This window comes from Chelativorans sp. YIM 93263, from assembly GCF_028767125.1.
Taxonomy (GTDB): Bacteria; Pseudomonadota; Alphaproteobacteria; order Rhizobiales; family Rhizobiaceae; genus Chelativorans.
Genome location: NZ_JAKCWP010000007.1, coordinates 1 through 115,033 on the forward strand (window position 1 = coordinate 1; position 115,033 = coordinate 115,033).

Below are 115,033 nucleotides of genomic sequence, written 5' to 3' on the forward strand. Positions count from 1 at the left end.
GCCGTCTTGGCCGAGGCATGGATTTCGCCCGAGAGTTGGTCAAAGGAGTCGCGGATCACAGCGTCGGTATCCGGAAGCGCGGCAATGGCGTTGTAGACTTCATTGCCCGGGTCCAGGCTTTCCGCGCCTTCCGCTGTCGCTCTCTGGTTGCGGGTTCTCGCCTTGTCGACAAAGTCTATGTCATTGCGTGTCAGAATGAGATCGACGGTGTTGGCGCCATAGGAAAGCTCCGACGTCAGGAACGCATAGACGGAAGTAACGTCGCCGAACGTGCCGTCGATGCCGCCATCGGCGGTCAGGATAGTATAGCTCGAGAACGGATCATAGCTGCCATCGAGGCCAACATGCACCACACTGGCGTCGTTCAGATGTGCCATGCCCGTGGCGTGAATGCTGTCGCTGTCGGCGCCCGCCGGGTCGACCTCGACTTCATCGGTGGAACCGGAACTAAAGGTAATGTCACCGGCGACATTGAGCGTGCCGATCGAGTTGCCGGGAGCGACGGTGGCGCCGGAAGCAAGCGTCACAGCACCGATCGTGCCGGAGCCGCCCACTGTGCCGCCGTTTTCCACGGTGACCGTCCCGCCGAGGGTGCCACTGCCCGAGGTGTCTCCGACCAGCAATGTGCCGCCCGAGACGGTCGTCGCCCCTGTAAAGCCGGAATTGTCGCCGATCAGTGAGAGAGTTCCGGGGCCGATCTTGTTGATGCTGGATGTTCCGGAGAATGTCGTGTCGGCGCCGATGGAGATGTCGAAACTGTTGGTGTCGAACCAGAGGCCCCCAGTGCCAAGGGTGATATCGCCGAAGTTCTGAAGATAACTGGCCTGGTTTTCCGTGGCACGCAGGATACCGCCGTCGAAGTTGAGGGCGACGGTTCCGTCGCCACTGTTGGCCACGTAGGCGGTTTCGAGAACGCCGCGCCCGCTCCCGGTACTGCCGTTGAGATTGACTGTGCCTGAACCAGAGTTAAGACCGAGGACGACGTGGTCAGCACTCACCTTACCGCCATCATCGATCGTGAGCGTCCCGGTGCCATAATTGCCGATAGTTAGATTGCCGGAGTTCGTCCAGGTCGATCCGTCGCCCGAGACGGTTGCGGTGCTGGTGTGGCCGGCACCTGTGCCGATAGAACCGTCGAGGTTGGAGACTTTACCGCCATCCTTGATGATCAGTGTGCCGTCGCCGGCACTACCGACACGGAGCTTGCCGGAATTTGTCCAGGTCGATCCCGAACCGGTGACGGTCACGGTACCGCCGCTACCGACAGCATAGGCGATATAGCCGTCGACATTTGAGACCTTGCCGCCATCCTCGATGGAAAGTTCGCCGACAGTATAGAGACCGACAAAGAGATCCTTGTCGTTCAGGTCCCAGGTGGCCAGCGGGGGCGTCGGCATGCCTGGAACTACATGACCGCTGCCGCTAACCGACTGCGCCCGAGCCAGCTGGAAATCCGCTGTCACACAGGTCAGAACGGCAAGCGCCGTCGACATAGACAATGCATTCCGCAAAGCTTTCGACCCGCTTTGCTCCGATCCTGCGGCTTCTCCATTGCGTGCAAAAATCCCAGCCAATCGTCGCCCCTTATATCTATATATCTATGCGTCCAAGCAGATCCTGCCCCGCTCCGCTTTCCACCATCCACGCAGACGAACGGGACGGTGCGCACGCCTAGCACCGCAGATGCAGGAAACCCCCGTTTGTTTGGACAGGGCGGGCGAATAAATCGGCAGCGTTATATCGATTCTGTGGTGTGTTTTCCGTCGGGCGGGTGATTTGAATCGTCTGCCTGGTGCCCTTGTTAGCTCTAACTCCCGGTCCCCTGGCAGGATGAGCGGCCACTACACCCGAGCGCATCTGCATCTTATTCACACTGCCGCCGCGGGCCGCCGCCATATGGCTGGTAGGTGTTGTCCTCCGGTCGATATGAGCGGTATCTCTCAAGGCAAGATTGCACGTGCTCCGAATCCATAAGCGCGCTCGACGTAGATGCAGAAGAGCCTTGAGACGCGCTTATGGCGCTTGTCAGTTGCTCACGGGGCTCCGAATTTTCGTTGGCTTCGGAGTAAGGTGAAACGCACTCGCGTCGCGCTCCGCTATAGGCGTTGTATCTATTGTCCTCCGGGTTATAGGAGCGATACCGCTTCGAGCACCATGCAACGTGGGCCGCGCTTCGCTCTGAGGCTTCATCGGCGGTTGGCTCCGGAGACATAGCGGCGGTCGTTATCGGATCGATTGTTTGCTCAACGCCATTGCGCGCAGCATCAGCAGGATGCTGTTCTTGCGCTGCCGGTTTCGATGCCATTTGGTCGGTCTGCGTGCGGCCGCGCGGGGAGTGTTGGTTGGGGACCACCACCCTTACAGGCCCCTCGGTCAACGGTTCCGACGCGGTTGTTCCCAATGGGCGAACGGGTTCCGGCTCAGCCTTTAAGTAAAAAATCGCAGCACCTACACCACTGACGAAAGCGATGAGGGTAACGAAGAAGCCGCTTAGAAGGGCGATAAGGTACTTCATGTTGCGCGTTCCCATTTCTTTCCTCAAGAGCAGAATGAAACGCGTGGCGCGTAGTTCCCGATAGACCGAACTAGCGATGGCGAATGTTAAGGCGGCGCTCGGCCATCGGCCCTTTCTGTTTGCGGCCATTAACCATTCGTTGGCGGGCTGTCCTCCAGGCTGGCGCCGATTCTAAAACTTGGGAGAGCTGGTTTGAACGTAGTAGCGTTTCCGCTGTATCGTCGCCGGGACTGGGTGCAGGAACTCGCCCGCGGCCTGTCAGTGCGCGGCCACGAAGAGGCGAACCTCTTCTGGCGCGCTTTTGCAAAGCAGATGCTCGAACAACTCACTGCATGCGGAGTTCCCATGGAGGAAGCAAGAGAGGAGGTTCGAAATTTCTTCTACGTAGCGCTGGATGAAATGCAGAGCGCAATTGCTGAACGGTGTTAGTGAGACCTACTCTGTTGAGAACTACGCAGGGGAGTGCGACGAGAACGCCGGATCCAGATCATCTTCAGAAAAAATGTGCCCGTGCTAGCCGGGCGTGCGCATAATACGTGACGTAAGTTGTTGAAAAATAAAGCAGGGCAAACGCGTGCTCGCAGCGTGCTAGTCCTTTGCGAACTTTGGACAGCTCAATGAAACGCCAGTATTTCAGGGAGGTAGTGGTGCTGCTGGCGAGGATCGAACTCGCGGCCTCTCCCTTACCAAGGGAGTGCTCTACCACTCGTCGCCTGCGGCTCCGACGGAAAGACTGAACAAGTTCAGCTGCTTAACAGCAGTCTATGATCTTTCCTTGAGCTACACAAGTGAACTCTGGGACAGATTTCAAAGAAGTTCTGTGACGGTAGGGTGACAGTAGCCCCACCTTGATCCGCAAGGTCCACCTCTCTACGGTAGAACTTCCCGAGTCTAGAGCGCAATTTGTCATGACGCAGATATCTGTTTTCATTTCGTATAGCCATGCTGACGAGTGGCTAAAAGACGAATTAGTTTCCCACTTGGCTGCCCTGCGAAGGAAGGGCGATATTGATGTGTGGCATGATCGGCTTATTCCGCCAGGTGGGATGCTCGACACCCACATCGATGAAAAAGTTCGGTCTGCACAGATATTCCTCTTTCTCATCAGCCCAAAATTCATTCAGTCAGATTACTGCATGCATCGGGAATATGAGATAGCCCGGCAGCGACACGAAAAGGGCGAGGCCGAGATCGTCCCAGTCCTTATCCGAGCTTGCGATTGGGACGTAGCAGGACTCAAAAATTTCAACGCGCTTCCACCCGATGCAATCCCTGTCACCAACGGAGCCACACGCAAAGACGAAGATTCACAGCGTGATGCGGCATGGGTCCAAGTCATCGATGGCCTAAAGACTGTAATCGCCAACCTAAAAAAAAGTTTAACTCCACCGTCTTTAAGTGAGTCTTATCTTTCTTCTCTGTTTTGTATTGACTTTATTCGTCATCCAAACGCCCAACTCTTCGACGAGCGTGATATTTTTGTCGATCCTGAGATATATCACGAAAATGAGAAGGAGCAGATTGGCGAGTTTGCAACATTTGTATCTTCAATAGAGGAACAGCGCGCTGTAATCATTACTGGCGGAGATCGGTCGGGCAAAAGTCTTTTTGCGAAGAAGCTGCAAGCATTTCTTGATAGCAAGAAGCGACCTACTGTTTTAATTAGCGGAAAGGAACTGAAAAACGCCCACATTGAACGGTATATTAGCCGCGCAATTGAGGAACAGTATGGACTTAGTGGCTTCCTTCGCACAGGATTCGCAGTCATTCTTGATGATTTTGATGAGTGCCGCCTCCCAGACAGAATAAAGGAGAAAATAGTCAAGTGCCTTAGTGAAAAATATAAAAGTGTCATCATATTTTCATTTTCTAATGCACCGTCAGTTCTGTTTACTCCCGACGATCTACCTGATCCGCAGGTATATAGTATACTCCCTTTTGGAGACGAGAAATTATTCTCTCTTGTAAAAAAATGGAAGTGCATAGGACTGGAAACGGACGTTCTTGCAGACGACAGGGATATACTTGTCACCCATGAGAAACTTCAGCTGATTTTTGAACATTCCGAAATAGAAAAATCACCATATTCAGCTGTGACATTCTTAGAGCTCATAGAGTCGATTTCTGGTGGCGACCTCACAGTGTCATCGTTTGCTTCTTGCTACGACACGCTCATAACAAACAGACTAAAAAATAAGGGAACTGATTGGCGCTCATTCGATGAGGCAAAGAATTTTCTATCGTTGCTAGCCTACAGGGCATTTCGAGATAATGGGACAGGAACTCTGAGCCGTGAAGCTTTTCGCGAGAGCCTAGAAACATTTTCGCAACAATTTCTGTCTGATGTGGATGCACTAAAGGAAGCTGCCACTCCCGTTTTTATTGATGACAATAATGGTGATTTCTCTTTTAGAGAGGAGTATCTTTGGTACTTCCTTTGCGCTAGATATGTTGCTAAAGTATTGCTAAAAAACGATCGCGAAAAGTACACAGATTTTATTGACACTTGTACCGATAATATTTTTCAAAAAAAATATGCAAATGTAATTATTTTTATCGCTTACTTTTCTGATGATAACTACGTTATTAGTTCACTTACGCGCACTCTAGACAGTCTCTTTTCTAAAGCAGATGACTGGATTCTATCCGATAGATCTCGGGAGTTGATGCTAGGCATTCCGACGCAGGAACAGCTAGCGATCGAGTCCCGCGCGGACATCGTTGATAACAGAGTTGCCGTCATCCGAGAAAAGATTACAGATATCATCCGTGGTGCGGAAGATGTAGTGGCTAAGTACACTTTACCATTTCTCGTCTCTAGCATCGACGACTCGGAGCTCGTCGAGGAGATTGATCAAAAAGACTTGGATGCAGATTCCTACATGCGTAGCGTCAATGCCCTTTTGCGCATTCATTCTGTGTTGGGGCAAATATTAACTACAAGGTCAGGAACATATAATGCGGATCTGGTGCTCGCTTGTATTAGCAAGATGGTGCAGGCCAGCGGTAGGTATGCTTATCTGAATCACGCGATCGCAACGGTTCTGATCTATGATGCCGATGGCCACGCGGCAGAGGTAGATAGGGCAATAGATAGCGATATTCCCCTAGAGGAGAAATTTGAGAAGGTCCAAAGGATTTTCGGTTTTTGGTCGGTATATCTATCCCAGGCAGGATTAGCTCGATATCTCGCACAAGATCACTCGATCAGGGCGCTGGAACGCCTCGCGGCAAATTTTGAGGGGGAGGCAAGCGATGACCATTACCTTCCATTTAATTTTACATCGGTACTTATCATAGCCAGATTTTACCACCAAGGACGCGTAAACCGAAGAGACATAGAGTCATGCATCAAGAATTATGGAAGCGACAGCGCGATCATGCAGCTTTTGAGAGTAGCTTTCCATATATATTCATACTACATGCCGCTTGCTATTGAGGATAAGCAGTGGATTTCCACAAAATTGAACATGCCTTTAAAGCAAATTGAAGCGCAACGTTATAGGTCATCTACGCTTGGTCGTGAAATTCTAAAACACGCCAAAGGAAGTCGAAAATGACTATCTTCTTCAACAATGAAAAGTTAACACCGAGCATCGACGAAATGGTTCTCTCTTCCTCGATTTTTCAAACTCGTGAATTTTAAGACTTCAGCTTATCTGTTAGAGCCTGACGTAACGCTCTTTTTCATAGAACCCCACGGGTACCGGGGCGAGTGGACAGGGGGGGTATCCCCTTCTGTGTTCAGAACTTACCCCGGAAAAATAGTCGATAACTTGTTAACTTAAGATAAATAAAGTTCATCTTGGATTTTACGATTTTGCCACACCCAATAAAAGGCTGTACAATGACGTTCGTTATCCGGCAGGAGAATTTTGTACCAGAGATATCATCATGGCTCTCAGTAGCCTTATATGGCCGTTTTAGAGGTATTTAAAAGCTATCTAAGGCCCCTGTAGCGGTACCCCCAATTCTCACCTTTAATATTCAAAAAATCTAACCGTCTTTGTCGATAATAGGTGTATTCGGGACGCATCTCTACCTCTAGAACATGTTCCTCATAATCGAGCAGCCCTTCATTAGCTGCGGCATCAGCGTATTCTTGGAAGTTTTGGAAACCTAATCTCCTGACCAGTTCAGCGTCGTGGGGAAGCTCCGGAAACAATCTTTCGTCCTCGTCAATCGCTATTTCCCTACCGAGCTCTTCTCGAAACGCCCGCAACATTGCCTCTCGGAGTCTAGGCTGATGTCCGTCTCTTACGATGAAGCTGTCATGCACAGGAAGCGCTAATACATTCTGTTCCATTAACTGGTGCATCACACGTTCTGCGATGTCGGCGTCCCGCCGCTGAAGGCGTATACCGATACCCGTCCGGAAATGATGGCGAATGGCTTGGTGGCGCTCCTCAAGGGCCTCTCGAATTTGCCTCCAATCCCAACCTGGCGGAAGCTGGTCCCGGCGAGGCGCACGGATCTGCCCTCTGGCATTGATAATTTTGAAGACGGCTCTCTTTAACAGTCCTCGATAGATGGCCGGGACGCCTTCTAGAGCGTATGCGTCGCCTTCTAATTGTCGGCCTTCCATTGCGTAGAGCATCGCAATCTGCATGTTGGAAAAATCAAGCTCAGCCGTGGTAAGCCCATTGATCGTAAGAAAGCGCCTGTAGCGACTTTGGATTCCCTGCCACCAACCGCCGTAAAAGCGCCCTCCGTGCTCGAAGGTGCCATCGTTGAACACGCGGTAGAGCTTTCTCCGGAAAAGAAGGTCTATGTCACGACGGTTTGCCCTTCTGTCCCCGAACTCGTCCAGCTCTTCGTCGGGAGAGGTTGAGAGGCGACGGAACTCGTCATCCGGAATAAGCAAGTCTATCCAATGGTCATCCAAAAAGTCATTGAAGCGATTTAGCCGATCCTCCATGGCCCTGGTCTCACGGGTAGCCGGGAAGTCGGTAAAGCGTCCCGATCCTTCTTCTCCGTCTCGTTCAGCCCTCAAGCGAATAAGGGGAATTTCATGCTCCTGAAAGAGTAACGATATGAGGGGAGATTGGGGGTTATTATCTAAAGTGTTGTAAGGCGTGGTTGTTCATTCTCAAGGGGAACTTCAGGATCGACTTGCGGCAGTACTTCCTCCAGCTCCCTAATAAGTCTCTCTCTGGGCCTTACTCTTGTAGGATAACCAATATTCCTTTCATGATCATAATTACCACCGACTAATTCTATATAGGATGGGACTTGATGATGGAGAAAGTTTAAAACGCTATTAACATTTCTTCCACTTAAATTTCCAGGATTAAAATAATTGCTCCGATAAGACCTATTATTTCGAGGGATTATAACATACCGATTGTTATCCCTAAGATGTCAATGAAATAAATTTCCAAGTATTATTCCCAAGGTGATCTTTATGTTTCTGATGCTGTCTCGTCGAGGCCTTCTCCCCTCAGCATCCAGGATAGCTCTTGTTGTTGCTTCTAGATATGCATCAAACTGCTCCCCAAGCCGAAAATTCGGCCGGAGCCAACTGGCGTAATTGAATACGTGACGGTTTGGTGCGCGATAAGGCAATTTCACTTAGCCACTATTAAGCGGGTTGTAATTAAAACTTATTCCGCGTTGCGTGTTTCGACGGTGTATCCCTCACCTTGAAGAGGCCCCTTACAAACGTGCCAAATACCGTTTGCCAAGCCAGCGAACTCTAAGTCAATATAATCCGCCAACTCACCGACATCGCTAGCCGGATAATTGTAAAATCCGAAGAAACGACGCATGATATCTGATTGCCCACCATTTATGATATCATCTCTCGTTAATCGAATTATTTGAAATATTTCTTTACAGAAGTCTAATGGACTCCAATACGGAGATTGTAGGTCTATTGCACTGATAACTATTAATAGTCTATTTGTTCTTTTGACATGATAAATATCGGTATCAAACTTAACATCTTTGTCTTCATTACCGTTTCTCCTGTACATCCACTCAGCGCTTTTATTTATCTCCTTCGCTATCTCGTGCTTTGCAAAATCAAGTACCGTAACTGGTGTCGAATTCAGTACATCTACTGGGTTCCGGCTTTCTGCCGAAGAATAACTCACGCTAAGGAGCGTGCATAACATTATTATTGAAGATTTCACCACACCCTCCCTAGAATCACTCTAAACACCAACTATATCAGAATAAGCCAATTTAGCCCTGATCAGCTGATGGAGTGGCTGCAACGAAGAAGGCTACGCACCTGCGCGTGTAGATAAAAAATCCACGCCCCACACCCATTATTCGCCATCAATGTGTGGTCCATATTACAGCGAATAGGCTTTAGAAACCGATTCGACACGCATATGGTTCTAGTTATAAGCTTATTGTTTCTCACCTTGGGACGCGCAGCGCTTGCCGTCATATTGTCGCGACTCTAGTGCGAGCATAGTTTTCCTAAAACCCTTTGCCGATCTGCATGAGCATACCGCAAGAGCATCCTTGGGTCACGATGCCCACTTATGGAAGCCACTTCCGGAACTGTTAACCCCATTTCGAAAAACCGGCTGATTGCCTCGTGCCTAAGGTCGTGAAAGTGAAGATTTCCAATCCCGGCCCTTCTGACCAGCTTCTCCCATCCCAAGCGTATAGCATTCCCAGTTGTTGGAAACACTCTGCTGCAGTGTCGCGGCTGGTTAGCAAGAATTTCTAGCGCCTTGGCCGTAAGTGGAATTGTGCGCGAGTAGCCGTTCTTCGCCTCGCGGATCTTCAGCAAACTTCGTTCGAACTCGATATCCGTCCAACCCAAGTTCAATATTTCGCCTCTCCGCATGGCGGTTTCCACGAACAGCACTACTGGAAGCAGATTAGGGTTTCGGGACTTTCTTGCGCAATCTTGGAGTTTTTGAAATTCATCGTTCCGCAAGCGCCGATCCCTCCGGATTTCAGCCACGTTAAATCGCACCTGCGTAACCGGATTTTGGGTAAGAGGAATGGCCCAATCGCGAGTTGCCACGGTGAAAATGTGCTTTAAGACGGTGAACTCTCTCTTCAAACCGGATGGGCTGATCGATTGCAGCCTCTCGTCGCGGTATTCGGCAAAATGCGCTGAGGAAAGTTCACGGAGAGCTAACTTGCAGATGCGGTGTTGCCGAAACACCATTAGGACGTAGGATTCGGCAATCGCCGAGCGCTTTAAAGGCGTGACTTCATCGATGTACCGGTCTACCAGCTGGCCTAGAGTGGTTTTGCGCAGTAATGTTCCGTCGATAGTCAAAGCCCCTCGATCTGCCTGGACCTCTTGCTCTCTGGCCCACTGTAGAGCATCAGATTTATGCTGGAAGGTTTTGCTGATTGGGCGTTGGCCGGTTCTCCGCACCTGAACCTGCCATCTTCCGTTTCGTTTGCGAATGCTTGCCATCGTGTACCCGCTGTGACCATTTCGTGACAGCAGCGGAAGCTGAACAGTCCAATGTCGGAACTGAGAGCCAAACTAGAGCGAAATCAATTAGTTGAGTGGTGCTGCTGGCGAGGATCGAACTCGCGGCCTCTCCCTTACCAAGGGAGTGCTCTACCACTGAGCTACAGCAGCCGGCTGGATTCGAGCGGCCTTCTGCCATATCGGCGGGATGAGCGCAAGCGCTACCTCCATGATATAGGAGACAAGATAGCATTTCGCAGGGGTGTCAAAGAGCGAATCGGCCGACAAAGCCATTTCCAATGTTCAAAGGAGAGCGAGAAATGGGATCGAAGAAAGAAACCAGTGACAACAAGGACGAGAGGCAGAAACGTCTTTCCGCCGAGCTTCGCGCAAATCTGGCCAAACGCAAGGCACAGGCGCGCTCACGCCGCGCCGGCGCGGCCGATAACCGAACGGAAGGAATTCCTTCGCTAAAAAGAGAGAATCAGGATTGACTTGTTCCAGTCGGAACAGCGCCGCAAGAAAGGCACTTTCTTGAATAGAACATTACCATGCTCTACTGACCCAGACACAAAGTGAAAGGCGGGGCGAGCGCCCCGGGAAAGGAACCGATGGACCGCATACGGATTCGCGGAGGCAGCGCGCTCAATGGGACAATCCCGGTTTCGGGAGCCAAGAATGCGGCGTTGCCGCTCATGATCGCTTCACTCCTTACCGACGACACACTGACACTGGAGAATGTGCCTCATCTGGCGGATGTGGAGCAATTGATCCGGATTCTCGGCAATCATGGCGTTGACTATTCCGTGAACGGCCGGCGCGAGAACCAGGGCAAGAGCTATGCACGCACGATCCATTTCAATGCACGCAGCATTGTGGATACCACCGCGCCTTATGAACTGGTCTCGAAAATGCGCGCTAGTTTCTGGGTCATTGGCCCGCTTCTGGCGCGCATGGGCGAGGCGCGGGTCTCTCTCCCCGGCGGCTGCGCCATCGGCACACGGCCGGTGGATCTCTTCATCGAGGGCCTGAGAGCGCTCGGCACCGAGATCGATATCGAAGGCGGTTATGTGGTAGCCCGAGCCAAGAAAGGCTTGAAAGGCGCGCACTATAAATTCCCGAAAACCTCCGTGGGGGCCACCCATGTTCTGATGATGGCGGCTTCTCTCGCCGATGGCGAGACGGTGCTTAAAAACGCCGCGCGCGAGCCGGAAGTCGTCAATCTCGCGGAGTGTCTGAACGCCATGGGCGCCAAGATTTCCGGCGCGGGGAGCCCAACCATTGTCATCGAAGGCGTGCCGACGCTCTCCGGTGCACGGCATCGCGTTATCCCCGATCGGATCGAGACGGGCACCTATGCGCTGGCTGTCGCCATGGCCGGCGGCGACGTGCTTCTGGAGGGTGCGCGCACAGATCTCCTGGAGTCCGCGCTCGCATCGCTGGGCCGGACGGGAGCCGAGGTCACGCAGACCAATGCCGGCATCAGGGTCAGACGCAATGGCAGCGGCATTGCCCCGGTGGATGTCACCACCGAACCCTTTCCGGGGTTTCCGACCGATTTGCAGGCCCAATTCATGGCCTTGATGACCCGGGCGAAGGGCCAGTCGCGTATCACCGAGACCATTTTCGAGAATCGCTTCATGCACGTGCAGGAGTTGGCGCGTCTGGGTGCGCGCATCTCGCTGGATGGCCAGACCGCCGTTGTCGAGGGTGTTGATTCGCTGAAGGGTGCTCCCGTCATGGCCACGGATCTGCGGGCCTCGGTGTCGCTGGTGATCGCCGGCCTCGCGGCCGAAGGCGAGACGCTCATCAACCGCGTTTATCATCTCGATCGCGGGTTCGAGCGCCTGGAAGAGAAACTTTCGGCCTGCGGCGCAGAGATTGAACGCATTTCCGCCTGAGCCGAGGGCGGAACGTGAATCGCGGGAGCGTGTTGGGCGATGCAGAGGGACAAAGCGTTGAAACGCCCGTGGGAGAGCGCAAGCGGAATGGATGTACTGAAGCTGATCGCGTTGGATGAGGACGATCTCAGCATCATCTCCGCGCATGTGCAGGACGCGGTGATGAAAACAGGCGAGCTCAGTTTCGAAAAGCGCCAAAACCGCTTTATCGTCTCAATGAAGCGCTTCGCGTGGGAGAAGGAGAAAAAGGGCTTCTTCCGGCGCATGCCCCCTGAGCGACGCCTGAGCGTGCTGCATTTCGACCGGGTGCAGGCGGTCAAATCCGCTGGCATCGACATGCTGAAATCGGATGATGTGCTTTCCTTGCTTGCGGTGCGCTTTCTCCCCGGTGACGCGCCGTCTGGAACCGTGGAACTCGTCTTCTCCGGCGAGGCGACAATTCACCTCGAGGTCGAGTGCATCGAGGCCAGGCTGAGCGACCTCGGCGCAGCCTGGCAGGCATCCGCCAGCCCGCGACACAAGGTGTAATCAATGGCGGTGCGGCTTTCCACGCACGAAGAGTCTTTCGAGGCACGTTTCTCCGCGCTGTTGGCAGCCAAACGCGAAACCTCACGGGAAGTCGACAATACCGTCAGTGAGATCATTGCCCGCGTACGCGATGAGGGTGATGCGGCGCTGGTCGACTATACGCGAAAGCTCGATCGTTTCGACATCTCGAAAGCCGGGATGCGCGTCACGCACACGGAGATCGAGGCCGCCCGGAAGGCGGTGGATAGCGACACAATGGATGCCCTGCACCAAGCAAAGCAGCGCGTCGAGAAGCATCACGCCCGGCAAATGCCGCAAGATTCGCGCTACACGGACACCTTGGGCGTGGAGTTGGGCTGGCGGTGGACGCCCATTTGCACGGTTGGTCTTTATGTGCCGGGCGGGATGGCGAGCTATCCAAGTTCCGTGCTTATGAACGCGGTGCCCGCCCGCGTTGCAGGCGTCGAACGTATCGTGATGACGGTCCCCGCCCCCGAGGGACGGCTCAACCCGCTGGTTCTGGCGGCCGCGCATGTGGCCGGGGTGGACGAGATTTACCGCATTGGCGGGGCGCAGGCTGTTGCCGCGCTGGCTTTCGGCACGGAAACCGTGCCTGCCGTCGACAAAGTCGTCGGGCCGGGAAACGCCTATGTCGCCGCGGCCAAGCGGCAGGTCTTTGGCCATGTCGGCATCGACATGATCGCCGGCCCATCGGAAGTGCTGGTGGTGGCGGACAGCCGGAACAATCCCGACTGGATTGCCGCCGATCTGCTCGCCCAGGCCGAGCACGACACGGTCGCGCAATCGATTCTGATCACCAACGATCCAGAATTCGCCGATTCGGTGGAAATCGCGGTCGAACGCCAATTGAAAGAGCTCTCGCGCAGAGAGATCGCCGGTGAGAGCTGGAACAGTTTCGGCGCGGTCATCCTGGTCCATGATCTCAGCGAAGTCCCCGCGCTCGTCGATCGTATCTCCCCGGAGCACCTCGAGCTTGCGACCGATGCGGCTGAGGAGCTTCTTGCCAAGATTCGCAATGCAGGCGCTGTCTTCATGGGCCGCCATACGCCGGAAGTGATCGGCGATTATGTCGGCGGTTCAAATCACGTGCTGCCCACGGCCCGTTCGGCGCGATTCTCCTCGGGCCTTTCCGTGCTTGATTTCGTCAAGCGCATGTCAATCCTGAGATTGGGCAGCGAGCAGCTTCAGGCGCTTGCTCCGGCAGCCATTGCCCTGGCCAAGGCAGAAGGACTCGAGGCACACGGCCGCTCTGTCTCGATTAGGCTCAATGTGCAAGGCTGACACAGGCAAGGCGCGGCTGATAGATGTCGAGCTGGACGAGACCATAGGACGCGCCACGCCCGATATCGAGCACGAACGGGCGGTCGCCGTATTCGACCTCGTCGAGGAGAACAGTTTTCAGCCCGTGGGCGACAAAACCGGCGGGCCGTACAAGCTGAAGATTTCACTGGCCGATGCGCGGCTCGTCTTCAATGTTCTACGCGAAAATGACGAGGTGGTCGTCGCGCATGTCCTCTCGCTGACACCCTTCAAACGCATCGTAAAGGACTACTTCCTCGTCTGCGACAGCTACTATGAGGCAATCCGAACGGCCACGCCGAGTCAGATCGAAGCGATCGATATGGGCCGGCGTGGTCTTCACAATGAAGGGTCACAGACGCTGATGGAACGCCTCGAAGGCAAGATAGAGGTGGATTTCGACACCGCGCGACGTCTGTTTACGCTTGTTTGTGTCCTGCACTGGCGGACATGAGATGGTGCCTTTGTCGCCCCACAGCATAAAGGGCCGTGTGAGCAGAATAAAGCGGCCGAAACATGCCAAAAGGGGCAGACCGGATTCCGTTTTGTTCCTGTGCGGGCGCAACGAAATTCGCTCCCCCATAGCCGAAATGCTTGCCCGACGCTTTCTACCACAATCGGTTTTCGTGACATCGGCGGGTGTCCGCGAAGGTTCGCGCAATGGGTTCGTCGACAGTGTTCTTGCGGAACTGGATCTCTCCCTCGGCGATCGGGAGCCTCGGACGCTCTCCGAAGTGGAAGACACCTATTTCGATCTTATCGTCACGCTTTCCCCGGAAGCGCACCACTGCGCATTGGAACTCACACGGCATATGGCGGTTGAAGTCGAATACTGGCCGACGCTCGACCCGTCCGTCGTTGAAGGCTCGCGCGATCAGGTGCTGGAAGCCTACCGACGCGTGCGCGACGGTCTTGCAGAACAGATCATCGAACGTTTCGGCGAAGGTGTGCGGCAGGTCTAGAGCCTGTTATGAATTTGGGCTAAAGTTGCGTTGGCCCAAATCCACAACAACATCTAAAACAAGATTGTTCACAAACGCCGGCGAATGGGCTAGGTTCCGCGCGATTTCGGCCAGGCTGGATCATTCTCCCGTGTTCGGAGGAAATCCGGGGCGCGGCCCAACAGGTTTGTCAAAGAAGGTATCGGATGCCGAAGGAAGAAGTTCTCGAATTTCCAGGTGTTGTAACGGAGCTACTCCCCAACGCCATGTTTCGCGTTAAGCTGGAAAACGAACACGAGATCATCGCGCACACTGCCGGACGAATGCGCAAGAATCGCATTCGCGTGCTGACCGGCGATAAAGTGCTCGTGGAGATGACGCCCTACGACCTGACCAAAGGGCGCATCACCTATCGTTTTAAGTAGATCATTCCGCGGGCGACCTGGGGGTTCCATGGATGCGGCCAGCAAACTCGTTCTTGCCTCCTCCTCGCCGCGCCGCCTGGAGCTGCTGCAACAGGCGGGCATCGAACCGGATCGCCTGATTCCCGCCGATATCGACGAGACGCCGCAGAGAGCGGAGCATCCGCGCTCCCTTGCCAAACGTCTGGCACGCATGAAAGCGGAGAAGGCGCTGGAGCGGCTGAGGAAAAACGGAGAAGCCGAACAAAGCTTCCTCCTTGCCGCCGATACAGTGGTGGCGGTGGGGCGACGCATTCTGCCTAAGACTGAACTTTTCGATGAAGCCTCGGATTGCCTCCGGCTACTGTCGGGCCGCGCCCATCGTGTCTATACGGGAGTGTGCCTGTTTACGCCGGCCGGCAAGCTGCGCCATCGGCTGGTGGAAAGCCGGGTCCGCTTTAAAAGACTTTCGTCCGAGGAATTGGAGAGCTATCTCGCCTCCGGTGAATGGCGTGGCAAGGCAGGTGGCTACGCGATCCAGGGTCTGGCGGGCAGTTTTGTCGTGAAGCTCGTCGGGTCGTACACGAACGTCGTGGGCCTGCCGCTCTACGAGACGGTTAATCTTCTGGCGGCCGACGGCTACAAGGTTCACGCGAATTGGCTAACGGGAAAGAACGTCTGAGTGGCCAGAACAGCAGAAGAAAGAGTAACGCCCTTGAGGGCAAGCCGTCCCTGCCCGGAATGCGGAAAGCCGTCGTTGCGGGTGTACTATCCGTTCTGCTCCAAGCGCTGCAAAGATGTTGACCTTAACCGTTGGCTTTCGGGAAACTACGTCATTCCCAGTCGAGACAACGAAGACGAGGAAAACAATTGATTTGTTTAATCTTGTTCTCTTAGTCGTATCTATTTTTCACACTTGATAAATCCTCGGCTTACCTTCTTGGGCGAAATAATTTGATCTTCTGGTTCTCGCTCTGCTAACGGGTGGCGGGATACTTGGACAGGAGTTTATTACTATGCGGTCAATTTTGATTACCTCGGCATCCGCTCTGGCCCTGCTCACGCTTGCTGCTTGCAGTGGCGAACAAGACCAGGCCAGCGAGACTACAAATACCGATGACACCACCCAGGATCAGGCGGACACGGCACCACAGGCCGCTGACGATGGTGCAACTGCCAGCATGGACGACACGGGCGGCGCCTCCACCGGTGATTCCATGAATGCAACGATCGACTCGGCGAGCGAGCAGGCGAAGCAGGGCGTCGACAATATCAAGCAGTCCATCGATGATGCCACCAACGGGGCGCTGAATTCCTCCGATGATGGCCAAACCGGTGCACTGGATGCCGCGGCGGATTCCGCAAAGGCCCAGATTGACGACGCGCTCAATAGCCTCAAGTCAGGCGATCAATCGGCCAGCACGCCTCCCGAAAATTCCGGTCAGGTTGACGGCACCGCGGACGGTGGTGACGTTTCAGAATCAGACGACGTCACCAACGCCAGCACGAACTGAACGGTCTTCGCGGCCTTCAGATTACGACGAGGCCGGCTGTGGTGCAGCCGGCCTTTTTTAAAAAAAGCCCGGTTCACGGGGAACCGGGCAAGGTGCAGGCGCGGCCGGGGGGAAGCCGGCATACTGGGAGTGATCGCCTGCACGGGAGATTCAGCTTCTTCGCTGCGGCCTAATGCGGCCGCGTGTGCGGGCACGCGCCAGCCCCTGAAGAGGCTCCGTCGGATCAGCGAAGAGCGGAACAGAATAAACGCGATGAAGATCCTCGCGGGTCAGCCCGATATCATGCAGCTCATGGTCGGAAAGCTCGGTCAGATGGAGCATGGCACGGCGGCCGGTCCAGATTTTCCGAATACGGTCCAACGCGCGCACGCAGCGTACCGCGAGGGTCTCCAACTGAATGGAAAGCGGCAGGACGGCTTTATCTGCTTTCATGGCGGTTGCCCTTTTCGATCGTCTCGACCTCAACCGTCGGATGCGGTCACTTCCGGTAAGGCTTCTTTTCTCATCGGAGGATTGATTAGTCGAACGAATGTTTTTAATGATTGTCATGAACAATACTGATGGATTTAATTATGTCCGCTCCGCTCGATCTGGATCAGCTCACGACCTTCGTGGCTATTGCCGATACAGGAAGCTTCACCCGTGCGGCCGAGGAGGTGCACCGCACACAATCAGCCGTTTCCATGCAGATGCGCCGACTTGAGGAGCGCATTGGCAAGCCGATCTTCGAAAAGGATGGCCGCCTGAACAGGCTGACAGAAGAAGGTGAGCAGCTTTTGGTTTATGCGCGGCAATTGCTGCGGCTCAACCGTGAAACGCTTGCAGCTTTCGATGAAGCCAGTCTCGAAGGACATGTTCGCATCGGAATGCCGGATGACTACGCCGAACGCTTCCTGCCGGAAATCGTAGCGCGGTTTTCCCGGTCCAACCCGCGCGTGGAACTCTCCGTTCTATGCGAGCCAACGCCAAACCTCGTCCAACATGTGCGCCAGGGTAGCCTCGATCTCGCTTTGCTGACTGACATAGACCAGGTGGAGATGGTGCGGAACGAGCCACTTCTATGGGTCGGGTCTGCGAACCATTCCATGCATGAACGCGAAATCCTTCCGATGGCATTCGGGCGCCCCACCTGCTCCTGGCGCGTTGCAGCCTGCAAAGCGCTGGAGGATACCGGGCGTGCGTACCGTATCCTTTTCACCAGTTTTTCAGCGACGGCCATATCGGCCGCGGTGCTTTCCGGTGCTGCGGTATCGGTTTTGCCCGAATGCGCCTTACGGCCAGGCATGAAGATTCTTGGCGAGCGTGAGGGATTTCCCGCACTGCCGGACTGCCGTATCGGCCTGATGCGCGGGCGCACCAGTCAGACCGAGGTCGTTGAAGCGCTGGCCCGCCACATAGGCGAAAGTCTGGACAATATTTCCGTGCCGCTCCCGGTGGACGGCACCAACGGTTTCGATTTCAGAGCCTACACGCCACATCGCCTGCAGCACCGCAAACGGCACAGGCCGAGCCACATTCTACCGGGATGGTGATGACGGGTAGTGTTAATAGCCTCTGGGGAACCGGAATGGTGCCGATTCCCCGAAGTCGTTATTGAACGACCGAGTCCTGATCATCCGGCTCTTCGGCGGTTACCGCAACGGCATCAGGCAACGTATCGGGATCGAGATCCGCGATTTGCTGCGCGCAGAGGCTTGCGGTCTGCCGATCGACAGGCTCGCCGTTGGGCAGCTTCGCCCATTCTGCCTCTTCCACAAACTGCCGTCTCCGGAAGCTGCTGAGATCAGTAATCTCCTGATACTGTGCCCGCGCGGTATCAAAGGTTCGGAAATTTTCCACGCAGATGCTCGAGGCAAGTTCCGTCGTGGCCGTTTCTGCCGCAGCATCCGCCCTTTCCTGAGCCGTGCCGCCCGTCACCCAGCCACCCCAGGTGAAACCGACTATCATGGTGAGTACGCTTGCCCCCACCGCCGTCCAGGCCAATACACCCTTGGACGGCTGGTATTCGTTCCAGCCTTGCATAATACTCATGTCGCATCTCCCGATTTATTTCATATTGTAAAAACAGCGTGAGCCCTGGCAGGTGGAAAGTCAACTTCTTTGCGCGATGTGGGACATCATCGTCGCTATTCGGCCGCCAAGGGGCCTGTCGGGCAGACATAAAGGCGACCAGGGTTGACCCCGCCCGGGACGAAAGGCTCTATCGTGGTATGAACGAAAAGAACGATTCTTTGAGCAATGTCGCCGAGTTTTCGGTTAGCGAGATATCGCTGGCCGTAAAACGTACGGTCGAGGACGCCTTCGGCCGGGTGCGGATACGCGGGGAGGTCTCAGGTTATCGTGGGCCGCATGCCTCCGGCCACTGTTATTTCGCACTGAAGGACGAACGCGCCCGCATCGAAGCCGTCATATGGCGTGGCACTTACTCCAAGCTCAAATTTCCACCGCAGGAGGGTTTGGAAATCATCGCCACCGGGCGGGTGACCACCTATCCGGGTTCGTCCAAATACCAGCTCGTCATCGACACCATCGAGCCGGCCGGCGCTGGCGCGCTGATGGCCCTGTTGGAGGAGCGCAAGCGAAAGCTGGCGGCAGAAGGGCTTTTTGCGGATGAGCGGAAAAAGCCGCTGCCGTTCATGCCGCGTGTCATCGGCGTGGTGACCTCGCCCACCGGCGCGGTGATCCGCGACATCATTCACCGCATCACCGACCGCTTTCCCGTTCATGTCGTCGTCTGGCCAGTGCGGGTGCAGGGCGAGACAACAGGTGAGGAGGTTGCGGCCGCCGTCTCCGGCTTCAACGCCTTGCCGGAGGGCATTGCCCGGCCGGATGTTCTCGTGGTCGCCCGCGGCGGCGGCAGCCTGGAGGATCTTTGGGGGTTCAACGACGAGGTCGTCGTGCGGGCAGTTGCCGATTCGCGAATACCCGTTATTTCCGCCGTCGGGCACGAGACTGACTGGACACTGATCGATTTGGCCGCGGACCGGCGCGCGCCTACGCCGACCGGTGCCGCAGAGATGGCCGTCCCAGTGAAGGCGGAACTCGAGGCCAACCTCGCCCGGCTTTCGGCGCGACTGAAGGCGGCGGTCTCGCGCGATCTGGATCGTCGGCGCCAGGGCATTCGGGCTACGGCGCGCGCGCTGCCCTCTCCCGATCAGATATTCGCTCTTCCACGCCGCCGCTTCGACGAGGCGGCAGGCCGCCTGGCGCGCGGGCTGCACACGGCCACGCAGCGAAAGCGCCTGCGCTACGACGGCGCGCGCCTGTCTATCGCCATGCTGGACCGGCGCATGGCGGAGGCGCGCCGGCAGATCGGGCAATGTGGCGACCGTCTGCCGATTGTCTATCAAGGTCTGATCCGCAATCACCGAGCGCGGTTCGAACGGGACGCGGGACGCGTCACGCCGCGCACCACGCTCAAGCGCATCGATTTATCCAGCGAGCGGCTGAACGCTACGGTCGCCCGGAAAGATCGGGCAGCGCTGTCACGGCTCGAACGCGCCAAGGCGGCCCTCAGCCACGCATCCCGGCTGGCGGAGACACTTTCCTATAAAAGCGTCCTGCAGCGCGGTTTTGCATTGGTGCGCGATGCCGACGATAACCCGCTCAAGCGCGCGCAAGACATACAGCCTGGACAGGCGCTGCGTCTGCAGTTTTCCGACGATAGCATCGGCGCCATCGCCGCCTCAAAGCCTGAGGGGAGCGCGAAGCGTCAGCCGAAACGCGCCAGCAAGACGCCCGACGACCAGGGCTCGCTCTTTTAGGAGATATCTTTTACGATCTCTCTTTTCTAGAGAATAAAAGAGCAGGCCTGCCCGTGAATCCGTTTTAAATGGCGGCGCTTGATTGGCTTTGATTCAAATCGGCGTGAAGTTGCTCGTTTGCGAGGCCAAACCGCGCAAGAAAGCGTTCATCGATCGGCTTTCCTACACGATTGACCGCCTCGTTGAACAGCCTGCGCCACTCCGCATACGGGCCGTGCACCTCCGAATGGCTGTCCGACGTATTGACCAGATAGCAGCCGGAAACCGGCAGCCGCGCGACCTTCAATCCCGCTTCGTCAGCGATTTCGAGAACACGATAGTGCTCGTGCAGGATTTGATAAGGATCGCGGCGAAGCGGGTCCGGGTGATCCGGCTGCACGCTCAGCAGCACGCTGGAGCCGCAGACGCGATGAAACTCTCCGTCGAAAACCTCTGTATGGGGAAGAGGTGCGGCGCGTAAATTCTGGTAATCGACCGCATATCCCTTGTCGATCACACCAGCGGAATGCTCCGGCCCAAGCGTGGAACGGGCGACTTCCACCAGCCGGGCATCCACCCAGTCGTCGGCGTCGAGAAACATGAGCAAGCCCCCTCCCCGCTCCAGAACATGAGCGTTGATGGCATAAGCTTTGCGTCCACGGTCGAGATTGTCTGGACGAACAGGCTCAGCCGGCCAGTCTGCCTGCAGGAAGATTACACGTGGGTCGTCCGGCAGGTTCGAGGGACGGTCATGCCCCGCAATGACCACGTGGAAATCCTGATCAGACTGCGCAAATACCGACGAGAGTGTCAGGCCGAGCAGGCGCTCTACCGACGTCCAGTTGCGTGCATAGGCCCGGGGCAGAAGCGCGATTGCAAAAGTGAAAGGCAGCGTCATGCCAGTCTAACGCCGTCCAGCTCTGCTGCGTTCCGTATTCCGCTTCCGGGCCCTCTCAACCCTCGGCGAAAGTAAGCTGGACCTTCACGGCCCGGGTGCGGTCGCCGGCGTGGGCGAAGGCGGCTTCCGCCTCCTCCAGCGGATAGGAACTGGAGATGATCGGGCGCACGTCGATGGCGCGACGGTCGACGAGGCGCACGGCCTCGGCGAATTCCGCGTCGAAACGATGCGAGCCGATCAGGTTGATCTCCTTGCCGACCAGGAGATTTGCCGGGATCGGGAGCTCGCCCGTCACGCCGAGCTGCACGATTGTGCCTTGCGGGCGCACGGTCTGGATGGCGCTGGCAAGCGCCGGGCCGGCGGCGGAGCATTCGAAGGCAAGATCGAAAACGCCCTTGGCGGCGCCGTAGGGGTCAAGCGCTTCTGCCTCGCGCACTACGTTGACCGTTTTGGTAGCCCCCATGGCACGTGCGACCTCCAGCACGGCGTCCTGCAAATCCGTCACGACGATCTCGCTGGCCCCGGCCAGGGTACACGCGGCCGCTGTCAAGACGCCGATCGGGCCTGCGCCGGTAATCAGCACGCGCTTGCCCTTCACCGCACCCGCGCGCGCAAGCGCATGCAGGCATACGGCAAGCGGCTCCGCAACGGCGGCCTCGGCGAGGCTCGTCTCAGCGCCGATCTTCTCACACTGAAATGATTCAGCCACGACCAGATCGCGGAAGCCGCCTTGCTCGTGGGGAAAGCGGAGCGCGGAACCGTAGAAGCGCATATTCAGGCAGTGCTGGCGCAGCCCCTGCCGGCAATATACGCACTCGTTGCAGGGCCGGCTTGGGTTGAGCGCAACGCGGTCGCCCGGCGCCAGGTTCTTGACCGCATCGCCCACAGCGTCGATCGTGCCCGCCACTTCGTGGCCGAGGATGATCGGCTCGCGCACGCGGATCGGGCCGAAGCCGCCATCGTGGTAGTAGTGCAGGTCCGAACCGCAGATGCCGCCGGCGCCGATGCGCACGAGTACCTCGCCCGCCCGCAGCTCCTCCACCGGCTGGCGCTCGATGCGGATGTCATGCGGAGCGTAGAGTCTGCAGACACGTGTTTCCATCATCTTTGCCTCAATCGAACAGGAGGGAGGGAAGCCAGGTCGAAAAGACCGGGAAATAGGAGACCAGAAGCAGCACGATGATATTTGTCAGAAGGAAGGGCGCGATAGCGCGTACGACCTTCATCAACGGCAGCCGCGCGATGCCTGCGCAGACGAACAGGCAGACGCCTACCGGCGGTGTCGTGAGGCCGATCATCAGGTTCAATACCGCGAACGTAGCAAAGTGCAGTGGGTCGACCCCGACGCTTTGCGCCAGCGCCAGTAACGGCACGAAAAGCACGATCAGCGCCGCGATGGTTTCCATGAACATGCCGATGAACAGCAGGAAAATGTTGATGAGCAGGATCACCAGGAAGCGGTTGTCGGTAATCGAGAGGACCGCCTTCGCCACCATCTGCGGGATGCGTTCGGAGACGAGGATCCAGCCGAAAACATTGGCAAATCCCACCAGCGCAAGGATCGCGGCGGAAGAGACGGCACTGTCGATCACCACCTTTGGCACCTGCCTCAGCGGCAGTTCGCGATAGATGAAGACACCGACGATAAAGGCGTAGACACTCGCCACGACAGCCGTCTCGGTCGGCGTCATCATGCCGCTCAGAAGGCCGCCGACAATCAGCGCCGTCATGGCAAGCGCCCAGATAGCGCTCATGAAGGAGCGGCCGAGTTCGACAAAACCCTGCCAGGGCTGGTGCGGAAAGCCGCGCCGCACGGCGATGATATAGACGGTCACCATCATCGCCAGCCCCAGCAGGATGCCGGGGATCGCGCCCGCCATGAACATGCGCCCGACGGAAATGCCCGACAGCGAGCCGACAATGATCATCGGCACGCTGGGCGGGATCATCGGCCCCACGGTGGAGGAGGCGGCCGTGACCGCGGCGGAGAAGTCGCCCGGATAGCCCACCTTCTTCATGCCGGGGATCATCACGCCGCCGATAGAGGCCGCATCGGCGACCGCCGTGCCGGAGACGCCGCCGAAGAGCATGGAGCCGGCGACGTTGGAAAGGCCGAGGCCGCCGCGCATCCAGCCGACTAGCGCATTGGCAAGCCGAATGATGCGCTCGGTGATGCCGCCGTGGTTCATCAGGTTGCCGGCGAGAATGAAACCGGGAATCGACAGAAGCACGAAGACGTCGATGCCCGCATACATCTTCTGCGGCATGACGACCAGCGGAAGACCGGCCGACAGAATATAGCCCATCGACGCAAGCCCGAGCGTCACCGCCACGGGAATCCCGGCGAGCAGGCCGCCGACAAAAATGCCGATCAGAATGGCGAGACTCATTGCGGCGTATCCGGATTTTGAACGGGGCGCCCGTCGCTTCTGCCTGTCAACATCGCGATCCCTCGCAGAACGGCAAAGAGGAGGAGACAGGCGATGAGGACGAACATGGCGCCATGAATGTAGCTCATTTGCCAGCCCAGCGCCGGGGAGGTCTGCAGATTACCAATCATGGCAAAATGCCAGGCAGGCAAAATGAGCGCGGCGCACAGAACTGCCGTTGCGACGGCGGAGACGAAGCGCAGAACGACCGGCAGCCGACCCGGCAGCGCCTCGCAGACGATATCGACGTTGACGAGATCCCCGGTACGGTAGGAAAGCCCGACGCCGAACGCCGTGAGGTACAGCAGCGCGAAGCGCGTTAGCTCTTCCGTCCAGACGGGGGAGCGGTGGAATACCGAACGGCCCAGGACCTGAACCAGAACCGAAAAGATCAGCACCGCGAAGGCGAGCCCCACCGCAAAGCGGAACAGCCTGACAAGCGCGGCATTGCTTGCTTTCCACATGATTTTTACCGGTCCTTGGGCGTTAGTGACGGGTGGCGGCAGGCAACCCGCCGCCACTTCGTACCTTACTCGTTGAACAGTTCTTCGACGATCGGCCGGATTTCCTCGTTCACGTTATCGAGAACAGCGCTTTGGCCTTTCTCAGCGAAGGCTTCCTGGTCGACCTCGACAAACTCCATGCCGGCTTCCTGAAGCGTGTTGGCAAGGCGCTCCTCGTCCTCGAGGAACAGCTCGCGCTCATAGTCCTGCGCGCGCCGGGCGGCTTCCATCACCGCTTCCTTGTCCTCATCGGAAAGCTCGTTCCAGGTCATTTCGGAGATGGTGAGATAGATCCAGGAGCGAACGTGTTCCGTCAGGTTCACGTGGCTCTGAACCTCGTTGAAGTTCGCCGAATGGATGAGGGCCAGAGGGTTTTCCTGGCCATCGATGGTGCCGTTCTGGAGCGAGGTGAAGACCTCGGAGAAGGCCATCGGCGTCGGGCTTGCACCAAGGGTACCCCAGAAATCGACGAAGAGCGGCACGTTGGGAACGCGCAACTTCATGTCGTTAAGCTCGTCCGGCGAGGTGATGGGGCGGTTGGAAGTCAGATTGCGTGGACCGCGCGCGAAATAGGCGATGGGCCGGATCTGCGCCCGCTCGATAATCTGCGCCTCGATCTGATCACCGATCTCGCCGCTCGCCACCTCGTCCATGTGCTCGAGGCTCTTATAGGCATAAGGCACGGCCAGAAGTGCGGCCATCGGCGCCCAGTTCTGCAGGCTTTCACCAGTGATCGTCATGTCGGCGGTGCCGAGCTGCATCCCGTTGATCAGGTCCATTTCCTTGCCGAGCGACTCGTTGGGATAGACCTCGACGGTAATGCGCCCGTCCGTCAGGCTTTCCAACTCCTCGCCAAACTTGACGGACGCCTTGTGCCAGCTGTTCTCCTCATTTGCCAGGTGGCCAAGTTGCAGGGTCATCTCCTGCGCCATGGCGGATCCGGCGAGCAGTGCACCGGCCAGTCCTGCAAGGATCGGTTTCATAATCGGTTTCATTGCGTTTCCTCCGTTTGGGGCTTCGTTTTCCAGTTATGCCCTTCCAGCCGTCTCGAAGAAGTCCGGGCGGGTCTCCGCGATGGTCGGCAGGTCAGTCAGGATCTTGCGCAAATGCATGCGCATGGCCCGGGCCGCCGCATCCGCATCGCGGCGGATGATGGCGTTGGCAATTTCGGTGTGCTGGAGCACCAGTTCGCGCTTGGGAAAGTGGAGCGCGCTCAGATAGCGCACGCGATCCATCTGCGATTTCACTTCCTCGATCACCTTCCAGGCGTAGGATTTGCCGGCTGCTTCAGCGAGCGTGCGGTGAAAGCGTTCGTCCAGCGCCAGGAAACGGTCGGCGTCGTTGTCGGGTAACTCGCGTTGACGGGCGATTTGGCTCTGCAATTCCCGGATCAGTTCTTCGTTCACGTTTTCGGCAACGAGCTTGACGATGTCGGCCTCTATAGCCTCGCGCACGAAGCGAGCGTCCATCACCGCTTCGGCGGAAATCTTGCGCACCAGCGTGCCGCGCTGCGGACGGATCTCCACCAGCCTATCCTCGGCAAGCTTGATGAAGGCCTCGCGTACGGGCTGCCGGCTCAGAGAGTAATTCCTGGCAACTTCCGACTCGGAGATGCGGCTGCCCGGCGGAAGATCCGCGCTGATGATCCGCTCACGCAGGATGCGGTAAAGCTGCGGACCGATCGGCGCCCCTTGCTCCAGCGTCCATTCCGTGCGCGGTTCGATGTTCATGGGTGCTGTCCTCCACGGCCTTTCTCTAATGCCATACTTCCATACTAGTCAACAGATGGATTTCTTGCTACCAGCCCCAGGTATCGATTGATGCGCGCTTGCCCTAAGATCGTCGCCGGCGTGGCGCCTGGGCGGGCGTGTTCTTGATTGGGGTCAAAGCAGAAGGACGAAGCATGAGGCAGACGTGGCGCTGGTTCGGGCCGAAGGATCTCGTTTCCGTGGACGACATGCGGCAAGCGGGGGTCGAAGGCGTGGTATCTGCCCTCCACCATGTGCCGAGCGGCGCCGTCTGGGAACCCGAAGAGATCGCCCGCCGCCAGCGCGAGATCGGCGTCATGAGTGACGAACGGCCTTCTGGCCTCGCTTGGGAGGTGGTGGAAAGCCTGCCCGTTTCCGAGGACATCAAGAAGCAGAAGGGCGCGTGGCGTGAGCATATCGCCAACTATAAAACCAGCCTGAGAAACCTCGCTGCCGCAGGCATCGAGACCGCCTGCTACAATTTCATGCCGGTGCTCGACTGGACGCGCACCAATCTTGCCTGGCGCCTGCCCCATGGCGGCACCTGCATGCGCTTCGACTATGCCGATTTCGCCGCCTTCGACATCCATATTCTCAGGCGCTCCGGGGCAAACATGGACTTCCCGGAGCCGGTGGTCGCGGAGGCTGCGCGCCGCTTTGCCGAGATGGACGAGAGCCGGAAGGAGGCGCTCGCCCGCAACGTCGCTTTTGGGCTTCCCGGCGCGGCGGAGCACCTGACGATCGAGGGGTTGAAGGCGCATCTCGACGAGTACGGCGCCATTTCCCCCGAGCAACTCCGCCGCCATTTCATCGCCTTCCTTGAGGAAGTGGCGCCGGTGGCGGAAGAAGCTGGCATTCGCCTGTGCTGTCATCCCGACGACCCGCCCTTCCCGCTTCTGGGCCTGCCGCGCATCATGTCGACCGAGGCCGATTACGCGGCCATCATGGAAGCCGTCGATTCCCCGGCCAACGGGATTACGCTCTGCTCCGGCTCGCTCGGCGCCCGGCCCGACAACGACTTGCCGGGCATGATGCGGCGGTTGGGCGCGCGTGTGCATTTTCTCCATTTGCGCAACGTCAGCCGCGACACGGAGGCACCTGTCGGCTCCTTCTATGAGGCCGGCCATCTCGAAGGCGGCACGGACATGGTGGCTCTCATCGCCGAGGTGCTGAAGGAGGAAGCCCGGCGCAAGGCCGCGGGGCGCGCCGACCATTCCATTCCCATGCGCCCGGATCACGGGCAGGACATTCTAGACGATCTCAAACGGCAAGCTCAGCCGGGGTATCCCGCGATCGGTCGCCTTAAGGGACTTGCCGAACTGCGCGGCATCTTAACGGCGCTTTCGCATCCGCAATACGGGCTTGCATGATGACGATCCGCTTGGGTGCCAAAACCCTGGCCAGCCTGCCAGCGTCCGTCGTCAGGCCCGCTTACGATCCAGCCGCCCGCGGCGTCGGCATCGTTCATGTCGGTGTCGGCGCGTTCCACCGCGCCCATCAGGCGGTTTACACCGATGCCGCGCTCGGTGAATCCGGCGGCGACTGGCGCATCGACGGCATCAGCTTGCGCAGCACGGCGATCGCTGACGCACTTAACCCGCAGGATGGCCTTTTCACTCTGTTGGAGCGCGGCGAGGACGGCGTGTCGGCGCGGGTGGTGGGCAGCATCCGCCGGATGATCGCCGCCGCGCGCGACACCGAGGCGCCGCTCGCCGCGTTGACGGCGCCGGAGACGCGTATCGTCAGCCTTACAGTTACGGAAAAGGCCTACGGCATCGACCGGGAGCGCGGGGCGATCGATGAAAAGCATCCCGCCATCGCGGCCGATCTCGCCGCTCCGCGCGCTCCACGCGGTGCACTCGGCCTGCTGGTGGAGGCCCTGCGCCTGCGGCGGGAGAAGGATCTCGCCCCCTTCACTGTCCTGTGCTGTGACAACCTGCCGGACAATGGCGGGCTCGTGCGCGCCGGTCTCGTCGATTTCGCCGCGCGGCTCGACCCGGCCTTTGCCGACTGGATCCGTGCGCATGTCGCCTTCCCCTCCACCATGGTCGACCGCATCACGCCCGCCCCCACCGACACAACGCATGCCGAGGTGGAACAGCTTCTGGGCGTCAGCGATATGGCTGCGGTCGAGGCCGAGTCCTTCGCGCAATGGGTGATCGAGGATCATTTCCCCGCCGGGCGGCCCGAGTGGGAGAAGGGCGGCGCGATCTTCGTCGCCGACGTTGCGCCATACGAGGCGATGAAGCTCAGAATGCTCAATGGCAGCCATTCCATGATGGCTTATGCCGGCTTTCTTTCAGGCCGCAAATATGTGCGCGACGTGATGGCCGACGAGACGCTGGCGCAGCTCGTGCGCTGCCATCTCGCCGCCGCTGCGGCCACGCTGGCGCCGCTGGAAGGCATCGACACGGACGACTATGCGCAAGCTTTGATGCGGCGCTTCGCCAACCCGGCGATCGCCCACAAGACGTATCAGATCGCCATGGACGGCACGGAAAAGCTGCCGCAGCGCATCCTGGCGCCGGCACTGCACGCGTTGCACAACGACGGCGATCTGCGCCCCTTCGCCTTCGCGGTGGCTGCCTGGATGCGCTACTGCACCGGGCGGCTGGACACCGGCGAGCCCTATCGCCTACGTGATCCGCGCGAAGAGGAGATCGCCTCCACCCTGGCGCGCGCCGGCGGCGATGCGAGAGCCATCGCCGATGCACTGACGGCGCTTTCGGGGCTGTTCCCCGCCGAGCTGGCCGCCAACGAACGCTGGAACGGCCTCGTAACAGACATCCTGGCCAGTATGCTGCAAAACGGCATGGCGCAAGCGCTGGAGGGGGAAGCGCGCCCGTCTGCCTGATCGGGAGGCTAGAGCGATCAAGCCTGGTTGACGACGGGCGTTGTGCTGATCCGAAGTAAACTCATCTCGCTGAAGATACGCTGTCTGGAAGCGGATATCAGCAAGTCGAAGCTGCCGTTGCGAGCGCCCATTGCTTTTGCCTTCTCGCCTTCGCTGATAGGATCATGCCGAATGGCAGACATGTTGAGCGAGAGAATTCTATGCTGACGGCCCGTGAGCCCAGGAATATGGCAACAAGGCTCGTTGTAGACCAGCTGCGTTTCGGACCCAACGGCGGATGGATACGAGACGCTTTTGCCTTCGGGGCGAGCGCAGATCATTTTCAGTCTGTCAGGACATCCGCTTCGCGAGCATGACCCCGACGATGATGACCGGCATCGGGGATCAGGCGCGCTGCATGTGTTTCAAGGCCCTTCGACCTTGCCTCGCCGTATTTCGCGCAAGCCCCAGATTTCGGCATGCGGGGCCAGTTTCCAGCCCGGCGGAGCCGGCACGGTCTTCGGGCCAATCCACACCACCACCGACCACGTGGTCGATCTTACGCAGTTTTGGGGCGGTGATGCCGCTCGTCTCGGAGACCGGCTCCGAAACATCGAGACTCATCATACCAGGCTCGATCTGCTCGAAGACGAAATCGAAAGGCGAATTGGCGATACCTCGGCAATGGTGGCGCTCAATCGAGGGATTGAGCGCCTGAGAACCGGGATGGCGATAAAGGACGTTTGCGAAGAGCTGGGGCTTTCGCCCTATGTCTTCAGAAAACTGTTCCTCAGAAATGTCGGCCTCACACCCAAGCGCTATTTGCGGATCGAGAGGTTCCGGACGACGATCAACCGACTGACGCCGGCTGCGTCTCTGTCGGATTTGGCGTTCGACGCGCTATTCTCGGACCAGTCGCACATGCGAGGTCGAACATTTTTCATCGATGACGCCTGGCCGCCTGCGTGCGAGCATTCGACCCTATGTGGGGCACGTGTTGGATCCGGTTCCTTAGTTTTTGTTCAAGACGTGCTCCGGTCCGCGCAGCTATCTTTTGTCATCCGATGACGCGGAAGGAGATCGTCATGTCAACAGCCCATGTCTCAAGAGGAGCCATTCCACCAGCGATCGTCCGAGGTGTCAGCGAAGGTCATATTCGCGGCCCGTTCGGACATCTCTGGGCGCTGAGCCAGGAGGTGGCAGGATGACCGTTCGGCGCATCGTCGCGAATATCGCTACAGACAGCGTTTCGGATGTTCGGAAGTTCTATTCCGACTTGTTCGGGCTCGATGTCGTCATGGATCTCGAATGGATCGTCACGCTGGCGTCACGCGAAACGACAATCCCCCAGATCAGCATCCTTAGTGAAGGCGGTTCGGGCGCACCTGTACCCGACCTGTCGATTGAGGTTGACAATGTGGAGGAGGTGTATCGTTGTGCGAAAGAGATGGGCTGCAAGATCGTCCACGATCTGACCGACGAACCGTGGGATGTTCGACGTTTCTTCATCGCTGATCCGACCGGAAAGCTGCTCAACGTGCTTTCACATGCTCGCTAGCATTAGTCTGCAATGCGAGACGCTGACCACCATAGAGTGCCTTCCGCTGCACCTGAGCAAATGAAGTCTCGCCTACAAAGTACGTTTCTGCACCAATGACAATATAATGACCGAAAAGCAACTAACGTATCACTTTGCAATCATATCCACGCTCTATCAGTACACTTCGGCCGAAAGCTAAAGAAGATCCTTGCTAGGCGGCCTGCAGCTTTATCCCTACACCTGAATACCTTCGTCTACGACAGCGGAACTTCTGCTGGTGAGCTGACAGACCTCGACGGTAACAACAATCTCACTTTGCCGGAGAACGAGACAGGAACGCTCGCAGGCGATGTTTCTTTCGGGGTCGGCATCGACACAATCGAGATGCGTTCCTGTACGACCGACGTCAACCAAGGCGGCGGTGACCACGCGTTCGCGATTTCGGCGGCACGGTCACAGGCAACCGTCGTAGGGCGGCGGCGCAGACATTTTCGAGATGACCGGCGGCCGCATCCGCCGTATTAACATGAAGCGCGACGACAGCACCTGCGACATCTCGGCGGCATGATCGGCGGCAATATTATGGCGTCCTACGAAGAAATGGGGGTGGGGGATTATGCTGTCACAAGCCAAAAGCAACCCGTTGAAGGATTTCGTTACGGCTCTAGGGGCCGTACTTACCGCTCTTACGGTGGCACTCGCCTTTCCGCAGGAAGCAATGACGCAGTCTGCTGCCCCGACGATCAGCGGAATCTCCCCGGCCAACGGCACGACGGAGGGGGGCACCTCCGTCACGATCACCGGCACCAACCTGACGGGCGCCAGTGCCCCAACCTTCGGCGGCGCGAAGGCAACGAGCTACACGGTCGACAGCGACACGCAGATCACGGCGGTGACGCCGGCCCATGTGTCGGGTGCTGTCGATGTGGCGGTGATCACGTCCAGCGGCAGCGAGACACTATCGGGCGGCTTCACCTATGTGGCGCCGGTGACGCTGTCGATTGCCGACGTCACCGTATCCGAGGGCGATGACTTCACCGGTGCCACCTTCACGGTGTCGCTCAGCCAGGCTGCCGGTGCCGGAGGGGTGACCTTCGACATCGCGACCGCGGACGGCACCGCCAGCGATGGCAGCAATTACTCGGCCAGCAGCTTGACCGGCCTGTCCATTCCTGCGGGCAGCAGCCTCTACAGCTTCACCGTCCAGGTAATCGGCGACACGATCAGTGAAGCGGATGAGACGTTCTTCGCCAACGTCACCAATGTCTCCGGTGCAACGGTGAGTGACGGCCAAGGGGCGGCAACCATCCGCGATGACGATCCGCTCCCACAGCTTTTTATCACCAGAACGGGGGGCATCGAGGGCAACACCGGCACCAGCAGCCGCGTGTTTGAAGTAACCCTTACCCCGGCAAGCGGTCAGCCGGTGAGTGCGTCGTTCGCAACCGTGGACGGCACCGCATCTGCAGGGAGCGACTACGTTGCCAACAGCGGCACCATCAATTTTGCGCCGGGCTCGACCTCTGCCGAGATCACGGTAACGATCAACGGCGATCTCACGATCGAACCCGATGAGAACTTCACCGTCGAGCTGAGCGATGCGGTCGGCGCGACGCTCACCATGGACGGAGTTGGCACCATCCTCAATGATGACTTTCCGGCCCCGATGATCACCGATATCGCGCCGGCGACAGGCACGACGGCTGGCGGCACCACGGTGACCATTACCGGCACCGAACTGACTGGTGCAACGGCCGTGACTTTCGGCGGCACGGCGGCGAACAGCTTCACAGTGGATAGCGCCACCCAGATCACGGCGACGACGCCGGCTCGTGCGGCGGGTGCGGCCGACGTAGTGGTTACGACCCCCGGCGGCAGCGCCACGGCGACCGGCGGCTTCACCTATGAGGTACCGGCCCCGACGCTCAGCAGTATCAATCCAAACGCCGGTCCGGGGGCGGGCGGCACGACGGTCACTATTGCCGGCACCGGCCTGACAGGCGCGACTGCGATAAGCTTCGGGGGTACACCCGCAACGAGCTTCACAGTAGACAGTGCCACCCAGATCACGGCGACGACGCCAGCCCATGCAACCGGAACGGTTGATGTGACGGTGACCACACCGGGTGGCAGCGACACGCTGACTGACGCTTTCGCCTTCGTGGCGCCTCCGACGATCACTGGCATCGCGCCGACGGCCGGCTCGTCGGTTGGCCGCACCCACGTCATTATCACCGGCGCTGATCTGGCCGGAGCGACGGTCGTCACCTTCGGCAGCACTGCGGCACGCTTCATACAGGAAGGTCCCGCTCAAATAAGCGCCACCGCAGACCCCCATCCGGCCGGAGCGGTCGATGTGACGGTAACCACTCCGGGCGGCAGCGACACGTTGACGGGCGGCTTCACCTATGTCGAGCCCTCTTCGGCACCAATCGTTTCGAACGTAAGCGGGCCGGCGGATGGCACCTACAAAGCCGGTGATATACTGACCTTCACCGTCACCTATGATCAGAATGTCGGGGTGAGGGGGAGCCCCAGTCTTTCCCTTGAGCTCCGCGGCGCTGCGCGGTCTGCTTCCTATGCAGCGGGAGATGCCTCGAACAAGCTTACATTTTCCTACGTTGTTCAATCCGGCGATCTGGCCCCAAGCGGAATCGGTCTGGGGCCTTCAATTTCCCTGAACGGCGGCTCGATCTACAACGGCGCCCGAACCGATGCCAATCTCACTCTTAACGGGGTGCCTGACCTGAGCTCTGTATTGATCGATGCGGTAGCGCCAACGGTAGTCTCGACGGCTTTCAGCGGCAGTCCGGCACCAGATGCAACCGCGGTTGATTTCGTGGTGACGTTCTCGGAGCCAGTCACTGGTGTCGATTCATCGGATTTCACACTGGCCACAACAGGGTCCGCCACTGGGTCGATCTCGGCTACCTCCACCTCTGATAATGTGACCTACAACGTCTCCGTAAACGCGATCTCCGGCATCGGCACGCTGCGCCTTGATGTCCTTGCCGACTCAATCGTCGATGCCATCGGCAATCCGCTGGCTGCTGACTTCTCTTCTGGAACCCCATGGACCCGCGGCAGTTCGACCAACGCGTAACTTGTGGCTCTCGTGCCAAGCGCTGGTACTCTCGATCCAGCCTTTGCCGCTGGCACTCTCGGTTACACCATTGCGGTTGCCAACAGCATCGACACCATCACGCTGACGCCCGCGGCCGACGACGCCAATGCGACGATCACCGTGGATGGACGACTCGTGATTTCCGGCAGCGAAAGCCAGGCGATTTCGCTTTCGATGGGATCGACGGCAATACCGGTCACTGTCACTGCCCAGGACGGCGTCACCACCCAAACCTATACGGTAATAGTCACCCGCGCCGAACCTGACGAGATCGTGGCCCGCGATTTCACGGTCGAAGTGCCTTATGGAGCCTCCCTGGTGAGCGTTAGTTTCGCCGATCATGTCGATGGCTCCAATCAGGGATTTGGCGTCGAGTTTAGTGACATATCGGCGATGCAGAATTTTGAGGGCGGCATTCGAGAAAGTCCGAACCCCAATTTCCGTTGGACTTTTAGGGGTGAAGGCTTTGTTCAGGGTGGAACGGTCCGGTACTTCACTTGCGCAGAATATAGCACGTGGTGTGCACGAAGAGGTCCGGGAGCCGTAATGACCCTGGTCGTGACAGGTGCCCCCGCAGCGCCTATCGTTTCCTCCGTCACCGGACCTGCCAAAGGCACCTACAAGGCTGGCGACGATCTAACTTTCACCGTCGTTTTCGACCAGCCTGTGACGGTGACGGGAACACCGGGCCTGTCGCTGGATATCGGTGGCGCGGCGCAAACCGCTGCCCTGGTCGCCGGCAGCGGCACAGATACCCTCAGCTTCCGTTACACCGTCCAATCTGGCGATTTCGCTCCGAGCGGAATTGACCTTGGACCTGCAATCTCGCTGAATGGCGGCACAATCGAGAGTTCTGGCGGAACCGCTGCCAATCTGACGCTCAACAACGTTCCGGATCTAAGTGGGATGCACGTGGATGCCGTGGCGCCGATGGTGCTTTCGAGCACGGTGGGCGGCACTCCGGCACCTAATGCAACTACGGTTTATTTCGTAGTCACGTTTTCCGAGCCGGTCACAGGTGACGATGGCGCGGATTTTGAGCTCACCACAACGGGGTCCGCCACAGGGAGCATTAGTGACATCTCCACGGCGGATAACATCACCTACGATGTCACAATCAATGGAGTATCCGGTGTCGGCACGTTGCGCGTTGACGTGCTGAATAATGGATCGATTGCCGACGCGGTCAGCAATCCGCCGGCTGTTGGCTTTACATCTGGAGCGCTCTGGACACGCGGCGGTTCGGCCGATGCCGACCTGTCGAGCCTCGTCCCAAGCGCCGGTACACTTGATCCCGCCTTCGATTCGGACACCTCCAGCTATTCGATCGCTGTTGACAACGAGGTTGAAACGATCAGCTTCACGCCGGCAGCGTCTGATCCGAACGCCACAATCATCGTCAACGGGCAGACCGTCAACTCCGGCAGCGCCAGCCCCGCGATCCCGCTCGCGATCGGAGCCAACACAATCACCGTCGCCGTCACGGCCGCTGATGGAGGGACGAGACAGACCTACACAGTCGTTGTGACCCGTGCTGCCTCCTCGAATGCGGAGCTTGTCGGGCTGGTCTCGAGCGCTGGGACGCTCGATCCGGCCTTCGACGCCAACACCTTCAGCTACACGATCGCAGTCGGCAAAGAGGTCGAGATGCTAACGCTGACGCCGACTGCGGCTGAACCAAACGCCGCGATCACCGTAAACGCACAGACGGTCGCCTCCGGCACCGCCAGTCCGGCCGTCGTGCTGCCGGCTGGCTCGACTTCGATCCCCGTTGTTGTAACCGCGCAGGACGGCACAACCACCCTCACCTACTCCATCAGCGTCGAGCGGGCGCCGTCGGTGCCGACCGTCGCCTCCCGGACGGTCGAGATTTATGCCGGCGAGACGGCCAGCGTGGAACTGACGGAAGGCGCGACCGGTGGGCCGTTCACAGACGTGGCGATCGTTGACGTTTCGGACGAGGACGCCGGGGTGTCCCGTATCGAAGAGGACGGCCAGAGTTACCGGCTCATCTTCGAATCCAGCCCGACTTATGCAGGCACGTCGAGCGTACGCTACACGTTGTCCAACGCCGCCGGTCCCTCGGCGCCCGGCATTATCACCTTCAATGTCCTGGCGCGGCCCGATCCCTCGCAGGACCTGGAGGTGATCGGCCTCTTAACGGCGCAGGTCGTTGCAGCCAAGCGGTTTGCCGAGGTCCAGACCCGTAACTTTAATGACCGCCTCGAGCAGTTGCACGACGAGGGCGACCGGCGCAGCAACAGTATGAATGTTCGCCTGAGCTTTGCGCAGGAGCAGGACCCAAGCAATCTCGAAATCCAGGAACTGATCGACAACTCGCGCCACGCCGCCGCGGGCGATCTCGACGAGCGCGCCCCCGGGCTCCTCGGCTATGGGCCGCATGGCCTCGGTGGCTCCGGCGCTCTGGCGGCTGCGGAGGACCTGTCCTCGGTGCCCTCTTCAGATGTAGGTGGCATTGATCTCGGGGACTATGCGGTCTGGTCTGGCGGATTCGTCAATTTCGGCGAGCGCGACGGCACAATTGATCTGGAATACACCAATGTCGGGATCAGTGGCGGCATCGATTATCGCTTCACGAGCCAGTTCATCGGCGGCTTCGGCGTCGGATACAGCCGTGACAAGACCGACGTCGGCGAAAACGGCACCGAAACCAGCGCCAACGCCTACAGCGCCGCAATCTATGGCAGCTACAAACCCTTCGAGAACTTCTTCCTCGATGGACTGATCGGCGGGAGCTGGCTCGATTTCGATAGCACTCGCTATATCACGACGAGCAGAGATTTTGCCACTGGTAGCCGCTCCGGCCATCAGCTCTTCGGTTCGGTGACTGCAGCCTACGAGATCCGCGACGAGACCTGGCTCGTCTCGCCCTACGGTCGGGTTGAGCTCTCCCGTTCCTGGCTCAACGGCTTTACCGAGGACGACGGCGGCATGTTCGCGCTTCGTTACAGCGATCAGCACGTCGACACGCTGTCAGGTGTGCTCGGGATGCGGACAGACTATACCTTCGTGCTGGACTGGGGCACCCTCACCCCCGGCGTGCGGGTGGAATACACCCACGATTTCGCGGGTTCGAGCCGCGTAGGTCTCGGCTACGCCGATCTCGACGGCCTGCCCTATGTCTTTGAGTTTGAGCCGACCGGCCAGAGCTATACGACGCTCCGCCTTTCATTTGATGCCGAACTCCCTCAGGACTGGTCGGCCGTGCTCGACTACCGCACGTCTTTTGGCAGCGATCAGCAGGATCACGCCTTCGGCCTCGAGATCAGCAAGAGGTTCTGACTGACGGACTGCAACGGGCGCAGCATAACTGCATCCCAAACAAAGAATATGGGGGCAATGGCGCCACCCTTGGACCTCTGCTGCTCGAAGCCCGCGCCATAGGCGAAAGGCTAGTCAGATCGGCAGGGCTTGCTGTCCCGATCTACTCACCCTGCTGCGCCAGTGATGGCAGGATGGACACCGCCAGGGCTTACTGCACCGCGATGGATGGCTGAAGTCATTTGATGCGAACGGCAGCTCAGGGGATCGCCATTCCGAGTGTTAAATGTCTCAGGTGGGGCGAAAGGCGTTAGATCAGGCGGATGGTGTCGGCGTGCAACGCGTCGATTCGAGCTTTTCTTGACCCTTCGCGCCGCGCTGCTCGGCCGCAACGACGCGATAGCCGACCGGCAGCAGCGAGCCGTTCCATTACCCTTGCAGGGCATTAAGATAACTGGCGCTCTGATGAAGCGGAGGCTCTGGCGCAGCTCGGTTGATTTAAGCGGCGTCTCTGCGGTGTCGCCCTGGCGGGCACTGCCGGAGCGTTTCGGCAACTGGAACAGCGTGTGGAAACGCTTCGACCGATTGAGCAAGGCGCATGCCCCTTACGAGTTCGACGTCAAGGTCTCGGTCGCCACGACCCTCAAGCCCTAAGCCGGAACCAGGGCGGCCTGTATTCGCAGGCCGTCCGTGAAGGGGCACCACTGGCTCTATATCTGTCCAATGGCGAAGCGTCTTCAGAGAAAGAAAAAAATTATGAGCGGGCCTCCTAACAGCGCTCCCCATATGATGGCAGAGGGGAGAAAACTGCCGAGAAGGCGGAGAAAAGTCCTATAGGTCATGTTCTTGCCTAAGCTGGTGGTTGCAGTTCGTGTCCGCGCCGAATGTATCTGCGCTGTTCGAGAAAGCCGGTGGGTCAGGCTGTTCGGTCCTGTGGAGGGATTGTCTGACAAGGAGCAGCTCCGCCTCTGGAGTGTCTCAATGCCCCTCCCGCTGCTCGATGATCGATTGAAATTCCTCGGTGTCGAAGCGCAGCAGCACAACGCCTGCCTCGACCGCGTGCCCCTCGCGTGCGCGGATCTCAAGGATCCAGCCTCCATCCTTCGCGTGCAAGGTGGCACGATTGATCGGCTCAAGTTCTCCGCTGACGCGCAGTCGCTCCACCATTAAAGTGGACTGGATGGTCGCGATCTCCAAAGGCGTGAGTTTGAGGGGGCGCTCGTGCTGGCGTGCCGCAGCCGCCTCTACGATGGTTTCCGGGCGCTCGTTTTCACCGATCGTTCGGTGTGCAGAATCGCTATAGCCGACAGCGAGATAGTCGGCTCCCAGAAGCGTTCCTGCCGGGGCCAATCTCATCGTCCATTTAACAGCCATACCGATGTTCCTTCGGGTAGTCGCGTCGCGCTTTCGCGACCGGGCATTCCCGTTGCTAGGCTTTAACGATTGCAGCAGCATTACCTGATCGTCCTTCTATTCCCGCAATGCTGCTGCAATCTTGGCGGCAGACAAGGAGGAGGCGAGAAAGCGAAGGACGGATGAGACTTCTACTGATAGAGGATGAGCGGGAGTTGGCGAACGCGCTGTCGGCGGCGTTGGCCAAGCAGGGCATCGTCACCGATCATACGATGCAACTTGCGGACGCTTTCGAACTTACGCGCCAGCATGCCTACGACGCGATCCTCCTGGATCGCCGCTTGCCTGACGGTGAAGGGCTGACATTCATTCCAAAGTTGAGACGTTCGGGCACAGACACACCGATCATCGTGTTGACGGCAAGAAATGAGCCGTTGGAGCGGGTCAAGGGGTTGGATATTGGCGCCGACGACTATCTCGGCAAGCCTTTCCTTGTCGAGGAGCTGATGGCGCGTGTGCGCGCCGTGCTTCGACGGCCGTCCAATCTGGTAGAACCGAGCATCGTTGCCGGGCGGATGGTGATCAATCCGCTACACTTGAACGTCACGATCAATTCGGTCTCGCTCGATCTGCCCAGACGCGAGCTCCTCGTTCTCGTGGCACTCGCAAAGCGGAAGGAAAAAACCGTCCTGCGATCGACACTTGAAGCGGCGGTCTACAACTACGAAGACGAAATTCAGTCGAACGCGCTTGATGCGCATATTTCCCGGCTGCGCAAGCGGCTTCTGGATGCCGGCGCCGGCGTGACGATCCACAATATCCGGGGTGTCGGATATCTCCTGAAGGAAGAATAATGGGCGTGATGAGATCGAACCCGTCACTTTGGTGGAAGCTGAGCTGGCGACTCAGTCTCGTCATCGTTGCGGTGGTCGCCTCGGTGATCATAGGGCTTTGCATTTGGGCTACCACGATCATGTCGCCGAACATTGCCATGGAGGAGAAGATTGGTTCGGTGATAGCCGGGGCTGTAGTAAACGATAGCCAAGGAAGAATGGAACTGCTGGAGACGCCGGAGCTCAAGGCGCTCAAGGAGCAGAACAGAGGGCTTTGGTATGTTGCGGCCACCACGGCTGGCACTTCCGTTTCCTATGGCCCGGTCCCCCCAGCCTATGCCGCGCTCACTCATCTGGTGTATCTTTTTAATGACGCAGATATACGCGGGTCCGCCGCGACAAACGAGATCGCGACGATCGAAAACGTCGAAACAGCGGCAGGTGAGGTTCGCGTTCTGTTTGGCGGCGTGGCTAACAAAGGCTGGCCCGTTCTTGCCCTTTTGGCCAGGAGCTATCCGTTCTACGGGTCTTTGATCGCATTGGCCTTGCCGGCGATCTTTCTTGCTGTGCCTCGGATAGTGCGACGGGCACTTGAAAGGGTCAGTGAGGTCGCGCGTAAAGCATCGCAGCTTCAACCGCGCATGCACGGCGCGCGCCTCCCGGTGGACGGCATCCCCCAAGAAGTCGCGCCTCTGGTTATCGCGTTCAATGGAGCATTGGGGCGGCTTGAGAGTGAGATCAAGAAGCGCCAGCGCTTCCTGATCGATGCAGCGCACGAACTGAGAACACCGATCGCGATCATGCAGACGCGGATCGACGGGATGCCCGACGGACCGGAACGAAAACGACTGCTGGACGACGTTGCCCGACTGGCTGAGACGGCCGAACAGCTTCTCGATTTTGAGCGCAACGACCAGGCGGCCGATCTCCATGAAACGGTCGATCTCGTCGAAATCGTGCGAACCGTCGTTGCCAAACTCGCGCCCCTGGCGATTGCGGCCGGCTACCAGATTTCTTTTGAAAGTGAAGTCGAAAGCGTCGAACGCAGTGGGAGCCCTTCCGCTTTGCCAAGGGTGGTCAGCAATCTGGTTCGCAATGCGATCGATCATGGCGGCAATAGCGGAATGATCACGGTTTCAGTCTCAGCCGGAGGCCAGATCAACGTGACCGACGAAGGGCCTGGCATACCGGCGGAGCACCGAGAATTAGTATTCGAACCCTTCTATCGCGTTGCTCCCAAAAGCGAAGGCGCGGGTCTCGGCTTGAGCCTGGTGAAGCAGATCGTTGCAAATCACGGGGGTCAAATCAGCATCACGAGCCACCCAACAGGGACGGCCGTGGCAATTCAGCTTTGACGGAACCGCCGAACTCGCCGTATCGACGAGATGTAATGCTGCGGCAATCCTTCGTTCGCATGGTCGCCTGGAACATTCGCGACGGAGGTCAGAAAACGTGCTCAGCAATCTATTCACTAGATCATTCCATCGATTTGTCGGCCCCAAGCGAAAGTTTCCATTGAGAACTCTCTGTCTGGCCTTACCCCTGAGCTTGGTGGTAGCCGGATGTGCTTCCGTGCCCATGAAGGAGGCCGGAACGCTCACCTCCTACGCCAATCTCGGAGCGCCTGAGGGAAGGTTGGGCAAGAAGCGGCTGTATGTTGACGGGCAATATCTGGCCGCGGTGAAAACGGCCAGCATCATACCAACGACCTTCGCGTCGAACGCCGCATCACGCGTTAAATCGCAAGCCGATCGCTCGTTGGTTTCAAATGCACTGGACCGGGCGCTCTGTGTGGCACTAAGCGAAAAGTATCAGATGGTTCCGGCCGGCCGGCCGGCGGATCTCATGATCCGATCCGTCATCACCAATGTCGTTCCCACCAACAAGACAATGGCGGGAATTGCAACGGCAGTAACCGTAGGCGGTGGTTTCGCCTTGCCTACCGATGTTCCCTTCGTCAGCGTACCGCGCCTGCCCATCGGACTTGGAGGGCTGGCGGTCGAGGCAGAGGCAGTTGATAGCGGCGGTGTCCAGCGCGCGGCAATGGTATGGGCTCGCGGTGCAAACTCGATTCAGGACGATCCCCGTTATTCGGAAGTAGGCGACGCGTATGGCCTCGCCTCGACATTCGCGAGTGACTTTTCCGAGATTTTGATCACCGGCAAAGAACCGAAAATGCTGAACATCTCGCTCCCGTCGAGACATAAGGTACGGTCCTGGCTCGGTGGAAAGCCGAAATACGCCGCGTGTGAATCGTTCGGTCGAATGCCTGGGATATTCGGAGCCGCCGCGGCCAATTTCGGCCTGCCACCGCAGTGGACTGACAAGAAGCCGAAACCCGGCACGGCGCGTTGACCTGTTCCATAGGCACTGTGGGTATGCAGCCCAGATGCCGCTAACGATCAGCCGGTCGCGTGAATCGGTGATCGCCACCGTTGCAGCCAGCCTAGAGCGTGTCGACCGAAGTGCTGGGTTCAGGTATTGCTCGAATACGGTATTGGCGGTGATCGCCGCCGCTGTTGCCTCAGGCTGTTCCTCAGCGGCCGTTTTCCTTCCTGCCTCTAAAGCGCGTTCGGAGACATCGACACCCGTAACGGTCCAACCGCGCCGCGCAAGCCAGACTGCGCGATCGCGAAGCGCGCATCCCAAATCAAGAGCCCGGCCAAGCCGCCGATCGGCGACTTGAGGGGCCGGATGCGGACTGGCCGGCTTCGGGTCGAGCCAAGCGATAAGCGGCCATTCCGCTGCCACCCCTACGCCGGACATTTGCCTTGATCTGAGGATCAGGCCAATGCGGTCGCGAACTGTTCGATCAGTTCTCAGCCCCAGACACCATGTCCTCGTGATCGAAGGCCCAGTCGAGCGGACCTTCGAGTCGCCGGACGTGCTGAATCACGGGGAGCGATGCTACCCGCTCCATGAAGGCCAGGATGTTGGGATAATCTTCAAGCGAAAGATCGCCGAGCACCGACCAATCCAGGACGATGAGAGCGTAGCCGTCGATGACTGAGTACTGATCACCGAGGATGAAAGGCCTGTCCGCGAGCCTATCCTTGAGAACCTTCAGGGGCAGCGCAACCCGATCGTCATAGAAGGTTCGCAGCTTGGCTTTCGCCGCATCGTTTTCTTCCGCCCATACCCACACGATTTCCACCATTCTGGGATGCAGATCGGAGGCGATGAACGACAGCCAGCTTTCTGCCAGCACCCGCTCGATTGTACCCCGCGCTGGGAATAGGTTCTTCTCGGGCGCAAGATCGGCAATGAACGGCAACGTCGCCGCATTTTGCGTCAGCACCGTACCGTCATCGAGTACTATAGTCGGTGTCATAGCCATCGGATTCAGCTTGCGCACCTTGTCCGAGAGCGGATCGTCTAGATCACTGAGATTGACGCGAATAGCTTCATACTCGACTCCAGCCTCCTCCAAGGCGAAATGGTTTGCAGTCGAACACGCACCTGGTTTGTAGTAGAGAGTGATCATCAATACATCCTCGTTCTACGGATAGCGGGATTACGCCACAGGTCCTGCGGGCATCTCGATCTTTTCGGAGTTTCCGCCCGTAATCAGAGACCCGATTCGCGGATCATCGAGCACCGTGTAGGGGTAGACAGGCTCGGGCGCGCTCACCGCGTCGAGACGCGCAATCTGCTCGGGCGACAGCACCACCTTTGCCGCGGAAAGGTTGTTCTCGAGTTGGGCGAGAGTACGCGGTCCGAGAATGGGAAGCGAACCCTTGGCGGCGACCCAGGCGATCGCTACCTCGCTCGGCGTGACGCCGGCCTCTTCGGCCACCGCAATCAACGCGTCGAGGGTCGCGGTGCGCTGCGGCGAGTTTTCAGGATGGAACGCGGCCCCGGCGAAACCCTCCTGGCGTCCCTTCTCGCGGTCGGGTTTGCGGTATTTTCCGGTAAGGACGCCACCACCGAGCGGTGAGAAGGCCACGATGCCAAGACCAAGCGCATGACCGGCCTCCATAACCTCCCGCTCTGCAGTCCGGGCGACGAGGCTATGCTCGACCTGAAGAGCCGCGATTGGGGCGGCGTTGCGAAGCTCGGCAATGGTCGCAGCCCTGGCGATTCGCCATGCGGGAAAATTGGAAAGACCTGCATAAAGGATCTTACCCGCCCGAACGAGGTCATCGAAGCCCCGTACGACCTCCTCGAGCGGCGTGACGCCATCCGAGACATGGGCATAAAGGATATCAATTCGATCAGTCCTGAGCCGCTTCAAGCTCGCTTCGACGGATGAGACCATGGCTTGTCGGCTGTTGCCGGTGACGAGAATGCCCGAGCTCGAGTCAGTGATGCAGGTGTATTTCGTGCCCACCACGAAGTTGTCGCGCCGGCCTGACAGCAGGTCGCCCAGGAACTCTTCGGATTGCCCGTCCTGATAACCGTTGGCCGCGTCGAGGAAGTTGCCGCCTGCGTCGGCGTATGTGTCGAAGATGCGGCGGGCCTCATCCGCATCGGTGCCATGCCCCCAGCTCGTTCCGAAATTCGCGGTCCCGAGCACGAACTCGGAAACCCGCAGGCCCGTATGTTTACCAAAAACTTTGTAGCGCAAGGCGATATCTCCTTCTCAAACGCCCGACCAAGGCGAGGCGCGACCGGCCCCTCAGTCAGCTCACGTTTGAACCGACCTTGCCTTTTGATTGCGATTGCAATCTTAGTGACTTTCGTGGCGAGCGCAACTATAAAAATGGCATGGTGAACGGATAGGACCGTGAGATGCGAGTTTCGAAAGAGAAAGCTGCCGAGAATCGGGCTGCGCTGCTCCGAGCAGCAAGCGAGCTGTTTCGGCAGCGGGGAATTGATGGAGTCGGCGTAGCGGAGGTCGCAAAGGCGGCCGGGCTGACCCATGGTGCGCTCTATGCGCACTTCGCGTCGAAAGATGCGCTGGTGGCCGAAGCTTTCTCGTACGGGTTTGAGAGAAACCTCGAAGGCACCCGAGCATCGGCGCCTGATGAACGCCGCTCGTTTGAGGACCACCTCACCGATCTGTTCTCAATCCGAGCGCGTGACAATTTGACCGGCGGTTGCCCGATGACAGCTTCCGCCAGTGAGATTGGAAGACAAGGAGAGGACGTCAGTGCCAGGTTTGCAAGTGCCTTCGAGCGGGTCGCAAACGCGCTTGAAGAGTCCCTGGAAGATCAAATCCCCCAACCTGAGAGAAGGCGGCTTGCTATTGCCACTGTCGCGGCGCAAATCGGCGCCATCGTCGTGTCGCGCGCTGTGGCAAAGGCAAACAATTCTTTGTCGGATGAGGTTCTCAGGTCGACACGTGCGACAATTTCCGAAGCCGGCAAAATCGGGCCGCGCCGCAGCTGACGCGGTGAGTTAGCCGGTTGGACAGATCCAGGCGGAGGCATCACGAGCCCCGACGCAACCGTTAGTTCAAGTTGCGGCATTGATGGTTCCTGCACCAAGATTGAGCGGCTCGGCACCGCCAGATGCGCCTTTTGGTTTTAGATTGATCCAAACACCACAACCTGGAGCTTCCCAAGAGAAGCTGATCTTGACAGGGATCACTTGGCGATGACTGCACAACGAACAATACTCATTACCGGCGCGACGGATGGTCTGGGCCGCCGGACCGCGGAGCGTCTGGCCTCGTCCGGTGTGCTTCTGCTCGTCCATGGACGCAATGCTGTTCGCGGCAATGCTCTTGTTGCCGCGGTCGAGGCCGCGGGTGGATCTGCGATCTTCTATCAGGCGGACTTCGCATCGCTTCATGCTGTCCGCCGTATGGCGGAAGCGATTGCCGGCGCGCATGCCCACATTGATGTCGTCATCAACAATGCCGGCATTGCGGTGGAGAGCGGCGGGTGAGCGAGGACGGCCACGAACTTCATTTCGCGATCAACCATCTCGCACATTTCCTGCTGACCTGGATTCTGCGCCCGTGCCTGGGCCGGATGGGCCCTTCACGGGTGATCAACGTGGCGTCCGCGTCCCAAAGGCCGATCGACTTCGCGAACGTGATGCTCGAGCATGACTATGATGGGTATCGCACGTACTCCCAAAGCAAGCTGGCGAACATTATGCATTCCTTTGATCTTGCCCGTGAGTGGAGTGGGTCGAACGTGACGAGCGCGAGCCTTCATCCAGGCAGCCTGATGGAAACCAACTGGTTCGCGCCGCAGGCGGCCGTCCGATGACCCCTGTCGATGTGGGAGCGGATGCCGTTCTGGCAATGGTCAACGGTGCGGGTACTGCCATCTCCGGACGTTATTTCGATGGCCAAAGGGAGGCGCGTGCACATGCGCAGGCCTACGACCTTGAGGCGCGGCAGAAGCTGCGGCAGCTCAGCATGGAGCTTACCCGGCTCGGAATTGCACATGGTGATGACGATCAAGGCCTCTGACCGCTGTTGCCGCCTTCGAGGAAGGGGCGCATAGACTCAATATTGACGGTTTCAAAACCAAAGTTGAGCGCTTGCGCGTCACTGCGCGCTCTTCGGTTCTAAAGTGGTTTCGTACAAAAGCGTTTGATATGAGCGCCGGGAGAGTGGAGGCTGGCATCGACAATCCGGCAGGCTGGACGACAACCCACATCCGACGACGTGGCGCAACTGGCGGGAGTAGCCCGCTCAGCGGTCTCACGCCCATTCACGCAGGGCGCCAGTGTTTCGCCCCAAACACGTGAAAAGGTCTTGGAAGCGGCAGAAACGCTGGATTACAGGGTCAACAACGCCGCTTGCCGGAGGGCTGGTGGCAATCGGATCCAGCCAGGCGGATCATGCGGACCACATAGGACAGGTTATCAACACGGTAAGGCAGCCGGGGCCGTTTACATGCGCAATGGCTCGGCCGCTTTGAGCCTCGCCCATGTCGCAGCCGGCCACTACCTTGGCTATTACGAACCGGCACTTAGCGCTTGGGACTGCTTGGCTGGACTGCTCATCGTACAGGAGGCCGGAGGTGAGGGGGACGGTTGGCTCTCGAAAGACGAACTGGAAGGCAAGCGCCCTTGCCTTGCCGGTGCACCGCAAGTTGCACCGATTCTCCGGGCGATAATATTGAGCTGTGGTATTGCTTGACCCACGAGTGACACTCCATCCAGCCGGAAACGGGTCACAGTGGATATGAAGTCGCGGCTTGGCTCTCGCCGCTGACTTCTTCCAGTTCCGTCAATATACGGGCGCAGGCGAAGCATCCAACGACGGCGGAGGAAGGTGGCACCGAACCACTTGCGGAGAAGATGGGTAGATCGCCATCGGCGACAATCAACGCTTGGCGCCCGTTTTGTCCGCAACCGCGAGTTCCAACGCGTCGTAGGCAGGGTCTCCTTTCAGGAAGTGGCGAAGGCGCCTGAACGGCCAACTTGGAGCGCTTTGCCGACAAGAAGGGGCCGAACGCTGACCGGCAGGTGTTGGACGAACGGATAGTAAACGCTGTCGCAAATTGGGGCGATTTCTGAACGTTGATTGGTGGAGAAGTTGCTGGTGACTTAGTCTAAACAACCCGCGCGCATTCACCTCGCGACCACTTGCGGCATCGCCTAATGAACTAGACGGCTCACAGTTGCCTGGCTGGTCCTGCGAGCCGTCTAGCCGCGCACGAAAATGGAAGAGGTCATCGCGTTCGGATGTGCGGGATCGTCTTTACGACGCCGCGCTTATCAATTCCTCGCTTTTCGCCCAAAGTTGCTTAGCTTTCTCAGCGTCTAGTGCATACGACCTCACTCCATCGGCAAATGGATTGGGTGAGTCATCAATCGGTGCGACCGAACAATCTTCGAGATAGTGCCCCCCGATTTCGTCTTTGTTCGCCACGACTGCGGCCCAGACTGACGTTGCTGCCGCCTGTGGGACTTCTTTTAGCTCTGCCGGCTGAAGACCCGCGTCGGCACGCGCTTTTCCAACATTAGCGAGAAGGCCCTGCACGTCTTCCGGTGACAGATGGCGGGTGAGGCCGGTACCACCGCTGTTCCCCGGCATGACCGACGCAGCCCGGATGCCACGATCGCGATGCCGGCGGTCGAACTCCGCTGCGAAGAGAGACGTCGCCGTCTTCGAGCGGCCATAGGCGACCCATGGATCGTATGTCTGCCGCTCAAAATTCGGATCGGCGAGATCGACATCGGCGATCCGATGAGCCTGTGACGACACCATCACCAGACGCCCATCATCGGCAAGCAGCGGTTCAATCCGATTGACCAGAGCGAAATGTCCAAGATAGTTGATCCCGAACTGGATTTCGAAGCCGTCGACCGTCCGTCCGAAGGGCGTTGCCATAACGCCGGCATTAGCGATGATAACATCGAATGGTTTGCCGTCAGCCAAGAGTTTATCCGCGCTGGCGCGTACGCTGCTTAGTGATCCCAGGTCGAGCTCGATCAATTCCAGGCTGCCACCTCCTTGCAGCGCGTCCTCACAGACCAGTGCGGTGGCCGGCTCGGCTTTGGCGAGGTCCAAATCCGCACCGACAATGCTGGCCCCGTGAGAGGCCAGCGATCGGCCAGTTTCGAGCCCGATGCCCGAGGAGATGCCGGTAATGAGAATGTGCTTTCCCTTGAGGTCGATGCCGGAAAGTACATCGTCGGCGGTCGATTTTGCGCCAAACTTCTGGTTCATCGTTCTTCCTTTGATTGCGCGTGAGGCTTCAAGTTATCTCTGGACCGATCTTCGCCGCTCAGATCTGGTATCCGCCGGCCACATCCAGGGCGCCTCCGCTGATGTAGTCCGCGTTCGGACCTGCGAAGAAGCAAACGGTCGCGGCCACCTCTTCCACGGTTGCGACCCGGCGGATCGCATGAAGATCCATCACCGCTTCCGGCACGTTGTGGGCTGTGGCCGACGCCATGTCCGTTGGCATGATGCCTGGCTGCACGACATTCACGGTGATGTTCCGCGGGCCAAGATCACGTCCGATGGCTTTCGCATACCCGGCGATTGCCGCCTTGGTGCCCGTGTAGTCCGCCGCGCCCGGAAACGCGGTACGGCTGGCAATCGCCGAGCCTATGAAGATGATACGTCCACCGTCCGACAGCTTTTGCGCCGCGGCCCGCGTTGTCGCCACCGCGCCGAGCACATTGACGTGCCACATGCGGTCCAGTTCATCGGCATTGAGTTGCGGGTCGTCGACCTTCTTGCCCTGAACCGCGATGCCCGCATTGTTCACGAGGATATCGAGCTGGCCGAAGTGTGAGACGACTGCGTCGATCAAGGTCTTGGCGGATGACAGGTCGGCCTGGTCGCTTTTGATCGCGACGGCGCGCACGCCCTTTGCCTTTAGTTTCTCGACGACGACGTCGGCCTTCTCGGCAGACGCCACATAGCTGACCGCAACATCAGCTCCTTGTTCGGCGAGAGCTTCGGCAGTGGCCGCTCCAAGCCCGCGCGACCCGCCAGTTACGAGTGCAACCTTGCCTATCAATGTCTTCTGCATGAAATAACCTCTCTGTGCATAATTGGACGTCCTTGTCCGGTTGGCTGATTACTTGCAGGCACGCTGGGTGCCCTCAGGCTGGGTGATGCGTCGCGCTCTGGCGAGGTTTGCCTTCAGTTCCAGCGCGGTCTGGTGCTCGTGCGCGATCCAGGCGGGTTGGCCTGGGCCGCTGCGCCAGGACTCGCTGAGTGGACTGTTGTCGACCGTGTCGAAGCCAAACTGGTCGTACAGCCGCGTCACGAGTTCCACGGCTTCGGGGTAGTTGCTCGGAACCGAAAGCGCATGACGGTTGGGAGCACCAGGCGGCTTGGCCAAGATGAAGAGGGGGGCGCCTGGATGTGGGTGAAGGCCTTGGCCACCTTCGAAGTGGGCAGCTGCTCCTGGCGGAGTTCGTGAACTGTCTTCTCTCCGGAGTCGATGACGGGGAACTGGCCATCTCGCCAGGGCATGTAGTTGTTCGTGTCGAGCACGATCTTGCCCGCGAGCTGCTCCACAGGCATATCGTTGGCGAGCTTCAGGGGGACGGCCACCACGACAAAGTCGCCCGCCTCTGCGGCGCCGGCCGCAGTCGCAGCCCAAGCGCGGGGCCCGAGTTCGGCGACAAGACCTTTCAAGGTCTCGGCTCCGCGGGAGTTGGCGATGACGACCTTGTAGCCGATCGCAGTGGCCGCACGCGCGATCTGGCTGCCGACCTCGCCGGCGCCAATGATGCCGATGGTCGTCATAAGCCGCCGCCGCAGAGCGAGGGCTTGCCGACATTCATGTCGGCCTGATCGGTGTTAATCGCGATGGCGTGCACGCCGGTCTTTTTCAACTGTTGAATGACCGCCTCTGCTTCTATCTGCTTCTATTGCTGACGTGACGCAGCCGATCGCAACGTCAGTACCCTGGGCCACCGGCATAAAGGCGGCCGCAGCTCCAAGTCCCAGAGACTCCCCGGCGGTCAGAGCAGCCTTGTCCTTCAACGCGTTCGACATGAGAACCCTTTCGGCACACGATCAGGACACTTCCTCGTCCCTTGGCAGGTGGAAGCGCTTTGATTTCGTAATAACTGTTACTATAATGAACGGTATGAAATTGGACACGAGCTGTCAAGTAGTTTATTAACGGCCATTATGAAAACATGCTGAGGTGTGCTGATGGGACGCCATCGTGAATTTGACGTGGAGAAGGCGCTCGACGCTGTACTGTGCGTCTTCTGGCGCAAGGGTTACGAGGGGGCCTCCTACACCGACCTCACCGAGGCTGCCGGTGTGGAGAGGCCGGCACTCTATTCCGCCTTTGGCAACAAGGAAGCGCTCTTCCGCCGAGCCCTGGCTCGCTACTACGAGCGGTACATGGACTTCATTCCAGAGGCGCTTCAGCGCCCGACGGCGCGGGAAGTTGCTGCGCACATCCTGTACAGTTCAGCCGATCTCCATACACGTTATCCCAGCCATCCAGGTTGTCTTAACATCAACGGAGCCTTGGCGGGGTCGGATGAAGCGGAGCCTATACGACACGCGTTGATAGATGTTCGCGCCGCGGGAGAGGCGCAACTTCGTGAACGCTTCGAACGCGCAAAGGCAGAGGGCGATTTATCCGAGACGGCCAAACCTGATGCGCTTGCGGCATTCGTGATGGCTGTCGGTCACGGAATGGCAGTGCAGGCCAAGGCCGGCTTTACCCGAGACATGCTAGAGGCTGTTGCTGAGCAAGCGCTTTCCACTTGGCCAACCAGGTAGTTCCACACGTTCCGGAAAGTCACCCTGAACCTTGCCTGCGAGCAATCTCTTCCCCGAACCGGCGGATTAGCGTGCGCTCTACAAGCAGATGTATCCGAAGGACCTCTCGAAACCACAGCTGGAAGACATCTGAAATGAACGGCAACTTACAGGACAGCCATCAGGGCGTTGAATGTCGTAGATGGGCGCGCAGCTGAGATCTTTGAAGTGCGGAGCAAACTTCTGCTTCAGGTCAAACCTGCTGGTTCGTGGAGAAACCCTTTGCAACCACCGACTGCCTTCCATCGACATCTGGGCACGAACAGTTTTGCTTAAAAGGTCAACAACACTGCCTCAACGGCAACATAGTTGCCAAAAGCAAAATAGCGCTGCAATGGACAAAAGCGAAATGGCGCGCCCGGGAAGATTCGAACTCCCGACCCCCAGATTCGTAGTCTGGTGCTCTATCCAGCTGAGCTACGGGCGCAGAGGACCGCTCCGGTAGGCGCAAGCGCCTGCTCAAAGCGAACGCCGCCTACCTAACGACTGAAGACGGCAAAAGCAAGCGGTCATGTGAATTTCCTGCAGCTTATCCAAATGCGGGCTCCGGAAAATTCACCTGCCGTGAGCTAAAGGCTGATATACCAAGGAATATATCAACTCTCGCCATCAGGTATGCTGATCGCAAAGGTGGTGTGTCCCGGTCTACTCTCGAGCAGATCGATCTTGCCGCCATGGGCACGCACGAGTTCGTTGGCAATGGCCAAACCCAGGCCCGTGCCCCCACTGCGGGCCGAGCCGCGGAAGGCGGCGAAGAGATTTTCGCGCGCTTTTTCCGGCAAGCCGGGGCCGGTGTCCCTGACCAGAATCCGCACGACACCGTCCTTGCGCTCCGCGGAAACGGTCAGCTTGCGCACGACCACCACATCCGATTCTACCGCCATCGCCTGGATCGCATTCCGGCAGAGATTGGCTAGGACGCGGAAGAGCTGATCGCTGTCCGCGTGGATTTCGAGGTCATCCGAAACATCGTTGACGAATTCTATCTCGCGCCCGGGATCGAAGGCGAGCATCGCCCGCGCATCCTCGACCAGCGGACGAAGACGGAGCCGGCGCCGCTGCGGCGGTGCTTCCTGGGTTCGCCCATATGCAAGCACACCTTCCGTGTAGGAAACCGCTCGGTCTAGCGTGCGCACCAGCTTCGGAGCCAAAGACTGCACGGTGGGATCGTCGATCATGGACAACCGGTCGGACATGAGCTGCGCGGAAGCCAGCATGTTGCGCATGTCATGGTTGATCTTCGAGACCGCGAGGCCGAGATCGGCCAGACGCTTGCGCTCACCGAGCGTACGATGGAGGGTTGCCTGCATGTCCGCCAGTTCATACTCGGCGACGCCGATCTCGTCATTCCGGTTCTCCGGCTTGATGATACGGCCTGAATCGTCCGGTGCGGCCGCAAACTCCAGCATGGACTGCGTCATCGCGCGGATCGGCCGGATCATGATGCGGTTAATCGCGTAGAAGACCAAAGTGGCGGTGAAGAGCGAAATGATCAGCGAGAGAAGTGCTACATTGCGCGCGTATATCAGCATGGCCGAACGCAAATAGGACTCGTCAATCACGATCTCGTACTGGGCTGGGTTTTCCCCGACGCGGCCATAAACGCGCATAATCCTGTCGCTGCCAAATAACATCGTATCGAAAGCCTGCCGAATCGCTTCCAGCGGACCTATGCCGTCGAGGTCTATGTGCAGATCGACCTGCGGCGGCATTTCCGAGACGATCATCAGCCGCGAAGTGCCTCCGTCGCGAACGGCGATGGCCTTGGCGCCAGTGGTTATGAGAAGCTCGCGGCGGGCTTCCGGGCTGAGGCCCTGCGTCTGGCCGCCATCGGTCAGGACGATGCTGGCCACCGCCACCGTGCGCAGGCGCTGGTTCATCCACTCCAGGCCAAAATTGGCCACAGACGGTATGAAGATGAGCACTTCCGCAGCCATGACGAAAAGGATGGTCAGCAGGAGCAGCTTGGTTGAAAGTCCTCCCGTCAACGGGACAGCGCCGGACTGCGTCTTTTCCGCCCCGCTCGTTTCGCGCTCCTGCCCGCCAGCCATGCCGCTTCCCGATTCTCACCCGGTGGCGGCTCTATGCCGCACTGGAGATTATCCGAATAACCGCAGAAAGCGTATCAGTCCATGCACTGCCGGTTTGGCAGCCATTCCGGAAAAATAACCGATGGCCGCTCTTTTTCCGATTTCGGAGCGAGTCGGATAGGGAGCAACGTAGGCGGCGATGTCCTGGATCTTCATGCGGCGGGAGATGGCCAGGGACCAAAAGCTGATCAACTCCCCCGCTTCACTGCCGACAATCGAAGCTCCGAGAATACGCCCCCCCCGCCCGACAACGAGCTTGATGAAACCGGCGGTCGCCCGCTCGGCTCGTGCACGATCGTTTTCCGCAAGCGGGCTACGCAGCACTGTAACGGCCATGCCCTGCTTTCGTGCATCCGCTTCTGTAAGGCCAATATGGGCGAGTTCGGGATCGGTATAGGTCACCCAGGGAATGATGTCCCGCTTTTCCATAGCCGGCAGGCGAAACAGCAGTGCGCGCACCACAAGCCCCGCGTGATAATTGGCCACGTGCGTGAACTGCAGTCCGCCCGAGACGACATCGCCGATGGCATAGACGCGGCGGTTGGTGGTGCGCAGCTTGTTCGAAACCTTGATACCGCTGGGATCGAAGTCGATTCCGGCGCGCTCCAGCGCCAGCGCGCCGACATTGGCCCGCCGCCCCGTCGCCACAAGCAGGTGTGAGCCCTCTATAGTCAGCGGTTTGCCGTCGCGCTCGACATGGATCCGAACGCCGGACGTGCCATGGCTTTCTACCCGCTGCACCTTGGCGTTTTCGAGGATTTTCACGCCTTCTTCCCGCAGCGTTTCGACGACGACCGACGCCAGTTCCGGATCGTCTTTGCCGAGCGCGGTTTGCGCTTCGACGACACTTACACGAGCGCCCAGCCGGCGGTGCGCCTGCGCAAGCTCCAAACCGATCGGCCCGCCACCGATGACGACCAAGTGCTCCGGCTTTTCAGTGCGCTCGAAAATGGTTTCGTTGGTGAAGTAGGGAGTGGTTTCGAGCCCGGCAATCGGCGGCACCATAGGCGAGGAGCCGGTGGCAATCACGAAGCGGCGAGCGCGAATCTCATAGTCTCCCGCGACGACCGTGCCGGCGTCCCGAAAGTGCGCCTCTTCCTGAATGACCTTGACGCCGAGCTCGGTAAAGCGCTCGACCGAATCGTGCGGCGCTATGGATGCAATGACATCTCGTACGTGCTGCATCACCTGATCAAAATCGACCTGAGGATCGACATTAGCCACACCGAAGCGCGCGCTATGGGAAACCCGCTGCGCCTGCTTGGCCGCTGCCAGCATGGATTTCGACGGCACGCAGCCGTAGTTAAGACAATCGCCACCCATCCTGCCGCGCTCGATCAGCACGACGGGCACGCCGAACGCGGCTACCGCGGCCGCGACCGTCAGTCCGCCCGAGCCCGCGCCAATCACACAAACATCCGGCTTCAGCAATGTAGCCATGAAATTCTACTCCTAAAGCTTAGGACGCGTGACGGGCGCCGCGGCGCAGCCAATAGCGAGATCCCAAACGGGCTTTCATGCAGTCAGGGGAGTTTCGCCGCGCTCAGTTTCTTTACGATTACCGGAATGGCAACGACAACAGCGAGCGCAGCGAATGCAAGTGTGAGCTGCGGAGTTACCAGATCGCCGAGCATCAGGTCCTGGCCGGATTCCGCCGCGGAAACCAGGGAAGTCTCCAGTCCATGCCCGAGATAAGCAAAGGCGAATGTTCCCGGCGCAATGCCCAGCGCCGTCGCCCCGACATAGGTTCTGATCGGGACATTGAACGCGGCCGGCATGACATTGACCAGCCAGAAGGGGAAAACCGGAGCTAGCCGCAAAATCAAGAGGTAGCCAAACGCGTCCTTCTCGAACCCCTCAGCCACACGGGTGGCACGTTTCCCCAACCGCCGCCTCACGAAATCACCGCACGCCGTGCGCGCCGCCAGAAAAAGCAGCGTCGCGCCGATCGTGGCGGAAACGATGACCAGCGCCCCGCCCAAAACCCACCCGAAGAGGAATCCTCCAGCAATCGTCAGCAGGGAGGCCACGGGCAAGGAGGCCGCAACGGCAGCTATGTATAGGAGTGCAAACAGGGTGGGAGCGAGAAGCGGGTAGGCAGCCACATAGGCACCGAGGACCGCGCGGCTTTCCGCCAGACGGGAAAGGGTAAGATGAGTGTGCCAGCCCATCGCATAGACGAAGCCGAGCACCAAAACGACAAAGAGCAATGGCAGGAAGCGCCAGACAGAGCGCTTTTTGCTGTTATTCTCTAAGCTTGTTTCAGTTTCAGACATACCTGTGGGTCCTGCAAGCGATTGCACCTACATGACCCTTCTGACCGCGGTCCGCAACGCGTGCGAGGAGGTCTCACCAGGTTGTGACACCCGTGATGTTGCCTCTCACCGGAAAGTGAGAGGCATCTTACGGTCATCGAGGTCGCCCACGGGCAAGCCTCGAAGATGCCGGTCAGCGACGAGCGTCGATAGACAGAGCACCGGCGCCGTGGGCCGTCAGCACGAAAAAGCCGCCTGCAATCGCGAGATTTTTCATGAATTGCGTGACCTGGCCCTGGTCGCCGAAATCGAAATGGCCGATCAGGGCCGTGCCAATCGTGAAAAGTCCGAGGACAAACGCGGCGACCCTCGTTTGAAAACCAACGAGAACCGCGATCCCACCGACGAACTCGATCAGAGCGACGATCCAGGCTGTCACAATCGGCAGCGGGAGCCCCAGGCTGCCGAGGTAGCCCGCCGTACCACCGATATCGGTCAGCTTTCCGAACCCGGAAATAATGAAAATGGTCGCTAGAAGAACGCGGCCGAGCGCCAGGAGAGCCGTATCGGACATATGAAATTTCCTGCTGATGTTGACATTGATCCGGCTCCATATCGCCATTTCGCCAACAACGCCACACAACATCCTGTTGACGGTGTGTTGCCGGAACGCTGAATTATAGCATGGGCTCGGTCATAAACCGACAGCCCCGAAAACGATGGCCAGCAGTTTGGTCTCTGCCATCGTGGGCGGTCTTGGAATTCTGGAACAAGACGGGAAATAAAAAGGGGCGCAGAGCGCCCCTTTTTACTGGCATCGCACGGAGCCTTACTGAGCCGGCTGGGCCGGATCGGTCGTCCCTGCGCCGCCGTCCATGGCGCCATCACCGTCCGGCGGAGCTTCACCGCCTTCGCAAGCAGCCAAGGCAAACAGGCCAAGGGCCGACACTGCGGCAATCAACAATTTCTTCATGGTACTATCCTCCTTTCTTGGGTGGTCAGGTTTAGTCGCTGACGATCGCAGAGAACTCCTCAGGACCGAGATCACCACTTCCATCGGCGTCGATCGCACTGAAGGTTTCCTCCGCAAGATCCGGGAGCACGGCCCGCAGTTCCGGAAGCGTAATCGCCCCGCTCTGATCGATGTCGATCGACTCAAAATCGACCGCCTGCGCCAGAGCGGGACCGGCAAAAGCAGCGGCGATAACGGCTATGAGGGTATGCTTCGTCAAAATTGACCTCCGTCTCGTTGAGTTCGGGCCACGCCTTTTGGCATCGCCCAGCTTCCCCTGCCCAAAGAGAAATTTCCGTTCTCGCCTTCCGCAGCCGTAATCGTGTTCGTTCACATGGCTAGTTGAATTGATGCTGAACCGGCGGGATGGTGCTTGAAGGTTGTTGAGTACCCCCCGCGGGGTCCTCGCTTGCAATCGAATCACTTTCGCCGCCAAAGCCTGCGGGCGCTTCGTCGAGAAAATGGGCCTGCTCCACCGCATCCCGCACAACCTCGGGCAGTTGCTGCGCACCCTTGTCCCGATCTTCGACAGCCAAGGCGTAACCCATCGGTCCGTCCGACCAGTGATGAACAGTCAAGCCGTCTTCCTCGGCGTGGATCATGGACGCGCTCTCCGCACGTTGATTGAGATGCATGAACAGGTTCACCGTGCTGTCGTCCGCGCGATAGACCAGATGCATCATGTCATGGCCACCGATCTCGACCCGTTTGCGCTGGGTAAGCTCATATCCGTTGACGCTCAGGTCTGGCAGGGGGACTTCGAGCAAAACACTTCTGGACGGCGAGGAGATCAACGTACCGCCGATCGCCTGGGCGGTGCCTGCTCCCATAGCCATCTGAGTTCCCGCGTTGTCTGAATAATGGCCGGCGATCTCCTGCAGCAACTCGCGAGAGACGGTGACGGCTTCGTCGCCATGCTGACCCGCATACCAGCCAATCCCCGCGGCCAGAGTAGCGGCCGCCAGGCTAGCGGCTATTGATGTCGGCAGGTTGCGCTGGCGGCGCTCCGGTTCGCGGACCGCGCGCAGCAGCCGCGCCGGCACCGGACGATGCAGTTCCCCGGCATACGCGTCGCGAATGGCCTCGTTATCCCGCATGATGTCCTGGACCCGCGCGGCATCAACGGGATTAGCTTCCAGATAGGCCTCCACGGCAGCCTTGCGCGCCGTGTCGTCATCCAGAAGGCCATCCGCATAGGCCATCAGATCGATCTCGCAAATATCGTCCAGGGCGCTTGTCATTTTACCATTCTCAACTTGACCGGCTCTTTCGCACTGGGCGTAAATTCTCGGAACTGGCGCAAGGACTCCCGTGCCCGCGAAAGACGTGAACGAACCGTACCCACGGGTACGCCGACGATTTCGGCAATCTCGTCATAGGGCATACCCTCCAAAGCGGCGAGGAGGAGCACGGCGCGTTGATCCGTAGGCAATTGCTCGAGCGCCTCGGCAATCTTGAGGTAGTCGACCCGCGCCTCCTGATTGGCCGGCTGGTTCACCGCATTGTCTATGACCTCGGTGTCCGCCGACACCACATCGGTGCGCATCTTCCTGTGATGATCGATGCTCTGGCGGTAGAGTATGCGAAACAGCCAACTGCGTATGCTGCCGCGGCGTTGCCAGAGATGGCGCTTGCGCAGCGCTCGCTCCAGACAATCCTGAACGATCTCGTCGGCCATGTCCCGGTCGCGGGTCAGAGCGAACGCGTAGCGGCGCAGATGCGGTATTTGTCGTTCGATCATCCATTTCAATTCGTCGGACATGCCGCTCCCACGCTTTGGCGCATCTATTTTCCCGCCGGGTACAAGAAGGACGGGACTTGTTTGTGATCAGTTCCAAGAAAACTGCAGGAGCAGTGAAATCCCTCTGCGGACGGAACTCATTCCTCTGCCGGTCCGTCCTTCCAACAGGGCCTGGACTCAGACCCCGGTTGAGCGACCTCCATCGCCTTCCGCCGACTTATTCAAAGGAGAATGATCTTATGGAACTTCGCTTGAAGACACTCGCAACCGCCGCCGCTTCGAGCTTCTGCCTGGCACTCGCCTCCGGAGTTGTCCCGGCTCATGCTCAGGAAACACAGCAACAACAACAGCAGCCTCAGCAGCAGCAAGTCCCGGGAGCCGAGGTGGATGACGCCACCTTGCAGGCTTTCGCCGAAGCCTCGCTCGAGGTGGAAGAGGTGATCGCTGAGTGGACACCGCGCATCGAGGAAGCCGGCGAGGGCGAACAGGCGAATGAGCTGCGCGCCACCGCGAACCAGGAGATTGCGGAAGCCGTGCGCTCCAACGGCATTGAGATCGAGACCTACAACCAGATCTATCAACTGGCCCAGGCAGATCCACAGGTTGCCAACCAGATCCAGCGCTATCGTCAGGGATCGCAGTAAGTCTGCGATTGGCCACCGGGATTCCCGGTGGCCACTTCGATTAGGCTTCCCTGCGGGCTTCCAGTTCGCGCATGATTTCAGCCACCGCCTGGTCGCCGGCACGCGGTGAAGCGGCAAGGCCTTCACGGGTGCCGATCCGGTCGCCTTCCGAGCGGTGCTGGGCCATTTTCCAGCTTCCCTCGACCTTTTCGACTGTCAGACGCAGCCCGATGATAGCGCGCGAGAGCTTGCCGATGAAGTCTCCGGGCGCATCCGAAACGGACCAGGGCTGCTCGCGATAGCCCTCATTTGCATCTGTCAGATCGTTCAGGTGCTGAAGAAGCCATGTGCCGTCCTCGATGATTTCGAGCGGCCCATGGGCGTGAACGGCGATGTAGTTCCAGGTCGGCACGACCTTACCGTGGATTTGCTTCGTTTCATACCAGGACGGCGAGACATAGGCCTGTGGTCCCTGGAAGATGGCGAGCGAGGGCAGCGGGCCGGAAGCAAGAGCGGCGCCGTGCGGGTTCGGCCGCGCGAAATGTGCCTCCAGGGTCCATACCCCATCCTGCTCCTTCAGCACCATAGGGGCATGGGTTGCGTGGTACGTCCCGGGTGTGGCCGTGACGAGAACGGCGAGTTGAATATCGCGGATTGCCTTGGAAAGAACCTCGGGGCGTTCTTCGCGAAACTGGGTCGGTGTGTACATGGGATATCCTATCCCGGCGATGTCATGTTGTCCGGCCGCACCAGCCGGTCGTAATCGTCTTCCGAGACAAGGCCGCTCTTGAGCGCTTCTTCACGCAGGGTGGTGCCGTTCTTGTGTGCGTTCTTGGCGATCATGGCGGCGTTGTCATAGCCGATTTCCGGCGCCAGCGCGGTAACCAGCATGAGCGAGCGCTGCATGAGATTGTCGATGCGCTCCTCGTCGGCTTCGATGCCCTTGACGCAATTATCAGTGAAGGAGCGCATGGCGTCCGAAAGGATGCGGACCGACTGCAGGACGGCGTTGGCAATGGCGGGCTTGAAGACGTTGAGCTCGAAATGGCCCTGGCTCGATGCGATCGAGACGGTGGTCTGGTTGCCCATCACCTGGGTGGCGACCATGGTCAGTGCTTCGGCCTGGGTGGGATTCACCTTGCCGGGCATGATGGAGGAACCGGGCTCGTTTTCAGGCAGCTTCAACTCGGCCAGACCGGAGCGCGGGCCGGAGCCCAGAAAGCGGATGTCGTTGGCGATCTTGAAGAGATCGCCCGCCTGCGCGTTGAGCGCGCCATGGAAGGCGTTGAGCGCGCCATGACTCGCCAGCGCCTCGAACTTGTTCTCCGCCGTGCGGAAAGGCAGACCGGTGATCGCCGCCACGCGTTCGGCAAAATCCTTGTCGAAACCGACCGGCGCGTTAAGGCCGGTACCGACCGCCGTGCCGCCCTGGGCGAGCGCGTGAACGTCGTGAAGCGCTTCCTGGATACGTTTTTTGCCGAGTTTCAGGGCCGCGACATAGCCGGAGAACTCCTGTCCCAGCGTCAGCGGCGTGGCGTCCTGCGTGTGCGTGCGGCCGATCTTGACGATGTCGGCGAAGGCTTTTTCTTTTTCCTCCAGCGCTTCCGCGAGGTGGTCGAGCGCCGGCAGAAGCTCGGCAGCCGCCTCTCGCCCGGCGGCGATATGCATGGCGGTGGGGAAGGTGTCGTTGGACGACTGGCTCATATTCACGTGGTCGTTCGGATGGACCGGCTTTTTCGAGCCCATCTCGCCGCCCAGCATCTCGATGGCGCGGTTGGCGATCACCTCGTTGGAGTTCATGTTGGACTGGGTGCCGGAGCCGGTCTGCCAGACGGCGAGCGGGAAATTGTCGTCCAGCTTGCCCTCGGAGACTTCCTTCGCTGCGGCGACGATGGCTTCGCCAAGCTTCGGATCGAGCTTGCCAAGCTTCATGTTCACCTCGGCCGCCGCCTGCTTGACGATGCCCAGCGCATGTACGAGCGGGGCCGGCATCTTTTCTGTGCCTATGCGGAAATTGGTGAGCGAACGCTGTGTCTGTGCACCCCAGTAGCGGTCGGCGGGAACATCCAGCGGACCGAACGTATCGGTTTCAGTGCGGGTCTTCGTCATATTATCTCGCTCCGTTTTCTGGGTCGGCACAGCAGCCTGTTAATGGCGCGATCCGAAATGCAATGCAACGGGGGTGCGGTTGCAGCCCTCCAGACGACTTTTCGGTCAAGCTCTCAGGTCTTCAACTCCGGCAGGTCGCGATAAAGCTCCAGCGCCTCGGGATTGGCAAGCGCCTCCTTGTTCTTCACCTCCCGGCCATGCACCACGTCACGGACGGCCAACTCAGTGATCTTGCCCGATTTGGTGCGCGGGATGTCCTCCACAGCTACGATCTTCGCCGGGATATGGCGCGGGCTGGCGCCGGTCTTGATCCGCTCGCGGATCTTCCTGCCCAAATCATCGTCCAGAAAAACGCCCTCCGTCAGCCGGACGAAGAGCACCACGCGCACATCGCCGTCCCATTCCTGCCCGATGCAGATCGCCTCGAGCACCTCGGGAAACTGCTCGACCTGATTGTATATCTCCGCCGTACCGATGCGTACGCCACCGGGGTTCAACGTGGCGTCCGAGCGGCCGTGAATCACGATTCCACCGTGTGGCGTCCATTCGGCGAAATCGCCATGGCACCAGACATTCTCGAAACGCTCGAAATAGGCCGCATGGTATTTCTCACCGGATGGATCGTTCCAGAAGCCATTGGGCATTGCGGGGAAGGCACGCGTGCAGACGAGTTCGCCCTTGCCGCTCTTCAACGGCCGCCCGTCCTCGTCCCATACGTCGACCGCCATGCCGAGCCCCGGCGCCTGGATTTCTCCCACCCAGACCGGCAGTGTCGGTACGCCCAGTACGAAGCATGAGACGATGTCCGTGCCGCCGGAGATCGAGGCGAGATGAACGTCGTCCTTGATAGCGCGATAGATGAACTCGAAGCTTTCCGGCGCGAGCGGAGAGCCGGTGGAGAATATGGCGCGAAGACTGCTCAGATCATGCGTCTTCGCCGGTTCGAGGCCTGCCTTGCGAACGGCATCGATGAATTTCGCCGATGTCCCGAAAGCGGTCATCTTTTCCTTCTCGGCGAAATCGAACAGGACATTGCCGTCCGGATGGAACGGCGATCCATCGTAAAGAAGCAGGGTTGCCCCGACAGCGAGCCCGGAGACAAGCCAATTCCACATCATCCATCCGCAGGTGGTGAAGTAGAACAGACGGTCGCCGTTCCTGACGCCGGCATGCAGGCGATGCTCCTTCACATGTTGCAGGAGCGTGCCGCCGGCCGAATGCACGATGCATTTGGGAATGCCGGTCGTTCCCGAGGAGAACAGGATGTAGAGTGGATGCGCAAATGGCAGACGCTCGAAAGTCAGCTCCGCGGGAGCATAATCCGCCAGCGCCGTTTCGAACGATACGGCTTTCCCGATCCCCTCCGCCACCGTCCCTGCCGTGCCGAGATAATCGACGATGAGCGCTTTCCTCACGCTCGGCAGGGCCGAAAGGACCTCCTTTGTTTTCTCGCCCACCTCGAAGCGCTTGCCCCCGTACCAGTATCCATCCGGCGCGATGAAGAGGACCGGCTCGATCTGGCCGAAGCGGTCGAGTACGCCACGAACACCGAAATCGGGAGAGCAGGAGGACCAGATCGCACCAAGAGAAGCTGCCGCGAGCATCCCGGCGACCGTTTCCGGCATGTTCGGCATCATGGCCGCGACACGGTCTCCGGGCTTTACCCCCTCGTCTCTGAAAAGCTGTTGAAGGCGTGAGACGAGACCGCGCAGATCATCCCATGAGAGACGGCGCTCGACCTTGTCCTCACCGCGAAAGATGATCGCATCGTCCGTACCTCTCTTCCCGAGCAGGTTTTCGGCGAAATTGAGTTTCGCGTCCGGAAAAAAAGCGGCACCCGGCATCCGGTCACCGTTTTCCAGAACGCGCTCGCCCGCTTCGCCAATCACATCGCAGAAGTCCCAGACGAGGCGCCAAAAAGCTTCGCGATCATCGATCGACCAGCGATGCAAGGCCGCGAAATCATTGAGCGGCTGGTCCGAGCGATTGGCTGCCTCCTGTGTGAAGGCCGTTATCGCCGCCTGCCGAACCTGCTCCTGTGACGGAGTCCAAAGCGGCTTTTCTCTCTGCATGACTATCCTCCGCAATTTTGCGCCGGTTATGCCTATGCTATGGGTAGGGAGCAAGGTTTCGGTACAAACTTGATGCGCGGCCGACCGCAGAGCTTGAAATGAAGGGCGCATCGGTTAAACCGCAGCGGGGATACCTTGGATAGGCACCCGGCTGGATTGTGAGGGCAATGCCGATCTCTTGGGCAAGAAGAAGCGCTTGGATTGCCGGCGCACTGCTGATTCTGACCGTGCTCGTCGTCGTCGGATTGCCTTGGCTCGCCTCGACCCAGATCGTTCGCGACCGAATCGCCCAACAGATGAGCGCCTGGAGCGGATACCGCGTCGAACTGGACCAGACCGCGGAAATCCAAGTGTGGCCGACCTTTCGGGCGGTTCTCAAGGGCGTCACCCTTTCCGACTGGGATCGGGAGAATCCCTATCCGGTTCTCCAGACCGAGCGCATGGAAATCGATCTGTCCGCCCTCGCCGCGCTGCGGGGCAAAATCATTTTCACCGAGATGGAGCTTACACGCCCGGTCTTGCGGCTGACCGAACAGGATGAAACGCTCGGTCTGCCGACGCCTCACAGCTGGGGCAGGCTGGCGCGTTCGGTAGCAACCGCAAGAGCGGTGGTGGAAGCCTCGCCCAGCGAACCGGACACCACTGCACTACCACGCCACAAGCTGGGTAAAATCATCTTCAGGCACGGCCGTGTCGTCACGGGCACAGACGAGAACCAGCAAGAAATCATTACCAGCCTGACCGGCACGTTCAACTGGCCCGCCCTCAACCGGCCGGCCTCCCTCACCGCCGAAGGCATCTGGCGCGGAGAAAGCGCGTCGCTGTCAGTCTCCAGCTCCCAACCGCTCATCCTGTTCGGCGGCGGCAATGCACCGCTTGAACTCGCACTGGAAGCGGCCCCGGCGAGCGCCTCGTATAACGGCAGTGCGAGTTTTTCCGCCGAGGGATTCGTTGACGGGCAGTTGAGCCTTTCATCGCCCGCTCTCGATCGCCTATCCGAGTGGATCGGGCTAGGAAGGGTGCCGATTACCCGGATCGGACCGGCGCGTATTGCAGCTCATTTGTCGGGCAGCAGCAGTCGGCTGAAGCTCGAGGACGCGACGCTCGCACTGGATAACAGCACGGGCACCGGTCTGTTGGATATAAGCCTTACCGGCGGGCGACCGAGCCTTGTCGGGACGCTTGCCTTCGACACCCTCGACCTGAAATCCCTCGTGGACACGTTCAACCCCCTGCCCTCCACCCGCCCGAGCCCGATCCCGCAGGAGTTTGACTACGATCTGCGTTTTTCCGCCGAGACCGCCGATTTCGGCCAGATCAGATTGAGCAATATCGCCGCTGCGACCAGAACCAAAAACGGTTTAACCACCTTCGATATTTCCGACGCTACGGTCTTCGGCGGGAACTTTCAGCTTGGGATGCGCACCGAACAGACCAGCCGCCGAGCCGCGATGGAAATCCGCATGCAAGGGGAAGGCATCCAGATGGGCCAACTGGCAGATACCCTTGAACGGCAAAGGCTGATACCGCGGGCACCTGCCAACTTTTCCGTCGTCCTGACCGGTACCGGGGATGATATGGAAAGCGCCATGAAAACAGTCAACGGAAATGTATCACTGGATATCGGGGCAGGCAGCATACCCGGGCTCGACCTCGACGCGTTTCTGCGGCTCGCCGAGGAGGGCGATTTCTTTCCTATGGCAGCGCTCGGCGAGGGTAGCCTGACGTTTGAGCGGGCAAACGTGAAAGCTACGCTGCAGGACGGTGTGGCGGATATCCAGAGTGCGGAAGCCGCATCCGGAGATCATCGCATTTCGCTCAATGGCCTGGTTTCACTTACCAGCCGCGGTCTGGCGCTCTATGGAACACTTGCCGACGCGGAAAACGGATCACAGGTGGACACGCCACTGACGTTTTTCATCGGTGGCTCATGGGCCGCACCATTCATCGCGTCCTTCCACCCAGCCGGGACCGGCACTGTCGATAGTGAGTAGCGACTTAGCCTATGGAGTTGCTTCCTCACGCCGCCGCAACACCTCCCGCCTCTTGTTGACGAGGGAGGTGATTATAACACCGATCGCCACGATACCGATCAGGATGGTGCAGACGGCGTTGATCTCCGGAGTCACGCCCAGCCTTACCTGGCTGTAGATCTTCATGGGCAATGTCGTGGCGCCCGGCCCGGAGGTGAAACTGGCGATCACGAGGTCGTCGAGAGACAAGGTGAAAGCCAGCATCCAGCCGGCGATCACAGCCGGCATTATGACCGGCAGCGTCACCTGGAAAAAGGCCTTGGCAGGCGTCGCCCCCAGGTCCATCGCCGCCTCCTCCAGCGACTCGTCGAAGGAGATCAGCCTCGACTGGACCACGACCGCCACGAAGCACATGGAAAAGGTGATGTGCGCCAGGGTCACGGTGGCGAAGCCGCGGTCGAAGCCGATGGCAACGAACAGCAGAAGGAGGGAAAGACCGGTGATCACCTCCGGCATAACCAGCGGGGCAAACACCATTCCGGAAAACAGCAACCGGCCGCGAAAGCGGACATAGCGGGTGAGTGCGACCGCCGCCATGGTGCCGAGAACCGTGGCGACCGTGGCGGACAGGAACGCCACACGGGCGGTCACCCAGGCGGCATCCAGAAGGCCGCGATTGTTGAGCATCTCTCCATACCAGCGTGTCGAAAAGCCTGCCCAGACGGTGACGAGCCGCGACTCGTTAAACGAGAAGATGATCAGCAGGACGATCGGCAAATAGAGAAACGCGAAGCCCAAAACCAGGGCGACAACATTGAACCTGCCCCAGGTGCCGGCCATCTATGCCTGCTCCCGTGCGCGCGCCTGAGTGCGCTGGAAATAGACGATCGGCAGGACGAGGATCATAAGCAGGACGATTGCCACCGCCGACGCGACCGGCCAATCCCGGTTCGAGAAAAACTCGCTCCACAACGTCTTGCCGATCATGAGCGTGCGCGGGCCGCCCAGGAGATCCGGAATGACGAACTCGCCCACTGCCGGGATGAAGACGAGCATGCACCCCGCTACGATTCCGGGAAGGGAAAGCGGGAAGGTGATCTTCCAGAACGCGCTCAAGCGCGTGCAACCAAGGTCTTCAGCCGCCTCGATGAGGGAATAGTCCATCTTCTCCAGAGTTGCATAAAGCGGCAGGACCATAAAAGGCAGATAGGAATAAACGATGCCGATATAGACCGCCCTCGTCGTGTTGAGGATGATGAGCGGCTCATCGATCACGCCCAGAAAGAAGAGAAACTGGTTCAGGAGCCCTTCAGGCTTCAGAATGCCGATCCAGGCATAGACTCGGATCAGAAAGCTGGTCCAGAAGGGCAGGATAACCATCATCAACAGGAGCGGCCGCAGATTGGCTGGCGCGCGCGCCATGCCATAGGCAAGGGGATATCCCACCAGGAGCGTCAGCAGCGTCGAAACCGCCGCAATGTAGAGCGAGGAAAGATACGCGTTGATATAAAGCGGATCGCCGAACAGCCAAACGTAGTTTTCCAAGGAAAGACCGCGCAGTTTCTCCAGAAAGCCGGAAACACCGTCCTCCAGGCCGAACACCGGCATGTAGGGCGGCATGGCGATCGTGACCTGCGATAGGGAAATCTTGAAGACAATGACGAACGGGATCAAAAAGAGACACAGCAGCCAGAGATAGGGAACGGCAATGACCAGCCGGCTGCCGATCGCAGGGAAAAGCCTGCGCAGGAGCTTCATCGCGTCAACACCACGCCGGCGTCGGCGGAAAAGGATATCCAGGCCCGATCATGCCAGGTCAGCGCATCTTCCAGCCGGCGCAGGCTGTTGATCGTGCTGGCCTTGACGACGCGCCCGTCATCCAGCCGAACGTTGTAGACCGTCATATCGCCGAAATAGGCGATATCCCAAACCTCCCCGTCGATTGCATTTTGCACCTCCGGTCGTTCCCGAGAGATGCGGACCTTTTCCGGGCGGACGGCGAGCCACGCGGTTTCGCCGGGTGAAGCATCGCCGGAGTCCGCGATGTCAAAGGCCAGTCCGCTTCGGTCCTTCAGCTGCGGTCCGCCAGCCTCCCTGATCAGGGTTCCCTCGAACATGTTGATGCTGCCGACGAAATCCGCAACGAAACGCGACGCCGGCGCCTCGTAAATCTCCTGGGGTGGGGCGACCTGCTCCACCTGGCCTTTGTCCATGACGGCGATGCGGTCGGCCATCGTCATGGCTTCCTCCTGGTCGTGGGTGACGACCATGAAGGTGAGGCCGAGCTCATACTGAAGGTCTACAAGCTCGAACTGGGTCTCTTCGCGCAGCTTCTTGTCCAGCGCGCCCAGCGGCTCGTCGAGAAGCAGCACCTTGGGCCGCTTGGCCAGCGAGCGGGCGAGCGCAACGCGCTGACGCTGACCGCCCGAAAGCTGATGCGGCTTGCGTTTAGCGAATGATTCGAGCTTTACGAGCTTCAGCATGCGCTGCACGCGTTCGGCAATTTCGGCCTTCGGCATACCTTCCTGCTTGAGCCCAAAGGCTATATTGCCCTCCACTGTCATATGCGGAAAGAGCGCATAGGACTGGAACATCATGTTGACAGGACGGCGATGGGGCGGGATCCCCAGCATGTTCTGCCCGTCGAGCAGAATGCGGCCCGAGGTCGGCCTTTCGAAGCCGCCGAGCATGCGCAAAAGCGTTGTCTTTCCACAGCCCGAGGCACCGAGCAGTGCAAAGAATTCCCTTTCGTAAATGTCGAGCGAAAGATTGTCGACGGCTGCGAAATCGCCGAAACGCTTGCTCACATTCTCGAAGCGAATAAACGGCTTGGCATCAGGGTCGGCCCAGGGCGCGAAAGTTCTTCGCGTGCTTCCCAGCGACTTCATTCCGTACTCCGCCCTTGCTCCGTCGTCAGCGCGGCCCGGTCGAACACCGGGCCACCGACGAGGGAAATCACTGTCCGGTGACGACCCTCGTCCAAAGACGCGTCACGACGCGCTGTGTGCGCGGATCATACGGCAGCGTCGTGTAGAGATTCTGGAGCGTCTCCTCATCCGGGTAGACGGCGGGATCGTCAATGACATCCGCATCCAGATACTCCTGCGACGCCTCATTGCCGTTGGCGTAGAAGACATAGTTCGAAGCCTTGGCGATCACCTCCGGCCGCATCATGTAGTTGATGAACTCATGCGCCTCATCGACATTCTGCGCGTCGGCCGGAATCGCCATCTGGTCGAACCACATCTGCGCGCCTTCCTTCGGGATGGAATATTTGATCTCCACGCCCTGATCGGCTTCATCGGCTCGGTCGCGCGCCTGGAAAACATCACCCGACCAGCCGACCGCCAGACAGATATCCCCGTTCGCCAGCGCATTGATGTATTCGGAGGAATGGAATTTGCGCACATGAGGGCGAATGGACAGCAGCAGCTCTTCGGCCTGCTGGAGATCCTCCTGATCGCGGCTGTCGGGATCGAGCCCCAGATAATTCAGCGCAGCGCGCACCATCTCCGCGGGCGCGTCGAGCATGTAAACGCCGCAATCGGCCAGTTTTTCCATGGTTTCGGGATCAAAGACCACGTCCCAGGAATTGATCGTGTCCGTGCCGAGCGCTTCCTGAATGTCGTTGACGTTATAGCCGATCCCAGTCGTCCCCCACATGTAATTGATCGAATGGGCGTTGCCGGGGTCGTACTTGTCCGTAAGGTCCTCGATCAAATCCCACATGTTGTCGAGGTTCGACAGCTTCGACTTGTCCAGTTCCTGAAAAACACCGGCCTCGATCTGCCGGGCGAGGAACTCGCCGGAAGGAACCACAACATCGTATCCCGTGCCGCCGGCAAGCAGCTTGGTCTCGAGGATCTCGTTGGAATCGAAAACGTCGTAGACGACCTCGATACCGGTCTCTTCTGTAAAGTCGTCGAGAATGGACTCGTCGATATAGTCCGACCAATTATAGATGTTGACCACGCGATCCTGCGCGACAGCCTGCGAGCCAAGCGCGGCGACGGCAAAGGAAACGGCGGATAGCAGGCAAGTCTTTCGCTTCATGAGTTTCTCCCATTGAGGATCCCACCGGCCTGCCCTCCCGCCGGGGCTGGCAGGCTTTTGCGGCAAAGCCTATTGTTGTTTTCACATGGCGACAAGCGCGAATTGTCCTTTTCGCGTCAAACGTATGTGGTGCGTTCGAGCGGCGTGATCTCGCTCCAGAAGGCGATAATCTCCGCGCGTTTCAGGTCGCGGTAGACCTTGGCGAGCAAAGGCCCCAAGGCGCGGTCCACGAAACTCGAGCGCATTGCAAGCTGAAGTGCATCGTCCATATCGTCGGGCAGCGCCGGGCCGTCGTCCTCGTAGGCGTTGCCTACAACGGGCGGGGGCGGCGTCGCGCCGCTTTCGATGCCCTCCACCATACCTTGGATAATCGCGCTCATAACGAGATACGGGTTGGCATCCGCCCCGGCGATGCGATGCTCGATGCGGCGGTTGTCCGGCGTGGAAACCGGGATCCGCAGAGCGACGGAACGATTGTTCTCCGCCCACACGGCGCGCGTCGGCGCGTAGGATCCGGGTGTAATGCGACGAAAGCCGTTCCAGGTGTTGATGAACAGAAGCAGTGATTCCGGCATGGTGGTGAGCAAACCCGCGACCGCGGAACCGAGCCGCTCGCGCCCGCCGGCCTTTCCGGCAAAAATGTTGTTGCCGTCGCGGTCGCACATGGATGCGTGTACATGCATGCCGTTGCCCGCGTACTCGAGAAATGGCTTGGCCATGAAGGTCGCCGTCAGGCCATGAGCGCGGGCGCACCCTGTTACGATGCGTCTCAAGAGGATGACATCGTCGGCGGTGCGCAACGGGTCGTCGCGGTGCTTGAGATTGACCTCGAACTGGCCGGGTGCCGCCTCCTTGATGATCGTATCGATTGGCAGGTTTTGCGCATCGGCCGCATCGCGGATCATGTCGAACAGATCGGCGTGTTCGGCCAGATCGTCGAGGCCATACATGCGCAGCCGGTCCGGTCCCGCCATGGCCCCCACGGGTGCGGGCATGCCGTCGTCCCAGTCGGTCTTGGGATCGAGCAGATAAAACTCGAGTTCGAAGGCTGTGACCGGGAAGAAGCCCTTGGCGTTCACGTCGGCTACCTTCTGCTTCAGCACCTGACGGGAATCGGCCAGAAACGGCTCTCCCTCAGGCGTGAAGGTCTGCAGCAATACCTGTGCCGTCTTGCGTTTGGCCCAAGGCACAATGGAGAGCGAACCGCGGGTCGGGCGGCAATATCCGTCCTTATCGCCGCTTTCGATATGCAGGCCCGTCTCGGCAACCTCGCGCCCCCAGACATCCAGCCCGTGGAGCGACAGAGGGAAATTGACGCCTTCCTGATAGGCCTTGATTAGGCTGTCACCCGGCGCCCATTTGCCCCGGACCATTCCATTGGGGTCGATCACCAGGAACTCGACAGCCTCAATATCGGGGTGCTCGGCCACGAAGGCCCGGTACTCGGCTTCGTGTTCGGGTGTCATGAAGCCGTTCGATGGTGGCTCGTTCTTCCCGCGCTTTTTCTCTGCCGATTTCTGCGCCGCACCCTCTTTCGGGGCCGACGCGCCTCCTCCGCCCGTTCCTGGCGGGCTCCCTGTCGCGTTTCGCAAGTTACGCCTGTTCTTTATTGACACTGCCGCAGCCTTGTCCGGGGCATGCCTTGTTGTCAATGCCGGCAGCGGACCTGTTCATCCACTCTCATTCTGATAAGCTAGTGCCGGGAGTGAAAACACATGAAGGCAGCCTGGTACGAAAATAACGGTCCAGCCCGCAAAGTCCTGAACATCGGTGAAATGGAACCGCCGGACCCCGCGCCCGGAGAGGTGCGCGTGCGGCTCTACGCCTCCGGGGTCAATCCATCGGATGTGAAGAGCCGAAGCGGGCGTCCGCTCAGCGCGCCACGCATCATCCCGCACAGCGATGGAGCGGGTGAGATCGAAGCGGTGGGCCCGGGTGTGGCCCATTCGCGGGTGGGCGAGCGTGTCTGGGTCTGGAATGGGCAATGGCAGCGTCCCTTCGGCACGGCGGCGGAGTTTATCTGCCTGCCCGAGGATCAGGCAGTCACCCTGCCCGACAACGTGGACTACGCGACCGGGGCATGCTTCGGCATTCCGGCGCTGACAGCCATCCACGCGGTCAACCTCTTCGGCCCCCTCGCCGGAAAGGCACTTCTCGTCACCGGCGCCGGCTCGTCGGTCGGCTTCTATGCCGTGCAGTTTGCCAAGGCCGCAGGCGCACGCGTTCTGGGCACCGCATCTCGCGAACGCGCGGCGCTCGCCCGTGAAGCCGGCGCGGATTTCGTGATCGATTACAAGACCAAGGATATCGTGAAGGTCACGAGGGACCTGACCGGGGGCAATGGCGCGGACGGCATTATCGACATGGATCTGTCGTCCACGATTCATCTCGTCGCCGATGGCGCGCTGGTGCCGCACGGGAAAGTGATCTGCTATGGATCAAACGTCGCGCGGGAAATCCCGCTGCCCTTCCCCGCAATGCTGTGGAACAGCATTACCCTGCAGTTTTTCCTCGTCTACGATCTCCTGCCCGACCAGCGGATGCGGGCAATTGCACAACTTCTCGACACGTTGCGGCAAAACACGTTGCGGCACCACCTGGGTGAACGGTTCCCGCTCGAGCGGATCGCGGATGCGCATGAGGCGGTCGAGAGCGGTGGCGTGTCAGGCAATATCGTTCTCGATATCTCGTAAGACGCCTCGCAAGGCGGTTCAGAAGCCGTATCACGGGGCCCGGCTCGGGGCTTCCCGCCACGTAAGAGTCCTGACGCCGGCGTTTCGATTGCAACACGACCTGGTGATAGAGCACAACACCATTGAGATGATCCATGTTTCGTCTCCGTATTTTCAGAAACGGAGAGTAACCGTGGATAAAACGCTTTATAACTCAGGGTTTTCGCATTATTCTTTTCATTAATGAAAAACCTGAGCTGGGACGATCTTAGAATCTTCATCAGCGTCGCGCGCGGCGGCGGCTTATCGGCAGCGGCCGAGGAGACCGGTTCGAGTCCAGCCACGATTGGCAGGCGCATGCTGACGCTCGAAGAGGCGGTTGGGCGTCCGCTCTTCCTTCGCCGGCGGACCGGCTACACGCTGACAGGGGATGGCGAAGCCCTCTACAAGCGCGCCTTGGGGATGGAAGCAAGCGCCCGGCCGATCGCCGAGTGGCTGGAAGCGGGCGGACACCGCCCCGTGGTGCGCATTTCCGCAGGGACATGGACTGCCGGCTTTTTCGCAGCCAATTTCGCGCGCCTGTGGACGCCCGAGGACGCTTTCCGCATCGCATTCAAGACAACGGAGGCACGTCTGGACATTGCGCACCGGGAGGTGGAAATCGGTTTGCGGAATGGCCGGCCCGACAATCCGAGTCTCGCGGCCAGGCATGCGGTGACAATAGCCTATGCTCCTTTTCGCGCCCGCAACCATCCCCCTGGCGAAAGCTGGGTGGCCATCGCGCCGGACGACGCTCGGACCCGGTCCGCTCGATGGGTCAACGCGCAAGAAAACATTCAGATCGCCGCCTGGGCGAACGCCCCGCGCACGCTTTACGATCTCATCGGCTCGGGCACCGGCACAGGTGTGCTGCCATGTTTCGCGGGCGACCGGGACCCGCATCTGGAGCGGGCGGGCGACGAAATCGCGGAACTGCGCGAAGAGCAGTGGATCGTGATGCACAACGACGACCGCTATCGCCCGGAGGTGCGCACGGTGATCGATCGCATCGTCGCCGTCTTCAAAAGCCACGCGGCCCTGTTCGCCGGGGAGCGGCCGATCGAGGGTGAGCTATAGCAAGGGATCGGCAGCCTCACTGGAAATCGAACGCGCTGAGCCCCGTCACCATTTCGTCCAGCCCGAGCGGTCGCGTCACCGGCGGTTCGGCGCGGGCAAGACATCCCTGCCGCTCGCAAAGCCGGCATGAAGGGCCGACGGGGACAGGCGTCTCCGCCGCGGCGGCCGACAGTGCCACATCGTAGACGAGGCGATCCTTATAAGAAAGATCGCACCCCAGAAGCAGCGCTGTTCGGCGCGGGCGCTCGTTGAAACCAGCCTGAGGACCCTCCAGGGTACGCGCCAACGTCAGAAATCTCTCGCCATCCGGCATCTCCACGGCCTCGACCAGTGTCTGGCGGGGCTGGGCAAAGGCAGCGTGAACGCACAGTTTCGGGCAGGCCCCGCCGAAGCTGCGGCGCGGAAAGCCCTGGGCGCCTGCCCGGCGCAGCCGGTTTCCGGCGCTGTCCACCTCCAGCATGAAGAACGGAACGCCCGGAGCCCCTTCCCGTCCTAACGTGGTGAGGCGGTTCGCCGCCTGCTCGAACGACACGCGAAAACGGGCGGAAAGCACATCCGCATCGTAGCGCGCGCGCTCAGCCGCCAGATGAAAAGCCCGATAGGGCATCATCAGCGCATGGGCGGCGTAGCGGCCGAGCTCGAACCGCGCCAATCGTCTCGCTTCATCCGAAGTGAGCTTCAGCGTTTCGATTTCCGCCATGATCGCCACCCGCATGCGAATGAGGCAGGCCTCGATCGCGATCTCCCGCATCCGGTCGGCAACGGAGAGGCGCTCGGAAATGAAAAGCCGGTGGGAATGCCGGTCGTAGCGCCGCCGCCAGTTCGGCATGATGGCCGCGGGCAGCACACGCACGGCGATGCCGTGTTCGCGCTTGAGCCAGCTCTTCAATGCGCCGGCCAGATCCTCGTCGGCGTGCAGAACGCGATGGAACGCCTCCGCCTCCTCTTCCAGCGCGGGAAAATGATTGGGCCGTTCCTCGAATGCCTCGCGAACTTCGTCCACCGGCAGGCGCGCGGCGGAAATCGCCGTGGCGCGCCCCTCGGTTGCGAGCACTTCGGAAAGATCGGAAAGGCGGCCCGCCTGCTCCCGATATGCGCGGTAGAGCTTCGCCAATGCGGCTGCGGCGTTGGGCGCGGCCTCCACCACTTCCACCATCTCATGCTCCCCCGGCAACTCGCCGGCCAGAAGCGGATCGGAAAAGACTTCTTTCAGCGCGGCAAGAGACGCACCGCTCTCGCCCTGCAATTCCTCGGGATCGACCTTGTACACGGAGGCGAGCTTGAGCACGAGTTGCGCTGTCAGCGGGCGCTGGTTGCGCTCGATCAGGTTCAGATACGAGGGCGAGATGCCGAGACCCTCAGCCATTCCCGTCTGGGTGAGGCCTTTGGCGTTGCGGATGCGCCGGATACGCGGGCCAGCGAAGATTTTCTGCGGTGCCATCGCCTCCCTCGTTTTACACTTCTTTACAATCGCCGCAGAGCTTAATGCCGCACGAGCTTTTACTCCTTTGACAGGTTTACCGGCGGGCACTGTGAAAAGCAAGACAAGTCCACTCGAATTGCAGGGATTCCGGCGCTCTCTTTCGTGCCTATTTCTCCACAGAGGAGTAAATCTTGTCATGGACGCGTGGCTGAAACTCTTTCAGCACGCAACATCCGACAGCAGTGCATCTCTTTCAGGAGGGTCGTATGACCGATTTTTACAATCTCATTCCCAGCGCTCCGAACAGCCGCTTCGATGGCATAGAGCGCCCCTATGGTCCCGAGGAGGTCCGGCGGCTTCGGGGCTCCCTTCCCATTCGCCACACGCTGGCGGAGGAAGGCGCCAATCGCCTATGGCGTCTCATTCATGAAGAGGACTTCGTCAATGCGCTGGGAGCGGTGACGGGCAATCAGGCCATGCAAATGGTGCGCGCCGGGCTGAAGGTCATTTATCTGTCGGGCTGGCAGGTGGCGGCCGATGCCAACACGGCGTCGGCCATGTACCCGGACCAGTCGCTTTACCCCGCCAATGCCGGTCCGGAGCTTGCGCGACGGATCAACCGGACTTTGCAGCGCGCCGACCAGATCGAGACGAGCGAAGGCACCCATTCGGTCGAGACATGGTTCGCGCCGATCGTGGCCGATGCGGAGGCCGGCTTCGGCGGGCCGCTGAATGCCTTCGAGCTCATGAAAGCTTACATCGAGGCCGGCGCGGCCGGTGTCCATTTCGAGGACCAACTGGCCTCGGAAAAGAAGTGCGGTCATCTCGGCGGCAAGGTGCTTATCCCGACAGCTGCGCACATCCGCAATCTCACCGCGGCAAGGCTCGCCGCCGATGTGATGGGTGTCCCTTCGCTCGTCATCTGCCGCACCGATGCGGAGGCCGCGAAGCTGATCACCTCGGATATCGATGAGCGGGACCGTCCCTTCGTCGATTACGAGGCGGGCCGCACGGCAGAGGGTTTTTACCGCGTGCACAACGGGCTGGAGCCCTGTATTGCGCGCGCGGTGGCCTTCGCGCCCTATTCGGATCTCATCTGGTGCGAGACCTCGAAACCGGATCTGGAGCAGGCAAAGCGCTTTGCCGAAGGTGTCCACAAGCACCATCCGGGCAAGCTGCTCGCCTATAACTGCTCGCCCTCCTTCAACTGGAAAAAACATCTGGACGACGCCACCATCGCCAAGTTCCAGCGCGAGCTGGCGGCCATGGGCTACAAGTTCCAGTTCATCACGCTGGCCGGCTTTCATCAGCTCAACCATGGCATGTTCGAACTCGCCCGCGGCTACCACGAGCGGCAGATGGCCGCCTATGCGGAGCTTCAGCAGGCGGAGTTCGCATCCGAGGCGAACGGCTATACCGCCACAAAGCACCAGCGCGAAGTTGGCACCGGCTATTTCGACGCAGTCTCGATGGCGATCACCGGCGGGACATCCTCCACCACGGCCATGGGCGGATCAACTGAAAGTGATCAGTTCCAAACCGCTGCGGCGTAGAACTTACAGGAGAAAGTATCATGACACCGAAGACCCATGTGAGGGAACGCGTGGAAGAACAGGCGCAAGCCATGAGTGCGGAACAGCAAGCCCTGGTGCGCCGGATCGCCAACGATCTCCACCGGCTCAACCAATCCGTCATGGAGGCGGTGGAATCAGGCGTTTCCATAGAGCTTATCCGCGCCGCCCGCCATCATGGCGGCGGCGGAAACTGGGGCGACCTCGTCGTTCCCGCCATCCTGGTAAACCAGGCCAGATAGAGCCTGCTTCACTGCTACTGTGTTACCGCCACCTCCTCCGGCGCAGTTCCACCACAAGACTCTACCTGCCTCCTTTAGCATTACGATTATGCTAAAGGAGTACTAGTGCAGACATACCCGAACGATTATACGTATTGACAACCGAAGGGGTATGGAGACTATCCACGCGCAACCTAAAGTCACTATCTTATCAAGTCCACTATAGCGCGACCGGGGGGAAACATCATGGCATCAGATGGCGGCCAGGGCCTGCATTGTGAATCTCGTGGAGGTCGCATGCGCTCGGGCGACAATCGCGCGCTCATCGTTTCCACCTCGCCCATCAGCCGCATCGTGATTGCGCGGACCGCGGAAGGTGTATACCTCCGGCCGGATGCGGTGCCGCCGGAAGCCGCGGTGCGCGCTCTGCGCACCAGCGACCCACGCATGGTCATCATTGAGGCCGCAGCCTCCGACGACAGTTTGAAGCCGTTGATGTCGGAACTTGCCCTGCGCAGGCGCGAGCGGCAGATGCCTCGCGTTGTGCTTATCACGGATGCCATGACCCATCGCGACATGCCGCCGATGGAGGGGCTCTTCGACGCTGTGGTCCCCAAGCCGGTCACGCCGGACACGCTTCAGCCGGTGCTGGAGCGGCTGAGCCGGCTTTAGTCTCAGGTCAAGCGTTCCTCCCAGTATCTTTTCCTGTCCGCCCGTCCGCCAGATGGTCGAGCGGAAGTGATGCCTGGTCCTTGACGGTCTGGATGGCGAAGTTTGAACGGATATCGCTGACGCCGGGCAGCCTGAGAAGCGTACTCAGAAGCAGGCGCTCGTAGGCTTTCAAATCCTGTACGACGACCTGCAGCAGGAAGTCCGCCTCGCCTGAGACGAGATGACAGGAGATAACCTCCGGCAGCGCCGTGACGGCTTCGCGAAAGGCAGTCGCCGCCTGTTCGTGATGCCTTTCCACCTTCACGCCGACGAATATGGTGAGCCCGAGACCAAGGTTCCCCCGGTCAAGCGCGGCATGATAGCCGGAGATAATACCCGCATTCTCAAGCAGACGAACCCGCCGCAGGCAGGGCGAAGGCGACAGGCCGACTTCCTCGGCGAGTTCAACATTGGATAAGCGCCCATTGCGCTGCAGGGCGGCTAAAATTTTGCGGTCGATCGCGTCCAGATCGGTATTTGGCATATTCATTCTTCTCCACGATAGAACGCAGCATATTATGCCATAAAATCGGCTATTGATAAGCACATTCGCAGGGACATACCTTGCCTGCCTTGGCTATTGTGCCACCGGATCACTTCAGTGGAGAACGACATGCCTGACCTTGCGCTTTTCGTCGGCGCGCTGGCGATCGCCTATATCGTGCCTGGCCCGGACATGATCCTGCTGTTGCAGACGGGCGCTTTGCGCGGCCGCCAGCCGGCTTTGGTGACGGCCATCGGCCTGGGGGCCGCGCGCGGCGTACATGTCGCGCTCGCGGCATTGGGCCTTGCTGCCTTGCTTCGCACCTCACCCGCCATTTTCGAGATGGTGCGGATAGTAGGAGCGGCTTATCTCGTCTGGCTCGGAATCAGCATTTTGCGTGCGCCATCGTTGGTACCCGACGCGGCAGCGGCACAAGAAAGCCCGCCGGACGATCTGCGCCGCGCGCTCACGCGCGGCTTTCTCACGAACCTGCTTAATCCCAAGGCGCTGCTGTTCTGCTCAGTGCTCCTGCCGCAATTTCTTCACCCCGCAGGCGGACCGCTGGCAGCGCAATTCTTCCTGCTGGGCTCGGTGCTGGTGGCGACGGGCTTGGTCTTCGATACTCAATACGCTCTGGCCGGGAATGGTATCGGTGCGTTTCTCGCCCGCCGGCCCATGTGGCAGCGCTTCCAGCGATGGCTTTTCGGCTCCGCGCTGATCGGCTTCGGCGTGAAGCTGCTGGCAGAGGATGGGGTCTAGGCAACCTCCGCATCGCCAGAGACGGAGCGCTCCTGCGTCCTGTCTCCAGCGCCAGTCGGCGCATGCTGAAACAGGGCACCCATTTCGGGCTTGCTGACGCGCAGTCCGGCAATGCGCGCGGCCTCCCACACCGAAACCTGATTGGCAGTCAGAACAGGAACCCCGAACTGCCTTTCCAGTGGCGCGATGACATCCCAGGCGGGGATGGCCGTGTCCGGTATCAAAAGCGCCCCCGCGCCGGCGAGATCGATCGTGCCCGCCGCCGCTACCATTTCCGCAATCTCCAGCAGTGAGGCATCGGGGCCGGAATCGATGGAGAGCCAGTGCATGGCACGCACAGTGATACCGAACTCGCCGAGAAAACGCTGAAATGCTTTTGCGGTGGCTTCCGGATAGCTTGCCAGCACCGCCACGTCGGTCACCTCCAGGTGCCGCAGCGCGCTGGCAAAGGCGAGCGATGTGCTGGCCGCAGGCGCGCCTGTCGCCTTCGAAATAGCCTCGGCCTGGGCCTCCGCGTGAGCCCGCCCGTCGATAAAGCTGCCGCTGGTGCAGGTCCAGATGGCGGCGGAGGGCGCCAGCCGCGCGAGAATGCGGGCGGAGAATTCGAGATTGGGGATTTGCCCTGTTCGGCTGAGATGCTCCGGCGCGTGCTCGTCATCCCCGCCGGAGATGCGCACACCCACGGTCGAGGCCCGCACGCCCTTGCCCAGCATTTCGCTGTATTTATACAGCTCATCCTCCGCCCCACACGGCGGATACAGGAAACCAAGCCTTGTCATATGATCCTCGTTTGTCGCGGGGAACGCCCCAACGCCGACATATAATATGCGTTAGCACACGTAAAAGGCACCGCGAAGACTTGCCCTTCCCTTTCGGCTGCCCCCACGTCTATACTCGCGCGCATTCGAAGTAATCCTGGTGATTGATGCTGGATAATAAGAAAGCAGACCGCACGACCGGCAGGAGCGGGCGCACCCGCATGCCGGCATTCCTCAAAAATCTGCGCGGAGTGAAGAACTGGAAAGAGACCGGTAGCTGGCTGGAGTGGCGTGGCATCGAGGACATCGAGTGCATTACGCCGGACCAGGCGGGTGTGGCCCGCGGCAAGATGATGCCGTCGAAGAAGTTCACCTCCAACACCTCGCTGGCCCTGCCCTCGGCCGTGTTCATGACGACGATTTCCGGAGGTTATCCGGAGAGCGGCAATGGCTTCGTCTATCCCGAGGATGACGGCGACCTGAAGCTGGTGCCGGACCTGTCGACTCTTTCCGTCGTGCCGTGGGAGACCGACCCGACGGCACAGGTGATCTGCGATCTGGTGCACCAGGACGGCCGTGTCGTCGAGTTCAGCCCGCGCAACGTTCTCAAGCGCGTGGTGGCGAAATACGCCGAGCACGGACTGAAGCCCATCGTGGCGCCGGAGATCGAGTTCTACCTCGTCTTCAAGAACCCGGATCCGGATTATCCGCTCACCCCGCCCGTCGGCCGCTCGGGCCGGCCCATCGGCGGAGGGCAGGGGTATTCCATCGCCGGCGTCAACGAGTTCGACGAGCTGATCGACGACATTTATCATTTCTCCGAAAGCCAGGGGCTGGAGATCGATACGCTGATCCACGAGGAGGGCGCGGGGCAGCTTGAGATCAACCTGCGCCATGGCGACCCGATCGAGCTGGCGGATCAGGTTTTCCTCTTCAAGCGCACAATCCGCGAAGCCGCGCTCAAGCACGACACCTATGCCACCTTCATGGCCAAGCCCATTCAGGACCAGCCAGGTTCGGCCATGCATATTCACCAGTCGGTGATTGCGGGCAAGGAGAAGCGTAACGCCTTTTCTAACGCGAAGGGTGAGGAAACAGACATGTTCCGCCACTTCATCGGCGGGCTGCAGCGGCACATTCCCAACGCGCTCATCATGCTGGCGCCCTATGTGAACTCCTATCGGAGACTGACGCAGGGCACCGCCGTGCCGGTCAATACGCGCTGGGGCTATGACAACCGCACCACGGCGTTTCGCATTCCGCGTTCCGATCCTTCGGCGCGTCGTGTGGAAAACCGCATTCCTTCCTCCGATGCCAATCCCTATCTGGCGCTTGCCGCCTCGCTCGCCTGCGGGCTGATCGGCATTCTCGAGAAGACCGAGCCGGACGCCCCGGCCGGAACTGCGGTGAACCAGGACGAGATCGAACTGCCGCGCGGCCTGCTCGAGGCGGTGGCATTGTTCGAGGGCGATGTGGCCCTGCGCGACATCCTTGGCGAGCCATTCACCACAACCTATGCCGCCATCAAACGAGCGGAGTTCGAGACCTTCATGAAGGTCATCAGCCCGTGGGAGCGGGAGTATCTGCTGTTGAATGTGTGATTGGGAGGGCAGTAGGGCCGCGGAAGGCTATGGTCGCGAGAACCCCGGCTCATACCGGCAGTCTCTCAAAATCGCGCGGAATTCCCTGGAGAGTTGGAGAGACATCTCTTGTTAAACGAGCGAATTGGCCTCGCCACCCGCGAATCGATTACCCCCCATCAATGGCAACGCGCGGAAGCGCCGGTAAACTGCTGCGGGCCGTAGTGCGAGAACTCTCCACCTGATGGCCACCGTTGCCCTACTGCCTTATTCCCTAACCTCTAGATCACCGCACTCGATGTCCTACCAATCCCCCATTTCCCCCGGCATTTCCTGGTATGAAGCCACCGTTGGCGAGCGGCCGGAGTATCCGCCGCTCGATGGCGATAAGCAGGTCGACGTTGTCATTATCGGCGGCGGCTTCACCGGGCTTTCGGCGGCGGCGCACCTGGCGCAGGCGGGGGTGAACGTCGCATTGATCGAGGCGCACCGGTTCGGGGATGGCGCATCGGGGCGCAATGGCGGGCAGCTTGGCACCGGACAGCGGGCATGGCCGGAGGAGCTGGAACAGGAGCTGGGCTTCACGCGTGCCAAGGCGCTGTTCGATCTCGGCGAGGAGGCGAAGGCGCATCTGCTCGAATTCGCCGAAACCAACGGCATAGAGATCGACTACGTGCCCGGCCAGATGTCCGTGGCGCACAAGGCGCGCTATGTGGACGAATATCGCGCCCATGCCGACATCATGCGCGAGCGCTTTTCCTATCCGCATATTTCCTTCATGGATGCCCGGGAGACGGCGGAGCGGCTGGGTTCGCCGCGCTATTTCGGCGGCACGCGCGACACGGGGACCGGGCACATTCATCCCTTGAAGTTGCTGGTCGGCACGGCGCGTGTGGCGGCGAGCGCTGGGGCGCAGCTTCACGAGCAGACGAAAGCCACGAACGTCCGCTCCGAAGGCGGAGGCGTGCAGGTGACAACGCCGCATGGCACGATCACCGCCGAAAAATCCCTGATCGCAACGAACGCCTATGGCGGAGCGCTGGAACCGAAGACGGCCGCCCATCTCATGCCGATCGGCTCCTTCATCGCAACCACCGCGCCGCTTGGTGCGGACAGCCCGGTCTTGCCCGGTGGCGAGAGCGTGGACGACTCACGTTTTGTCGTGCGCTACTTCCGCAAGTCAAACGACGGGCGGCTGCTCTTTGGCGGGCGTGAGGTTTATTCGAATGGCGATCCAAAGGATATCGGATCGCAGATCCGACGGCAAATCACCGAAATCTACTCTTCGCTCGCCGATGTCGAGATCACTCATGCCTGGGGCGGCTATGTCGGTATCACCATGCCGCGCAAGCCCTTCGTGCGCGAGGTGATGCCGCATGTGATCGCCGCGGGCGGCTATTCCGGCCATGGCATCATGCTTTCGAATTTCACCGGCAAGCTCTACGCGGAAACCGTGTGCGGCAACCGCGTCCGGCTGAAGCTTCTGGAGGAGTTCGACATTCCGCCCTTTCCGGGCGGCCGCCTGTTCCGCCACGCGCTGCTTTTCCTCGCCCTCAACTGGTATGCGTTGCGAGACAGGATTTAGACCGTGTGGACCGTGGATGGCTGGACATGGGGCGGCATTTGCGTCAAGGCGCCCTGATCAACACCAGGGGCGGGGCCCAATGCAGTCCGACAACGCTTTCAGCCAGCAGGCGCGCGATGCCGTCTATCAAGCGATCTTCACCCGGAGAGACGTGCGCAGCCATTTCACGGCAGACCCTCTCGATGATGAGGTTCTGGCGCGCCTATTGATGGCGGCGCACCACGCTCCGTCAGTGGGTTATATGCAGCCGTGGAACTTCATCGTCATCCGTGATCTGGAGCGCCGGGAGCAGGTGCGCGATCTCTTTCTGTCGGCGCGCCGGGAAGAACTGCCGCAGATCGCCGACGAACGCAAAGCGCTTTACCGCAAGCTGAAGCTGGAAGGCATTTGCGAAAGCGCGCTCAACCTTGTGGTGACCTGCGATCGGGAACGTTCCAAAGAGTCACCGCTGGGCCGCTCCCACAATCCGCAGATGGACCTCTACAGCACCGTATGCGCGGTGCAGAATTTCTGGCTCGCTGCCCGTGCGGAAGGCATTGGCGTTGGCTGGGTCAGTATTCTCGACCGGTCGGCATTGAAGCGGCTTCTTGCAATTCCGGACCATGTGGAGCCGATTGCCTATCTCTGTGTGGGGCCGGTTTCGGAATTTGCCCATCGGCCGGATCTGGAGCGCAAAGGCTGGGGCAAGAGGCTGCCGATTTCCGACTTGATTATGAGCGAGACCTATTCCGGGCGCGGAGAACAAGCGCTGAAGCAAATCGCGGACCGGATCATGACCGGGAATGGCGAGCACGGTGGTTAAACAAGGTTCCGGAAAGCCATTCGCCATCACCCCGGACGGCCTCCACCCTTCGGGTTCCGGCTTTCGGTGCTCGCGTGTTGCGCTCCCCCTGCCCCCTACAACGGCCAGAAGAACAGGATGGCCGGCACCGCCACCGCGATGATCAGAATTTCCAGCGGCAGGCCCATGCGCCAGTAGTCGCCGAAGCGGTAGCCGCCGGGGCCCATGATGATGGTGTTGTTCTTGTGGCCGATGGGTGTGAGGAAGGCACAGGAGGCCGCTACCGCCACGCCCATGAGAAAAGGATCGGGCGAGACGTCGAGCGCGCGGGCGACGGAAAGGCCAACGGGGGCGGCAATGAGTGCCGTCGCCACATTGTTGAGGAAGTCCGAGAGAGTCATGGTGACGATCATAAGGATGGCCAGGATCGCCCAGGGCGGCAGCGCCCCTGTCTGAGACACGATCGCGTCGGCGATGAGGCGGGTACCGCCGGACTGTTCCAACGCTAGGCCGAGGGGGATGAGCGAGGCCAGAAGCACGATTACCGGCCACTCGACCGATTCGTAGACCTCGCGCGGGCCGACAACGTTGAACAACGCATAAATGGCAACCGCGCCGGCCAGCGCCACGACAAGCGGGAGCAGCCCCGTCACCGCAGCCGCCACGGCCATCGCAAAGACGGCGACCGTAAACAGCGCCTTGCTGCGCTGGATGACCGTATGGCTCTTCTCGGCCAAGAGCAGTACGCCCAGCCATTCGGCTGCGTCGGCGATACGGCTTTCCGGGCCGAGGAGAAGCACCACGTCACCAGGCTGGATGGACAGATTGCGCACCCGCTCGCGGAAGCGTTTTCCCTGCCGCGCCACGCCAAGGAGCGTCACCCCCCGGCGGTTAAGCAGTCTCAGGTTGAGCGCGGTGCGCCCGATTATCCGCGCGTTGTCGGGCACGATGGCTTCCACCAGCGACAGCGACTTGCCGGTCAGACTCCCGCTCTCGTCGGTTCCCGCCGGCTTCAGCTCCGCCGCCCCGATAAAGGCTTCGATGGATTTCGGGTCACCTTCGAGGACCAGATGGTCGCTCTTGCGGATTTCCTCGCTCGCCGCGAAACCCGGCAGCCGCTTGCCCCGGCGCACCAGCCCGAGAATGGAGACATCGTGCTCGTCGGCAATAGGATAGAGATCGGAGGACGTCTGGCCGATGGCCTTGGAATCCTCCTTCACCCCGGCCTCGGCAACGAACAAGCCGGTGTCGGCGCCCTCGCCCGCGGTCGCGCGCTGGCCAGTGTCGGGAATCAGGCGCCAGCCGATGGTGGTCACGAAGGCAATGCCCACCAGCGCGCAGACGAGCCCTACGGGAGTGAAATCGAACATGGAAAACGGCTCACCCAGTGTGCGCTCGCGAAACTGGGCGACGACGATGTTGGGCGGGGTGCCGATCAGCGTGATCGTGCCGCCCAGAATGGTGGCGAAGGACAGCGGCATCAGAGAACGCGTTACCGCCCGCTTCGCCTTCTCCGCCGCCTCAATGTCGAGCGTCATCAACATGACGAGGGCCGCGACGTTGTTTATCACGGCCGAAAGGGCCGCGCCCACGACGGACATGATGCCTATGTGAGTGGAGAGCGACCGCCCGGTCGACAGAACGAAGCGGGCGACGAGTTCCACCGCTCCGGCATTCACCATCGCCCGCGAAACGATGAGCACCAGTGCGATGATGATCACCGCTTCATGACCGAAACCCTGAAAGGCATCCTCCGCCGACACCACGCCACCGGCGACTGCGATTATCAGCGCGGCGAACGCCACCAGGTCGTAACGCACACGGCCCCACACCAGAAAGGCAAAGACGAGGCCGAGCAGGCTGAAAAGGAAGATCTGGTCGTAGGTCATGGAAGCCGGAGATCCCGGATAATGGGGGCGGAGGACTCCCTACCTGTCAGATGCACCGACCGCCATCCACCTCGAGCGCCACACCGGTGATGAACTCCGCCTCGCCGGAAGCGAGCCAGAGCGCGGCATTCGCGATGTCGAGCGGCGTGGAAAGCCGGCCGAGCGGGACGGAGGCACGGAACTGAGCGCGCTTTTCGGGCGTATCCTCGCCCATAAACTGGCTCAGCATACCCGTCTCGCCAGCCACGGGGCACAGGCAGTTCACCCGGATGTTCTTCGGGGCAAGCTCGACGGCCATCGATTTCGTCGCCGTGATCGCCCAGCCCTTGGACGCGTTGTACCAGGTCAATCCCGGACGTGGGCGGAGACCGGCGGTGGAGGCAGTCGTGATGATCGAGCCGCCGCCCTGCTCCTCCATGATCGGAACGACGGCGCGCGTGGCATGATAAATCGCCTTCATGTTGATAGCGGTGATGAGGTCAAAGATCTCCTCGTCCACCTCCAGCATGTTGCCGTTGGTATGGGTGTAGCCGGCGTTATTGATCATGATGTCGACACGGCCGTGGGTGTGCATGGCTGCTTCAACCATCGCATCCACATCTGCCTTGCGTGAGACATCGGCAGAAACAGGCGTGGCGGCGGAACCGATTTCCTCCGCAACACGCTCGGCGCCCTTGGCGTTCAGATCGGCGACGATGACGTTCGCCCCCTCCTCCGCAAAACGCTTTGCCATTCCCTCGCCGAAACCGGACGCTGCACCGGTGATGATCGCTGTCTTGTTCTCAAGCCGCAATTTTCAAATCCTTCTTTTTCTCAAGCAGGTGCGCGCGCACGCTCAGCCGTGATTGAATACGACCGTTTTCGTCGCCGACATGTCGTAGAGTGCCTCAAAGCCCTTTTCGCGGCCGTGGCCCGATTTCTTGAAGCCGCCGAAGGGCAGCTCGATGCCGCCACCGGCGCCATAGCCGTTCACGAAGACCTGGCCGGCACGCACCCGCTTTGCCATGCGATGCTGCCGTGCGCCGTCACGCGTCCAGATGCCGGCGACCAGGCCGAAATCCGTATCATTGGCAAGACGGACGGCATCGGGTTCGTCCGCGAAAGGGAAGAGCGCCAGCACGGGACCGAAGACTTCCTCCTGTGCCAGTGCGGACGCCGGATCGACGGCGCCAAAAAGAACGGGCGGGTGATAATATCCGCCTTTCGGCGCATCCTCATGAACCCTGCCGCGCGCGAGAACGGAAATGCCCGCCTCCTCAGCGGCGGCAACAAAGTCTTCAACGCGCTGTTTTTGCGCCGGATTGATCAGCGCGCCGAGATCGAGATCGGCCTCGTGTGGACCAGCCACGAGCCCGGAGAAACGCTCCGAAAGGGCGGAGGCCACCTGCTCGTAGACCGGCTTTTCGATCAGGATACGGCTGCCGGCGGAGCAGGTCTGGCCGCCATTCTGGATGATGGCGTTGACCAATACGGGCAGCGCGGCCTCGATATCGGCATCGGCAAAGACGATCTGCGGGGACTTGCCGCCGAGCTCCATCGTCACGCCGCGATTGTTCGCGGCGGCGGCCTGCTGAATGGCGGTTCCGGTGGGTGGGGAGCCCGTGAAGGTGACGTAATCGACAAGCGGATGAGCTGAAAGCGCCGCCCCGGCCTCGCGCCCATAGCCCGTCACCACGTTGAACACGCCTCCCGGTATGCCCGCCTCCAGCGCCAGCTCGGCAATGCGGATTGCCGTGAGCGAGGCGTCCTCGGCCGGCTTGATCACCAACGTATTGCCCATGGCCAGCGCCGCACCGGCAACGCGCGCCAGAATCTGGAGCGGGTAATTCCATGGAATGATGCCGGCGACCACGCCATGTGGCTCGCGCATGGTCAGCGCCGTATAGCCATCCAGAAACGGAATGGTGTCTCCGTGGATCTTGTCGGCTGCGCCGCCGTAAAATTCGTAGTAACGCATCGTTGCGGTTACGTCCGCCTTGCCCTGGCGGACTGGCTTGCCGGTGTCGCGCGATTCGAGCGCGGCAAGCTCGTCGGCGTGCTTTTCGACAAGCTGGCCGAGCCGGGTGAGGCAACGGCCGCGCTCCACCGCCGGCATCCGCGCCCACGGTCCTTCATCGAAGGCGTGGCGGGCAGCGCCGACCGCCTGGTCGATATCGGCTTTTCCGGAGGCGGGGATCGAGGCGAAAACCTGACCGTCCGACGGGCACACGACATTGATGCGCTCTCCCGATACGGCGTCGACGGACTTGCCGTCGATGATCTGCATCGGGGCCAGCTCATCCGCAACGGTCTTTGAAACGTGGCTGCCCATACGCTGGTACTCCTGGCTAATGCTATTATGGTTCGCGCCGTTATGGCCCTTGTAATGTAGCCGGGCAAGCCTATCCTCCGGGGATGCGTCGACAGATCACCTGCTGGCCTATCGTGAAAACGTGTCTGGCATGGAGCCACTGGTAATCTTAAATCGATTAGATTAAGAAGCGATCGGCACAACGGACAACGCAGACGCGGAGCCTTCATGACGAGCCAGACAATACCGGTCGAACCGTTCGACCTCGTGGTTTTCGGCGCCACGGGCGATCTCGCGGAACGCAAGCTGCTTCCAGCACTCTATCAGCGCCAGCTGGCCGGCCAGTACAGCGAGCCGACGCGGATGATCGGCTGTTCGCGTTCCGAGCTCACCGACGATCAGTATCGCGCGTTCGCGCGGGAAGCGATTGAGCACCACGTCGCGAAAGCGGAAATCGACGAGGATGAGCTGTCACGCTTTCTGGCACGGATTTTCTATGTGCCGGCTGATGCGCGATCCGGAAAGGGGCTTGAGCAACTCGGCCAGGTGCTCGGAGAGAGCCACGCGGTGCGCGCCTTCTATCTCGCGGTCGCGCCCGCACTGTTTGGCGATATCGTCCACAGGATCAATGAGCACGGGCTCGTAATGCCGACATCGCGCGTCATCGTCGAAAAGCCGATCGGCCACAGCCTGGAGACGGCGCAGCAGGTCAATGACGCCATCGGCGAGGTCTTCGACGAGGCCCGCATCTTCCGCATCGATCATTATCTCGGCAAAGAGACGGTGCAGAATCTGATGGCGCTGCGCTTCGGCAATGCGCTTTACGAACCTTTGTGGAACTCGGCGCATGTCGACCACGTGCAGATCACCGTCGCGGAGTCGGTGGGGCTCGAAAGTCGTGCCGGCTACTATGACAAGGCGGGCGCCCTGCGCGACATGGTGCAGAACCATATTCTGCAGCTCCTTTGTCTTGTGGCGATGGAAGCACCGGCTTCACTGGATGCCGATGCCATGCGCGACGAGAAGCTGAAGGTTCTGCGCGCACTCAAGCCGATCGGACCGCAAAATACGGAACGCGTGACCGTGCGCGGGCAATACCGTGCCGGCGCATCGAACGGCGGTGCGGTCAAGGGATATCTGGATGAGCTGGACGACGGCGCCAGCAACACCGAAACCTTTGTCGCGCTCAAGGCGGAGATCGGGAACTGGCGCTGGGCGGGCGTTCCCTTCTATCTGCGGACGGGCAAGCGGCTCGCCGCGCGCGCCTCGGAGATCGTCATCCAGTTCAAGCCGATTCCGCACTCGATCTTCGGCGATGCCGCCGGGCCGGTTTTCGCCAACCAGTTGGTCATCCGCCTCCAGCCCGACGAGGGCGTGAAGCAGTGGATCATGATCAAGGATCCGGGTCCGGGCGGTATGCGCCTGCGCCACGTGCCGCTCGACATGACGTTTGCCGAATCCTTCAAGGTGCGCAATCCGGACGCCTATGAGCGGCTGATCATGGACGTGATCCGCGGAAACCAGACACTCTTCATGCGCCGCGACGAGGTGGAAGCGGCGTGGCGCTGGATCGATCCCATCGTGGCGGCCTGGGAAGAGCGCAGCCAGGCGGTTCAAGGCTATACGGCAGGCACATGGGGCCCCTCGGCATCCATCGCGCTGATCGAGCGTGACGGGCGCACCTGGCACGAGAGCGTGTAATGACGGAACCGATCTGGGAAGAATTCGGCGACCGCCAGAAGTTGGCGGAGACGCTTGCCGATGTGGTGGCGGAAGAACTGTCCGGCGCGTTGAAGGCCCGTGGCCGGGCACTCCTGGCAGTTTCCGGCGGCACAACGCCGCCGCCCTTTTTCCGCGCCTTGTCCGAGAAGCGCATTGACTGGCGGCATGTCACCGTAACGCTGGTAGACGAGCGTTTCGTGCCTACCACCTCCGAACGCTCCAATGCCCGGCTGGTCACCCAGCACTTGCTGCAGAACCAAGCCGCACGGGCGCAATTCTTTGGCCTGTATAATGAAGCTGCCAGCGTGGAAGAAGCGGCCGAAGTGACCGAGAGCAAGCTTGCCATCCTTCCAATGCCGCTCGATGTCGTAGTGCTCGGCATGGGAACAGACCAGCATACCGCGTCGTTTTTCCCGGATGCCGACAATATCGACGACATACTCTCCGACACAGGCGAGCGTCGCGTGCTGCCGGTCCATGCACAAAGCGTCGGAGAACCCCGATTGACGCTCTCCATGCCGGTGATCACACAGGCGCGCTTTCTCGCGCTGCATATCGAAGGCGCGGAGAAGAAGACGGCTCTGGAAGCCGCCCTTTCGACCGATGACCGCCCCCTGCCGCCAGTACGCGCGGTGATGGAGCGGGCGGACAACCCTGCCCACATCTACTGGGCCCCGAAGCAGGACACGAGCTCATGACCGCGAAACGAGAGATCGAAGCCATCACAGAACGCATCCGGGAGCGTTCCCGCCCAAGCCGCGAGGCCTATCTGGCGCGCGTCGACGAGGCGGCGGCCGCAGGGCCGAACCGGACCACCTTGTCGTGCGGCAATCTCGCGCACGGCTTCGCCGCATGCGCACCGCAGGACAAGGCCGCGCTCTCCGGCGATACGGTGCCTAACCTGGGCATCATCACCTCCTACAACGACATGCTCTCGGCGCATCAGCCTTTCGAGACGTTTCCGCGCCTCATAAAGGAGGCCGCGCACGAGGTGGGCGGCGTCGCGCAGGTGGCCGGCGGTGTTCCGGCGATGTGCGACGGGGTCACCCAGGGTCAGCCCGGGATGGAGCTCTCGCTGTTCTCGCGGGACGTCATCGCGCTCGCGACAGCGGTCGGCCTGTCTCACAACATGTTCGACGCGGCGGTCTATCTCGGCATCTGCGACAAGATCGTGCCGGGCCTGGCGATCGCCGCCTTCAGCTTCGGGCACCTGCCCGCCGTCTTCATTCCCGCCGGGCCGATGACCACCGGGTTGCCGAATGACGAGAAGGCCAAGGTGCGCCAGCTTTATGCGGAAGGAAAGGTCGGGCGCGAAGCTCTGCTGGATGCCGAGGCCAAATCCTATCACGGTCCCGGCACCTGCACCTTCTACGGCACGGCCAACTCCAACCAGATGCTGATGGAGATAATGGGCCTGCACACGCCGGGCACGTCCTTCGTCAACCCGAACACCCCGCTGCGCGAGGCGCTGACCAGGGAAGCGACGCGGCGGGCGCTGGCCATCACAGCGCTTGGCAACGAGTTCACGCCGGTTGGCCGCATGATCGACGAGCGCTCCATCGTCAATGGCGTGGTCGGGCTCAACGCGACCGGCGGTTCCACGAACCATACCATGCATCTGGTGGCCATGGCCGCGGCCGCCGGCATCAAGCTCACCTGGGCGGACATCGAGGAAATTTCCGAGCATGTGCCGCTGCTTGCGCGCGTCTATCCCAACGGTCTGGCCGACGTAAACCATTTCCACGCGGCCGGCGGGCTCGGCTTTTTGATCCGTGAACTGATCGATGCCGGCCTGCTGCACGAGGATGTGCAGACCGTGTGGGGGCCGGGCCTGAAGCAATATGCGGTTGAAGCCAAGCTCAATACCGACGGCACGGTCACCCGCGAACCCACGCCGAAGGAAAGCGGAAACGAGAAGGTGCTCGTGCCGTTCTCGAAAGCCTTTCAGCCGACTGGGGGCATTCGCGTCCTCCAGGGCAATCTCGGTCAGGCGATCATCAAGACCTCGGCCGTGAAATCGGAGTACCGGACCGTGGAGGCTCCGGCCATCGTCTTTCACGCGCAAGAAGAACTGCAGGCGGCGTTCAAGGCCGGCGAGCTCGATCGCGACTTCATCGCCGTCATCCGCTTTCAGGGACCGAAGGCGAACGGCATGCCGGAATTGCACAAGCTCACACCGGTTCTCGGCGTGCTGCAGGACCGCGGCTACAAGGTTGCGCTCGTTACGGATGGGCGCATGTCCGGCGCCTCCGGCAAGGTGCCGGCGGCAATCCACGTCACGCCGGAAGCAGCCGATGGCGGTGTTATTGGCAAGATCGAGGATGGCGACACGGTCCGCCTGGATGCCGATGCGGGCACGCTCGAAGTGCTCGTGGACCAGGAGACGCTGATGGCGCGCGAAACCGCTCCGGTCGACCTTTCGCACCGCCACTTCGGCCTCGGCCGAGAACTCTTCGCCGGCTTCCGCCAGCTTGCCTCGACGGCGGACCAGGGCGCTGCTGTTTTCTAGGACGCGGTTGATACGTAATCGCCCACCATCTTGAGGCGTGGACAGCCGCTGTAAGCGACTGGACGGGTGAGGTCGTCTCACACAGGCTCGGCGTTCTCCTCCTCCAAACCGAGCGTGGGCGTTTTGCAAAAGCGGTGCTGGCAGGCGGCCACCTGCCCCTCAAAAGGGAAGCGGGCGCGCGGCATCGTCGCCACGCCCGGCTTTCGCCGTCTGGCCATTGTAGAGAAAGCGGGAAGCGGGGCGCGTGCTCCGGACTTCTCACTTCTATGTCAGGCACGTTCGCACGCGCCCCGCCGGTGGACATCGCCGCCGTCGGCCGGCCGCTCGCAAAGGCCCGTGCCCGGGACCTGCTTGCGGCTTCACCCCCGTTGACATATCCGCCGGGCGACCTCCGGTCTCAGCCTCCGAGAGAGGCTCGGGATCGTACCCGCCCGACCGGCCGGGGGCACCGGCCCGTCGCGGAACCTTTGAATTGCGGGTCTCGGTCCCGCCGCCCCAAGGCTCGCCACCGCCGCCCTCCCGAACACCCGGTGCGCATCCGGTTCCCGCGAGAGCGATGGGTTGGATGATAAGAGCGGTCGAGAGGGCGGGGATAAACAGGCGGGAAAAAAGTTCGAAGTTTTTCCGATAACGAGCAAAAACAGATGGTTAGCTGACGATAAAAATGTCGGAGGCGCCGATTTTATCCCCGCTTCGTACCGATACAGCCGCGCCGGCGCGTTTCCGGATCGTTCTCAAGAGTGTAGCCCTGAAATGACGCGGGGGTTCCGCTATCGTAGCGGTCGGTGGAAGGTCTCTCGCATTGTCAGGATCGTGCCGAGCGTTACGAGGGCGGCGGCCATGGCGTAGAAGGCCGGGGCGAGATCGTAATGGGTGTAGCCGATCAGGTAGGTGGCGACGAGCGGTGTCGTACCGCCGAAGACGGCGATCGGGATGTTGAAGGCGACGGAATAGGCCGTCATCCGGACATGACGCGGGAACATCTCCGCCATCGCCGCCGGCAACCCGCCGAGAAAGCAGGCCATCACCACCGCAAAGCCCAACTGCCCCAGAATAACCAGCGTGTAGCTGGGATGATGCAGGAGCCAGAAGAGCGGGTATGACAGGAACAGCATGCCCGTGGCGCCGGCAAGCATGACGGGCCGTCGGCCGATCCTGTCGGAGAGGTAGGCAAACAGTGGAATCAGAAAACTCAGAACCACCAGGGTCAGAGTGTTGATGTCCAGGGCATAGCGCTCGGGCAACTGGTTGTATTTGACCAGGTAGGTCGTGAGATACACAAATGGAATGTAGAAGCCGACGCCGTTCAGAACGTTGATGCCGAATACGCGTAGCATGTCGTAGCCATGGTTGGTGACGGCCACCACGATGGGCGCATCATCGCCCTGGCTGTGTGCCGCATCGGGCTTCTCACCCTCGCCTGTTTCATCGGAACGCCGCAGATAAATCCCGACGACGGCAAGGACGATCCCGAAGGCGAAGGGAAGCCTCCATCCCCAGGTCGCCATCTGCTCCGGCGTCAGCATCCCGGCAATGACCGCGGCAATTGCCGACCCGAGCAGCAATCCGACAATCGATCCCACGAGGCTCCAGCAACAGCTGAGGGCGCGGCTCCCCTTGGGTGCATTTTCGACGAGAAACGTGACCGATCCGGTATATGCGCCGCCGACGGAAAGCCCCTGGAGCAGGCGTGCCAACGTAAGCAGAAGCGGCGCGCCAAGGCCGATCGACTGGTATGTGGGCAGTATGGCGATCAGGGTCGTCGGAACGGCCATGAGTGCCACCGAAAGCGTCAAGGCCTTCGAGCGGCCGAGCTTATCGGCGACATGGCCCAGGACAAGCCCGCCCAGCGGCCGCATCATGAAGCCGGCTGCGAACACGCCGAAGGTTGCGATCAGGCTGGTGACCTCATTGTCGGACGGGAAGAACAAGGGCGCGATGGTGATGGCAAGAATGCCGTAGATTGCAAAATCATACCATTCCAGGACATTGGCGATCGTACCCGAAAGAATCTTCCGCGTTCGTGAACTGAATTCAAAAAGCATAGCCCCCACTCTCCCGCCAGCAACGAATGGATCGATCGGCCGCAACAGGACCGATGACGCAGGCTGCCCCGCCCACAACCGAAGATCGCACACCAACCATTCTTTCCCGCCCTACGGTTTCAGCGGCGTTAATTTTGGAGACAATTCGGTTTGGGGCTGGAGAAGGAGGCCGTTAAGCCATTGTTCTTCAACAGGGTCGCGCAATACATTTGCGAGCTGGCATTCAATATGGTCAGTACGACAGTATAAGGTAGCGGTAATAATATTACCAGGTTGATCGGCGCTCATCGCTCGGGGGACGGCCGAACTGCAGGCGATAGCTCTGGGCGAAATAAGAGTGCGAGGTGAAGCCGGTGGCAATCGCCACGTCGAGAATTGGCATGTTGGTCTGGCGCAGCAATTCCCGCGCCCGCTCCAGCCGCAGGCGCATATAGTAGCGGCTTGGCGTCATCCCGAGATGCCGCAGGAAAAGCCGCTCCACCTGACGCACAGACAGGCCTGCCTTGGCAGCGATCTCGCCCGAGGAGAGCGGCTCATCGAGATACTCCGCCATCAGTTCCACCGCGATCCTGAGCTTTTCAGACTTGCCCGCAAGATCGCGCTCCGGGCCTATGCGCTGCCGGTCGACGGCTGAGCGGATACGCTCGTGCTGGAACTGGTTGGCGACCTCGTTCACCAGCCAATTCCCGAAATCGGCGCGGATGATCTCCAGCATCAGATCGATGGACGTCGTCACACCGGCACAGGTGTAGCGGTTGCGGTCGATCTCGTAGACATTGCCCGTGCACTCGATGTCGGGGAAGCGCTCGCGAAAGCCGGCGCGGTTCTCCCAATGGATCGTACAGCGCCGCTCTTCGAGCTGCCCGGCCTCGGCCAGAAGCAGCGAGCCCGCCGCCAGCGCGCCAAGTCCGCCGCCACGACGCCCCCAGGAACGCAGGGCGGCCAACACCTTGCTCTTGCCGGGAAACTCCGTCGTCAGCCCGACGCAGACGAAGAGGATATCGGCCGCTGGCAGATCCGAGATGGCGTAGTCCACCTTGATGGGCAGGCCGTTGGAGGCCATTATGGCCTCGCCATCGGCGGAGACCGTGGTCCAGCTATAGAATTCGCGTTCGAGCAGGCGATTTGCCGAGCGGAACGTGTCGATTGCCGCCGACAGCGAGAACATCGAGAATCTATCGACCAGCAGGAATGCGAACTGCCGGCCTGGTGCCATGCCTTCGATCATGGCCATACTTTCCCGTCATTCTGGTCCAACAGCCGGGCCCGGTTCCGTGACTCTGGTACCCGGCACGAAAGCGCAGGCATGGATCCCGGGCAGCCTCCGCCCTGCGGGCGCCGGCTTCCGGGATGACGCGATTGCAGGAGGCTCCCCATAAACTCGTCTTTCGTTACAGTGCCGGCGGCTCCTTGCCGGCAGCGCGATAGGCGGAGATCAGCGTGTTGGCCATCAGCATTGCAATCGTCATCGGCCCGACGCCGCCGGGAACGGGCGTGATGGCGCCGGCGACTTTCTCCGCCTCGGCAAAAGCGACGTCTCCCACCAGCCGCGTCTTGCCCTCACCTTTTTCCGGCGCGGGAATGCGGTTGATGCCGACGTCGATCACCGTTGCACCGGGCTTGACCCAATCCCCATTGATCATCCCGGGACGTCCGACGGCGGCGACCAGTATATCGGCCGTGCGCGCCAGGCCGGGCAGATCCTTGGTGCGGCTGTGGGCGATCGTTACGGTCGCGTTGGCGGCAAGCAAGAGATTGGCCATGGGTTTGCCAACGATGTTGGAACGCCCGACGACGACAGCGTTAAGGCCGGAGAGATCCTTGCCGCGTACCCCCTCCAGAAGCAGCATGGCGCCGGTCGGCGTGCATGGCACAAAGGCCGTCCCGATCTCGCCCGTTCCCAGCTTGCCGACATTGATGAAATGAAAGCCATCGACATCCTTTTCCGGCGCGACTGTCTGGATAATGCGCCCGGAATCGATGTGATCGGGCAAGGGAAGCTGCACCAGAATGCCGTGAATGGCGGGGTCGCTGTTCAGCGATTCCACCAAGGCCAGCAGTTCCTCCTGCGAGGTGTCAGCCGGCAGCGAATGCTGGACGGAGTGAAAGCCGCACTCCTTCGCTCGCTTCGACTTGGATGCAACATAGACCTGGCTGGCGGGATCCTCGCCTACAAGAACCACTGCAAGCCCCGGCGTGATGCCGGCCGTCGCCAGTTCCGCCGACGCGGCCGTGACCTTTTCCACCACCGCGGCCGCCGCCGCTTTGCCGTCTATGATCTCGACCATGAAGCTCTCTCCTCTCCACTCTCGTCTACCCGCATATGCGGCATAGAGGTGGAGCGCAATCCCGATATTGCGTCGCCTTTTGACGCAATTGCGTAGATCGCCCATAGAGGTGAGGAAATTCAGATGTGTTCTGCAGCTACGTTTTGCCGTCGCGTCCTTTCACGCCTCCCCTGTCCTGCCGGACCTCTTCCCCACGAAGGGGAGATTGGCCGCCATAGTTCTTCCGAGCCGGCTAACAACAGCAGTGCTAGGACATCTGGACAGCTACCCCATTCTATCGGTTACAACTCAAGTGCATTAACATCCGGACCCAAAGTCACCCGAACGGATCATCACCGCGCCAGCCAGCCTCCGTCAACGGGCAGCACAGCCCCGTGCACATAGGCCGCGGCGTCCGAGGCCAGGAAGACGGCTGCTCCGCCGAGATCCGAAGGCTCACCCCAACGGCCGGCCGGAATACGGTCCAGGATGGCCTGGTAGCGCTGCTTGTCCTCGCGCAGGGCCTTCGTGTTCGAGGTTGCAATGTAGCCCGGCGCGATCGCATTCACGTTGAGCCCCCTTGCGGCCCACTCGCAGGCGAGAATCCGCGTGAGGCCTAACACGCCGTGCTTCGACGCCGTGTAGGAGGGCACACGGATTCCGCCCTGAAACGAAAGCAGCGAGGCGATGTTGATGATGCGTCCGCCTGCCCCACGGTCGAACGCCGCCCGTGCGAAGGCCTGGCTCAGCAGGAACACGGCCTTGAGATTGACGTCGATCACCTCGTCCCAATCGGCTTCCGTGAAGTCAATCGAATCGGCGCGCCGAATGATCCCGGCATTGTTGACGAGAATGTCGAGTCCCTCCCCTGCCCGCGCGACCTGCTCAAAGGAGCGGGCACCCGCTGCCGGGTCGGAAAGGTCCAGCGCAAGCGGCTCGGCGCTGCCGCCCGATGAGCGGATTTGCCCTACGGTTTCGTCCATGGCCGAGCGCCCGGCACAGACGACATGCGCGCCCGCTTCGGCGAGCGCGAACGCGACGCCCTGGCCGATACCGGTGTTGGCGCCGGTCACCAGCGCGCGGCGCGCGGAAAGACCGAACAGGCTCATTTCATACCTCCGATCTCCACCATCTCCACGTCCTTATAGTCGACATTGTCCTCCCGTTCGGATTCGCCGGGTTTCCAGCAACTCTGCACCACTCCTAATCGTCGCGAAGCGGCTCCACGACGAACACCCCGCCCTGATAGAGCGCCTCCGGCGCATCCTTTTCGGGTGGGGGGGCGGCTTCGACCTCGTCGCGATAGACGGCCGAATTGTCCTTCGGCTTCCAGCCGAGATAGGCGACGTGGCTGTTGTCCCACCAGCGCACGTCATTGTCCGATATGCCGTAAAGTGTGGGGCAGCCCAGGCGCGGAACGGCGAAGACGCGCTCGACGAGAGAGGTGAAATCATCCGGGCTCAGCCAGGTGGCGAGCATGCGGCGGTCCACCGGCTTGGGAAAGCACGAGCCTATGCGGACGATGGCCGTCTCGACCCCGAAGCGGTCGTAGTACATCCGCGCCAGCCCCTCGGCGAAGTGCTTGGATAGGCCGTAGAGTGTGTCGGGCCGCGGTATCGCCGTGTGGTCAAGATGCTGATCCTGGGTGTACATCCCGACCACGTGGTTGGAGCTTGCGAGAAAGATGCGGTTGCAGCCGGATCGACGCGCTGCCTCGTAGATATGGAATGTGCCGTGGATATTGGCATTGGCGACAACCGAGAAAGGCCCTTCGACCGATCGCCCGCCGAGGTGGACGATGCCGTCACACCCCTCCACAAGGCGGTAGACGGCTTCCTTGTCGCCAAGGTCGCATGGAACGCATTCCTCGTGCGCCTCGGCGGGGCCGAGGTCGCCGATGTCTGAAAGACGCAGGGTCTCGGCCAGGCCGGCGAGCCTCTTTCGCGCCAGCTTGCCGAGATTGCCGCTCGCACCGGTGATGAGAAGTCGTTTCAACATTCAAAAGCTCATTCGATCAGATTGGGCAGTGTCAGAGATATTGCGGGAATGTACGTCGTCAGAAGCAGGGCGACGAGAATTGCTATATAGAATGGCCAGATCGTCCTCACAGCGTCCTGGATCTTCACCCCGCCTACCACACAACCGACGAACAGGCATGCCCCGACCGGCGGTGTGCACAAGCCGAGGCCGAGATTCATCATCATGATGATGCCGAACTGAATCGGATCGACGCCGATCGACGCCATGACCGGAAGGAAAATCGGTGTGCAGATGAGGATGAGCGCGGCCATATCCATAATCATGCCCAGCGCCAAGAGGGTGAGGTTGAGCATTAGAAGGATGACGATCGGATTGTCGGAGACGAAGGTCAGCCCCACGGCGAGAAGTTCCGGAACGCGGTAAAGCGCCAGAAGGTAGGCAAAGGAAGAGGCGCAGCCGACCAGGATCATGACGAGTGAAGTCGTGATTACGGCGCGTAGAACCGCCTTCTTGAACTTTTCCAGGGTCAGCTCACGATAGACCAGCGCCGTGACCACGATCGCGTATATGGCGCCGACGGCGCCGGATTCAGTGACGGTCATGACGCCTGACAGCACACCGCCGACGATGATGACCGCTGTCAAAAGGCCCGGGATGGCCACCACGAGGTTGGTGAGCAAAATCGTCCAGCCGGGGAAGGCTTCCGACTTATAGCCGCGCTTGATCGCCACGAGGTACGCGGCCACACCAAGGCACACGCACATGAGGATCCCTGGCACGATGCCCGCGATGAAGAGCTTGGAAACCGAGATGCCGCCCGCCGCCACGGCATAAAGGATCATATTGTGGCTGGGCGGAATGACGACGCCGGCGAGCGACGAGGTCACCGTGACGTTCACGCTGTAGTCCGCATCGTATCCCTTTTCCCTCATCACCGGCATGAGGATGGAACCGAGAGCGGACGTATCGGCCACCGCCGAGCCGGAAATGCCGCCGAAGAGCATCGAGGAGGCGACATTGACCAGCCCGAGACCGCCGCGCACCGCGCCGACGGCCGCTGCCGCGAGGCGGACGAGCCGCGCCGCGATGCCGCCCTGCAGCATCAGTTCTCCGGCGAAAATGAAGAATGGTATGGCAAGCAGCGAGAAGACCGAGATGCCCGACAGAATGCGCTGAAAGGCGACGAAGAGGGGCAGGCCTTCGTAAAGAAATCCAGCCACCGTGGCGATGCCAAGGGCGAACGCGACCGGCACACCGGCGACCATCAGGCCGAGGAAAGTGCCGAGAAGGAGAAAAAGACCCATCAATCCGTTCCTGAATCAGCGGCCGGAGCGCGCCAGCGACGGTACAATGCTGCAGCGGCGAAGAGGACCATCAGCACTCCGCAAATGACCAGGGGGGCGGCGCGCCAGCTTTCGGTAAGGCCAATCAGCGGGATTTTTCGGCGCAGATTGGTCATGACCAGATGCCACCCCTGCCAGGCCATGAAACAGCCGAAGGCGATCATCGCCAGATCGCTGACCAGCCGCAAAACGGCACGTGGTAAGGGCGGCATCGCCTCGCGGATGAAATCGATGCTTAGATGCGCGTTGCGGCGGATTCCCACCGCCGCCCCCAGAAAGGTGACATAGACGACGATGAGCAGTGAGGCCTGCTCGACCCAGGTCGGCGTGTCATTGAGCACGTACCGGCCGTAAACGAGCCATCCAAAAATGGCGATCAACAGGACCAGAAGAGCACCGGCGAGCCAAAGACAGATATCCGCCAGCCAGTCCAGAAGCCGATCCACCGCGGCCAGCAGGGCCGTTTCCCGGCTTTCAGGCCGGTTTTCCTTCACCATTGCGCCATGCTCCGCGAGCCAGGACCGGAGTGGTTTCCGGCCCTGCATTGACTACCGGCTCAATTGGTTTCCTGGATGTCCCGGATCAGCGATTCCAGATCCGGATTTTCTTCGATGAAACCGGCGTAGACGGGCTCCATGGCTGCCTGGAATGCCGATTTGTCCGCGATCTCGTTGATCTGGATTCCGGCCTCCTCGACCTTCTTGCGGCTTTCCGCCGACCCTTCAGCCCAAAGCTGGCGTTGCGTTTCGGCTGCCCGGACGGCCGCCTCGCGCACGATCTCCTGATCCTCCGGAGACAGCGCCTCCCAGCTCGCCTGAGAAATGCAGATGCACTCGGGGATGATCAGGTGCTCGGTGGCGGAATAGAACTTGGCCACCTCGAAGTGGTTGCTCGAATCAAAGGAGGGGTAGTTGTTTTCGGCGCCGTCGATGACCCCGGTCTTCAGCGACTGATAGACCTCACCATAGGCCATTGGCGTGGCATTGCCGCCCATCTTATCGACCATCTGCACGTAAAGGTCGTTGTTCATGACCCGCAGCTTCATTCCGGCAAGATCGTCCGGCGTCTCGATCGGGCGATCGGTGTTGTAGAAGCTGCGCGCACCCGAATCGAACCAGGACAGGGCGATGAGGCCGTTCTCGGCAAGTGCGTCGGCGAACCGCTGGCCGATTTCGCCGTCCATCACCTCGTGCATGTTATCCAGGTCGGTGAAGAGGAATGGCAGGGACAGCACATTGGTGGCCGGAACGATCGGCCCCATCGGGCCCATGTTGAAATTCGCAAAATCGAGAGCGCCGTTGCGCGTCTGCTCGATTGCGTCGGGCTGATCGCCGAGGACACCGCCGTGATAGACGGTAGCGTTTATGCGCCCTTCCGTATTCTCGGTCACCTCTTCGGCGAACTGATCCAGCGCGACGCTGTTTGGATAGCCCTCCGGATGGATGTTCCAGCCGCGCCAGTCCTGCGCGGACACGATTGCAGCCTGCGCCAGCAATACGGCGCCGGCGAGCGCCGTGGTGCGAAGAATGTCTTTCATCTGCTTTCCTCCCGATTGCGCTATGTTGTCATACAGACTTGATACTTATAATATGTATTTGGAAACAGCGTCAACAACGATGAGGCACACAAGCCGATATGTTGACCGAGGCTGCCGGGCAAGGCACATGAACGACAGAAGAGGATGCAGCACATGAGCAGCGAAACGGCCCGAGCGCAGAGGACCGGACCGGAAAGGCAGCGGTCGGGCCGGGTAAGCCTTGTCGCCACCGTCAGCGACGATTTGCGCCGGCGTATTCTGGAAGGCCACCTCAAGATCGGAGACCGGTTGCCCAGCGAAGCCGAACTGACACGTGAGTATTCGGTGAGCCGGACCGTTATTCGCGAAGCGATCGCCACCTTGCGCTACGAGAACCTTGTGGAGGCGCGGCAGGGAGCCGGCGTGTTCGTGCGCAACAATCAGCCGGCCAATACCGTGCCGTTCTCCCAACCCGACTACGCCCGCATCTCTTCCATTATCGAAATCCTCGAATTGCGTGCCGCAGTGGAGATGGAAGCGGCCGCGTTGGCCGCTGCAAGGCGATCGCCGGCGCAGGAAGAGGCAATCGTCGAACGCTACGAAGACATCAATGGGCTGATTGCCAGCGGGGAGCCAACGCACGATGCCGACATGGCCTTTCACCTGGCGATCGCAGAGGCAACGAATAATCCCCGTTTCCGGGAGATTCTGGCGCTTTTCGGGCTCGAAGCGATTCCCAGGGCCCTGCTACGCCCGGGCGCGGACGCGACGACGCCCAAGGACTATCTCGTGAAGATCCAGGAAGAGCACCGGCGAATCGCCGAAGCTATTTCTCTCCGCGATGAACAAGCCGCCCGCGACGCAATGCGCACCCACCTGATCGGAAGCCAGCAGCGCTATCGGGCACGGCTGCGGGGTGGCAATTCGCAAGGGCGCAATACATAGTACATATGTTGACAGATGTATGATGAATTGTATGATCCCGCTGTCATTTGCAGTGAGAGTCTGGAGATCATGGACCCTATCGCCCTCAAATCAGCGCTTGGCTCCGGCCTGTTGTCGTTCCCCGTGACCGCCTTCGATGAGAACGGCGCATTCAACCGTCGTCCCTATCAGGAGCACGTCGCGTGGTTGTCGGGCTTCGAGGCCGCGGCCCTTTTCGCTGCTGGCGGTACAGGGGAATTCTTCTCTCTGTCTCCGGAGGAGGTGCCGGTGGTCGTGAAGGCGGCGAAGGACGCAGCAGGCGACACGCCGATCGTCTCGGGGTGTGGCTATGGCACGCAAATGGCAGTGCCGATCGCCAAGGCGGCGGAAGAAGCGGGTGCGGACGGGATCCTGCTTCTGCCCCACTATCTCATCGATGCACCCCAGGAGGGCCTCTACAGGCATGTAAAGGCCGTGTGCGACGCCGTCTCGATCGGCGTCATGGTCTACAATCGAAACAACTCCATCCTGAAGCCGGAGACGCTGGAGCGGCTGTGTGAGGAATGCCCCAATCTCGTGGGCTTCAAGGACGGTTCTGGGGATATCGCCCTGGTGCGCGAGATCACGGCGCGGATGGGCGACCGCCTCACCTATCTGGGCGGCATGCCGACGGCCGAGCTGTTCGCCGAAGCCTATCTCGGCGCGGGCTTCACCACCTATTCCTCGGCCGTCTTCAATTTCGTCCCCGGATTGGCGCAGGAATTCTACGGCGCGCTACGGGCAGGCAAGCGCGATGTGACATTGCGAATCCTCAATGAGTTCTTCTATCCCTTCATGAAGATCCGCGACCGCCGAGCAGGCTACGCCGTCTCGGCTATCAAGGCGGGCGTGCGGATTCTCGGCTTCGACGCCGGCCCGGTGCGCGCGCCGCTCACCGATCTGACGGAGGAGGAGGTCGCGATGCTCGAGGAGCTCATCGCGCCGTACAAGCCATGAAGATCGCCGCAGTCCGTACCCACGTTCTGGACTACAGGCTCGGCCGCGCCTTCGAGAGCGCCTCGATGCGCTTCGACCGGCGTCAGCATTGCCTCGTGGAAATCACCTGCGAGGACGGCACCACCGGATGGGGAGAGTGCCTCGGCCCGGCGCTGCCGAACGCGGCTGTCGTGAAGGCCTACGCAAACGCCCTTATCGGCCGTGATCCGCTGGAGACGGAAAAGATCTGGCTGGAACTCTACAATCTGCTGCGGGATCAGGGACAGCGCGGGCTGACGGTGACGGCGCTGTCGGGCATCGATATCGCGCTCTGGGACATAAAGGGCAAGCATTTCGGAGTGCCCGTTTCCATCCTTCTCGGCGGGCGGTTTCGTGAGAGCGTGCAGGCTTACGCGACCGGCTGCTTCCGGCCGGTGGGCGAGGACCGTATCGAGGCGACGACTGCGGAGGTGACGGAATACCGCCGCCAGGGCTTCCATGCCGTGAAGGTCAAGATTGGCTTCGGCGTCGAAGAAGACCTCGAAGTCATCGAAGCGGTGCGCGAGACCATCGGTCCGGAGATGGGGCTGATGGTGGACGCCAATCACGGCTACGACGTCCTGGAGGCGATCGCGCTTGGCAAGGGCGCGGAGCGCTTCGGTGTCGGCTGGCTGGAGGAGCCGGTGCTGCCGGAACAACTCGGAGCGTACCAGGCGGTACGTGCCGGTCAGCCGCTGCCCGTCGCCGGTGGCGAGACCTGGCACGGGCGCTTCGGCATGGCCGGGCCGATCGAAAGCCGTTGCATCGACATCGTCCAGCCGGATATCTGCGGCACGGGCGGCTTTACGGAAATGCGCCGCATCGCGGATCTTGCCGCGCTCCACGGTGTCCGGCTGGTACCGCATGTCTGGGGCACGGCCGTCCAGATCGCCGCCAGCCTGCAGTTTCTCGCAGCCCTCGCCCCCAACCCGCCGCGGCCGAAGCCGATCGAGCCGATCCTCGAGTTCGACCGCACGGAAAACCCGTTCCGCCAAGCCGTCGTCACGACACCGATCGAGCATGAAAACGGCGTCGTGCGAATTCCCGACGGGCCGGGGCTGGGCATCGAGATCGAGCGGGCAGCGCTTCAAGAGTTCGCGTTCAAAGAGGCCTGAGAATGATCGAACGGACATATTCGGGTGCCAAGCCGAAAACCGCCATGCCTGCGGGCGCGACGGACACGCAGATGCACATGTATCTGCCGGATTTCCCCGCACAGCCGGGCGGCCCGCCCTTGCCGGAGGGATTGCCCGGACCGGCTGCATACCGGCAAGTGATGGATTGGCTCGGCATTGAGCGTGTGGTGATCACACAAGGCAATGCGCATCAGCATGACAATGCGAATCTGGTCGCCTGCCTGCGGGAAATGGGGCCTGCGGCACGCGGCGTGGCCAGCATCACGGGCGAGACGAGCGATACCGACATGGAAACGCTCCACCAGACAGGAGTCCGTGGCGCACGGATCATGGACCTGCTGGGCGGCGCCGTCGGGCTGGAGGCGCTCGAGGCGGTGGATGCGCGCGCCCACGCCTTCGGCTGGTGCGTGGCCGTGCAATTCGACGGCACCCACCTTCTCGAGCACGAGCCGAGGCTCAAGCGCCTTCAGAGCCGCTACATCATCGATCATCACGGCAAGTTCTTCTCCGGCATCAGCCCGGATTCACCGGAGGTGGATGCGCTCAAGCGGCTGATCGACGGCGGCAATTGCTGGTTCAAATTCGCCGGCTGCTACGAGTCGTCACGTTCGGGTCCGCCCGACTATGAAGATATCGCCGCGGTTGCGCGCGTTATGGCCGCCCATGCGCCGGAACGCATTCTCTGGGGCACGAACTGGCCGCACAATCTCATCAAGCGCACCGAGGATTATCCCGACGATGCCGTGCTTCTCGACACCGTGCTCGGCTGGGTGCCGGAAGAGCACCGTAAAAAGGTGCTCGTCGACAGCCCGGCAGCGCTTTTTGATTTCGCGGATTAGAGCACGATGAGTTGAAGCAGGCCGATCCCTCGCGGTCATCCCGATAGGTTCCGTCCTACAGGCTACGACGGAATAGCGGTGCTGGCGTGTTCCGATCCAGTTTCATCTTGCTCTGACCGGAATCGGGTCATGGGATATTCAGAAGGGCTGCCGACGGCATGTTCCGGCAGCCCTTGTTTTCCGGTTTACCCGGTGGATTGGGGCATAAGGTTGGGGTCTGGCTTTTCCGCCTCCTCCGGTAGATCTTTGGCTGCCAGGAAAGTGTAGAACATGGGCACCACAAAGAGGGTAAACATGGTTCCCACCAGGATACCCGTGAAGATCACGAGCCCTATGGAGTGGCGTGCCGCAGCTCCGGCGCCGGAAGCGGTGATCAGCGGCACCACGCCGAGCGACATGGCGCCCGTCGTCATCAGGATGGGCCGCAGGCGCACCCGGGCAGACGCTACGATGGCATCGCGCCGGCGCATTCCATGGTGCTCTCGCTGCTGATTGGCGAATTCGACCAGCAGAATGCCGTGCTTGGTGATCAGGCCGATCAGGGTGATCAACCCGACCTGGGTGTAGATGTTCAAGGTACCGAGGCCGAGGTTCAGCGGCAACATCGCGCCGAAGATCGAAAGCGGAACCGACATCAGGATGATAAGCGGATCGCGGAAGCTCTCGAACTGCGCAGCCAACACGAGATAGATGACCACGACAGCCAAAGCAAAGGCGATCAGGGTCGTGTTGCCCTGCTCCTTTTCCAGACGCGACTGATCGGCATACTCGATAAAAAAGCCGGCTGGGATGTTCTGCTGCGCAATATTTTCAATGGTCTGGAGGCCGTCGCCCGTCGTCACACCGGGGCGCGGCAGGGCGGAAATCGTCGCCGAATTAAGCTGATCGAACTGCTCGATCGCCGCCGGCGCCGCATTAGTGGAAATGTCCACGACGGCCGACAGTGGCACCATCTCGTTCGTGACAGAACGTACGAAGAGGTCACCGAGCCGCTCCGGATTGTTCCGATACTCCTGGGGCACCTGTGTGATGATGTCGTAGCTCTGTGACTCTCGGTCGAACTGCGCCACGGCTCCGCCGCCGACGAGCAGGCTCAAGGTGGTCGCGATATCGCGGACGGACAGGTTCAGCGCCGCGGCACGATCGCGATCGATGGTCACCGTTACTTGCGGCGCGTTGAAGGAGAGCGAGTTCTGGACGACTATGAACCGGCCGGATTCCTCCGCCTCCTGCTTGATCCGCTCGGCCACCTCGTAAACCTGGCTTGCTTCGCCGGTCGACTGGATCACGACGGAAATCGGCAAACCGCCGCCGGCACCAGGCAGAGACGGCGGCGCAAATACGAGGGCCTCCACACCGGTGATGCCCGAAATCCGCGACTGGATGTCCTGCTGAATCGCGGCCTGTGACCGGTCGCGCTCCGACCAGTCCTTGAGGGCCCAAACGGCAAAGGCTTGATTGACCTGCCCACCGAACCCAACGGCCGAGAAGCTCGACTGCAACTCCGGCAGATCCTCCGTCCTCTCCATGATCTGGTCTATGTACCGGGCGGTATATTCGGAGGTAGCGTACTGAGGGGCGGTGACCATCGAGAAGAGTCCACCCTGATCTTCCTCGGGCGCAAGCTCGGTCGAGGTGTTGAAGAACATGAAGCCGGTCAACGAAACAAGCGTGATGACGATCAGAAGCGTCACGGGTCGATATTTCAGCGAGCCCGCAACCAGCCGCTCATAACGGTTTTCGATGCGCTCAAAAATCCTGTCGATGAAACTCTGGAAGCGGCTGGTTTCGCCGCTCCTGAGTATGCGGGCGCTCATCATCGGCGTGATCGTCACCGCGACGATGCCGGATAGGATGACGGCCCCGGCAAGGGTGACCGCGAACTCCCGGAAAAGCGCACCGGTCAGCCCGCCCGTAAAGGCGAGCGGCGCGAAGACCGCGGCGAGCGTGATCGTCATCGCCACCACGGCGGAGAAGATCTCGCGCATTCCGTTGAAGGCCGCCTGCATCGCGGACATGCCCTCCTCTTCCATATGGCGGTGAATGTTTTCCACCACCACGATGGCGTCATCGACCACCAGCCCGATCGCCAGCACCATGGCGAGCAGCGACAAAAGATTGATCGAGTAACCGAATAGGAAAAGGACGAAGCACACACCGATCAACGAAAGCGGAATCGTCACGATCGGCATCAGCACCGAACGGAAGGAGCCGAGGAAAAGCAGGATGACCAGAATGACGATCACGACCGCTTCCGCGATCGTCATGAACACTTCCTCGATCGAGGCACTGATCTGTTCGGTGGCATCATAGACCATGGTGATGGTCATGCCATCCGGCAGGCTCGTCCGAATCTCCGGAAGCTCGTCGAGCACCGCCGCCGCGGTATCCAGCGGGTTGGCGTCGGGGGTCGGGAAAATGCCGATAAACGTACCAGGCTCACCGTTAAACTTGACGATCACATCATCGTTTTCAGCGGCGAGCTCGACCCTGGCGACATCACGCAAACGGACGACCTCACCATCCTGCGATGAAAGCGGGAGCGCGCCGAACGCCTCGGCGGTCTGGATGGTCGACTTCAGCGTGATAGGATAGGCGACGTATTCGTTCTCCGTCTTGCCCGGCGCGGAGAGGAAGTTGGACGCATTGATGGCGTTGAGCACTTCCGAGGCCGTCATCCCGCGACCAGCAAGCCGGACCGGATCGACCCACACGCGCATGGAATAATCGGCAGCGCCGAGGACCTGCGCGTCGCCGACACCCTCAAGGGTGGACATGCGGGGCCGGATCACGCGTTTGATGTACTCGGTCAGCTGTTCGGCGGTCATGTTCGGATTCTGCATCGCCAGATACATGATCGCGAACTGCTCGCCGGTGCCCTTGACGATCACCGGGTCCTTGGCATCAGTGGGAAGCTGGCCGCGCACGCTTTGGACCTGGGCCATGACTTCCGTCAGAGCCGTATCCGGATCGGAGCCGAGCTTCATGTTCACCGTCACCACGCTGACCGATGGCCGGCTCTGGGACGTGACGTAATCGACATTCTCAGCGTTCGCCGCCGCCCGCGCAACGGGTGCGGTGATGAAGCCCTGGATCAGATCCGCGCTCGCGCCCGGATAGGACGTGGTGATGGTGAGAACGGTTTCTTCAATTTCAGGATACTGGCGCACCTGAAGATTAAAGATGCTCTGTATCCCCAGGAGCAGAATGATCGCGCCGAGAACCGTCGAAAGAACCGGCCGGCGGATGAAGATATCGGATATGCTCCTCATTGTTCGCCTGCCTGCGCGCTGTCCGCATTCTCGCCAGCGCTGTCGCCACCATCATCGTCCTGATTGTCCACCGTCACCGGCGTTCCGTTGTTCAGCCGGTTCTGGCCGCCCGTGACGACCTGATCTCCAGCCGAGAGACCCTCGCTGATCTCGACCAACTGGCCGCTGCGGCGGCCGGTCTTGACGAAGACCTGTTTCACAGCCAGCGATGGCTCCGAGGACTGGTCGTCACCGCCGGAAGCGTCACCATTCTCCGTTCCCTCGTCCGGTGCGCTTTGGGCCTGCGCGGAGGCGTCGGCCTCTCCGTTGACCTCGTTCTCCGGTACGACGACAAAGATGTGGTCACCATACAGGCTCGCCACGACAGCCGTTTGCGGCAGCGCCAGCACCCCCTCCTCCTCCGGCAACTCAACCCTGACTTCGACGAACTGGCCTGGCGTCAAGCGCCCCTCGGGCTCATCAACGCGAGCCCGCAGAGTGACCAGCCGAGACTGGGGATCGACCTTTGGATTGATGCCTTCGATCATGCCTTTGAACGGCGTCTCGCTGTCGGTCAAACCAAGCCGTACAGGCTGACCGATCTTGACCTGCGTCAGCTCCTGCTCGGGAATGGTGAAATCCACGCGCATAACGTCCGTGTTCTGCAGCGTGGCAACGACCGTTCCCGGCGAGATGTATTGCCCGAGCTGGATCTGCGGAATGCCAATGATCCCGTTGAAGGGTGCCTTGATCTGTCTCTGGTCGATAGCGGCCTGCGCCTTTTCGACTTGCGCGGCGGAGGCATCCGCGGCAGCACGCGCCGAGTCGACATTCATGTCAGTGCCGACCTGGCGCTGCTGAAGCTCCTGAGCGCGGGTCAGGTTGCTTTTGTCGAGCTGTGCCTGGGCCTGGGCGGCAGAAAGATCGGCCCGCTGCATGGCATCGTCCAGTTGAACGAGGAGCTGGCCTTGCTCGACCTCGTCATTGGCCTGAAAATTAATCTCACTAACAATGCCGGCAGCCTCCACGCTGAGGTCGACGCCGTTTACAGCGCTGACGGTGCCAATGGCCTCGATTTCCGGCGTCCAGCTTGTCGGCTCGACCGTAATCGTCGAGACAGGAATCGTCTGGGCCGGCATGTTTGCGAAAAACTGCTGAATTGCGTGGTTGCGATAAAGATTGAAGCCGACGAGACCGCCGCCAATGAGAACAAGAAGAACAAGTGCGATGATGAAACGCTTAATCATGGCCAGAGATCCTCGTTCTGGACGTTCATTGGCTGTGCAAGAAAATCCCTACAGCCCAAGGATGAACCTGCCGTAAATCCGTAAGAAGCCGGAAAGTATTCGCTGCGAATGCAACTTCGCAGAAGCCACACTCTCCGTCCCGTGAAGTGAGGGCGGGTTTGTTGAACGATTCTATCATGCTTTGCAAGTTCGGACTGCAAAACCAGATTGATTGTTCGCCTGCGAACGATCGCCGCAACTTCTTCTACCCGTGGCGATTACCATATGAACGCCTTGGCACTTGCTTTCGAGGCTGAATCCGCCGCGGCTAATGCGGCTACCGGATGGAGAATATGAGCGGATCCGTTTTCTTCCTGCACATGGCTGGCGCCGTTGCACTGCTGCTTTGGGCGACGCGCATGGTGCGTACGGGCGTCGAGCGCGCCTATGGCGACACGCTGCGCCAGCGCCTGCGGCGCACTTTGGGAAATCCGCTCCTGGCCACGCTGATGGGGCTGGCTCTGGCCATCGCCCTGCAAAGCTCCACCGCCGTGACCCTGCTGATCGGCTCGTTTGCCGGACTTGGAATGGTGACCGGCCTTTCCGGCCTGATGGCGGTGCGCGGTGCGGAGGTGGGGTCGGCGCTCGTCGTCAAGATCCTGAGCTACGATCTTTCGCTGCTGGTGCCGCTTTGCCTCGTCTCGGGCACGACGATTTTCCTCACCACGGAACGGCGGCCGTGGCGGCAGGCCGGCCGCATTCTCATCGGTGTGGGGCTCTTGATCCTGTCGCTGGAGATGATGGGCGAGGCAGCCGCGCCCCTGCGTCAAAGCACGATCGTGCCGCTTATCGTGCGATATCTCTCCGGCGACCCGATCACTGCTTTCCTTCTCGCCGCCGCGGTCACATACGTCTTCCATTCCAGCATCGCGGCCGTTCTTCTCCTGACAACCTTTGCCGCAGGCGGTATCGTCTCACCGGAACTCGGCGTGGTGATGGTGCTTGGCGTCAATCTCGGCAGCTCCTTTATTGCTCCGGTGCTGACACGCAGCGCGGAACCGGCCTATCGGGTGGTGCCCCTCGGCAATCTTCTGATGCGCGGCGCGGGATCGGTGGTCGCGCTCACCGGGCTCCTGCTCTTCGGAACACCCGTGGCTTTCCTCGGCACCGGCGCCGCCGATCAGGTGATCCATGCGCATATCGCGTTTAACGTGTTCGTCCTCCTGATCGGGATTCCGCTGTCACCGCTCACGCTCAAGGCGACACGGGCCATCGTGGCGCTGAACCCCGGCGGACGTCCGGAGGAAGACCAGAGCGTCCTTATGGCCGAGACCAGCGCGTTGGATACGGATGCGCTGGACAACCCGCAACAGGCGCTCGCCAACGTGACGCGCGAGGCCGTCCGCATGTGCGAGACCATCGAATTCATGCTCGCGCGCGTTCTCGATCTTTACGAGAAACCCGACAAGCAGGCGATCTCGGCCCTGGCCGCGCTGGACGACACCGTGGACAAGCGCCACGCGGCCATCAAGCTTTATCTGGCGCGCATCAGGCAGCACGACATGTCCGACCGCGAGGCGCGGCGCTGTCAGGAACTCTTGAGCGCGTGCATCAAGCTGGAGCAGGTTGGCGATATCATCGTGCGCAACCTTTTGGCTCATGTGCAGCGGAAGATGGCGCGCGGTGTCGAGTTCACGCCGGAGGGGTGGCGTGAACTGTCGAACTTTCATGGCGCCGTGTTGGGCAATGCGCGCATGGCATTCAATCTTCTGGTCACCCGTGATGCGGAAACGGCCCGCCAACTCGTGGCGGAAAAGGACCACCTGCGCGCGGTCGAAACGGCGACCAACCAACGCCACTTCGAGCGGCTGCGCAAGGGCACCGAGCGAAGCGTCGACACCAGCTCGATCCATCTCGACACGATCCGCGACCTCAAGCAGATCAACTCTCTGTTGGCCACGCTCGCCTATCCGGTTCTGGAAGACGAGGGAATGCTCAGCGCGTCGCGATTGAAGTCCCTCTGAAGCGGACCGAAGAGCTGCTTCTATGGCGCGAAAATGGAGATTGCTTTGGGATGCACCTTGAAATGCGCCGGTGTGGAGGTGACGATCTCGCCATCAGTGTTTACCGGCATCGGCTTTCTGGTTTCGATGTCGAACTCAACGCACTTGGCCGTTCGAACTTCCTGCCAGGCGCCGTGCCGCCCGGTACGGAAGGAGTGCAGCATCAGTGCCAGTTTCCAGACGTTCGCCGTTTCGAGGCTGTAAAGATCGAGGTGGCCGTCATCGATGGAGGCCGATTCCTCGACGACATTTCCGCCTCCGTAATGCCGCCCATTACCAACTGCGATCTGATAGGTCAGAACGTCGATCGCATTGCCCTTCTCGATAATCCGGGCGCGGAATCGCGTGGCCTTGGCTAGAACCTTCATTGCCGCCATCGCATAGCCCAGGCGACCGAAACGCCTTTTCATTTCCGGATTGAGCCCTTGGGCGAGTTTCGTACTGATGCCGATGCTGGCGACGTTGAAAAAGGCATGCCCGTTGACGGTCCCTATATCGACCACCCGCCGCTTGCCTTTGACGACCACATCAGCTGCCTCACACAGATCCAGGGGAATATTGAGCGTGCGGGCAAGATCATTCGCGGTGCCCATCGGCATGATGCCCATGGGCAGGCCGCTCTCCATCGCGGCAACCGCAGCGGAAGAGACCGACCCGTCGCCTCCGCAGACAATCACCATGTCGGCAGTGTTGCGAAGCCGCACTATGTCCCGGGCAATCTCCGGCAGCGCCTCGAAAGGCTCGACCGATACGGCAAGCCCTCCGGAACGGAGCCGGTCGATCACCGGCTCCATGGATTCTTGTCCCCGCCGCGCTTTCGAGTTCACGAGGAGAAGGGCGCGCTTGGTAACAACGTCGTTCATACCGAACAGGACCTCAGCATCTGTTGACGGCACGCAGATAGTGCATCTGCAGCAGAATGCGAGCGCAAAATGCCCCGTTCAAACAGACGTCAAACCCGGCCAGCCGGTGTCACGTGGAGGTCCTACGTAACGCAGTCAGCCGAGTTCGGTCACCACAGCCTCAACCGCAGCTTCGGCAATATCGAAGATTTCGTCGACCTGCTTGTCCGTCGTGATCAGCGGTGGGCAGAAGGTGATCGTATCGCCGACATTGCGCGTGATCAGATTGCGCTGTTGCATTGCATGGTTGAGGCGGAGCCCAAGCGCGCCGGGTTTGTCAGCCAGCGCGGCGTGCTGGAACTCGACGCCACCGACAAAGCCGACCCCGCGTGCCTCGATAGCCGTCGGGTGATCACCGAGAGTGCGCAGCCGCTCCATAAAGCGCGGGCTGACTGCCTGCACATGGTCGATCAGCTTGCGCTCCTCGATGATGTTCAAGTTTTCCAGCGCAACCGCGGCGGCCACGGGATGGCCACTGCCGGTGAAGCCGTGCCCGAACGTGCCAATGCGGTTCGACTCGTCGGCGACAGGCCCATAAACCTTTTCATTCACGAGCAGTGCCGAAATCGGCAGGTATGAGGACGAAAGCTGCTTGGACAGCGTCATGATGTCCGGCTCGAGGCCGTAGGTGGTCGTGCCGAACATTTCGCCGGTCCGGCCAAAACCGCTGATCACCTCGTCGGCGACAAACAGAATGCCGTATTTCTTCAGGATCGGCTGAATAGCTTCCCAATAGCCTTCCGGCGGGATGATCACACCACCGGCACCCATGACGGGCTCAGCAAAGAAGGCGGCGATCGTCTCCGGCCCCTCCTCCTGGATAAGAGACTCCAGATCCGCAGCACAGCGTTTTGCGAAGTCCTGCTCGCTTTCGCCCTCCTTTTTCATCGAGCGGTAATGCGGGCACGTGGTGTGGAGCACTTGCGCAATCGGGAGATCGAACGAACTGTGGTTATGCGGCAGGCCAGTCAGGCTCGCGGCCGCCAGTGTGACACCGTGATATCCTTTCACGCGGGAAATGATCTTCTTGCGCTGCGGTTCGCCAATCGCGTTGGAGCGGTACCAGATCATCTTGATGGCCGTGTCGTTGGCTTCCGAGCCGGAGTTGGTGAAGTAGGCCTTGGACATGGGCACCGGCGCCATGGAGACGAGCTTTTCGGCCAGTTCCACCGACGGACCGTGCGTCTTGTGCGTAAAGGTGTGGTAGAAGGGCAGCTTCTCCATTTGCCGCGTGGCGGCTTCTACGAGACGCTTTTCGCCGAAGCCAAGGCCCACGCTCCACAGGCCCGACATGCCTTCGATATAGCGATTGCCGTTGTTGTCGTAGACGTAGATGCCCTCGCCCTTCTCGATGACAAGCGGTCCGCTCTCCTCATGCTTGCGCGCATTGGTGTAGGAGTGAAGATGATAGGCGACGTCCCGCGCTTCCATGGAATTGGGCAAATGGCTCATGTCAAACCTCTCAATTGTTGGCCCGCGCAGCAGCGGATTTCCTCCGCAATTGCCGAAAAGCACCTGGCGATTCAATATGCCAAGAATAAGATGTATCAGAGGCAGAAGATGACCAGGTTCAGTAATCGATCCCGAGACTCAATATCGGCTGATGGCCTGGGCAGCCTCCACGGCGAGTGGTGCAAATCGGTTACCGAACGCGTCCGGCTCCCACTCGCCAAGCGAGCCAACGACATGAATTGCCGCCTGGGGAACGCCGTTTCCGTCGCGGATCGCCACACCGATCGCAACTTCTCCGGGCAGAACCTGCTCCAGGGCCAGGGCGTAGCCCGCCTGACGCGCTTGGCGGATCTGCGAGCGAATGGCCCTCGGCTCGGTGATCGTCTTGGCCGTAAAGGGCCGGCGATCGGAGCGCGCCAGGATATCGTCGACTTCCTCATCGCTCATATGCGCCATCATGGCCCAACCGCCTGACGTGCAGAAGATCGGCACGCTGTGCCCGACAAGCGTGGCAAAGAAAGTTTCCCGCTTGCTCTGCAGGCGTGAGGCATAAACCACGCGGAGATCATCGCGCAGGCTCAGGTCAACGCGCTCGCGCACATTCCGCCGGAGTTCCAGAAGCACGGGCGAAGCGTGGGCGATCAGCGGGTTGAGGCGCTGATAGTCCAGCGTGTGGTCGAGAATGCGGATGCCGGGCACGTATCCGCGGTCGTCAGTCGCCCGCTCGACATAGCCAAGTTCACGCAGCGTATGGATCACGCGCTGAACCGCACTCTTGCTCATTCCGCAGGCGGAGGCGATCTCGCTGAGTGTCAGCGGCTTGCGAGCCGTATGAAAAGCGGACAGCACCTGCATTCCCCGCGCGAGCGCCTGGACAAAAAGCGGCGCATCCGCGTCCGCATCACTCACGGTACGGGTGCTGTGTTCCGCTTCCAGTATACTGCGCATGGATCCTCCCGGGAGATTGGCATTGACAGCCGAACGAAATCGAACCTAACCTAACTACAATACGTGCGTATCGCAAGGCGATACAACTATATTCATTCTCCCGCAGCGGAGCTATAATGACGATAGTGGTGACGAGGGTGTTTTCCCGGAGCGAGGGGCCGAAGGTGGTCGGCCTGGCCACGCCATACAGGGCCAAGGGGGGAACGTGATGGCAAAACGAGTGGCGCTGGCAGGTTTCCTGCACGAGACGAACACCTTCGCGCCCTCACGCGCCACTCTCGCCGCCTTTGAGCAAGGGGGCGGCTATCTTCCCATCTCCCGCGGCAACGAAATCCTCACCCGCGCGCCGGGGGTCAATCTCGGCATTTCGGGCGCGCTTGCCCATGGGCAGGGCGCCGGCTGGAGCATGCTGCCAGTACTTTGGACGGGTGCAATTCCCTCGGCGCATGTGGAAAAGGAAGCCTTCGAGAAAATCGCCGGTGAAATCATTGAAGGGCTGCGCGCGGCCGGGCCGCTCGACGGCATTTATCTCGACCTGCATGGCGCAATGGTCTGCACGCACCTTGATGACGGCGAAGGCGCGCTCATCGAGCGTGTGCGCAGTCTCGTCGGGCCGGATGTGCCGATTGCCGTCAGCCTGGACCTGCACGGCAATGTCACCGGGCGCATGGTGGAACACGCCGACGTGCTGGTTGCCTTTCGCACCTATCCACACGTCGACATGGCCGAGACGGGACGCCGGACGGCGCAAGCGCTTGATACGCTGATGGCGCGCGGCGAGCCGTTCGCCAAGGCGTTCCGCCGCATCCCTTTTCTCATCCCCATTCCGTGGCAGTGTACGTCGCTGGAGCCGGCGTGCAGCATCTATGCGGAAGTCGCCGCGCTCGAATCCGGGGACGTCGCCAGCACCTCGCTTCTGATGGGCTTTCCTGCGGCCGATTTCGCCGAATGCGCGCCGACGGTGCTTGCCTATGGCGTCGACCAGGATGCGGCCGATGATGCCGCGGACGTCCTGCAAGACCTGATGCTGGTAAACGAGCAGGCCTTTGCCGGGCGTGCTTTTTCGCCGGATGAAGGCGTGCGCGAGGCGATGCGCATCGCGCAGACGGCCAACCGCCCCATAATCATCGCCGATACGCAGGACAACCCCGGTGCCGGAGGCAATTCCGACACAACGGGCATGCTGCAGGCGCTGGTACGCAACGGCGCGGAGCGTGCCGCGATCGGCATGATGGTCGATCCGGATGCGGCAGAGGCCGCGCATGCGGCCGGCGAGGGGGCGGAGATTGCCTTGGCGCTCGGCGGAAAATCGGGCGTCGCGGGTGATGCTCCCTTCGAAGGCACGTTCCGGGTGGAGAAGCTTTCAAATGGAGACCTGCACGCGACCGGACCTTATTACGGCGGGACGCACATGAATGTCGGCCTGTCCGCCTGCCTGTCCATCGGAGGTGTAAGGATCGTCGTCGCCACGCACAAAGCTCAAATGGCCGATCAGGCCATGTATCGCTTCGTCGGAATCGAGCCACGCGAGCAGGCGATCCTCGTCAACAAGAGTTCCGTCCATTTCCGCGCCGACTTCGAACCGATCGCCGAAACCATTCTGGTCTGCACGGCGCCCGGGCCGATGCCGCTTGACCCCGCCTCCCTGCCCTGGACACAATTGGGCGAAGGCATGCGCCTGTCGCCTTGCGGGCCGGCCTTCGAACGGACCAAGGATTCGGTGCAGGCCAAACGGGTGGAGGCCTGACAACTGTTCAACCAATGCGGACGCAGAAGCCGCAAGGTGCCATAGAAGTTAAAACAACCGCCAACCAAAAGAGGGAAACCATGATGAAACAACGCGCCTGTTCTCACCCCGCAAGCAGGGCCTTGCGGACTCGCAGCGGCGTTGCCGGACTGTTGGCCGCTACCTTTCTGGCCAGCGCCAGCCTGATCCATCCCGCGACCGCCCAGGACGGGGAAACGACGATCACCGCGGTGATGCACTCCGGCCTGCGAGTACTCGATCCGATCATCACCACTGCGCACATCACGCGCAATCACGGCTACATGATCTATGACGTTCTCGTCGCGACGGATGAAAATTTCGAGCCACAGCCCCAGATGGCGGACTGGACGATTTCAGACGATAATCTCGTCTACACGTTCACTTTGCGCGACGGGCTGACCTTTCA

At 60.3% G+C, this 115,033-nt stretch carries 107 protein-coding genes and 2 tRNA genes (1 of these 109 cut by a window edge); 51 read left to right on the forward strand and 58 right to left on the reverse strand.

Annotated features, from left to right (window positions below; all coding sequences use genetic code 11):
• The coding region (locus LY631_RS14335; RefSeq protein ID WP_274426174.1) for an autotransporter-associated beta strand repeat-containing protein at window positions 1-1,493 on the reverse strand (1,493 nt) is incomplete at its 3' end.
• 371 nt (window positions 1,494-1,864) lie between these two features.
• Window positions 1,865-2,644, reverse strand: coding sequence for a BA14K family protein (locus LY631_RS20505; RefSeq protein ID WP_445082890.1), 780 nt, complete (start codon window positions 2,642-2,644; stop codon window positions 1,865-1,867).
• Between the two features lie 63 nt (window positions 2,645-2,707).
• Here LY631_RS20505 and LY631_RS14340 point away from each other — a divergent pair, with 63 nt between their 5' ends.
• The gene (locus LY631_RS14340) at window positions 2,708-2,944 is read left to right on the forward strand and encodes a DUF6074 family protein (protein ID WP_274426175.1); all 237 of its coding nucleotides are present in this window, start codon (window positions 2,708-2,710) and stop codon (window positions 2,942-2,944) included.
• A gap of 479 nt (window positions 2,945-3,423) precedes the next feature.
• A complete protein-coding gene (locus LY631_RS14345; RefSeq protein WP_274426177.1) occupies window positions 3,424-6,075 on the forward strand; it encodes a TIR domain-containing protein in 2,652 nt (883 codons plus the stop codon).
• Between the two features lie 380 nt (window positions 6,076-6,455).
• Here LY631_RS14345 and LY631_RS14350 read toward each other — a convergent pair whose 3' ends face one another.
• The 4 genes from LY631_RS14350 to LY631_RS14365 form a co-directional block, all read right to left on the reverse strand.
• Window positions 6,456-7,433 (reverse strand): hypothetical protein, encoded by a 978-nt coding sequence (locus LY631_RS14350; RefSeq protein WP_274426178.1) that lies wholly within the window; start codon window positions 7,431-7,433, stop codon window positions 6,456-6,458.
• A gap of 685 nt (window positions 7,434-8,118) precedes the next feature.
• Entirely contained in the window at window positions 8,119-8,649 is a 531-nt protein-coding gene (locus tag LY631_RS14355) for a hypothetical protein (RefSeq protein WP_274426179.1), read from the reverse strand.
• Between the two features lie 275 nt (window positions 8,650-8,924).
• Entirely contained in the window at window positions 8,925-9,908 is a 984-nt protein-coding gene (locus LY631_RS14360) for a tyrosine-type recombinase/integrase (RefSeq protein ID WP_274426180.1), read from the reverse strand.
• A gap of 96 nt (window positions 9,909-10,004) precedes the next feature.
• A tRNA-Thr gene (locus LY631_RS14365) sits at window positions 10,005-10,079 on the reverse strand.
• Between the two features lie 128 nt (window positions 10,080-10,207).
• On the opposite strand from LY631_RS14365, the gene LY631_RS14370 reads away from it, so the two are divergent.
• From LY631_RS14370 to LY631_RS14415, 10 genes are all read left to right on the forward strand, one after another.
• On the forward strand, window positions 10,208-10,402 hold the full coding sequence (locus LY631_RS14370; RefSeq protein ID WP_338000439.1) for a hypothetical protein: 195 nt from the start codon (window positions 10,208-10,210) through the stop codon (window positions 10,400-10,402).
• A 117-nt stretch (window positions 10,403-10,519) separates the two neighbouring features.
• Window positions 10,520-11,809, forward strand: a complete 1,290-nt coding sequence (gene murA, locus LY631_RS14375; protein ID WP_274426183.1) for a UDP-N-acetylglucosamine 1-carboxyvinyltransferase — start codon at window positions 10,520-10,522, stop codon at window positions 11,807-11,809.
• A gap of 87 nt (window positions 11,810-11,896) precedes the next feature.
• A complete protein-coding gene (locus LY631_RS14380; RefSeq protein WP_274426184.1) occupies window positions 11,897-12,337 on the forward strand; it encodes a DUF2948 family protein in 441 nt (146 codons plus the stop codon).
• Window positions 12,338-12,340: 3 nt separating this feature from the next.
• Window positions 12,341-13,639, forward strand: a complete 1,299-nt coding sequence (gene hisD / locus LY631_RS14385; RefSeq protein ID WP_274426185.1) for a histidinol dehydrogenase — start codon at window positions 12,341-12,343, stop codon at window positions 13,637-13,639.
• Window positions 13,626-14,111 (forward strand): UPF0262 family protein, encoded by a 486-nt coding sequence (locus tag LY631_RS14390; RefSeq protein WP_274426186.1) that lies wholly within the window; start codon window positions 13,626-13,628, stop codon window positions 14,109-14,111. The genes hisD and LY631_RS14390 overlap by 14 nt, the downstream gene beginning before the upstream one ends.
• Window position 14,112: 1 nt before the next feature.
• Window positions 14,113-14,619 carry an arsenate-mycothiol transferase ArsC gene (locus LY631_RS14395; protein ID WP_445082891.1) on the forward strand — a complete coding sequence of 169 codons (507 nt, stop codon included), beginning with the start codon at window positions 14,113-14,115 and terminating at the stop codon, window positions 14,617-14,619.
• 185 nt (window positions 14,620-14,804) lie between these two features.
• The gene (gene infA, locus LY631_RS14400; protein ID WP_006200926.1) at window positions 14,805-15,023 is read left to right on the forward strand and encodes a translation initiation factor IF-1; all 219 of its coding nucleotides are present in this window, start codon (window positions 14,805-14,807) and stop codon (window positions 15,021-15,023) included.
• 28 nt (window positions 15,024-15,051) lie between these two features.
• Window positions 15,052-15,681, forward strand: coding sequence for a Maf-like protein (locus tag LY631_RS14405; protein WP_274426286.1), 630 nt, complete (start codon window positions 15,052-15,054; stop codon window positions 15,679-15,681).
• Window positions 15,682-15,873, forward strand: coding sequence for a DNA gyrase inhibitor YacG (gene yacG, locus LY631_RS14410; protein WP_274426287.1), 192 nt, complete (start codon window positions 15,682-15,684; stop codon window positions 15,871-15,873).
• A 142-nt stretch (window positions 15,874-16,015) separates the two neighbouring features.
• On the forward strand, window positions 16,016-16,513 hold the full coding sequence (locus LY631_RS14415) for a hypothetical protein (protein ID WP_274426288.1): 498 nt from the start codon (window positions 16,016-16,018) through the stop codon (window positions 16,511-16,513).
• A 150-nt stretch (window positions 16,514-16,663) separates the two neighbouring features.
• Here the strand turns inward: LY631_RS14415 and LY631_RS14420 are convergent, their stop codons facing one another.
• Window positions 16,664-16,945, reverse strand: a complete 282-nt coding sequence (locus LY631_RS14420; protein WP_274426289.1) for a DUF1127 domain-containing protein — start codon at window positions 16,943-16,945, stop codon at window positions 16,664-16,666.
• Window positions 16,946-17,085: 140 nt separating this feature from the next.
• Here LY631_RS14420 and LY631_RS14425 point away from each other — a divergent pair, with 140 nt between their 5' ends.
• Window positions 17,086-18,045: a LysR substrate-binding domain-containing protein gene (locus LY631_RS14425; protein ID WP_274426290.1), complete on the forward strand. Its 960-nt coding sequence runs from the start codon at window positions 17,086-17,088 to the stop codon at window positions 18,043-18,045.
• Window positions 18,046-18,103: 58 nt separating this feature from the next.
• Here LY631_RS14425 and LY631_RS14430 read toward each other — a convergent pair whose 3' ends face one another.
• A complete protein-coding gene (locus tag LY631_RS14430; protein ID WP_274426291.1) occupies window positions 18,104-18,544 on the reverse strand; it encodes a hypothetical protein in 441 nt (146 codons plus the stop codon).
• 179 nt (window positions 18,545-18,723) lie between these two features.
• Between LY631_RS14430 and xseA the strand changes: the two genes are divergently transcribed.
• Window positions 18,724-20,277, forward strand: a complete 1,554-nt coding sequence (xseA, locus tag LY631_RS14435) for an exodeoxyribonuclease VII large subunit (protein ID WP_274426292.1) — start codon at window positions 18,724-18,726, stop codon at window positions 20,275-20,277.
• A 64-nt stretch (window positions 20,278-20,341) separates the two neighbouring features.
• Here xseA and LY631_RS14440 read toward each other — a convergent pair whose 3' ends face one another.
• From LY631_RS14440 to LY631_RS14465, 6 genes are all read right to left on the reverse strand, one after another.
• Window positions 20,342-21,154, reverse strand: a complete 813-nt coding sequence (locus tag LY631_RS14440) for a glycosyltransferase family A protein (protein ID WP_274426293.1) — start codon at window positions 21,152-21,154, stop codon at window positions 20,342-20,344.
• 55 nt (window positions 21,155-21,209) lie between these two features.
• Window positions 21,210-22,256, reverse strand: a complete 1,047-nt coding sequence (locus tag LY631_RS14445) for an L-idonate 5-dehydrogenase (protein WP_274426485.1) — start codon at window positions 22,254-22,256, stop codon at window positions 21,210-21,212.
• Between the two features lie 10 nt (window positions 22,257-22,266).
• Window positions 22,267-23,544: a TRAP transporter large permease gene (locus tag LY631_RS14450; protein WP_274426294.1), complete on the reverse strand. Its 1,278-nt coding sequence runs from the start codon at window positions 23,542-23,544 to the stop codon at window positions 22,267-22,269.
• Window positions 23,541-24,047 (reverse strand): TRAP transporter small permease, encoded by a 507-nt coding sequence (locus LY631_RS14455; protein WP_274426295.1) that lies wholly within the window; start codon window positions 24,045-24,047, stop codon window positions 23,541-23,543. Before LY631_RS14455 ends, LY631_RS14450 begins: the two co-directional genes overlap by 4 nt.
• Window positions 24,048-24,112: 65 nt before the next feature.
• Complete coding sequence (locus LY631_RS14460) at window positions 24,113-25,081, reverse strand: TRAP transporter substrate-binding protein (protein ID WP_274426296.1); 969 nt, start codon at window positions 25,079-25,081, stop codon at window positions 24,113-24,115.
• Between the two features lie 33 nt (window positions 25,082-25,114).
• On the reverse strand, window positions 25,115-25,816 hold the full coding sequence (locus LY631_RS14465) for a GntR family transcriptional regulator (protein WP_274426297.1): 702 nt from the start codon (window positions 25,814-25,816) through the stop codon (window positions 25,115-25,117).
• 173 nt (window positions 25,817-25,989) lie between these two features.
• Here LY631_RS14465 and uxuA point away from each other — a divergent pair, with 173 nt between their 5' ends.
• Together uxuA and LY631_RS14475 are read left to right on the forward strand one after the other, a co-directional pair.
• Entirely contained in the window at window positions 25,990-27,204 is a 1,215-nt protein-coding gene (gene uxuA, locus LY631_RS14470; RefSeq protein WP_274426298.1) for a mannonate dehydratase, read from the forward strand.
• Window positions 27,204-28,688 (forward strand): mannitol dehydrogenase family protein, encoded by a 1,485-nt coding sequence (locus LY631_RS14475; protein ID WP_445082894.1) that lies wholly within the window; start codon window positions 27,204-27,206, stop codon window positions 28,686-28,688. Before uxuA ends, LY631_RS14475 begins: the two co-directional genes overlap by 1 nt.
• Window positions 28,689-29,072: 384 nt before the next feature.
• Here LY631_RS14475 and LY631_RS14480 read toward each other — a convergent pair whose 3' ends face one another.
• A complete protein-coding gene (locus LY631_RS14480) occupies window positions 29,073-29,294 on the reverse strand; it encodes a hypothetical protein (protein ID WP_274426300.1) in 222 nt (73 codons plus the stop codon).
• A gap of 99 nt (window positions 29,295-29,393) precedes the next feature.
• Between LY631_RS14480 and LY631_RS20510 the strand changes: the two genes are divergently transcribed.
• The 5 genes from LY631_RS20510 (at window position 29,394) to LY631_RS14500 (ending at window position 37,267) form a co-directional block, all read left to right on the forward strand.
• The gene (locus LY631_RS20510; protein ID WP_445082895.1) at window positions 29,394-29,735 is read left to right on the forward strand and encodes a helix-turn-helix domain-containing protein; all 342 of its coding nucleotides are present in this window, start codon (window positions 29,394-29,396) and stop codon (window positions 29,733-29,735) included.
• 136 nt (window positions 29,736-29,871) lie between these two features.
• Complete coding sequence (locus LY631_RS14485; protein ID WP_274426301.1) at window positions 29,872-30,225, forward strand: VOC family protein; 354 nt, start codon at window positions 29,872-29,874, stop codon at window positions 30,223-30,225.
• Window positions 30,226-30,823: 598 nt separating this feature from the next.
• Window positions 30,824-33,310 (forward strand): beta strand repeat-containing protein, encoded by a 2,487-nt coding sequence (locus tag LY631_RS14490; RefSeq protein WP_274426302.1) that lies wholly within the window; start codon window positions 30,824-30,826, stop codon window positions 33,308-33,310.
• A 3-nt stretch (window positions 33,311-33,313) separates the two neighbouring features.
• Complete coding sequence (locus LY631_RS14495; RefSeq protein WP_274426303.1) at window positions 33,314-36,634, forward strand: cadherin-like beta sandwich domain-containing protein; 3,321 nt, start codon at window positions 33,314-33,316, stop codon at window positions 36,632-36,634.
• 339 nt (window positions 36,635-36,973) lie between these two features.
• Entirely contained in the window at window positions 36,974-37,267 is a 294-nt protein-coding gene (locus LY631_RS14500) for a hypothetical protein (RefSeq protein WP_274426304.1), read from the forward strand.
• A gap of 324 nt (window positions 37,268-37,591) precedes the next feature.
• Here LY631_RS14500 and LY631_RS14505 read toward each other — a convergent pair whose 3' ends face one another.
• Window positions 37,592-37,987, reverse strand: coding sequence for a hypothetical protein (locus tag LY631_RS14505; RefSeq protein WP_274426305.1), 396 nt, complete (start codon window positions 37,985-37,987; stop codon window positions 37,592-37,594).
• 161 nt (window positions 37,988-38,148) lie between these two features.
• On the opposite strand from LY631_RS14505, the gene LY631_RS14510 reads away from it, so the two are divergent.
• From LY631_RS14510 to LY631_RS14520, 3 genes are all read left to right on the forward strand, one after another.
• A complete protein-coding gene (locus LY631_RS14510) occupies window positions 38,149-38,820 on the forward strand; it encodes a response regulator transcription factor (protein WP_274426306.1) in 672 nt (223 codons plus the stop codon).
• Window positions 38,820-40,154, forward strand: coding sequence for a sensor histidine kinase (locus LY631_RS14515; protein WP_274426307.1), 1,335 nt, complete (start codon window positions 38,820-38,822; stop codon window positions 40,152-40,154). The genes LY631_RS14510 and LY631_RS14515 overlap by 1 nt, the downstream gene beginning before the upstream one ends.
• Window positions 40,155-40,221: 67 nt before the next feature.
• Window positions 40,222-41,154: a DUF3313 domain-containing protein gene (locus LY631_RS14520; protein ID WP_274426486.1), complete on the forward strand. Its 933-nt coding sequence runs from the start codon at window positions 40,222-40,224 to the stop codon at window positions 41,152-41,154.
• Window positions 41,155-41,611: 457 nt separating this feature from the next.
• Here the strand turns inward: LY631_RS14520 and LY631_RS14530 are convergent, their stop codons facing one another.
• Window positions 41,612-42,283, reverse strand: coding sequence for a glutathione S-transferase family protein (locus tag LY631_RS14530; RefSeq protein ID WP_274426308.1), 672 nt, complete (start codon window positions 42,281-42,283; stop codon window positions 41,612-41,614).
• A gap of 30 nt (window positions 42,284-42,313) precedes the next feature.
• Window positions 42,314-43,366 carry an aldo/keto reductase gene (locus tag LY631_RS14535; protein WP_274426309.1) on the reverse strand — a complete coding sequence of 351 codons (1,053 nt, stop codon included), beginning with the start codon at window positions 43,364-43,366 and terminating at the stop codon, window positions 42,314-42,316.
• Between the two features lie 164 nt (window positions 43,367-43,530).
• Here LY631_RS14535 and LY631_RS14540 point away from each other — a divergent pair, with 164 nt between their 5' ends.
• The 5 genes from LY631_RS14540 to LY631_RS20515 all read left to right on the forward strand — a co-directional run bounded on the left by LY631_RS14540 (window position 43,531) and on the right by LY631_RS20515 (window position 45,841).
• On the forward strand, window positions 43,531-44,130 hold the full coding sequence (locus LY631_RS14540; RefSeq protein WP_274426310.1) for a TetR/AcrR family transcriptional regulator: 600 nt from the start codon (window positions 43,531-43,533) through the stop codon (window positions 44,128-44,130).
• Between the two features lie 207 nt (window positions 44,131-44,337).
• Entirely contained in the window at window positions 44,338-44,631 is a 294-nt protein-coding gene (locus LY631_RS20365) for an SDR family NAD(P)-dependent oxidoreductase (protein WP_338000440.1), read from the forward strand.
• A complete protein-coding gene (locus LY631_RS20370; RefSeq protein ID WP_338000441.1) occupies window positions 44,628-44,960 on the forward strand; it encodes a hypothetical protein in 333 nt (110 codons plus the stop codon). The genes LY631_RS20365 and LY631_RS20370 overlap by 4 nt, the downstream gene beginning before the upstream one ends.
• The gene (locus tag LY631_RS20375; protein WP_338000442.1) at window positions 44,957-45,166 is read left to right on the forward strand and encodes a hypothetical protein; all 210 of its coding nucleotides are present in this window, start codon (window positions 44,957-44,959) and stop codon (window positions 45,164-45,166) included. Before LY631_RS20370 ends, LY631_RS20375 begins: the two co-directional genes overlap by 4 nt.
• Before the next feature lie 198 nt (window positions 45,167-45,364).
• The gene (locus tag LY631_RS20515) at window positions 45,365-45,841 is read left to right on the forward strand and encodes an inositol monophosphatase family protein (RefSeq protein ID WP_445082892.1); all 477 of its coding nucleotides are present in this window, start codon (window positions 45,365-45,367) and stop codon (window positions 45,839-45,841) included.
• A 564-nt stretch (window positions 45,842-46,405) separates the two neighbouring features.
• Here LY631_RS20515 and LY631_RS14560 read toward each other — a convergent pair.
• Genes LY631_RS14560 through LY631_RS14575 form a run of 4 tightly spaced genes read right to left on the reverse strand, consistent with a single transcriptional unit; the run spans window position 46,406 to window position 48,916 of the window.
• A complete protein-coding gene (locus tag LY631_RS14560) occupies window positions 46,406-47,377 on the reverse strand; it encodes an SDR family NAD(P)-dependent oxidoreductase (RefSeq protein WP_274426311.1) in 972 nt (323 codons plus the stop codon).
• Window positions 47,378-47,435: 58 nt separating this feature from the next.
• Window positions 47,436-48,191: an SDR family NAD(P)-dependent oxidoreductase gene (locus tag LY631_RS14565; RefSeq protein WP_274426312.1), complete on the reverse strand. Its 756-nt coding sequence runs from the start codon at window positions 48,189-48,191 to the stop codon at window positions 47,436-47,438.
• Window positions 48,192-48,239: 48 nt separating this feature from the next.
• Window positions 48,240-48,440: a hypothetical protein gene (locus LY631_RS14570; RefSeq protein WP_274426313.1), complete on the reverse strand. Its 201-nt coding sequence runs from the start codon at window positions 48,438-48,440 to the stop codon at window positions 48,240-48,242.
• A complete protein-coding gene (locus LY631_RS14575) occupies window positions 48,428-48,916 on the reverse strand; it encodes an NADPH-dependent F420 reductase (RefSeq protein ID WP_274426314.1) in 489 nt (162 codons plus the stop codon). The genes LY631_RS14570 and LY631_RS14575 overlap by 13 nt, the downstream gene beginning before the upstream one ends.
• Window positions 48,917-49,330: 414 nt before the next feature.
• On the opposite strand from LY631_RS14575, the gene LY631_RS14580 reads away from it, so the two are divergent.
• Window positions 49,331-49,915: a TetR/AcrR family transcriptional regulator gene (locus LY631_RS14580; RefSeq protein WP_274426315.1), complete on the forward strand. Its 585-nt coding sequence runs from the start codon at window positions 49,331-49,333 to the stop codon at window positions 49,913-49,915.
• A gap of 389 nt (window positions 49,916-50,304) precedes the next feature.
• Here the strand turns inward: LY631_RS14580 and LY631_RS14585 are convergent.
• The 9 genes from LY631_RS14585 to LY631_RS14625 all read right to left on the reverse strand — a co-directional run bounded on the left by LY631_RS14585 (window position 50,305) and on the right by LY631_RS14625 (window position 57,073).
• Window positions 50,305-50,381 (reverse strand) — tRNA-Arg (locus tag LY631_RS14585).
• A 169-nt stretch (window positions 50,382-50,550) separates the two neighbouring features.
• Window positions 50,551-52,005, reverse strand: coding sequence for a sensor histidine kinase (locus LY631_RS14590; protein WP_274426316.1), 1,455 nt, complete (start codon window positions 52,003-52,005; stop codon window positions 50,551-50,553).
• Between the two features lie 48 nt (window positions 52,006-52,053).
• Complete coding sequence (locus LY631_RS14595) at window positions 52,054-53,484, reverse strand: dihydrolipoyl dehydrogenase family protein (protein WP_274426317.1); 1,431 nt, start codon at window positions 53,482-53,484, stop codon at window positions 52,054-52,056.
• A gap of 83 nt (window positions 53,485-53,567) precedes the next feature.
• Window positions 53,568-54,320, reverse strand: a complete 753-nt coding sequence (locus LY631_RS14600; RefSeq protein WP_274426318.1) for a TVP38/TMEM64 family protein — start codon at window positions 54,318-54,320, stop codon at window positions 53,568-53,570.
• A gap of 172 nt (window positions 54,321-54,492) precedes the next feature.
• Entirely contained in the window at window positions 54,493-54,873 is a 381-nt protein-coding gene (locus LY631_RS14605) for a DoxX family protein (protein ID WP_274426319.1), read from the reverse strand.
• Between the two features lie 255 nt (window positions 54,874-55,128).
• Window positions 55,129-55,272 (reverse strand): hypothetical protein, encoded by a 144-nt coding sequence (locus LY631_RS14610; protein ID WP_274426320.1) that lies wholly within the window; start codon window positions 55,270-55,272, stop codon window positions 55,129-55,131.
• Between the two features lie 31 nt (window positions 55,273-55,303).
• On the reverse strand, window positions 55,304-55,531 hold the full coding sequence (locus tag LY631_RS14615; protein ID WP_274426321.1) for an EF-hand domain-containing protein: 228 nt from the start codon (window positions 55,529-55,531) through the stop codon (window positions 55,304-55,306).
• Window positions 55,532-55,649: 118 nt separating this feature from the next.
• A complete protein-coding gene (locus tag LY631_RS14620) occupies window positions 55,650-56,552 on the reverse strand; it encodes an anti-sigma factor family protein (RefSeq protein WP_274426322.1) in 903 nt (300 codons plus the stop codon).
• The gene (locus LY631_RS14625) at window positions 56,549-57,073 is read right to left on the reverse strand and encodes an RNA polymerase sigma factor (protein ID WP_274426323.1); all 525 of its coding nucleotides are present in this window, start codon (window positions 57,071-57,073) and stop codon (window positions 56,549-56,551) included. The genes LY631_RS14620 and LY631_RS14625 overlap by 4 nt, the downstream gene beginning before the upstream one ends.
• A 218-nt stretch (window positions 57,074-57,291) precedes the next feature.
• Here LY631_RS14625 and LY631_RS14630 point away from each other — a divergent pair, with 218 nt between their 5' ends.
• Window positions 57,292-57,696: a DUF4168 domain-containing protein gene (locus LY631_RS14630; RefSeq protein WP_274426324.1), complete on the forward strand. Its 405-nt coding sequence runs from the start codon at window positions 57,292-57,294 to the stop codon at window positions 57,694-57,696.
• A 40-nt stretch (window positions 57,697-57,736) separates the two neighbouring features.
• Here the strand turns inward: LY631_RS14630 and LY631_RS14635 are convergent, their stop codons facing one another.
• From LY631_RS14635 to LY631_RS14645, 3 genes are all read right to left on the reverse strand, one after another.
• Entirely contained in the window at window positions 57,737-58,384 is a 648-nt protein-coding gene (locus LY631_RS14635; protein ID WP_274426325.1) for an FMN-binding negative transcriptional regulator, read from the reverse strand.
• An 8-nt stretch (window positions 58,385-58,392) separates the two neighbouring features.
• Window positions 58,393-59,784 (reverse strand): class II fumarate hydratase, encoded by a 1,392-nt coding sequence (gene fumC, locus LY631_RS14640; RefSeq protein ID WP_274426326.1) that lies wholly within the window; start codon window positions 59,782-59,784, stop codon window positions 58,393-58,395.
• Between the two features lie 113 nt (window positions 59,785-59,897).
• Entirely contained in the window at window positions 59,898-61,856 is a 1,959-nt protein-coding gene (locus LY631_RS14645) for an acetoacetate--CoA ligase (protein ID WP_274426327.1), read from the reverse strand.
• 167 nt (window positions 61,857-62,023) lie between these two features.
• Between LY631_RS14645 and LY631_RS14650 the strand changes: the two genes are divergently transcribed.
• The gene (locus tag LY631_RS14650) at window positions 62,024-63,850 is read left to right on the forward strand and encodes an AsmA family protein (protein ID WP_274426328.1); all 1,827 of its coding nucleotides are present in this window, start codon (window positions 62,024-62,026) and stop codon (window positions 63,848-63,850) included.
• Between the two features lie 9 nt (window positions 63,851-63,859).
• On the opposite strand, the gene LY631_RS14655 is transcribed toward LY631_RS14650, so the two are convergent.
• The 5 genes from LY631_RS14655 to LY631_RS14675 all read right to left on the reverse strand — a co-directional run bounded on the left by LY631_RS14655 (window position 63,860) and on the right by LY631_RS14675 (window position 69,348).
• On the reverse strand, window positions 63,860-64,669 hold the full coding sequence (locus LY631_RS14655; protein WP_274426329.1) for an ABC transporter permease: 810 nt from the start codon (window positions 64,667-64,669) through the stop codon (window positions 63,860-63,862).
• Complete coding sequence (locus LY631_RS14660) at window positions 64,670-65,587, reverse strand: ABC transporter permease subunit (RefSeq protein WP_274426330.1); 918 nt, start codon at window positions 65,585-65,587, stop codon at window positions 64,670-64,672. It abuts the gene before it with no gap.
• The gene (locus tag LY631_RS14665; protein WP_274426331.1) at window positions 65,584-66,717 is read right to left on the reverse strand and encodes an ABC transporter ATP-binding protein; all 1,134 of its coding nucleotides are present in this window, start codon (window positions 66,715-66,717) and stop codon (window positions 65,584-65,586) included. Before LY631_RS14665 ends, LY631_RS14660 begins: the two co-directional genes overlap by 4 nt.
• Before the next feature lie 67 nt (window positions 66,718-66,784).
• A complete protein-coding gene (locus LY631_RS14670) occupies window positions 66,785-67,882 on the reverse strand; it encodes a polyamine ABC transporter substrate-binding protein (protein WP_274426332.1) in 1,098 nt (365 codons plus the stop codon).
• 116 nt (window positions 67,883-67,998) lie between these two features.
• On the reverse strand, window positions 67,999-69,348 hold the full coding sequence (locus tag LY631_RS14675; protein ID WP_274426333.1) for a glutamine synthetase family protein: 1,350 nt from the start codon (window positions 69,346-69,348) through the stop codon (window positions 67,999-68,001).
• 249 nt (window positions 69,349-69,597) lie between these two features.
• Here LY631_RS14675 and LY631_RS14680 point away from each other — a divergent pair, with 249 nt between their 5' ends.
• Window positions 69,598-70,575, forward strand: coding sequence for an NADPH:quinone reductase (locus LY631_RS14680; protein ID WP_274426334.1), 978 nt, complete (start codon window positions 69,598-69,600; stop codon window positions 70,573-70,575).
• 222 nt (window positions 70,576-70,797) lie between these two features.
• Window positions 70,798-71,670, forward strand: coding sequence for a LysR family transcriptional regulator (locus tag LY631_RS14685; RefSeq protein ID WP_274426335.1), 873 nt, complete (start codon window positions 70,798-70,800; stop codon window positions 71,668-71,670).
• A 16-nt stretch (window positions 71,671-71,686) separates the two neighbouring features.
• On the opposite strand, the gene LY631_RS14690 is transcribed toward LY631_RS14685, so the two are convergent.
• Complete coding sequence (locus tag LY631_RS14690) at window positions 71,687-73,111, reverse strand: helix-turn-helix domain-containing protein (protein WP_274426336.1); 1,425 nt, start codon at window positions 73,109-73,111, stop codon at window positions 71,687-71,689.
• A 248-nt stretch (window positions 73,112-73,359) separates the two neighbouring features.
• Here LY631_RS14690 and aceA point away from each other — a divergent pair, with 248 nt between their 5' ends.
• The 3 genes from aceA to LY631_RS14705 all read left to right on the forward strand — a co-directional run bounded on the left by aceA (window position 73,360) and on the right by LY631_RS14705 (window position 75,557).
• Complete coding sequence (aceA, locus tag LY631_RS14695; protein WP_274426337.1) at window positions 73,360-74,646, forward strand: isocitrate lyase; 1,287 nt, start codon at window positions 73,360-73,362, stop codon at window positions 74,644-74,646.
• 20 nt (window positions 74,647-74,666) lie between these two features.
• On the forward strand, window positions 74,667-74,906 hold the full coding sequence (locus LY631_RS14700) for an SMc00767 family acetate metabolism repressor (RefSeq protein WP_274426338.1): 240 nt from the start codon (window positions 74,667-74,669) through the stop codon (window positions 74,904-74,906).
• A gap of 225 nt (window positions 74,907-75,131) precedes the next feature.
• Window positions 75,132-75,557: a hypothetical protein gene (locus LY631_RS14705; protein ID WP_274426339.1), complete on the forward strand. Its 426-nt coding sequence runs from the start codon at window positions 75,132-75,134 to the stop codon at window positions 75,555-75,557.
• A 7-nt stretch (window positions 75,558-75,564) separates the two neighbouring features.
• On the opposite strand, the gene LY631_RS14710 is transcribed toward LY631_RS14705, so the two are convergent.
• Entirely contained in the window at window positions 75,565-76,080 is a 516-nt protein-coding gene (locus LY631_RS14710; protein ID WP_274426487.1) for an Lrp/AsnC family transcriptional regulator, read from the reverse strand.
• 129 nt (window positions 76,081-76,209) lie between these two features.
• On the opposite strand from LY631_RS14710, the gene LY631_RS14715 reads away from it, so the two are divergent.
• Window positions 76,210-76,839 (forward strand): LysE family translocator, encoded by a 630-nt coding sequence (locus tag LY631_RS14715; protein WP_274426340.1) that lies wholly within the window; start codon window positions 76,210-76,212, stop codon window positions 76,837-76,839.
• Here LY631_RS14715 and LY631_RS14720 read toward each other — a convergent pair.
• The gene (locus LY631_RS14720) at window positions 76,836-77,618 is read right to left on the reverse strand and encodes a maleate cis-trans isomerase family protein (RefSeq protein ID WP_274426341.1); all 783 of its coding nucleotides are present in this window, start codon (window positions 77,616-77,618) and stop codon (window positions 76,836-76,838) included. The two genes, LY631_RS14715 and LY631_RS14720, sit on opposite strands and share 4 nt — an antisense overlap.
• A gap of 146 nt (window positions 77,619-77,764) precedes the next feature.
• Between LY631_RS14720 and LY631_RS14725 the strand changes: the two genes are divergently transcribed.
• The 3 genes from LY631_RS14725 to bluB all read left to right on the forward strand — a co-directional run bounded on the left by LY631_RS14725 (window position 77,765) and on the right by bluB (window position 81,564).
• On the forward strand, window positions 77,765-79,198 hold the full coding sequence (locus LY631_RS14725; protein WP_274426342.1) for a glutamine synthetase family protein: 1,434 nt from the start codon (window positions 77,765-77,767) through the stop codon (window positions 79,196-79,198).
• 277 nt (window positions 79,199-79,475) lie between these two features.
• The gene (locus LY631_RS14730) at window positions 79,476-80,762 is read left to right on the forward strand and encodes an NAD(P)/FAD-dependent oxidoreductase (RefSeq protein WP_274426343.1); all 1,287 of its coding nucleotides are present in this window, start codon (window positions 79,476-79,478) and stop codon (window positions 80,760-80,762) included.
• A 79-nt stretch (window positions 80,763-80,841) separates the two neighbouring features.
• Window positions 80,842-81,564: a 5,6-dimethylbenzimidazole synthase gene (bluB, locus tag LY631_RS14735; protein ID WP_274426344.1), complete on the forward strand. Its 723-nt coding sequence runs from the start codon at window positions 80,842-80,844 to the stop codon at window positions 81,562-81,564.
• Window positions 81,565-81,659: 95 nt separating this feature from the next.
• Here bluB and LY631_RS14740 read toward each other — a convergent pair whose 3' ends face one another.
• The 3 genes from LY631_RS14740 to LY631_RS14750 are packed head-to-tail and all read right to left on the reverse strand — an operon-like array spanning window position 81,660 to window position 85,743.
• Entirely contained in the window at window positions 81,660-83,432 is a 1,773-nt protein-coding gene (locus tag LY631_RS14740) for an SLC13 family permease (RefSeq protein ID WP_274426345.1), read from the reverse strand.
• Between the two features lie 46 nt (window positions 83,433-83,478).
• Entirely contained in the window at window positions 83,479-84,225 is a 747-nt protein-coding gene (locus LY631_RS14745) for an SDR family oxidoreductase (RefSeq protein WP_274426346.1), read from the reverse strand.
• Window positions 84,226-84,267: 42 nt separating this feature from the next.
• Window positions 84,268-85,743 (reverse strand): aldehyde dehydrogenase family protein, encoded by a 1,476-nt coding sequence (locus LY631_RS14750; RefSeq protein ID WP_274426347.1) that lies wholly within the window; start codon window positions 85,741-85,743, stop codon window positions 84,268-84,270.
• Between the two features lie 207 nt (window positions 85,744-85,950).
• On the opposite strand from LY631_RS14750, the gene zwf reads away from it, so the two are divergent.
• From zwf to edd, 3 genes are read left to right on the forward strand one after another with little or no spacing between them, the layout of a single operon-like run.
• Window positions 85,951-87,423: a glucose-6-phosphate dehydrogenase gene (zwf, locus tag LY631_RS14755; RefSeq protein WP_274426348.1), complete on the forward strand. Its 1,473-nt coding sequence runs from the start codon at window positions 85,951-85,953 to the stop codon at window positions 87,421-87,423.
• Window positions 87,423-88,142, forward strand: a complete 720-nt coding sequence (gene pgl, locus LY631_RS14760; protein WP_274426349.1) for a 6-phosphogluconolactonase — start codon at window positions 87,423-87,425, stop codon at window positions 88,140-88,142. The genes zwf and pgl overlap by 1 nt, the downstream gene beginning before the upstream one ends.
• Window positions 88,139-89,953: a phosphogluconate dehydratase gene (gene edd / locus LY631_RS14765; RefSeq protein ID WP_274426350.1), complete on the forward strand. Its 1,815-nt coding sequence runs from the start codon at window positions 88,139-88,141 to the stop codon at window positions 89,951-89,953. The genes pgl and edd overlap by 4 nt, the downstream gene beginning before the upstream one ends.
• A 770-nt stretch (window positions 89,954-90,723) precedes the next feature.
• On the opposite strand, the gene LY631_RS14770 is transcribed toward edd, so the two are convergent.
• The 8 genes from LY631_RS14770 to LY631_RS14805 form a co-directional block, all read right to left on the reverse strand.
• Window positions 90,724-91,998: an MFS transporter gene (locus tag LY631_RS14770; protein ID WP_274426351.1), complete on the reverse strand. Its 1,275-nt coding sequence runs from the start codon at window positions 91,996-91,998 to the stop codon at window positions 90,724-90,726.
• A 265-nt stretch (window positions 91,999-92,263) separates the two neighbouring features.
• The gene (locus tag LY631_RS14775) at window positions 92,264-93,226 is read right to left on the reverse strand and encodes a GlxA family transcriptional regulator (protein ID WP_274426352.1); all 963 of its coding nucleotides are present in this window, start codon (window positions 93,224-93,226) and stop codon (window positions 92,264-92,266) included.
• A 163-nt stretch (window positions 93,227-93,389) separates the two neighbouring features.
• Window positions 93,390-94,286 carry a bifunctional methylenetetrahydrofolate dehydrogenase/methenyltetrahydrofolate cyclohydrolase FolD gene (gene folD, locus LY631_RS14780; protein ID WP_274426353.1) on the reverse strand — a complete coding sequence of 299 codons (897 nt, stop codon included), beginning with the start codon at window positions 94,284-94,286 and terminating at the stop codon, window positions 93,390-93,392.
• A gap of 332 nt (window positions 94,287-94,618) precedes the next feature.
• Window positions 94,619-95,374 carry a 2-dehydro-3-deoxy-D-gluconate 5-dehydrogenase KduD gene (gene kduD, locus LY631_RS14785; protein WP_274426354.1) on the reverse strand — a complete coding sequence of 252 codons (756 nt, stop codon included), beginning with the start codon at window positions 95,372-95,374 and terminating at the stop codon, window positions 94,619-94,621.
• A 94-nt stretch (window positions 95,375-95,468) separates the two neighbouring features.
• Entirely contained in the window at window positions 95,469-96,260 is a 792-nt protein-coding gene (locus LY631_RS14790; RefSeq protein ID WP_274426488.1) for an NAD-dependent epimerase/dehydratase family protein, read from the reverse strand.
• Window positions 96,261-96,271: 11 nt separating this feature from the next.
• A complete protein-coding gene (locus tag LY631_RS14795) occupies window positions 96,272-97,549 on the reverse strand; it encodes a TRAP transporter large permease (protein WP_274426355.1) in 1,278 nt (425 codons plus the stop codon).
• Window positions 97,549-98,085, reverse strand: a complete 537-nt coding sequence (locus LY631_RS14800; protein WP_274426356.1) for a TRAP transporter small permease — start codon at window positions 98,083-98,085, stop codon at window positions 97,549-97,551. The genes LY631_RS14795 and LY631_RS14800 overlap by 1 nt, the downstream gene beginning before the upstream one ends.
• A 59-nt stretch (window positions 98,086-98,144) precedes the next feature.
• A complete protein-coding gene (locus tag LY631_RS14805) occupies window positions 98,145-99,125 on the reverse strand; it encodes a TRAP transporter substrate-binding protein (protein WP_274426357.1) in 981 nt (326 codons plus the stop codon).
• 153 nt (window positions 99,126-99,278) lie between these two features.
• Here LY631_RS14805 and LY631_RS14810 point away from each other — a divergent pair, with 153 nt between their 5' ends.
• The 4 genes from LY631_RS14810 (at window position 99,279) to LY631_RS14825 (ending at window position 103,017) form a co-directional block, all read left to right on the forward strand.
• Window positions 99,279-100,049, forward strand: coding sequence for a FadR/GntR family transcriptional regulator (locus tag LY631_RS14810; RefSeq protein WP_274426358.1), 771 nt, complete (start codon window positions 99,279-99,281; stop codon window positions 100,047-100,049).
• Between the two features lie 69 nt (window positions 100,050-100,118).
• Window positions 100,119-101,024, forward strand: coding sequence for a 5-dehydro-4-deoxyglucarate dehydratase (kdgD, locus tag LY631_RS14815; protein WP_274426359.1), 906 nt, complete (start codon window positions 100,119-100,121; stop codon window positions 101,022-101,024).
• Window positions 101,021-102,157 carry a mandelate racemase/muconate lactonizing enzyme family protein gene (locus tag LY631_RS14820; RefSeq protein WP_274426360.1) on the forward strand — a complete coding sequence of 379 codons (1,137 nt, stop codon included), beginning with the start codon at window positions 101,021-101,023 and terminating at the stop codon, window positions 102,155-102,157. The genes kdgD and LY631_RS14820 overlap by 4 nt, the downstream gene beginning before the upstream one ends.
• Before the next feature lie 2 nt (window positions 102,158-102,159).
• Window positions 102,160-103,017 (forward strand): amidohydrolase family protein, encoded by an 858-nt coding sequence (locus LY631_RS14825; RefSeq protein ID WP_274426361.1) that lies wholly within the window; start codon window positions 102,160-102,162, stop codon window positions 103,015-103,017.
• A gap of 185 nt (window positions 103,018-103,202) precedes the next feature.
• Here the strand turns inward: LY631_RS14825 and LY631_RS14830 are convergent, their stop codons facing one another.
• On the reverse strand, window positions 103,203-106,289 hold the full coding sequence (locus LY631_RS14830) for an efflux RND transporter permease subunit (protein ID WP_274426362.1): 3,087 nt from the start codon (window positions 106,287-106,289) through the stop codon (window positions 103,203-103,205).
• The gene (locus tag LY631_RS14835; protein ID WP_274426363.1) at window positions 106,286-107,515 is read right to left on the reverse strand and encodes an efflux RND transporter periplasmic adaptor subunit; all 1,230 of its coding nucleotides are present in this window, start codon (window positions 107,513-107,515) and stop codon (window positions 106,286-106,288) included. The genes LY631_RS14830 and LY631_RS14835 overlap by 4 nt, the downstream gene beginning before the upstream one ends.
• A 332-nt stretch (window positions 107,516-107,847) precedes the next feature.
• Here LY631_RS14835 and LY631_RS14840 point away from each other — a divergent pair, with 332 nt between their 5' ends.
• The gene (locus tag LY631_RS14840) at window positions 107,848-109,518 is read left to right on the forward strand and encodes a Na/Pi cotransporter family protein (RefSeq protein WP_274426364.1); all 1,671 of its coding nucleotides are present in this window, start codon (window positions 107,848-107,850) and stop codon (window positions 109,516-109,518) included.
• Between the two features lie 20 nt (window positions 109,519-109,538).
• Here LY631_RS14840 and LY631_RS14845 read toward each other — a convergent pair whose 3' ends face one another.
• The 3 genes from LY631_RS14845 to LY631_RS14855 all read right to left on the reverse strand — a co-directional run bounded on the left by LY631_RS14845 (window position 109,539) and on the right by LY631_RS14855 (window position 112,859).
• Window positions 109,539-110,420: a lipid kinase gene (locus tag LY631_RS14845; RefSeq protein ID WP_274426365.1), complete on the reverse strand. Its 882-nt coding sequence runs from the start codon at window positions 110,418-110,420 to the stop codon at window positions 109,539-109,541.
• 135 nt (window positions 110,421-110,555) lie between these two features.
• Window positions 110,556-111,911: an aspartate aminotransferase family protein gene (locus LY631_RS14850; protein WP_274426366.1), complete on the reverse strand. Its 1,356-nt coding sequence runs from the start codon at window positions 111,909-111,911 to the stop codon at window positions 110,556-110,558.
• Window positions 111,912-112,049: 138 nt separating this feature from the next.
• Window positions 112,050-112,859: an IclR family transcriptional regulator gene (locus LY631_RS14855; RefSeq protein ID WP_274426367.1), complete on the reverse strand. Its 810-nt coding sequence runs from the start codon at window positions 112,857-112,859 to the stop codon at window positions 112,050-112,052.
• Window positions 112,860-113,067: 208 nt separating this feature from the next.
• Between LY631_RS14855 and LY631_RS14860 the strand changes: the two genes are divergently transcribed.
• Both LY631_RS14860 and LY631_RS14865 read left to right on the forward strand, forming a co-directional pair.
• Complete coding sequence (locus tag LY631_RS14860; RefSeq protein WP_274426368.1) at window positions 113,068-114,606, forward strand: M81 family metallopeptidase; 1,539 nt, start codon at window positions 113,068-113,070, stop codon at window positions 114,604-114,606.
• Between the two features lie 83 nt (window positions 114,607-114,689).
• Window positions 114,690-115,033, forward strand: partial view of an ABC transporter substrate-binding protein gene (locus LY631_RS14865; protein WP_445082896.1) — the beginning only. The gene runs 1,288 nt beyond the window's last position; only the first 344 of its 1,632 coding nucleotides appear in the window; it begins with the start codon at window positions 114,690-114,692; its stop codon lies off the right edge, out of view.

Coding starts and splice junctions, on each gene's coding strand:
- fumC (WP_274426326.1), bottom strand. CDS start 59,784: ATGACGAAGACCCGCACTGAAACCGATACGTTCGGTCCGCTGGATGTT.
- murA (WP_274426183.1), top strand. CDS start 10,520: ATGGACCGCATACGGATTCGCGGAGGCAGCGCGCTCAATGGGACAATC.
- folD (WP_274426353.1), bottom strand. CDS start 94,286: ATGGTCGAGATCATAGACGGCAAAGCGGCGGCGGCCGCGGTGGTGGAA.
- LY631_RS14845 (WP_274426365.1), bottom strand. CDS start 110,420: ATGAACGACGTTGTTACCAAGCGCGCCCTTCTCCTCGTGAACTCGAAA.
- LY631_RS14575 (WP_274426314.1), bottom strand. CDS start 48,916: ATGACGACCATCGGCATCATTGGCGCCGGCGAGGTCGGCAGCCAGATC.
- LY631_RS14420 (WP_274426289.1), bottom strand. CDS start 16,945: ATGAAAGCAGATAAAGCCGTCCTGCCGCTTTCCATTCAGTTGGAGACC.
- LY631_RS14445 (WP_274426485.1), bottom strand. CDS start 22,256: ATGGAAACACGTGTCTGCAGACTCTACGCTCCGCATGACATCCGCATC.
- LY631_RS14390 (WP_274426186.1), top strand. CDS start 13,626: ATGTGCAAGGCTGACACAGGCAAGGCGCGGCTGATAGATGTCGAGCTG.
- LY631_RS14565 (WP_274426312.1), bottom strand. CDS start 48,191: ATGCAGAAGACATTGATAGGCAAGGTTGCACTCGTAACTGGCGGGTCG.
- LY631_RS14395 (WP_445082891.1), top strand. CDS start 14,113: ATGGTGCCTTTGTCGCCCCACAGCATAAAGGGCCGTGTGAGCAGAATA.
- LY631_RS14440 (WP_274426293.1), bottom strand. CDS start 21,154: ATGACGCTGCCTTTCACTTTTGCAATCGCGCTTCTGCCCCGGGCCTAT.
- LY631_RS14350 (WP_274426178.1), bottom strand. CDS start 7,433: ATGGAGGATCGGCTAAATCGCTTCAATGACTTTTTGGATGACCATTGG.
- LY631_RS14795 (WP_274426355.1), bottom strand. CDS start 97,549: ATGGGTCTTTTTCTCCTTCTCGGCACTTTCCTCGGCCTGATGGTCGCC.
- LY631_RS14675 (WP_274426333.1), bottom strand. CDS start 69,348: ATGACACCCGAACACGAAGCCGAGTACCGGGCCTTCGTGGCCGAGCAC.
- LY631_RS14405 (WP_274426286.1), top strand. CDS start 15,052: ATGGATGCGGCCAGCAAACTCGTTCTTGCCTCCTCCTCGCCGCGCCGC.
- LY631_RS14690 (WP_274426336.1), bottom strand. CDS start 73,111: ATGGCACCGCAGAAAATCTTCGCTGGCCCGCGTATCCGGCGCATCCGC.
- LY631_RS14345 (WP_274426177.1), top strand. CDS start 3,424: ATGACGCAGATATCTGTTTTCATTTCGTATAGCCATGCTGACGAGTGG.
- LY631_RS14710 (WP_274426487.1), bottom strand. CDS start 76,080: ATGCCAAATACCGATCTGGACGCGATCGACCGCAAAATTTTAGCCGCC.
- LY631_RS14425 (WP_274426290.1), top strand. CDS start 17,086: ATGTCCGCTCCGCTCGATCTGGATCAGCTCACGACCTTCGTGGCTATT.
- LY631_RS14850 (WP_274426366.1), bottom strand. CDS start 111,911: ATGAGCCATTTGCCCAATTCCATGGAAGCGCGGGACGTCGCCTATCAT.
- LY631_RS14485 (WP_274426301.1), top strand. CDS start 29,872: ATGACCGTTCGGCGCATCGTCGCGAATATCGCTACAGACAGCGTTTCG.
- xseA (WP_274426292.1), top strand. CDS start 18,724: ATGAACGAAAAGAACGATTCTTTGAGCAATGTCGCCGAGTTTTCGGTT.
- pgl (WP_274426349.1), top strand. CDS start 87,423: ATGACGGAACCGATCTGGGAAGAATTCGGCGACCGCCAGAAGTTGGCG.
- LY631_RS14685 (WP_274426335.1), top strand. CDS start 70,798: ATGAAAAACCTGAGCTGGGACGATCTTAGAATCTTCATCAGCGTCGCG.
- LY631_RS14505 (WP_274426305.1), bottom strand. CDS start 37,987: ATGGCTGTTAAATGGACGATGAGATTGGCCCCGGCAGGAACGCTTCTG.
- LY631_RS14430 (WP_274426291.1), bottom strand. CDS start 18,544: ATGAGTATTATGCAAGGCTGGAACGAATACCAGCCGTCCAAGGGTGTA.
- infA (WP_006200926.1), top strand. CDS start 14,805: ATGCCGAAGGAAGAAGTTCTCGAATTTCCAGGTGTTGTAACGGAGCTA.
- LY631_RS14680 (WP_274426334.1), top strand. CDS start 69,598: ATGAAGGCAGCCTGGTACGAAAATAACGGTCCAGCCCGCAAAGTCCTG.
- LY631_RS14560 (WP_274426311.1), bottom strand. CDS start 47,377: ATGAACCAGAAGTTTGGCGCAAAATCGACCGCCGACGATGTACTTTCC.
- LY631_RS14515 (WP_274426307.1), top strand. CDS start 38,820: ATGGGCGTGATGAGATCGAACCCGTCACTTTGGTGGAAGCTGAGCTGG.
- hisD (WP_274426185.1), top strand. CDS start 12,341: ATGGCGGTGCGGCTTTCCACGCACGAAGAGTCTTTCGAGGCACGTTTC.
- LY631_RS14810 (WP_274426358.1), top strand. CDS start 99,279: ATGAGCAGCGAAACGGCCCGAGCGCAGAGGACCGGACCGGAAAGGCAG.
- LY631_RS20510 (WP_445082895.1), top strand. CDS start 29,394: ATGGCGATAAAGGACGTTTGCGAAGAGCTGGGGCTTTCGCCCTATGTC.
- LY631_RS14580 (WP_274426315.1), top strand. CDS start 49,331: ATGGGACGCCATCGTGAATTTGACGTGGAGAAGGCGCTCGACGCTGTA.
- LY631_RS14630 (WP_274426324.1), top strand. CDS start 57,292: ATGGAACTTCGCTTGAAGACACTCGCAACCGCCGCCGCTTCGAGCTTC.
- uxuA (WP_274426298.1), top strand. CDS start 25,990: ATGAGGCAGACGTGGCGCTGGTTCGGGCCGAAGGATCTCGTTTCCGTG.
- aceA (WP_274426337.1), top strand. CDS start 73,360: ATGACCGATTTTTACAATCTCATTCCCAGCGCTCCGAACAGCCGCTTC.
- LY631_RS14655 (WP_274426329.1), bottom strand. CDS start 64,669: ATGGCCGGCACCTGGGGCAGGTTCAATGTTGTCGCCCTGGTTTTGGGC.
- LY631_RS14600 (WP_274426318.1), bottom strand. CDS start 54,320: ATGTCTGAAACTGAAACAAGCTTAGAGAATAACAGCAAAAAGCGCTCT.
- LY631_RS14840 (WP_274426364.1), top strand. CDS start 107,848: ATGAGCGGATCCGTTTTCTTCCTGCACATGGCTGGCGCCGTTGCACTG.
- LY631_RS14490 (WP_274426302.1), top strand. CDS start 30,824: ATGCTGTCACAAGCCAAAAGCAACCCGTTGAAGGATTTCGTTACGGCT.
- LY631_RS14855 (WP_274426367.1), bottom strand. CDS start 112,859: ATGCGCAGTATACTGGAAGCGGAACACAGCACCCGTACCGTGAGTGAT.
- LY631_RS14720 (WP_274426341.1), bottom strand. CDS start 77,618: ATGACAAGGCTTGGTTTCCTGTATCCGCCGTGTGGGGCGGAGGATGAG.
- LY631_RS14650 (WP_274426328.1), top strand. CDS start 62,024: ATGCCGATCTCTTGGGCAAGAAGAAGCGCTTGGATTGCCGGCGCACTG.
- LY631_RS14605 (WP_274426319.1), bottom strand. CDS start 54,873: ATGTCCGATACGGCTCTCCTGGCGCTCGGCCGCGTTCTTCTAGCGACC.
- LY631_RS14805 (WP_274426357.1), bottom strand. CDS start 99,125: ATGAAAGACATTCTTCGCACCACGGCGCTCGCCGGCGCCGTATTGCTG.
- LY631_RS14800 (WP_274426356.1), bottom strand. CDS start 98,085: ATGGTGAAGGAAAACCGGCCTGAAAGCCGGGAAACGGCCCTGCTGGCC.
- zwf (WP_274426348.1), top strand. CDS start 85,951: ATGACGAGCCAGACAATACCGGTCGAACCGTTCGACCTCGTGGTTTTC.
- LY631_RS14370 (WP_338000439.1), top strand. CDS start 10,208: ATGTTCAAAGGAGAGCGAGAAATGGGATCGAAGAAAGAAACCAGTGAC.
- LY631_RS14665 (WP_274426331.1), bottom strand. CDS start 66,717: ATGAAGTCGCTGGGAAGCACGCGAAGAACTTTCGCGCCCTGGGCCGAC.
- LY631_RS14835 (WP_274426363.1), bottom strand. CDS start 107,515: ATGATTAAGCGTTTCATCATCGCACTTGTTCTTCTTGTTCTCATTGGC.
- LY631_RS14465 (WP_274426297.1), bottom strand. CDS start 25,816: ATGAACATCGAACCGCGCACGGAATGGACGCTGGAGCAAGGGGCGCCG.
- LY631_RS14705 (WP_274426339.1), top strand. CDS start 75,132: ATGGCATCAGATGGCGGCCAGGGCCTGCATTGTGAATCTCGTGGAGGT.
- LY631_RS14820 (WP_274426360.1), top strand. CDS start 101,021: ATGAAGATCGCCGCAGTCCGTACCCACGTTCTGGACTACAGGCTCGGC.
- LY631_RS14455 (WP_274426295.1), bottom strand. CDS start 24,047: ATGTGGAAAGCAAGCAATGCCGCGCTTGTCAGGCTGTTCCGCTTTGCG.
- LY631_RS14510 (WP_274426306.1), top strand. CDS start 38,149: ATGAGACTTCTACTGATAGAGGATGAGCGGGAGTTGGCGAACGCGCTG.
- LY631_RS14645 (WP_274426327.1), bottom strand. CDS start 61,856: ATGCAGAGAGAAAAGCCGCTTTGGACTCCGTCACAGGAGCAGGTTCGG.
- LY631_RS14825 (WP_274426361.1), top strand. CDS start 102,160: ATGATCGAACGGACATATTCGGGTGCCAAGCCGAAAACCGCCATGCCT.
- LY631_RS14480 (WP_274426300.1), bottom strand. CDS start 29,294: ATGATGAGTCTCGATGTTTCGGAGCCGGTCTCCGAGACGAGCGGCATC.
- LY631_RS14530 (WP_274426308.1), bottom strand. CDS start 42,283: ATGATCACTCTCTACTACAAACCAGGTGCGTGTTCGACTGCAAACCAT.
- LY631_RS14380 (WP_274426184.1), top strand. CDS start 11,897: ATGGATGTACTGAAGCTGATCGCGTTGGATGAGGACGATCTCAGCATC.
- kdgD (WP_274426359.1), top strand. CDS start 100,119: ATGGACCCTATCGCCCTCAAATCAGCGCTTGGCTCCGGCCTGTTGTCG.
- LY631_RS14660 (WP_274426330.1), bottom strand. CDS start 65,587: ATGAAGCTCCTGCGCAGGCTTTTCCCTGCGATCGGCAGCCGGCTGGTC.
- LY631_RS14460 (WP_274426296.1), bottom strand. CDS start 25,081: ATGAAACCGATTATGAAACCGATCCTTGCAGGACTGGCCGGTGCACTG.
- LY631_RS14590 (WP_274426316.1), bottom strand. CDS start 52,005: ATGGCTGGCGGGCAGGAGCGCGAAACGAGCGGGGCGGAAAAGACGCAG.
- LY631_RS14635 (WP_274426325.1), bottom strand. CDS start 58,384: ATGTACACACCGACCCAGTTTCGCGAAGAACGCCCCGAGGTTCTTTCC.
- LY631_RS14750 (WP_274426347.1), bottom strand. CDS start 85,743: ATGGGCAGCCACGTTTCAAAGACCGTTGCGGATGAGCTGGCCCCGATG.
- LY631_RS20375 (WP_338000442.1), top strand. CDS start 44,957: ATGACCCCTGTCGATGTGGGAGCGGATGCCGTTCTGGCAATGGTCAAC.
- LY631_RS14620 (WP_274426322.1), bottom strand. CDS start 56,552: ATGACAAGCGCCCTGGACGATATTTGCGAGATCGATCTGATGGCCTAT.
- LY631_RS14360 (WP_274426180.1), bottom strand. CDS start 9,908: ATGGCAAGCATTCGCAAACGAAACGGAAGATGGCAGGTTCAGGTGCGG.
- LY631_RS14730 (WP_274426343.1), top strand. CDS start 79,476: ATGTCCTACCAATCCCCCATTTCCCCCGGCATTTCCTGGTATGAAGCC.
- LY631_RS14715 (WP_274426340.1), top strand. CDS start 76,210: ATGCCTGACCTTGCGCTTTTCGTCGGCGCGCTGGCGATCGCCTATATC.
- LY631_RS14670 (WP_274426332.1), bottom strand. CDS start 67,882: ATGAAGCGAAAGACTTGCCTGCTATCCGCCGTTTCCTTTGCCGTCGCC.
- LY631_RS14450 (WP_274426294.1), bottom strand. CDS start 23,544: ATGAGTCTCGCCATTCTGATCGGCATTTTTGTCGGCGGCCTGCTCGCC.
- LY631_RS14540 (WP_274426310.1), top strand. CDS start 43,531: ATGCGAGTTTCGAAAGAGAAAGCTGCCGAGAATCGGGCTGCGCTGCTC.
- LY631_RS14700 (WP_274426338.1), top strand. CDS start 74,667: ATGACACCGAAGACCCATGTGAGGGAACGCGTGGAAGAACAGGCGCAA.
- kduD (WP_274426354.1), bottom strand. CDS start 95,374: ATGAGCCTGTTCGGTCTTTCCGCGCGCCGCGCGCTGGTGACCGGCGCC.
- LY631_RS14625 (WP_274426323.1), bottom strand. CDS start 57,073: ATGTCCGACGAATTGAAATGGATGATCGAACGACAAATACCGCATCTG.
- edd (WP_274426350.1), top strand. CDS start 88,139: ATGACCGCGAAACGAGAGATCGAAGCCATCACAGAACGCATCCGGGAG.
- LY631_RS14415 (WP_274426288.1), top strand. CDS start 16,016: ATGCGGTCAATTTTGATTACCTCGGCATCCGCTCTGGCCCTGCTCACG.
- LY631_RS14475 (WP_445082894.1), top strand. CDS start 27,204: ATGACGATCCGCTTGGGTGCCAAAACCCTGGCCAGCCTGCCAGCGTCC.
- LY631_RS14595 (WP_274426317.1), bottom strand. CDS start 53,484: ATGGCTACATTGCTGAAGCCGGATGTTTGTGTGATTGGCGCGGGCTCG.
- LY631_RS14860 (WP_274426368.1), top strand. CDS start 113,068: ATGGCAAAACGAGTGGCGCTGGCAGGTTTCCTGCACGAGACGAACACC.
- LY631_RS14610 (WP_274426320.1), bottom strand. CDS start 55,272: ATGAAGAAATTGTTGATTGCCGCAGTGTCGGCCCTTGGCCTGTTTGCC.
- LY631_RS14740 (WP_274426345.1), bottom strand. CDS start 83,432: ATGACCTACGACCAGATCTTCCTTTTCAGCCTGCTCGGCCTCGTCTTT.
- LY631_RS20505 (WP_445082890.1), bottom strand. CDS start 2,644: ATGGCCGCAAACAGAAAGGGCCGATGGCCGAGCGCCGCCTTAACATTC.
- LY631_RS14770 (WP_274426351.1), bottom strand. CDS start 91,998: ATGCTTTTTGAATTCAGTTCACGAACGCGGAAGATTCTTTCGGGTACG.
- LY631_RS14725 (WP_274426342.1), top strand. CDS start 77,765: ATGCTGGATAATAAGAAAGCAGACCGCACGACCGGCAGGAGCGGGCGC.
- LY631_RS14830 (WP_274426362.1), bottom strand. CDS start 106,289: ATGAGGAGCATATCCGATATCTTCATCCGCCGGCCGGTTCTTTCGACG.
- bluB (WP_274426344.1), top strand. CDS start 80,842: ATGCAGTCCGACAACGCTTTCAGCCAGCAGGCGCGCGATGCCGTCTAT.
- LY631_RS14775 (WP_274426352.1), bottom strand. CDS start 93,226: ATGATCGAAGGCATGGCACCAGGCCGGCAGTTCGCATTCCTGCTGGTC.
- LY631_RS20365 (WP_338000440.1), top strand. CDS start 44,338: ATGACTGCACAACGAACAATACTCATTACCGGCGCGACGGATGGTCTG.